Raw genomic sequence first — 111,700 nt, forward strand, 5'->3', positions numbered from 1 at the left:
TCTCGCCAACACGCTGCTTTTGATCGGCGTCGCCTTTATCACTGGGATCGTCTGGTTCCTGCTGTTCGCCTTCATCGCCGCCTTTGCGACGCAGAAGCTGGCGATCGAAAAGGAGGAAAAGATACTGGCGGCAAAATTCGGCAAGAAATACCGCGACTACGCCAAACGCGTGCGGCGCTGGATTTGAGCTCAGGGCTCACCAAGGGCGCTGGAGTAGAATAATCAAAACGGCCGCGTTCAGGTGTTGACGCCGAGCTCCACCAGCCGCTCGACGCAGGACTCTTCGGCCTGGTCGAGTTCGGCCAGCGTCTCCTCGAGGTCGCGGCGCTTCTGCCTCAGATCCTCGCGCTTTTCCTCGATGCGCTTGATCATCAGCTTGAGCTGGCCGACCTCGCCGGGCGGCTCCTTGTACATCTGGATGATTTCGCGGATCTCGTTGATCGAGAAGCCGAGCCGCTTGCCGCGCATGATCTGGCGGATCAGATGCCGGTCGGACGGACGAAACAGCCGGGTGCGTCCGCGCCGCACCGGCTGGACCAGGCCCTCGTCCTCGTAAAAGCGCAGCGTCCGCGTCGACACATCGAATTCGCGGGTCAGTTCGGTGATCGAATAATATTCCCGCATTCTCGCTCCCAATACTGGATGGCCAGGACGCCCGCCATGCGCAGCCGCCTGCCATGCCGATCGTTCCATGCTGGAATCGGCATAAACCCCGCGCGAGCCTCGCACGGCATTTACGTAAAAGTCAATTGAGACGCCCTAGCTGGTTCCCGCGCCCAGATGCAACCACCATGTGGCAAGGCTGAGGAAGGCGAGGAAGCCGATGACGTCGGTAATCATCGTCGTGAAGATCGATGACGAAATCGCTGGATCGGCGCCAAGCTTGTCGAGGAACAGCGGGATGAGGATGCCGCCGAGTGCCGCGGCCAGCATGTTGAGGATCATGGCCGCCGCGATGACGAGACCGAGATCGGGATTGTGGAACCAGAGGCCGGCGACCAGTCCGAGGATCGTCGCAATGACCATGCCATTCAGCATGCCGACCATGACCTCGCGGCGAATGACGCGGCCGGCATTGTAGATATCAAGGTCGCGTGTGGCGAGCGCGCGCACGGTCACCGTCATCGTCTGCGTGCCGGCATTGCCGCCCAGCGAGGCGACGATCGGCATCAGCGCGGCAAGTGCCACCATTTCCTCGATCGTCGCACCGAACATGCTGATCACCGAGGCCGAGATGAAGGCGGTGCCAAGATTGACCAGCAGCCAGGGCACGCGCGAGCGCGATGTCGCGGCGACGGTATCCGACAATTCCTCGTCGCCGACGCCGCCCATACGCAAGAGGTCCTCCTCGGCCTCCTGCTGGATGACGTCGACCACGTCGTCGATGGTCAGCACGCCGACCAGCCGCTCGTTCTCGTCGACGACGGCGGCGGAGAGAAGGTCGTATTGCTCGAATTCCCGCGCCGCCTCTTCCTGGTCCATGGTGGCCGGGATGGCATGCCTCGTCTCATGCATGACCTCCTCGACCTTCACCGCCCGCTTGGTGCGCAGGATCTGGTCGAGATCGATGGCGCCAAGCAGCTTGAAGCTCGGATCGATGACGAAGATCTGGCTGAAGCGATCGGGAAGGTTCTTGTCCTCGCGCATGTAGTCGATGGTCTGGCCGATCGTCCAGAACGGCGGCACCGCGACGAACTCCGTCTGCATGCGGCGGCCGGCCGTCTCTTCCGGATAGTCCAGCGAGCGGCGCAGCCTGATCCGCTCGGTGAACGGCAGCTGCGACAGGATCTCGTCCTGGTCCTCCTGGTCGAGGTCTTCCAGAATGTAGACGGCGTCGTCGGAATCGAGCTCCTGCACCGCCTGCGCGATCTGTGCGTTGGGCAGATTGTCGACGATGTCGAGGCGGATCGCTTCATCGACTTCGGTCAGCGCGGAAAAGTCGAAGTCGGCGCCCAACAGCTCGACCAGCGCGCGACGCTGCTCGGGATGAAGCGCTTCGAGCAGATCGCCGAGTTCCGACTGGTGCAGGTCGCCGACTTCGCGCTTCAGCGTCAGCGTGTCGCGATCGGCGATCGCCGCGCCGACATGCGCCAGGAACGACGACTGGACGGCGCCGTCCTCGCCATAGATATCGGCGCCCTCGGCGGACCGGATTTCCTGTTCGTCCTGGCCTTCCACCAGCGCCTCCCGCCACCACGATTCCGGAAAGGGTGCCTGTCAGGTCTAGAGCATTGGACCCAAAGGGGAAACCGGTTTTGGGAAAATCCGATGCTCGGACGCAAGATAGGGCGGCAGCGCGATTCGGCTTGAGAAGCTTTTGCTCTAACGCATGGGAATATCAAGCGAAACGCGCCCTGCCCCGCGTGGCCAGCGTTTCGAGGTCGGCAATGCCGCGCTCACTATTCGCGCACGAGGCGCCCGGTCGCCCACCAGATCACCGACACCACGGCGATGGCGACATAGCCGTCAACGGCGTAGTGCCATCCGGTATACACCGACCCGTACAGGATCAGACCCGCGAAGATCCAGCCGACAGCGCCAGCCCAACGGTTCAGGGACGACAGGAAAAAGGCATTCAGCACGACAAGCGCCACATGCAGGCTGGGCATGGCCGAAATGCCGCCCCCCAGGCCTGTGTTGCCGGTCGTATAGAGCATCAAGAGATAGTCGGCATATTCACGCACGACGACGCTGGACTCCAGGCTGGACAGGGCGACCTTCAAACCGCCGAAGCGATCGCCGCCGACGAAGTGATCATAGTAGATGGGACCGGCCGACGACAGCAGGAGCGCAAGCAAGGTGCCGACGATCGAGATGGTCAGGGCCACCGCCCAAAGATAGCGGATGCGTGCGATCGGGTTCGACCACATGCCCACCAGCAGGATCGTGCCGAACCACTGCGCGAACCACACCACCTCATAGATATTGAAGATGAAGAACGCCCAAAGCCCATTGTCGAGGCGATGCGCCAATTCCCACGGCGCTGCCCGGTGTATCCACTCGTCCAGATCGGCAAACCATGTGTCGGCATAAAACGGAAGGACCGTCGGAATCAGGATCTTGAAGTTGGAGAACGCCGTCACGCCGGCGAGAAAGAACAGCAGCACCGGCAGGCAGTTCCACCACCGTGTCCGGACCCAGTTGATTGCATATTTCGTCGGCGCGTCCCGGCCATAAAGCAGTCCTGCGACGGCGGCGCTGCCAACCAGCAATATCGGGACCGCACGAGCGAACTTGTCGACGTAGATCAGGCCGAGGGTGAGAAAAGTCGCCGGACTCAAGAAAAATGAGATCAGCACGTATGTGCCGATGAAGAAGGCCAGCCTCACCGACCATTTGCCGGCCGGACTGTAGTCCGAGACTTCAGAAGATAAGGACATGCTGATCTGCCGAAATTGAACATGCGTGACCAAGTGAGCAATAGCGTGCCGACCTTACATTTGCGTTACTGAGCGGTCAGGGAAGCCCCGACGAAATCGACCATTTTCTGCAGCGCCAGGCCGTCGTCGATAGCCTGCCCAGACGCAAAACCGGGTTCAAGCGGCGCGACAATGCATGTCGCTAGGGAAAGAGCACCCATTTGCCGTTGGGGCAGAATTGCCGTCGCGGGATCCGGAGACGCAACGGAACCCGCCACACCCGCAAATTGGCCCAGAGCAACCGGAAGCCCTTGAAGATCAAGCCGCAGAGAACGAGTGAGGCAATCGGCGAGCGGCGCGTCCGCGTGATCGTCGCCGAACGCAATCCGCTCGTCGTATCGGCGCTGCGCGAAATGCTGGAGTGCGACGGGCGCTTCGAGTTTCTCGGCTCCATGCAAAGCGGCAAGCAGCTGCTGGACCTGGCGGCAGAGCCGCAATTCGACGTCGCCGTCATCGGCTGGAAGCTCGCCGACATGGACGGCGCCGACGTCCTGGCCGAGATCCAGAGCCGCAGGCTCGACGTGCGGATCACGGTGTTTTCCAACGACCATGATATCGGCATCCTCAAGCAATGCGTGCGGCTCGGCGCGCATGGCTATTGCTTCCAGTTCGACGACCCTCCGATCATCTTCGAGACGATCCTGGCGGTCGCGCATGGCCGTATCTGCATCCCCTATATCGACATCAACAAGGTCAACGACACGCCGCTGTCGCAGCTCACGGTTCGCGAACGCGAACTGCTGGCGGTGCTTTCCGACGGTTGGACCAACCTGCAGATCGCAACGCGGACGGGGATTTCCGAGAACACGGTGAAGTACCACCTCAAGAATCTCTACGACAAGCTCGACGTCCGCAACCGGGCGATGGCCGTCGCGCTCTATTCGAGCGAGAAGCGCCGCAGTCAGGGCAATTCGGGTAGGCCGACCGGGTAGGCCGATCGGGTAGGCTTGTCCCACCCGCACGCGGCGAGATCTTACCCGGCAAGGTGTTGTTGCCGCCCGCCGTAAAAACGAGACTCCCCTCATCAGTTTTGCTGGATCAGAGGAGAGTTCGCAGCATGGCCGGCTTCACCCATCTTTTCATTCCGGGGCCAACCAACATCCCCGAACAGGTCCGGCAAGCGATGAACCTTCCGATGGAGGACATGCGCGCCGCTTCGTTCCCCGATCTCACTTTGCCGCTGTTCGAAGACATCAAGAAAGTCTTCAAGAACGAAACCGGCCGCGCCTTCATCTACCCCTCGTCCGGCACCGGCGCCTGGGAAGCGGCGATGACCAATGTGCTCAGCCCCGGCGACCGCGTGCTGATGTCGCGCTTCGGCCAGTTCTCGCATCTGTGGGTCGACATGGCCGAACGCCTCGGCTTCGAGGTCGATGTGATCGACTGCGAATGGGGAACCGGCGTGCCGCTCGAGCTCTACGCGGAAAGGCTGAAGGCCGACAAGGCGCACCGCATCAAGGCGATCTTCTGCACGCAGAACGAGACCGCCACCGGCGTCACCAGTGACGTCGCCGGCTGCCGCGCCATACTCGACGACGCAAACCACCCGGCGCTGCTCTTCGTCGACGGCGTGTCGTCGATCGGCTCGATCGATTTCCGCCAGGAGGAATGGGGCGTCGACTGCGCCGTCAGCGGCTCGCAGAAAGGCTTCATGCTGCCTGCCGGTCTCGGCTTCCTGTCGGTCAGCAAGAAGGCGCTGGTCGCCTCGAGGACGGCTACCCACCGGCGCTGCTTCTTCTCCTTCGAGGACATGATCCGCGCCAATGACGCCGGCTATTTCCCCTACACGCCGGCGACGCAGCTGCTGCGCGGCCTGCGCGCCTCGCTCGACCTGATCGCCGACGAAGGGCTGGGCAACATCTTCGCCCGCCATCATCGCTTGGCCGAAGGCGTGCGCAAGGCGGTCGACGCCTGGGGCCTGAAGCTTTGCGCCAAGGCGCCGAAATGGCACTCCGACACGGTCAGCGCCATCCTCGTGCCGGAAGGCATCGACAGCGGCGACGTCGTCAAACATGCCTACCAGAAGTACCAGACCTCGCTCGGCGGCGGCCTCAACAAGGTATTCGGCAAGGTCTTCCGCATCGGCCATCTCGGCTGGCTGAACGAGGTCATGGTGCTGGCCTCGCTGTCCGCCGCCGAACTGGCGCTGCTCGACTGCGGCGTCAAGCTGGCGCCGGGTTCCGGCGTCGGTGCCGCGATCGCGCATTTCCGCCGTTCGCAGCAGCCCGTCATCGCCGAAGCCGCCTGATCCTGGAGCGCGACATGAGCCACACCATCAACCACCTGAAGAAACTGAGGCTGCAGCGCAGCGAACTGGCGGTTCCCGGTTCCAGCCCGGAAATGATCGACAAGGCGGCGAACAGCGCCGCCGACTTCGTCTTCCTCGACATCGAGGATGCCGTCGCGCCGCCCGACAAGGAACGCGCCCGCAAGAACATCATCCAGGCCCTCAACGACATCGACTGGCGCGCCAAGGGCAAGACCGTCTCGGTGCGCATCAACGGCCTCGATACCCATTACATGTACCGCGACGTGGTCGACGTGATGGAACAGGCCGGCGACAGGCTGGATACGATTCTGGTGCCGAAGGTCGGCGTTCCGGCCGACCTCTACATGGTCGAGGCCATGGTCAACCAGATCGAGATGGCCAAGGGTTTCAAAACCCGCGTCGGCCTCGAAGCGCTGATCGAAACCGCGCTCGGCATGGCCAATGTCGAGGCGATCGCCGCCACGCCAGGCCGGCTGGAGGCGATGCATTTCGGCGTCGCCGACTATGCGGCCAGCTGCAAGGCGCGCACCGTCAACATTGGCGGGCTGAACCCCGACTATCCCGGCGACCAATGGCATTTTGCCCTGTCGCGAATGACGGTCGCCTGCCGCGCCTACGGCCTGCGCGCCATTGACGGGCCGTTCGGCGATTTCTCCGATCCGGAGGGCTACATCGCCGGCGCAAGGCGCGCCGCCGCACTTGGCATAGAGGGCAAATGGGCGATCCACCCCTCGCAGATCGCGCTCGCCAACGACGTCTTCTCGCCTCCGGAAAAGGAGGTCACGCGCGCCAGGCGCATCCTCGAAGTGCTGAAGGAGGCCGAGGCAGCGGGCAAGGGAGCGGCCGCCCTCGACGGCAAGATGATCGACGCTGCGTCGGAGCGCATGGCGCGCAATGTTTTGGTGGTCAACGAAGCGATTGAACGCGCCAGCCAGTCGCGCGTCGCCACGCATTGACCGTTCAGGGAGGACAAAATGGACATTCACGAATATCAGGCCAAGGAACTGCTCGCCCGCCACGGGGTCCATGTCCCGCGCGGCGGCCTCGCCTACAGCCCCGAGCAGGCGACCTACCGTGCCAGGGAGATCGGCGGTTCGAAATGGGTGCTGAAGGCGCAGGTTCATTCCGGCGCGCGTGGTAAGGCCGGCGGCATCAAGCTCTGCGCCAACGACGAGGATATCTCCAACGCCGCCGAGGCAATGCTGGGCAGAAAGCTGGTGACCCAGCAGACCGGCCCGCGCGGCAAGCTGATATCGCGCCTCTATCTCGAGGAGGCCGTCGACATCGCGCAGGAGCTCTATCTCGGCTTCGTGCTCGACCGTAAGGAAGAGCGCGTCATGATCGTGGCGTCGGCCGCCGGCGGCATGGAGATCGAGGATATTTCCGAAAAGAAGCCGGATTCGATCATCCGCGCCACGGTCGATCCCGGTGTCGGCATGCAGGGATTCCAGGCGCGCGAGATCGCCTTCGGCCTCGGGCTTGAGAGCAATCTGATCGGCAAGACGACCGAAACAATCCTCGGCTGCTACCAGGTGTTCCGCGACTACGACGCCTCGATGCTGGAGATCAATCCACTGGTGGTGACCCGCGACGGCAGCCTCGTCGCGCTCGACGCGAAAATGTCGTTCGACGAGAATGCGCTGTTCCGCCGACCCGAGATCTCAGAGCTGCGCGACAAGAGCCAGGAAGACCCGCGCGAGACCTTCGCCAGCGACCGCGGCCTTTCCTATGTCGGCCTCGAAGGCAATATCGGCTGCATTATCAACGGCGCCGGTCTCGCCATGGCGACGATGGACATGATCAAGATCGCCGGCGGCGAGCCGGCCAACTTCCTCGACATCGGCGGCGGCGCCTCGCCCGAGCGGGTAGCAAAATCCTTCCGCGCCGTGCTCGGCGACAAGAATGTCGAGACCATCCTGGTCAACATCTTCGCCGGCATCAACCGCTGCGACTGGGTCGCCGAAGGCGTCATCAAGGCGATCCGCGAGGTCGGTGTCGACGTGCCGCTGGTGGTGCGGCTCTCCGGCACCAAGGTCGAGGAAGGACGCAAGATCCTGGCCGATTCCGGCGAGGCGGTGATCGTCGCCGAGACGCTGGCCGAAGCCGCCGAAAAGGCCGTCGCCGCCTGGCGCGCGGCCGCCAAGAAGAAAAAAGCAGCCTGAGGGAGGTCGAAAAAATGGCAATCCTGCTCAATCGCAGCACACGCGTCATCGTCCAGGGCTTCACCGGCAAGATCGGCAGCTTCCACGCCGAGGACATGAAGCGCTACGGCACCAAGGTGGTCGGCGGCGTCACCCCCGGCAAAGGCGGCCAGACCCATCTCGGCCTGCCCATCTTCAACACCGTCAAGGGCGCCGTGCGCGAGACCCGCGCCGAGGCCAGCATCGTCTTCGTGCCGCCGCCCTTTGCCGCCGACTCCATCATGGAAGCGGCGGACGCCGGGATAAAGCTCTGCGTCTGCATCACCGACGGCATCCCCTCGCAGGACATGATGCAGGTCAAGCGCTACATGCGCCGCTACCGCTTCGAGGACCGCATGCGCCTCGTCGGACCGAACTGCGCCGGCGTGATCACGCCCGGACAGGCGCTGATGGGCATCATGCCGGGCAGCATCTACCTCCCCGGCCGCGTCGGCATTGTCGGCCGCTCGGGCACGCTTGGCTACGAGGCGGCCTCGCAGATGAAGGCGCTCGGCATCGGCGTGTCGACCAGCGTCGGCATTGGCGGCGATCCCATCAACGGCTCGTCCTTCAAGGACATCCTGCAGCTTTTCGAGCGCGACGAGGACACCGACGCCGTGGTGATGATCGGCGAGATCGGCGGCCCGCAGGAAGCCGAAGCCGCGATCTGGGCGCGCGACAACATGCGCAAGCCGCTGATCGCCTACATTGCAGGGCTTTCGGCGCCGAAGGGCCGCCGCATGGGCCACGCCGGCGCGATCATCTCCGCCTTCGGCGAGTCGGCGCAGGAAAAGGTCGAAATCCTGAAGGAAGCCGGCGTCGTCATCGTGCCGACCCCCGCCTCCTTCGGCGAGGTCGTGGCCGACACGCTGGCGCGGACCAGGAAGGCGGCGTGACGGCCGACCGGCGAAGGCCGCATTGCGCAAAATGTGCCTGACAGCCGGCGCTCTCGATTGAGGGTCGGCTACAGCGGCAATCGATGCGGAGGAGGAAGCGGCTTTGGAGCAGAGCAGACGCATCAAATTTCGTGAGGACGAGCGCAGCCTTTTGTTGCGCTTGCTGCTTCAGGTCGCAAGCGCGCGCGAGCCCGAGATCGCCGCCGTTCTGAGCGGACGCAGGTCGCTTGTCTCCCTCGCCGCGGAGCAGCGCATCCCGGCGCTGCAGGCGAGCGGCGTATGGTTCCAGTTGCTGACGATTGCCGACGAGTTGCTTGCCATGCGGGCGCGTCGCGAACTCGAACAAGGCGCGGGTGTCGACGAAGTGCCCGGATCCTTCGCCAGCGTGATCGCGCAGATGGCAGCGAACGGCCACTCGGCGGAGAAAGTCCAGGCAGCGCTCGACGAGCTTTGCGTCGGCCCGACCATGACCGCGCACCCGACGGAGGCCAAACGCGTCACGGTGCTGGAGATCCACCGCCGTATCTATCGCAAGCTGACCGAGCTCGACCAGCCGCGCTGGGCGCCGCGCGAACGCGACCTGTTGGTCGCCGATCTGGAAAGCGAGATCGAGCTTCTGTGGATGACGGGCGAGCTGCGACTGGAACGCCCGACGGTCGAACGCGAGATCGCCTGGGGCCTGCATTTCTTTCGCGAAGTCATCTTCGAGGCAACGCCGCAGCTGTATGGCAAGCTTCAAGGCGCCTTCGAGCGTCACTATCCGGGAGAGCCGGTCAGAATTCCCGCCTTCATGCGCTACGCGTCGTGGATCGGCGGCGACCGTGATGGCAATCCAAATGTGACGGCCGCAGTCACGGCTCACGCCATGGCCGAATACCGCAATACCGCCATAGGCTGGTATCTGACGCAGATGCAGAGGCTGGTGACGGTGCTCAGCGCCAGCTCGAACGTCATTGACCTGCCGGCCAGCTTCAAGCCGGTGCTGCAAACGGCGCTTGATAAAAGCGGCGAGGCGCACGTGATCGCCGCCCGCAACCCCGACGAACCGCTTCGCCAGTTCGCGTCGGCCTTGCTTGCCCGGCTGGTGGCCACGCGAGACGGCGGTGCAGCGGCGTATCTCTCGGCGGACGCGTTTCGCGCTGATCTGAACGGACTGTCTTGCGTTCTCGAAGCGATCGGCGGGCGCGCGGTAGCCAGGCGTTTCGTCCAGCCTCTGCTTTGGCAAGTCGGAAGCTTCGGCTTCCGTACGATCTCGCTCGATATCCGGCAGAACTCCACGGTCGTCAACAGGGTGCTGGCCGAGCTGTTCGCGCTGACCAACCCCGCCCATCCGGTCCCAGCCGGCACACCGCAATGGTCGGAGCGCATCCGCGCCGCCCTCAGCCACGGGGAGCGGCTGGAGATCGACCCAGAGCGGCTGTCGCCTGAAGCGGGTGAACTGCTTTCGACATTCTCCGTCATCCGCGAGCATATCTCGAGCGCGGATGCCGACGCTGTCGGCTCTTTCGTTCTCAGCATGACGCGCTCGGCCGACGATCTGCTGGCGGTCTATCTGCTGGCGCAGTATTGCGGACTTTCAACCGCGCCCGATGGCGGCGGCACAATCGGGCTGCGGATCGTGCCATTGTTCGAGACCATCGCCGATCTGCAGGCCGCCCCCGGCATCCTGAATGGATTGCTCGGCGTTTCGCTCGTGAGGCGCACGGTGCGGGATTTCGGCGCGCGCCAGGAAATCATGCTTGGCTATTCGGATTCCAACAAGGACGGCGGTTTCCTGGCTTCCAATTGGGAACTGGCAAAAGCGCAAAAGCGCCTCGCTGCGGTCGGGCGCAAGCACAAGGTCAGGATCAGTTTCTTTCACGGCCGCGGCGGCTCCGTCAGCCGTGGCGGTGCGCCGACCGGCCGGGCGATCGCGGCACAGCCGCAAGGCACCGTCGCCAGAACCATGCGGGTGACGGAGCAGGGCGAGGTCGTATCGTCGAAATTCGCCAATCGCGGCACCGGCCTCCACCAGCTCGAGGTTCTCGCCGCCGGCGTGCTGGCCCACAGTGTCGGATCGCCCGCTGATGTCGAGCCGAAGGAAACGCCGGAGTTCGACGAAGCGCTGGAAGCGCTGGCAGGCATGTCGCAGGCATCCTATGCCAGGCTGATGGCCGAGCCCGGCTTCCTCGATTATTTCAACCAGGCGAGCCCGGTCGCGGAACTGGCGCTCCTGAAAATGGGATCAAGGCCGGATCGCCGTTTCGGCGCCAGCGGCATTGCCGACCTGCGCGCCATTCCATGGGTGTTCGCCTGGAGCCAGAACCGTCATCTGTTGACCGGCTGGTATGGTATCGGCAGCGCACTCAGCGCATTCGTCGCGGTGCGCGGCGAGGCCGGGCGCGAACTTCTGGCCCGCATGTTCGAGCACTCGCGCTTCTTCCGCCTGATCGTCGACGAGGCCGAGAAGACACTTTACCAGTCCGACATGGAGATCGCGCGGCTTTACGCCGGCCTGGTGGCCGACAGCGATGCGGCCCGACGCATCTATGCCCGCATCGCCGCCGAATACGAGTTGACGCGACGCCTGATTGGTGACCTCACGGGAGGCGATCTTTCCGCGCGCTTCCCGATGTTCAAGCGACGTTTCGACAATCTGCGGCGACAGATGGACGACATTCACCGGCTGCAGGTCGAGCTGCTGCGTGAAGTTCGGGCAAATACCGTCACGGCGGATCGAAAGCGGGCGACCGACGCCCTGCTCGTATCGATCAATTGTATCTCGGCTGGCCTTGGGTGGACAGGATAGGCCCGGTTTTCGTCGAGCTGCCAACGCCACCTCGCGTCATCGTTCGAGGCTCATCGTCCACCGCGCGGACACGCTGGCGCGGACGAAGAAGGCTGCGCGATCCCCAAGGGCACACTGTCCTGCGGGCGCCTGCAAAAGCGAAAACGGTAACGCGCCCATGTGGCGCGCCGCTTTCGTTTCGATCCTCGGAAAAGGCAGGCGGCGGCATGGCGCCCTGGCATGCCAACTGTGAGCTTTGCAGCTCCGATCCCGCAAGCTTGCCAGAAGCGAATTGTCAGGGATGTTCTGGTGCGGTCGAGAAGACTCGAACTTCCACGGGTTGCCCCACAGCGACCTCAACGCTGCGCGTCTACCAATTCCGCCACGACCGCACGTGGTAGGAGCCGGAACGAACCGGCTCGGGGCCTGTAGCAAATCGTTTCCGGCGAAACAAGTGCGCGGCGCGGAATAATCGCCGCGGATCGGTGCAATGCTCCACAGCCCCGGCAAATGCGGGGAACTGGACGTTTCGGCCGATTGCAGCCATATGAGGGGCTGATGCATATCGCCCCTGAGCGCCGAGCGGTTTTGGCAATGCGACAGGCACAGGAAACTTCTGCAGCGCAGTCTCATCAGGCACGCCTCAGACGAGACAGACCATGACAGAACGCAGCCAGATCGCCACGTCGTTCCTGCCTTTGCCCGGCTCCGCGCCGGTCGAATGGCGCGTCGAACCTGGCCTCACCGCCTATCCCGACGCGCTCGCTTTCATGGAGGCGCGGGCCGATGCGATCCGCAGTGGTGCCGCCGGCGAGATGGTCTGGCTGGTCGAGCATCCGCCGCTCTACACGGCCGGCACCAGCGCCCGCATCGAGGATCTGATCGAGCCCGGCCGCTTTCCGGTCTTTGCCGCCGGGCGCGGCGGCGAATACACCTATCACGGCCCCGGCCAGCGGGTCGCCTATGTGATGCTCGACCTGAAGCGCCGGCGCGAGGATGTCCGCGCCTTCGTCGCGGCGCTCGAGCAGTGGATCATCGGCACGCTCGCCGCCTTCAACGTGCGCGGCGAACGGCGCGAGGATCGCGTCGGCGTCTGGGTGGTGCGGCCGGACCGTCCGCCGTTTGCCGACGGCTCGCCGGCCGAGGACAAGATCGCGGCAATAGGCATCAGGCTGCGGCGCTGGGTAAGCTTTCACGGCATCGCCATCAATGTCGAGCCGGAGCTCGGCCATTTCAGCGGCATCGTGCCCTGCGGCGTTTCGGATCACGGCGTCACCAGCCTGGTCGACCTCGGCCTTCCCGTCACGATTGCCGACCTCGACCTGGCGCTGAAGTCCGCCTTCGAGGAGGTGTTCGGCCCGGCCACGACCTTGGGCGTCGAAGCGGCCCGCAAGGCCGGCTGAAGTTTTCCCTGGAGCAGTTCCAGGAAAAGTGCGTAGCGGTTCAACGATTCTATCAAACGTTGAACCGTTCTGGATTAGCGGCTCACGTCAGCCGCGCCCATTCCCTGCAGGCAAAATCGGCAAAGTAACTGCCTATCGGAAACTGCCGCACGAATTTGTGGCCGTTCAGTCTGCGGCCGCGCAGTTCGAGCTAAAGTGCGCTTTCGGCGTCGTTGTCCGACTGGCGCAAGCGTCTTGCCCGCTTCGTTGTCTCGATTTCCGGTCCACGCATGCGCTGCCCCTCACCCTTACCCTCTCCCCGTGGAGAACGGGGAGAGGGGGCGTCAGCGTTGGCGCACATCTTTAGCCCCCTCCTCACATGGCTCCGATCCAGATCGCCATGGAAATCAGAAACGTGCTCATGCACACGAGCGACACAACATCCTGAACAAGATCGGTCATAACTCTCTCCAGTTGTTAGTATGTTCGTATTTTGTTCTATTTTTGTTCGAATGTCAACGATCGGAATCCGGGCCGGCGATGGAATCTCCGGCGATCAGATCGGCACGGTTAAGGAAAGGTTGACGGCCAGAATGACCGGCTGTTCCGCTAACCAACAGCTTTGGCGATGAGCCAGGGCACGTCGAGATTCGGGTCAGGCCGAGTCGAGAATGGTGGATTCCGAGAACCGGAACGGAGCGTACTTAAAGTACGTGAGTACCGGAAGCGCAGGAAGCCGCCTTTCGCAGGCCGGCCTCACCCGAATCTCGACGTGCCCTAAAGTGGGACGACCTTGCCCTCGGCAAGCGTCACCCGCCGGTCCATGCGCGAGGCCAGCTGGTGGTTGTGGGTGGCGATCAGCGCCGCCAGGCCAGATTGCCGGACCAGCGCTTCCAGCGCCTCGAACACATAGGAGGCGGTGACCGGGTCGAGATTGCCGGTCGGCTCGTCGGCCAGAAGCACCAGCGGCGCATTGGCGACGGCGCGCGCGATGGCGACGCGCTGCTGTTCGCCGCCGGAGAGTTCCGACGGCCGGTGCTGCGCGCGCTTGCCGATCTGCATGTAGTCGAGTAGCTGCGCCGCCCGCTCGGCGGCCTCCTTGCGCGACAGCCCCTTGATCAGCTGTGGCATCATGATGTTCTCCAAGGCGGAAAACTCCGGCAGCAAATGATGGAACTGATAGACGAAGCCGACATCGTTGCGGCGGATCGCCGTGCGGTCCTCGTCGGACAGCCGGCCGCAGGCGCGGCCCGCGAGGATCACGTCGCCGGCGTCGGGCCGCTCCAGCAGCCCGGCCGTGTGCAGCAATGTCGACTTGCCGGTGCCCGACGGCGCAACCAGCGCCACCATCTCGCCGCGCTTCAGCGAAAAATCGGCGCCATTGAGGATGGTGAGCTTGCGCGGTCCCTGGACATAGTGCCGCTCGACGCTCTTCAGCTCGATAAGAATCTCGGCCTTCATTCGTACCTCAAGGCTTCGACCGGATCGAGCCGTGCTGCCCGCCATGCCGGAAACACCGTTGCCAGGAAGGAGAGCACGAGCGCCATGATGACGACATAAGTCGTCTCGCGCAGATCCATCTTCGCCGGCAGCTGGCTGAGGAAATAGAGTTCGGGGTTGAACAGGATCCTGCCGGTCATCCAGGAGAAGAACTGGCGGATCGATTCGATGTTGGTGCAGATGACGATGCCGAGCAGCACGCCGGCAATGGTGCCGGTGACACCGATCGCCGCCCCCGTCATCAGGAAGATGCGCAGGATGGCGCCGCGCGAAGCCCCCATCGTGCGCAGGATGGCGATGTCGTGACCCTTGTCCTTCACCAGCATGATCAGGCCGGAAATGATGTTGAGCGCCGCCACCAGCACGATCAGCGTCAGGATCATGAACATGACGTTGCGCTCGACCTGGAGCGCCGAGAAGAACGTCTCGTTGCGCTGGCGCCAGTCGACGATGTCGATCGGCCGCTGCGCCGCCTGCTCGACCAGCGGCTTCAGTGCATCGACATCATCGGGATTGTCGACATAGATCTCGATCGTCTGCGCCCGTCCGTCCAAGTTGAAATAGAGCTGCGCTTCGGAAAACGGCATGTAGACGATGGAGCTGTCATATTCCGACATGCCGACTTCGAAGATCGCCGCGATCTTGTAGCCCTTCATGCGCGGTGTCGTACCCAGCGGCGTCACGTCGCCGTCGGGCGAGATCAGCGTGATGGTGTCGCCGAGCACAAGGCCGAGGTTTTCGGCCATGCGCTTGCCGATGGCCACGCCCTCGCCGCCGTCGAAGCCGTCAAGCGTGCCCTGCCTGATGTTGCCTGCCACGATCGAGATCTTGCCCAGGTCCTCACCGCGTATGCCGCGCACCAGCGCCCCGGTGCCGCCGCCGACATTGCCTTGCGCCAGAACCTGCCCGTCGATCAGCGGAATGGCGTATTTGATGCCGGGCACACCGTTGATGCGGCCGGCGACCTGCGCATAGTCCTCAAGCGGTGAGTCCAGCGGCTGCACGATCAGATGGCCGTTGACGCCAAGGATGCGCGTCAAAAGTTCGGCTCTGAACCCGTTCATCACGGCCATGACGACGATCAAGGTCGCGACACCAAGCATGATGCCGAGGAAAGAGATCGAGGCGATGACCGAGATCACCGTCTCCTTGCGCCGTGAGCGCAGATAGCGCCACGCCACCATGCGCTCGAACACCGAAAAGGCGCCGGCGGCCGGGGCCTTGGCTGCAGCCGTTTCGCTCATGCGGCGATACCCAAGCGCTTTCTCGCCTCGGCGATTGGCAGCGTCTCGCGCTCGCCGGTCCTGCGATTCTTGATCTCGACCTCGCCGGCGGCCACGCCGCGCGGTCCGACGATCACCTGCCACGGCAGGCCGATCAAATCGGCGGTGGCGAACTTGCCCCCCGGCCGCTGGTCGGTGTCGTCGTAGAGCACGTCCTTGCCGGCAGCGGTGAGCGCTGCATAGAGTTCGCCGCTGACTCGGTCGCAATCGGCGTCGCCAACCTTCATGTTGATGAGGCCGATATCGAACGGCGCCACCGCTTCCGGCCAGATGATGCCGTTGTCGTCATGGCTGGCTTCGATGATCGCCGCGACCAGGCGCGAGGGCCCGATGCCGTAGGAGCCGCCGGAAGCGAAATGATCCTTGCCGTCCGGCCCCGTCACCTTGGCGCCCATCGGCTTCGAATATTTGTCGCCGAAATGGAAGATATGGCCGACCTCGATGCCGCGCGCCGAGAGCCTGTCGCCCTCGCCAACCTTTTCCCAGGCCGTCTCGTCATGCATCTCGTCGGTGGCGGCGTAGGGCGTCGTCCACGTCTTGACGATGTCGGCGATCTCGGCGTCGTTCGAAAAGTCGGTGTTCGCGCCCGGCACATCCAGCGAAAGATAGTCGCGATGGCAGTAGACCTGGCTCTCGCCGGTATCCGCCAGGATGATGAATTCATGGCTGAGATCGCCGCCGATCGGGCCGGTGTCGGCGCGCATCGGGATCGCCTGCAGGCCCATGCGCGTGAACGTCCGGAGATAGGACACGAACATCCTGTTATAGGCAGCCTTGGCGCCCTCATAGTTGAGGTCGAAGGAATAGGCGTCCTTCATCAGGAACTCGCGCGACCGCATGACGCCGAAGCGCGGCCGCACCTCGTCGCGGAACTTCCACTGGATGTGGTAGAGGTTGAGCGGCAGATCCTTGTAGGACTTGACATAGGCGCGAAAAATCTCGGTGACCATCTCCTCGTTGGTCGGGCCGTAGAGCATGTCGCGCTCCTGCCGGTCCTTGATTCGCAGCATCTCCTTGCCGTAGTCGTCATAGCGGCCGCTTTCGCGCCACAGCTCCGCCGACTGGATGGTCGGCATCAGGATTTCCAGCGCCCCTGCCCGGTCCTGTTCCTCGCGGATGATCCGGCAGACCTTGTCCAGCACCCGCTTGCCGAGCGGCAGCCAGGAAAAGCTGCCTTGCCCCTGCTGGCGGATCATGCCGGCGCGCAGCATCAGCCGGTGCGAGACGATCTCGGCCTCGCGCGGATTTTCTTTGAGAATAGGCAGGAAATAGCGCGACAAACGCATGGACTGGTCCGTGAGAGAGGATGGCCGCGCCGGAATCGGCGCAACGCAGGCTGCTTGCCCCGGCTTCATAGCTATTTCATGACGGAATGGAAACCCGACCTGCCGCCTCGGCCCGCAATCGGGAATCGATTTTTTTTACCGCTCTGGCCTTGCGGTTCGGAAACGCGATGCGGAGATGGAAAGCGTTGGAGCGCCCTTGGCGCGGCTAAAGATGCGCGGCGCTCCAGGCCGCGGCAATGTTGCGCCGGCTGCGTTGATCGATTTACAAGCAAGGGCTGCCGCACTATTGTGCAGTGCAGCACGATATTGCCTGTTTCCGGGCAAAATTCTTCGTGACATTTTCATCTGGCTTAGGCTAGTGTGCCCCGATAACCGAGAGGGCAGAGAAAAATCTGCTCTCCTACGCGGTCAAAGTCTTGGGAGGATGCGATCTAGGCGCGGTTACTCGCTGCCGCCGGACACCGGAAACAGATCGGACGCGTTTAAATTGCAAGGCCTTGTGCCTTGCATTTTTTTTGTGCAAACATCTGCTTAGCGCAAACAGCTCTCAAATCGCATGACGTAGCGTCAGTGCGCCGGCTCACAATCCCGGGCCGGTTGCCCTTGACCGGGCTCGATGCCCGACCCGCCCGTCACGAAACTGTCGTCCAAGGCCTATTGTGACGGCGTTTGCGCGGCTTCCGGGATGATGTGCGGAACCTCGTCGAGGCTGAGCCCCAGCCCTCTCGTCAGGCCGTAGAAAATACCCATCAGGATCGCGGTGGCGATCGTCGTTCTGATCACGGCGCGCAGCATATGCGGCCCGCGCGGCGCGCTCGAAACCGTACCCAGCGTCACATCATGGTCGTCGTCCTGCGTCTTCACGCTGAACGGCAGCACGGCGAACAGCACCACCCACCAGGTGGCGAAGAACAGGGCGGCGAATGAAACCCAGCTCATGATTGCTCCAATTCGACCAGCGTGCCGAAAAAGTCCTTGGGATGCAGGAACAGCACCGGCTTGCCATGCGCGCCGGTTTTTGGGTTGCCGTCGCCAAGCACGCGCGCGCCGCTGGCCTGCAAACTGTCGCGCGCCGCCAGGATGTCGTCCACTTCATAGCACACATGATGCATGCCGCCCGACGGGTTCTTCGCCAGGAACGCCGCGATCGGCGAGCCCGCGCCCAGCGGCTCCAGCAATTCGATCTTGGTGTTGCCGACATCGACGAACACCACCGTCACGCCATGCTCCGGCAGCGCCTGCGGCGCACTCACCCGAGCGCCGAGCGTGTCGCGATAGGCCGCCGTCGCCGCGGCCAGATCCGGCACGGCAAGCGCGACATGGTTCAGGCGTCCGAGCATTGGCAGTATCCTCAGGGATTAGGCAGTAGGCAGTAGGGAAAAAGTTGGGCCGCCTTCTGCGATTGCCTACTGCCCAATCCCTATTCCCTCACCTTGTGACGAACACCGTCACCAACGGCTTCTTGCCCCACGCTTCGTTGGCGGCACCGCGCACGGCGCGGCGCACCGCCTCCTGCACGAGGTCGAGGTCTTTTCGGCGCTGGCGGGGGATGGAGTCCACCGCGCCGACTGCCGCATCGAGCATCAGGTCTTCCAGCGTCTCGCCGCTGGCGTCGGCCTCGGCGACGCCGATGGCGACCAGGTCGGGGTCGCCGGCCAGTTCATACTTATCGTCGAGCACGACATTGACCGCGACATGGCCGGCAAAGGACAGCTTGCGCCGGTCGCGAATGCCCATCGCCTGGTCAGTGCCGATCAGGCGGCCGTCCTTGTAGATGCGGCCGAACGGCACCTGGTCGACGATCGTGGCGGCACCGGGAGAGAGCCTGAGCATATCGCCGTCGCGCACCTGCGCCACCTGGCCGATGCCGGACATCGACATCAGCGATCCCTGCGCCACCAGATGCGCCGCTTCGCCATGCACCGGCACGCCGATCTGCGGCCGCACCCATTCATACATCTTGCGCAACTCGCTGCGGCGCGGATGCCCGGAGACATGCACCAGCGCGTCGCCATCCTCGATGATCTTCATGCCGAGATCGATGAGGCGGTTCTTGATCTCGAGGATCGCCTTCTCGTTGCCGGGAATGGTGCGCGAGGAAAACACCACCGTGTCGCCTGCCGTCAGCGACACCGACTTCATCTCGTCGCGCGACAGCTTGGCGAGTGCGGCCAGCGGCTCGCCCTGGCTGCCGGTGCAGATGATGACCAGGTTCTCGCGCGGGATGAAGCCGTAATCCTCCTCGGCGATGAATTCCGGCAGCCCGTCCATGTAGCCGAGCTCGCCGGCGACATCGATAACGCGCTTCAGCGAGCGGCCGAGCACCAGGCACTGGCGGCCGGCATCGCGCGCCGCCTTGGCGATGGAGACGATGCGCCCGACATTGGAGGAGAAGGTGGTGACGGCGACGCGGCCCTTGGCGCCCTGGATGACGCCCTTGAGGCCCTCGCCCACGGCCACTTCCGACGGCGATTCGCCTTCCCGCAGCGCATTGGTGGAATCGCAGATCAGCGCCAGCACGCCCTTGTCGCCGTAGGCGCGAAAGCGCGCCTCGTCGGTCTTCGGCCCGATCGTCGGCTCCGGATCGATCTTCCAGTCACCGGTGTGGATGACGGTGCCGGCCAGCGTGGTGATCGCCAGCGACATCGGTTCGGGAATGGAGTGAGCGACGGGAATGGCCTCGATCTCGAACGGACCGACGCTGAATGTCTCGCCCGCCCGGTAGATCGTCAGCGGAATCTTCGGCGCGCCCTGCTCGCCTTGCCGCTTTGCTTCCAGCAGGCCGGCGCTGAACGGCGTCATCCACACCGGCGCCTTCAGCTTCGGCCACAGGTCGAGAAGCGCGCCGTAGTGGTCTTCATGCGCATGGGTGATGACGATGCCGCGCAGGCTGTCGAGATTCTCCTCGATGAAACGCGTGTCGGGCAGGATCAGGTCGACGCCCGGATGCGCGGCATCCGGGAAGGTGACGCCGACATCGACGACGATCCACTCGCGCGCATTGGCCGGCCCGTAGCCGTAGAGGGCGAAGTTCATGCCGATCTCGCCGACGCCGCCAAGCGGCACGAAGACGAGTTCGGCGTTTTCCGCTTTCGCCATGATATTCCCTTCCTGGCCGGTCAAACCCAAGCCGGTCAAACCGCCGACGCAACGGCACCGAAATGCACGTCGCCGGCGGCGATCGTCACAACAGTCCCCTCATCGTCGCGAATCACGAAACGACAGTCCTCGTCAATGGTCTCGAACGTCCCGCGCACCACATTACCGTCAATTCTGACAGCAACCTGGCTGCCCAGGCCAGCTGCCCGCGCCAGCCAGCGCTGCCGGATCGCCGACAGTCCGCGCCCTTCGCTCCACAGCCGGGCGTTCTCGCTCCAGGCATCCGACAGCGCCAGGAACAATGTCTCGGCGTCGCAGGTCGCCCCCAATGTTCTGAGCGATGTCGCGGGATAAGGCAAATCCTCGGGGTACGCCACCACATTGACGCCGATGCCGACCGCCACCGCGAAGCGGCCGCCTTCGAGGATCGCCGATTCCAGCAGGATGCCGGCAAGCTTGGCGCCGGAAGCGAGCACGTCGTTGGGCCATTTCAGCTCGAAGCGGTTCTTCCCCTGGCTCCCGCCATCGAGCCCGATGGCGATCCTGCCTTGCGGCACGACGGCGTCGAGCGCGTCGGCCAGCGCCAGCCCGGCGACGAAGCCGAGCGTCGCGGCAAGCCGAAGCTCGCCGCCGGTGACGACGAGCAGCGTCGCCGCCAGATTGCCTTCGGGCGTTGCCCAGACGCGACCGCGCCGGCCCCGCCCGCTTTCCTGTTTCCTGGAGACGACCCAGAGCTTTCCCGGATCGCCCGCCCGCGCATGGGCAAGCGCCAGCGCATTGGTCGAACCGACCGTGTCATGGGCCTCGAGCCGGAAGCCTTCCGACGCTGCGGTTGGAGCCAGCCGAAATGCCATCCCGTCAGAAGAATGTCTTGGCGGCGGCTTCGGCATAGGTGCCGATCGGCCCGCCGATCAGCACATAGAACAGCACGAAGGCGCCGGAGACGCCGAGCACGAGGCGCAGTTCGCTCGCCATCGGCACGAAGCCGCCGACCGGCTCGTCGAACCACATGATCTTGATGATGCGCAGGTAATAGTAGGCACCCACCACCGAGGCCAGCACGCCGATGATCGCCAGCGCATAGAGGTTGGCGTTGATGGCGGCGAAGAAGACGTACCACTTCCCCCAGAAGCCGGCGAGCGGCGGGATGCCGGCCAGCGAGAACATCAGGATGGTGAGGATCGTCGCCATGACCGGGTTGGTCGACGACAGCCCGGCGAGATCGCCGATCTGTTCGACATTGCCTTCCTTGCGCCGCATGGCGAGGATGAAGGCGAATGTGCCGAGCGTCATCACCAGGTAGATCAGCATGTAGATAGCGACGCCGCGCACGCCGGCCTGGCTGTTGGCGGCAAGGCCGACCAGCGCGTAGCCCATATGGCCGATCGAGGAGTAGGCCATCAGCCGCTTGATGTTTGTTTGCCCGATCGCCGCGAAGGCGCCAAGCGCCATCGAGGCGATCGAGATGAAGACGATGATCTGCTGCCAGTCGGAAGCGATCGGCTTGAAGGCGCCCATGGTGACGCGCACGATCAGCGCCATCGCCGCCATCTTCGGCGCCGCCGCCAGGAAGGCCGTCACCGGGGTCGGCGCGCCTTCATAGACGTCGGGCGTCCACATGTGGAACGGCACCGCCGAGATCTTGAAGGCAAGGCCGGCCAGCACGAAGACCAGGCCGAAGACGAGGCCGAGCTGGCGCTCGCCGCTGCCGAGCGCGGTGGCGATCTCCTGGAAGCCGGTGTTGCCGGTGTAGCCGTAGACGAGGCTGATGCCGTAAAGCAGCATGCCCGACGACAGCGCGCCGAGGACAAAATACTTCAGGCCGGCCTCGGTCGAGCGCAGATTGTCGCGGTTGATCGCCGCCAGCACATAGATCGCCAGCGATTGCAGTTCGAGGCCGAGATAGAGCCCGATCATGCCGTTGGCCGAGATCATCAGCATCATGCCGAGCGTGCAGAGCAGGATCAGCACCGGATATTCGAATTTGTCGAAATGCTCTTGCTTGGCGAAGCGCATCGACATGACCAGCGTCACCGCCGAACCGATCAGCGACAGCATCTTCATGAAGCGCGCGAACGGATCCTGGACGAAGGCGCTGCCATAGGCGGTGCCCTGCCCGCTGGACGTGACGAGCCAAAGTCCGGCAATCACCAGGATGGCAACGGCAAGACCCGTCACCGTGTTGGTGCTGTCGGAGCGCGAATAGGCGCCCACCATCAAGAGCGCCAGCGCGCCGACGGCGAGGATCAGCTCCGGCGTCGAGAGCGAAAGGCTGGAGAGAAGGTCCGGCGTCATGGTTCGCAAAACCCTTGGGTTAATTCGCCGCCGCGGTCTGCGCGGAGCCGATGGATGCAGTGACATTGGTGACGAGCGCCTTGACCGATTCGGCCGTCGCGTCGAAGACCGGCGCGGGATAGACGCCGAAGAAGATGACCAGCACGACCAGCGGGTAGATGATCGCCTTCTCGCGTGGCGACAGGTCCAGCAGGCCCTTCAGGCTCTCCTTGGTCAGCGCACCGAAGATCACCCGGCGATAGAGCCAGAGCGCGTAGGCGGCCGACAGGACGACGCCGGTGGCGGCGAAGAACGCCACCCAGGTGTTGACCCGGAACACGCCGAGCATGGTCAGGAATTCGCCGACGAAACCGCTGGTGCCGGGCAGGCCGACATTGGCCATGGTGAAGACCATGAACACGGTGGCGTATTTCGGCATGTTGTTGACCAGGCCGCCATAGGCGTCGATGTCGCGCGTGTGCATGCGGTCGTAGATGACGCCGACGCACAGGAACAGCGCGCCGGAGACGAGGCCGTGCGACAGCATCTGGAAGATCGCGCCCTGCACGCCTTCCTGGTTCATGGCAAAGATGCCCATGGTGACGAAGCCCATATGGGCGACCGAGGAATAGGCGATCAGCTTCTTCATGTCCTCCTGCATCAGCGCCACCAGCGAGGTGTAGATGATGGCGACGACCGACAGCGTGAACACCAGCGGCGCGAACATTTCGGACGCCAGCGGGAACATCGGCAGCGAGAAACGCAGGAAGCCGTACCCGCCCATCTTCAGCAGGATGGCGGCCAGGATGACCGAGCCCGCCGTCGGCGCCTCGACATGCGCGTCGGGCAGCCAGGTGTGCACCGGCCACATCGGCATCTTCACCGCGAAAGAGGCGAAGAAGGCCAGCCATAGCCAGGTCTGCATGCTGGCCGGGAAGTTATGCGTCAAGAGCGTCGGGATGTCGGTGGTGCCGGACTGGAAGAACATCGCCATGATGGCGAGCAGCATCAGCACGGAGCCGGCCAGCGTGTAGAGGAAGAACTTGAACGAGGCATAGACGCGCCGCTTTCCGCCCCACACGCCGATGATGATGAACATCGGGATCAGGCCGGCCTCGAAGAAGACGTAGAACAGCACGATGTCGAGCGCGCAGAACACGCCGATCATCAGCGTTTCCAAGAGCAGGAAGGCGATCATGTAGGCCTTGACGCGCTTCTCGATCGATTCCCACGACGCCAGGATGCAGAGCGGCATCAGGAAGGTGGTCAGGATGACGAACAGCATCGAGATGCCGTCGACGCCCAGATGGTAGGAGATGCCGGAATCCAGCCAGGCGAATTTCTCGACGAACTGGAAACCAGCCTGCGAATTGTCGAAGCCGGTCCAGATGAACAGCGAGACGATGAACGTGATGCTCGTCGTCCACAGTGCGATGGCGCGGATGTTGCGGCGGGCGTTCTCGCTGTCATCGTTGATGAACAGGATGAGCAGAACACCCACCAGCGGCAGGAAGGTGACCAGCGAGAGGATTGGCACGGCGGTCATCAGAGCATCATCCAGGTGACGAGTGCGGCAACGCCGATCAGCATGGCGAAGGCATAGTGGTAGAGGTAGCCGGTCTGCAGCTTGACGACGCGGTTGGTGACGTCGACGACGCGCGCCGAAACACCGTCAGGCCCGAGACCGTCGATGATTGTGCCGTCGCCGGTCTTCCACAGGAATCTGCCGAGGGCCTTTGCCGGCCGCACGAACAGCACGTCGTAGAGCTCGTCGAAATACCACTTGTTGAGCAGAAACGCGTAGAGCAGGCGATGGTTGGCGGCGACGCTCCGGGGCAATTCCGGCGAGCGGATATAGAACTTCCAGGCAACGCCAAAGCCGATGATCATGGCGACGAACGGCGCCAGTTCGACCCACAGCGGCAGTTCGTGGATATCGTGCAGGATGTGGTTGTCAGGCAGCGTGAACAGCGACGCCTTCCAGAACTCGGCATAGCCCTCGCCGATGAAGGCGCCATGGAAGATGATACCGGCAAACAGCGCGCCCGCCGCCAGGATGAACAGCGGCACCAGCATCACCGGCGGCGATTCATGGACATGGTGCATGACCTCGTGGCTGGCGCGCGGCTCGCCATGGAAGGTCATGAAGATCAGCCGCCAGGAATAGAACGAGGTGAAGCAGGCGGCGATGACCAGCAGGACGAAGGCGGTCGGGGCAAACATGTTGTGGCCGGCAAAGGCGCTTTCGATGATGGCGTCCTTGGAGAAGAAGCCGGCGGTGCCGATGACGGTCACCGGAATGCCGACGCCGGTCAGCGCCAGCGTGCCGATCACCATCATCCAGTAGGTCTTCGGAATGAGTGTCCTCAAGCCGCCCATCTTGCGCATGTCCTGCTCGTCGGAGACGGCATGGATGACCGAGCCCGAGCCGAGGAACAGCAGCGCCTTGAAGAAGGCATGCGTGAACAGATGGAAGATCGCCGCGCCATAGGCGCCGACGCCGAGCGCCACGAACATGTAGCCGAGCTGCGAGCAGGTCGAATAGGCGATGACGCGCTTGATGTCGTTCTGGACGAGGCCGACGGTTGCCGCGAAGAAGGCGGTGAAGGCGCCGATTAAGGTCACCACCGTCAGCGCCGTGTGCGACAGCTCGAACAGCGGTGACAGCCTGGCCAGCATGAACACGCCGGCGGTCACCATCGTCGCGGCATGAATGAGCGCGGAAACGGGCGTCGGGCCTTCCATGGCGTCCGGTAGCCAGGTGTGCAGCGGCACCTGTGCCGACTTGCCCATGGCGCCCATGAACAGGAGCAGGCAGACCACGGTCATCGCCGAGTGCTTGTCGAGCGCATAGCCGAGGAAGGTGAGCACGGCCGCACCGTGCTCGGCGCCCTCGGCCGGAATGAATGTCGCCGCATTGGCGAAGATGGTGCCGAGATTGACCGAACCGAACAGCACGAACACGCCGAAGATGCCGAGCGCGAAGCCGAAATCGCCGACGCGGTTGACGACGAAGGCCTTGATCGCCGCGGCGTTGGCCGACGGCTTTTTGTACCAGAAGCCGATCAGCAGATAGGACGCAAGGCCCACGCCTTCCCAGCCGAAGAACATCTGCACCAGATTGTCGGCCGTCACCAGCATTAGCATGGCGAAGGTGAACAGCGACAGATAGGCGAAGAAGCGCGGCCGGTTCGGGTCGTGGTGCATGTAGCCGATCGAGTAGATGTGGACCAGCGCCGACACCGTGTTGACGACGACAAGCATCACCACCGTCAGCGTGTCGATCCTCAGCGCCCATGCGGCGTCGAGCCCGCCCGACTGGATCCAGCGCAGCACCGGCACGGTGAACACCTCGCCCTCACTGAAACCGACCGAGAAGAAGGCGACCCACGACAGCACCGCCGAGATCACCAGGAAGCCGGAGGTGATGTATTCGGAGGCCTTGGCGCCGAGCGAATTGCCGAACAGGCCGACAATCAGGAAGCCGAGCAGCGGAAGGAAGACGATGGCCTGGTACATGGTGGTTTCCGTCAACCCTTCATCATGTTCACGTCTTCGACCGCGATCGAGCCGCGGTTACGGAAGAAGACGACAAGAATGGCAAGACCGATGGCGGCTTCGGCGGCAGCGACTGTCAGCACGAACAGCGCGAACACCTGGCCGACGAGATCGCCAAGTGCTGCCGAAAAGGCGACGAAATTGATGTTGACCGCGAGCAGGATCAGTTCGACCGACATCAGGATGACGATGATGTTGCGGCGGTTGAGGAAGATGCCGAACACGCCGAGCGTGAACAGGATCGCCGATACGGTGAGGAAATGTGCGATGCCGACGACCATCTCAGATGCCCTCGCCCGATTTGACTTTGCGGATTTCCATGCCGGTGGCCGGCGTGCGGCCGACCTGGGCCGCGATCGACTGCCGCTTGACGCCCGGCTTGTGGCGCAGCGTCAAGACGATGGCGCCGATCATGGCGACCAGCAGCACGAGCCCGGCGATCTGGAAGTAGTAGAGGTAGTCCGTATAGAGGATGTCGCCTAATGCCGCCGTGTTCGAGCGCGTGGCCAGGTCCGGAATGGGCTTTGACACGCTCGCCGCCAGTTGCGGCGCGAAAGTGTAGCCGCCGAGCACGACGATCAGTTCAGCCGCCAGGATCAGCCCGACCAGCGCGCCGATCGGCGCGTATTGCAGCGCGCCTTCCTTCATCTCGGCGAAGTCGACGTCGAGCATCATGACGACGAACAGGAACAGCACCATGACCGCACCGACATAGACGACGAGCAGGATCATCGCCAGGAATTCGGCCCCGGTCAGCATGAACAGGCCGGCGGCATTGAAGAAGGTCAGGATCAGGAACAGCACCGAATGCACGGGGTTGCGCGACGAAATGACCATGAACGCCGATGCCACGGCGACAAAGGCGAAGAGGTAGAAAAAGGCCGCCTCTAGTCCACTCAGCATGGGTTCCCCCGGGTTCCTGTCCGAAACAGGACGTTCGTCCTGTTTCGTTCTCTCTGGCTTCGTTCCGCCTCCGGTGCCGAAGCCGCGTTGTCCTTAGACGAGGCCCCTCGCCCCGTCCATGCGTCAAATGTCAGCGGTAGGGCGAGTCCAGCGCGATGTTGCGCGCCAGTTCGCGCTCCCAGCGGTCGCCATTCGCCAGCAGCCTGTCCTTGTCGTAGTAGAGTTCCTCGCGCGTCTCCGTCGCGAACTCGAAATTCGGCCCTTCGACGATGGCGTCGACCGGGCATGCTTCCTGGCAGAAGCCGCAATAGATGCACTTCACCATGTCGATGTCGTAGCGCACGGTGCGCCGCGTGCCGTCATTGCGGCGCGGCCCGGCCTCGATGGTGATTGCCTGCGCCGGGCAGATCGCCTCGCACAATTTGCAGGCGATGCAGCGTTCCTCGCCGTTCGGATAGCGGCGCAGCGCATGCTCGCCGCGGAAGCGCGGACTGATCGGCCCCTTCTCGTGCGGATAGTTGATCGTCTCCTTCGGCGCGAAGAACTGGCGCATCGACAGGAAGAAGGCACTGACGAAGTCCTGCAGCAGCAGCGATTTTGCAGCCTGGGAAAGAGCGGACATCACGCAAACCCCGTGATCTTGAGGAAGGCAGCGACGATCACCACCATCGCCAGCGAGATCGGCAAGAAGACCTTCCAGCCCAGCCGCATCAACTGGTCGTAGCGGTAGCGCGGCACGAAGGCCTTCACCATGGAGAACATGAAGAACATCAGGCAGACCTTGAGCACGAACCAGATCAGCCCCGGCACCCAGGTGAAGGGCGCGAAGTCGAAGGGCGGCAGCCAGCCGCCGAGGAACAGGATGGTGGCCAAGGCGCACATCAGCACGACGGCGACATACTCGCCGAGGAAGAACAGCAGGAACGGCGTCGAGGAATATTCGACCATATGGCCGGCAACCAGCTCCGACTCGGCCTCCACCAGATCGAACGGCGGACGGTTCGTCTCGGCCAGCGCCGAGATGAAGAAGACGACGAACATCGGGAACAGCGACAGCCAGTGCCAGTCGATGAAAGTGTTGGGCAGGCCAACTCGCGTGCCCAGCCCATCCTGCTGCGACAGCACGATGTCCGACAGATTGAGCGAGCCGACGCAGAGCAGCACGGTGACGATGACGAAGCCGATCGAGACTTCGTAGGACACCATCTGCGCCGCCGAGCGCAACGCACCGAGGAACGGATATTTCGAATTCGACGCCCAGCCGCCCATGATCACGCCATAGACCTCGAGCGAGGAGATGGCGAAGACATAGAGGATGCCGACATTGACGTTGGCAATCGCCCAGCCCTGGTTGACCGGGATGACGGCCCAGGCCGAGATCGCCAGCACCGCCGACACCAGCGGCGCCAAAAGGAACACGCCCTTGTTGGCCCCGGACGGGATCACCGGTTCCTTGAACACGAATTTCAAAAGGTCGGCGAAGGCCTGCAGAGTGCCCCAGGGGCCGACGACGTTCGGGCCGCGGCGCAGCTGCACCGCCGCCCAGATCTTGCGGTCGGCATAAAGCAGATAAGCGACCGCGATCAGCAGCACAACGATCAGCACGACCGATTTCAGCAGGATGATCAGCGCCGGCAGTACGTAGATGGAGAAGAACGTGTCCATGCTTATTCCGCCGCCTGCTTGAAGCCGCTCTTGGCCAGCGCCGAGCATTCCGCCATCACGGCAGAGGCCCGCGCGATCGGGTTGGTCAGGTAGAAATCCTTCACCGGCGAGGTGAAGCTGCCCTTGTTCAGCCACCCGCCGAGCTTCGCCACCTTGGCGATGTCGTCGGCATTGCCGGCCTCGACATGGTCGATGCGGGCAAGATGCGGATATTCGCCGTAAAGCTTGGCGCGCAGTTGCGGCAGGGAATCGAATGGCAGCTTCTTGCCCAAAACATCCGAAAGCGCCCTCAGGATCGCCCAGTCTTCGCGCGCGTCGCCCGGTGCGAAGCCGGCGCGGTTGGTCTGCTGCACCCGGCCTTCGGTGTTGACGTAGGTGCCCGACTTTTCGGTGTAGGCGGCGGCCGGCAGGATGACGTTGGCGCGATGCGCGCCATGGTCGCCATGGGTGCCGATATAGACGACGAAGGCGCCGCCGGTCTTGCCCATGTCGATCTCGTCGGCGCCGAGCAGGAACAGGAGATCCGTCCCGCCAAGCATGCCGGCGACGTTCTTGCCGCCCTCGCCCGGCACGAAGCCGAGATCGAGGCCGCCGACGCGGCCAGCCGCATTGTGCAGCACGGCAAAGCCGTTCCAGTCGGCCCGGGCGGCATTGACGGCGGCCGCCAGCTTCGCCGCCTGGCCGAGAACGGCCGCACCGTCGGCGCGCGCCAGAGCGCCCTGCCCGACAATGATCAGCGGATGCGTAGCCTTCTTCAGCACCTCGAAGAACTTGCCGTTGCCGTCGGCCAAGTCCTTCAGGGAATCCGGACCGGCGCCCAGCTGCTCATACTCGTAACGCGTGTCGCCGACCTCGCCGATGACGCCGACCGGCAGATTGCCGATCCGCCAGCGCTTGCGGATGCGGGCGTTTAGCACCGAGGCCTCGAAGCGCGGATTGGCGCCGATGATCAGCACCGCGTCGGCCTGCTCGATGCCTTCGATGGTCGGGTTGAAGATGTAGCTGGCACGGCCGAGCGACGGATCGAGGGCTGCGCCATCCTGGCGGCAGTCGGTATTCTTCGAGCCGAGCGCGGCCATCAGAAGCTTGAGCGCATAGATCTCTTCGACCGCAGCGAGATCGCCGGCAATGGCGCCGATCTTTTCCGGCGCGGTCTTGGCCACCTGCTCCTTGATCGCGGCGAAGGCTTCCGCCCAGCTTGCCGGTGCCAGCTTCCCGTCCTTGCGCACATAGGGGCGGTCGAGGCGCTGCGTGCGCAGGCCGTCCCAGATGAAGCGGGTCTTGTCGGAAATCCACTCCTCGTTCACCGCCTCGTTGACGCGCGGCAGGATGCGCATCACTTCGCGGCCGCGGCTGTCGACGCGGATCGCCGAACCGACAGCATCCATGACGTCGATGGATTCGGTCTTGGTCAGTTCCCACGGCCGCGCCTGGAAGGCAAAGGGCTTCGAGGTCAGCGCGCCGACCGGGCAAAGATCGATGACATTGCCTTGCAATTCCGAGGTCATGGCGCTTTCGAGATAGGTGGTGATCTCGGCATCCTCGCCACGACCGATCAAGCCGAGCTCGGAAATGCCGGCAACTTCCGTGGTGAAGCGGACGCAGCGCGTGCAGTGGATGCAGCGGTTCATCACCGTCTTGACCAGCGGCCCGATATACTTGTCTTCGACGGCGCGCTTGTTCTCGTGATAGCGCGAGGAATCGACGCCGAAGGCCATCGCCTGGTCCTGCAGGTCGCACTCGCCGCCCTGGTCGCAGATCGGGCAGTCGAGCGGATGGTTGATCAGCAGGAACTCCATCACGCCTTCGCGGGCCTTCTTGACCATCGGCGTGTTGGTGAAGATTTCCGGCGCCTCGCCGTTCGGGCCCGGACGCAGGTCGCGCACGCCCATGGCGCAGGACGCCTGCGGCTTGGGCGGCCCGCCCTTCACCTCGATCAGGCACATGCGGCAATTGCCGGCGATCGACAGCCGCTCATGGAAGCAGAAGCGCGGCACTTCCGCGCCCGCATCCTCGGCCGCCTGCAGCAGCGTGTAGTGGTCGGGTACAGTGATCTCTTTCCCGTCGACCTTGAGCTTTGCCATCAATTGCCCCCGGCGGTCTTCGCCGTCTCATATGCCTGGATGAGGTCGCCAAAGCTGATGCCATTGATCATCATGCCGGCGACTTCTGCGTTTTCTATCTTCACGTTGCTCATGTTCACATTGGTGAAAAACGTATTCGAGAGATTTGCGTCTTCCACCTTGGCGTTGGTCAGATTGGTGCGCCGGATCCTGGCCGCCGACAGGTTGACGTTGTGGAACTGCGTGTTCGACATGTTCACGTCATCGAAGCTCGAATTGGCGACGATGGCATTGCGAACATCGAGAACGTCACGCTTGTCGTGGACCTCCATGCCCTACCCCTGCCTCTTGGCCTTGGCGGCCAGCACAAGTGCAGCCGCCTGGCGGGTCCAGTCGTCACGGCCGATGCGGCCCGCCAACGACAGATAGTCCTCGACCCAGGCGATCTCTTCCGGCGTCCAGGCCGCGATCTGCCCATGGGTCCAGATGCCGAGGCCGTTGAGAACCTTCTCCAGCTTCGGACCGATGCCCGATATCGCCTTGAGATCGGACGGTTTCGCCGGCCGCTCCATGGCTTTGGGCTGCCTGAAATCCTCAGGCATCAACCCGGTTGCCGCATTGCCTGCCACCGTGTCGGCGCCGGCAGTGTCCTGCGCCATCTCGACGGTGTTGGCGGCAATGTCGGTCACATCCCTGGCGAAGGTCTGCGCCTCGGCAATCAGCGTCTTAGTCGCCTTGCGCGCCTTGGTAGCGCTTTCGGCGGTGTCCGCAAACTCTTCGCTTCTTGGCTCGAAATCATCGACGGTCGGCTGGAACAGCCGCTGCGAAGCCTCGGCCGCGCCGGAGAGCGCGCCGAGCCAAACGCCAAGGGCGTGGTTGGCAAGGCCGAAGCCGAGCGCCGACATTGCCGCGGCACCCGCGACAGGATGAGCGAAGAGGTTGACGGCACTTGCCATCTCCTTCGGCATCATCCTGGTCAAGTCCTGGTTCATCTTCTCGAACTGGTCCATGTCGGGCATTGGGTAGGGTATCGAATACGGCGCCATCGGTCGTCTCCTGGTCGATTCTTCGTATGCCCCGCCCGGTATCCTGGTCTCGGGCTTTCGCCCGCATTTCAATTTCTATTCCGCAGCCACCATCACCGGCTCCGCCCGGTGCGCGTTGCGCGAAAACTCGTCGATGCGCCGTTCCACCTCGCCGCGGAAATGCCGCATCAGGCCCTGGATCGGCCATGCCGCCGCATCGCCCAGCGCGCAGATCGTGTGGCCCTCGACCTGCTTGGTGACGTCGAGCAGCATGTCGATCTCGCGCTTCTGCGCCTCGCCGCGCACCAGCCGTTCCATCACCCGCCACATCCAGCCGGTGCCTTCGCGGCACGGCGTGCACTGGCCGCAGCTCTCATGCTTGTAGAAATACGAGAGCCTGGCGATCGCCTTCACGATATCGGTCGATTTGTCCATGACGATGACGGCCGCGGTGCCGAGGCCCGACTTCAGGTCGCGCAGCGCGTCGAAATCCATCGGCGTGTCGATGATCTGCTCGGCCGGCACCAGCGGCACCGAAGCACCACCCGGGATGACCGCAAGCAGATTGTCCCAGCCGCCGCGGATGCCGCCGCAATGCGTCTCGATCAGCTCGCGGAACGGGATCGACATCGCCTCTTCGACGGTGCACGGATTGTTGACGTGGCCGGAGATGCAGAACAGCTTGGTGCCGACATTGTTGGGCCGGCCGAAGGACGAGAACCAGGCCGCACCACGGCGCAGGATGGTCGGCGCCACCGCGATGGACTCGACATTGTTGACCGTCGTCGGGCAGCCATAGAGGCCGACATTGGCCGGGAATGGCGGCTTCAGCCGCGGCTGGCCCTTCTTGCCCTCGAGGCTTTCGAGCAGTGCGGTCTCCTCGCCGCAGATATAGGCGCCGGCGCCGTGATGCATGTAGATGTCGAAATCGTAGCCGGACGTATTGTTCTTGCCGATCAGCTTGGCCTCATAGGCCTCGTCGATGGCGCGCTGCAGCGCCTCGCGCTCGCGGATGAACTCGCCGCGCACATAGATGTAGGCGGCGATTGCGCCCATGGCGAAGCCGGCGATCAGGCAGCCCTCGACCAGCGTATGCGGGTCGTGGCGCAGAATGTCGCGGTCCTTGCAGGTGCCGGGCTCGGATTCATCGGCATTGACGACGAGGTAGCTCGGCCGGCCGTCGCTCTGCTTGGGCATGAACGACCATTTCAGGCCGGTCGGGAAGCCGGCGCCGCCGCGGCCGCGCAGGCCCGACGCCTTCATCTCGTTGACGATCCAATCGCGCCCCTTGGCGATGATGCCGGGCGTGTTGTCCCAGGCGCCGCGCGAAATCGCGCCGGCCAGCGACTTGTCGAAGCGGCCGTAGATGTTGTTGAAGATGCGGTCTTTGTCCTGAAGCATTGTTCGTCCCTCAGACCGGCTTCTTGCCGAAGACGCGGATGTATTCGTCGACCCCGCCCTTGGCGAGCGCCTTGGCCTGCTTGACCCAGTCGTCGCGTTCGATGCGGCCGCTGAAGCTCAGATAGCCGTCCACCCATTCGCGCTCGGCCTTCTTCCAGGACGCGACCTGCGCGAAGGTGAAGATGCCCAGCTCGTGCAGGGTGCCCTCGATCTTCGGCCCGACACCGGAAATCAGCTTGAGATCGTCGACCAGCGCCGGCTTGGCGATGCCGGCCGGACGGTTCTTGTCGTCGAGCGACGGCTTGCCCGTCTTTGAACCTGCGCCTGTCTTTGCCGCCGGCACTTTGGCTTCCGGCGCCTTGAAGGCAGAAGCCGGCTCAGCTTTGTTCTTGGGACCGCTGCGCTGCTTCGAAACCTTTTCGACTTCAGGTGCAGCCTTGTTGGCGTTGGCGGCCGAATGCGGCGGGGCGGAGACGCTCGCTGCTTTTTCCGCCGCGGGTGCGACCTTCTTGGCCGACGGCGACTTCAGCGCCGGGCTGGTTTCGGGTGCGTCGGTCTTCGGCTTGCCGGCATTCGATGGCGCAACGGGAGCCGGCGCCGGCACGGGCGCCGCGACGATCGCATCCGGCGCCGCCTTGGCGGCCTTTGTTGCCGCCCTGGCTTCCTTGTCGCGTGTCGACTTGAGGATCGCCTTCTCGCTGGTCAGCGTGGTCAGGCCGGTGATCGGCTCCGAGGTGGTGCGGCCGTTCTGCGGCCCTGGCGTCACCGAGGCGCCCTTGCCGGCGCCGTAAAGATCGATGATCTCGGCCAGCCGCTCCGGCGTCAAATCCTCGAACGTGTCCTTGAAGATCATGACCATCGGCGCGTTGACGCAGGCGCCGAGGCATTCGACCTCCTCCCACGACAGCGTGCCCTTGTCGTTGGTGTGGAACTGGTCGTGATGGATCTTGGAACGGCAGACATCCATCAGCGCTTCCGAGCCGCGCAGCATGCAGGGCGTCGTGCCGCAGACCTGGATATGCGCGCGCGTGCCGACCGGATTGAGCTGGTATTGCGTGTAGAAGGTCGCGACTTCGAGGCCACGGATTCGAGGCATGCCTAGCATGTCGGAGATCGTCTCGATCGCCGCCTTGGTCACCCAGCCTTCCTGCTCCTGCGCCAGCATCAGCAAGGGGATGATCGCCGACTGCTCGCGGCCCTTCGGATATTTCTTGATCCATTGCTTGGCCGCCGCCGCATTCGCCCGGTTGAAGGCGAAGGACGCTGGCTGGACGCTGGCTTCTGCGAGACGGCGGACTGACATTTAGCGATCAACCTCACCAAACACGATATCGAGTGAACCCAACACGGCAGTGACGTCGGCCAGCATGTGGCCGCGGCACAAAAAGTCCATGGCTTGCAGATGTGCGAAGCCGGGCGCGCGCAGCTTGCAGCGGTAGGGCTTGTTGGTGCCGTCCGAGACCAAATAGACGCCGAATTCGCCCTTCGGCGCTTCGACGGCGGCGTAGACCTCGCCGGCCGGCACGCGGTAGCCCTCGGTGTAGAGCTTGAAGTGATGGATCAGCGCTTCCATCGAGCGCTTCATCGCCTGGCGCTTGGGCGGCACCACCTTGCCGTCGAGATTCGACACCGGACCGGTGCCTTCCTTGCCGAGCAGCAGATCGACGCACTGGCGCATGATCTTGGCCGACTGGCGCATCTCTTCCATGCGCACGAGGTAGCGGTCGAAACAGTCGCCATTCTTGCCGATCGGGATGTCGAAATCCATTTCGGAATAGCATTCATAGGGCTGCGATTTGCGCAGGTCCCAGGCCGCACCCGAGCCGCGCACCATGACGCCGGAAAAACCCCAGGCCCAGGCATCGGCCAGCGACACCGTGGCGATGTCGACATTGCGCTGCTTGAAGATGCGGTTGCCGGTGAGCAGCGCATCGAGGTCGTCGATCGACTTCAGGAACGGATCGATCCACTTGCCGATGTCCTCGACCAGCTTCTGCGGCAGGTCCTGGTGCACGCCGCCCGGCCGGAAATAGGCCGCATGCATGCGCGAGCCGGAGGCACGCTCATAAAACACCATCAGCTTTTCGCGCTCGACGAAGCCCCACAGCGGCGGCGTCAGTGCGCCAACGTCCATCGCCTGCGTCGTCACATTGAGAATGTGCGACATGATGCGGCCCATCTCGGAATAGAGCACGCGGATCAGCTGGCCGCGCTTAGGCACCTCGATGCCGAGCAAGCGCTCTACTGCCAGAGCAAACGCATGCTCCTGGTTCATCGGCGCGCAATAATCGAGCCGGTCGAGATAAGGCACCGCCTGCAGATAGGTCTTATGCTCGATCAGCTTTTCCGTGCCGCGATGCAAGAGCCCGATATGCGGATCGACGCGATCGACGACTTCGCCGTCCAACTCAAGCACCAACCTCAAAACACCATGCGCCGCAGGGTGTTGAGGTCCAAAATTGATGTTAAAATTGCGGACGGAGGTTTCAGCCATTCTGGCGCCTCAATTCGTCTTGGCTTTTTCGTCGCCCGGCAGGACGTAGTCCGTCCCTTCCCATGGCGAGAGAAAATCGAAATTGCGGAATTCCTGCTTGAGCTCGACCGGCTCGTAGATGACCCGCTTGGCCTCGTCGTCGTAGCGAACCTCGACGAAGCCGGTCAGCGGGAAATCCTTGCGCAGCGGGTGACCTTCGAAACCATAGTCGGTCAGGATGCGGCGCAGGTCGGGATGGCCCGAAAACAGCACGCCATAGAGGTCGTAGGTCTCGCGCTCGAACCAGTCGGCGCCGGGATAAAAGGCGGTGAGCGACGGCACCAGCGTCTCCTCGTCGGCCTGAACCTTGATGCGGATGCGCACATTCTGCTTCGGCGACAAAAGGTGATAGACGACGTCGAAGCGCTTCGGCCGCGACGGATAGTCGGCGCCGCAGACGTCGATGATCGAGATGAACTGGCAGCGCTGGTCGTCGCGCAGGAAGGTCGCCACCTCGATCAGGTCGCCCGGCTCGACCGAAACGGTCAGCTCGCCATAGGCCAGCACCGCGTTGTCGACCCTGCCGGTCAGCTTCTCGCCCAGATAGGTCGAGAGTTCGTTCAACGACTGGCTCATGGGGTCACCGTTCGATCGTGCCGGTGCGGCGGATCTTCTTCTGCAACAGAAGAATGCCGTAAAGCAGGGCTTCGGCGCTCGGCGGGCAGCCGGGCACATAGATGTCGACCGGCACGATGCGGTCGCAGCCGCGCACCACCGAATAGGAATAGTGGTAGTAGCCGCCGCCATTGGCACAGGAGCCCATCGAGATGACGTAGCGCGGCTCCGGCATCTGGTCGTAGACCTTGCGCAGCGCCGGCGCCATCTTGTTGGTCAGCGTGCCGGCTACGATCATGATGTCGGACTGGCGCGGCGACGCGCGAGGAGCAACACCGAAGCGTTCACTGTCATAGCGCGGCATCGAGGTATGGATCATCTCGACGGCGCAGCAGGCCAGACCGAAGGTCATGAACATCAGCGAGCCGCTGCGCGCCCAAGTGATCAGCGCCTCGGTCGAGGTGACGAGAAAGCCCTTGTCGGCCAACTCGTTGTTGATCTCAAGGAAGAACGGGTCGTCGGAACCGACCGGTCGACCGGTATTGGGGTCGATGATGCCCTTGGGCTTCGGTGCGACGAGCGTGCCGGAACTGTCGTTCAATCCCATTCCAGCGCTCCTTTTTTCCATTCATAGGCAAAGCCGATGGTCAGCACCGCCAGAAACACCATCATCGACCAGAAACCGAGCATGCCGATCTTCGAGAACGACACCGCCCAGGGAAACAGGAAGGCCACTTCCAGATCGAAGATGATGAACAGGATCGACACCAGGTAGAAGCGGATGTCGAACTTCATGCGGGCATCGTCGAAGGAGTTGAAGCCGCACTCGTAGGCGGAGAGCTTTTCCGGATCGGGGTTGCGGTAGGCCACCAGGAACGGCGCAATGATCAGCGCCAGGCCGACGACCAGCGCCACGCCGATGAAGAGGACTATGGGCAGGTACGAACTCAAAAGTGCGTTCATGCTGCGGCTTTCCGTTGGCGGTCAATCCACTTTGATTACAGCAACCAACCTTAATGCGGAAGCGTGACAGATTAACCGCTGAACCGTTTTAGGTGGCCTATGCTGCAACGCGGCGAGGGTTAGCGCAGCGCTTTCGGCGAAGCAAGTCAAACCTTGTTCAAAACGCGGTGCTGGACGGCATATCCCGGAAAACTGGTCCGATCCGCTCCTGTTTGATTTCCTTCACTTTTTACTCCACTTTTCTCTCCTGACATATATCCCGCCAAAACCCTGCTAGCATGACCCGGAATCATCGGTTTTTGCTTGGCTGTAACAGCATCGGGGCGACGTCTCTATGAAGGAAAAAATCTCGCTCGGCATGGCCCGGCGCATCGCTCTCGCCGCGCAGGGGTTCACCGACCCGAGACCGGGCGGCACACCGGACCGGCGCCACCTGGCCCGGGTGCTTAGCCGTACCGGCCTGCTGCAGATCGATTCCGTCAGCGCGGTGGTTCGCGCCCACTATATGCCGCTCTATTCACGCCTTGGATCCTACCCGCTCGCCTTGCTCGACAATGCCGCCGTGACGCGCAAGCGCACGGTGTTCGAATATTGGGCGCACGAGGCGTCTTTCCTGCCGGTCGAGACATACCCGCTGATGCGCTGGCGCATGCAGCGGGCCGAGCAAGGTGATGAGATGTATCTGGGGCTCGCCAAATGGGGCCGCGAACACGCCGGCTATATCGAGGAGATCTACCGCAGTGTCGTCGATCGCGGCCCGATCGCCGCTTCCGCGCTCGAGGGCCAGAAGGGCTCGGGCGGCTGGTGGGGCTGGAGCCACGCCAAGCATGCCTTCGAATGGCTGTTCTGGGCAGGCCGCATCACCACGGCGTCGCGTCGCGGCTTCGAACGGTTCTATGACCTGCCCGAACGCGTCCTGCCGCAGGCGATCCTCGACTTGGCCGTGCCGGCTGCCGAGGATGCGCACCGGGAATTGCTGCGCATGTCCGCACGCGCCCATGGCGTCGCCACCGCCGGCGACCTGCGCGACTACTTTCGTCTCTCGCCAGCCGACATGAAGGGCCGCCTCGAGGAACTGGTCGAAACGGGCGAGCTGCTGCCAGTGCGTGTCGAGGGTTGGGGCAAGCCGGCTTACATGCACAAGGACGCCCGTTTGCCGCGCCGGATCGAGGCGCGCGCCCTGCTGGCGCCGTTCGACCCGGTCGTCTTCGAACGGGCGCGGGCGGAGAGGCTGTTCGACTTCCGCTACCGCATCGAGATCTACACGCCGGCCGAAAAACGCCAGTACGGCTACTATGTGCTGCCGTTCCTGCTCGGCGACCGGATCGTCGCCCGCGTCGACTTGAAGGCCGATCGCCCGGCCAGCGTGCTGCGCGTCCACGCCGCCTACGCCGAAGCCTGCGCGCCACCCGAAACCGCCGCTCAGCTCTTCGAGGAGTTGAAGCAGATGCAGGGCTGGCTTGGACTTGAGCGCATCGAGGTGACGCCCGCGGGCGACCTGGGCCCGGCGCTGGCCGACATCGCCGTGTCGTAGACGCGCGTTGACACGGCTGTCCCTACAAGCCTAAATCCGCTGCAGACGGTCTCCTCTCGGCAAAGGGAGGAGCCAAGAGGGAATGCGGTGCGGGATCTGAAGATCTCAAATCCGCGGCTGTCCCCGCAACTGTAAGCGACGAGCCTCAGCCGAAAACCACTGGGATGTTCCCGGGAAGGCGGCATCCGAGGCGATGACCCGCGAGCCAGGAGACCTGCCGTCTGAGACATAAAGAATCCGATCGCCTGGCGGGTTTTCCGGGCAAGGAGCCTGATTTGGAGCGCGACAGCAGTTTTCCGGCTGAGACAGCGGACATATTGTCCGGCGGCGACGATTCCCTCGCCGGCGTCACCATTATCGTCTGCGCCTCCTGCCGCGACGAAACCGGCTCCGACGCCCATCCCCGCGCCGGCGAACTGCTGGCGCAAGACACGCGCCTTGCCGCTTCGGACGAAAACCTGCGCATCCGCACCGTCGAATGCCTCGGCAATTGCAAGCGCCGCCTCAGCGCCGCCATCCTGCGCGACGGCTGCTGGAGCTACGTGTTCGGCGACCTGACCACGACCAGCGGCGCCGACCTCGTCGCCGGCGCAAAGCTCTTCGCCACCTCGACCGACGGCCTCATCCCCTGGCGCGGCCGCCCGGATTCCTTGAAGCGCGGCCTCGTCGCCCGCATCCCTCCCCTCGATATCCTGAAGGACTGACCATGACCGCCTCCGTTTCCCGTGTCCCCTGCACCGTCGTCACCGGCTTCCTCGGCGCCGGCAAGACGACGCTGGTCCGCCATCTACTGGAAAACGCCGGCGGCAAGCGGCTGGCCATCATCGTCAACGAGTTCGGCGACATCGGCATCGACGGCGAAATTTTGAAAGGCTGCGGCATCGACACCTGCCCGGAGGAAAACATCGTCGAGCTAGCCAATGGCTGTATCTGCTGCACCGTCGCCGACGATTTTGTCCCTGCGCTGGACCAGATCCTGTCGCTGACGCCGAAGGTCGACCACATCCTGATCGAGACCTCCGGCCTTGCTCTCCCCAAGCCGCTGGTCCAGGCCTTCCAGTGGCCGACGGTAAAAAGTCGCGTCACGGTCGATGGCGTGATCGCGGTGGTCGACGGACCGGCACTGGCCGAAGGCCGCGTCGCCAACGACATGGACGCCCTGCAGGCGCAGCGCGCGCAGGACGAGACGCTCGATCATGACGACCCGGTCGAGGAGGTGTTCGAGGACCAGATCGCCTGCGCCGACCTGATCATCCTGTCGAAGAGCGATTTGATGGACGCCGCCGGCTCGGCCCGCGCCAACGCGATCATCAACGAACACTCCGCCCGCGCCGTGAAGATCGTGCCGACGTCGCAAGGCAAGGTCGATCCGTCGGTGCTGCTCGGCCTCGGCCTCGCCGTCGAAGACGACATCGAGAACCGCAAATCCCATCATGACGGCGCATTCGACCACGAGCATGACGACTTCGACACGTTCATTGTCGACATTCCCTCGATCGCCAATCCCGATGAGCTGGCGAAACGCGTCGCCACCGCCGCCGAAGAGGAAAACGTATTGCGCGTGAAAGGCTTCGTCGAGGTCGGCGGCAAGCCGATGCGGCTTTTGCTGCAGGCCGTCGGCCCACGCGTCAACCACTACTACGATCGTGCCTGGACGGCCGACGACGACCGCCGCTCGCGCCTCGTCGTCATCGGCCTGAAGGGGCTGAACCGCCCGGCCATCGAGCGTATCCTCGCCGGCTGAGGCAAAACCGAACCGCGATGCACATCCTCACCACCACATCCGCCTCGCTCGACGACCTTGCCGAGCCTGTCGATCTCCGGCAGACGCCGGCGGATATCGTGGCGCTGTCCTTCACCGACAGCGATCTCTCCGGACTGGCGGCGGCGTGGAAGGCGGATGCCGCGCGCCTGCCGTCGATGCGGCTCGCCGCACTTCGCGATTTGCGCCATCCGATGTCCGTCGATCTCTGGGTCGACAGCGTGGCACGACATGCCAGGGTGATCCTGGTGCGCATCCTCGGCGGCTATGACTGGTGGCGCTATGGCTGCGACCAGCTTGCCGCGATCGCCCGCGAGCGTGGCATCAAACTGGCGCTGCTGCCCGGCGAGAGCCACGACGAGGATCTGCGGCTGATCGAAGGTTCGACGCTGCCGCGCGAGGAGTTGGACGCCTTGCTCGGCTATTTCCGTGAGGGCGGGCCGGCGAATATGAGTGCGCTGGTGCGGAGGCTGGCGCGGCTGGCTGGGTCGGATGCGGCGGTTGCCGAGCCGGTTGCGGTGCCGAAGGCCGGCTACTACGAGCCTGGACAGGGCGTCGTGGAGAAGCCTAACCTCTCGAATGTCGGCGCCGCCGTCATCCCCGTCCTGTTCTACCGCTCTATGCTGCTCGCCGCCGACGTCGCGCCGATCGACGCACTTTTTGACGAGCTCCACCAGCGCGGCATGGTTCCCGTGCCGATCTTCGTCTCGAGCCTCAAGGACGCGGTTTCCCTCGCCTTTGTCGAGAATGCACTGGCAAACCTGAACTCCGCTGCCATCGTTACCGCCACAGCCTTCGCCTCCGGCGCCGAGCCCGGCATCGAAACCCTGTTCGACCGCGCCGGCGTGCCGGTCTTCCAGGTCATCGTCGCCACCACCAGGCGCGACGTCTGGGAGAAAAACCAGCGCGGCCTGGCGCCCGCCGACCTTGCCATGCATGTCGTGCTGCCCGAACTCGACGGCCGCATCCTGGCCGGCGCCATTTCCTTCAAAGGCGAAAGCGAGACCGATCCCGCTCTGGCCTTCCGCGCCTTCGCCAACCGGCCGGAGCCGGACCGCGTCGCGCAAGTTGCGAACCGCATCGAGGCGTTTATCCGCCTGCAGCGCGCGCCGCGCGAAGAGCGCAAGCTCGCCATCCTGATCCCCGACTATCCAAGCGCGCCCGGCCGCACCGGCTATGCGGTCGGCCTCGACGTGCCCTCCAGCGTGCTGGCCATGCTGCACGACCTGAGGGAACAGGGCTACGCCGTTGAAGGGATTCCGCAATCGCCGCGCGAGTTGCTGGAGGCGCTGGAAGCGGGAGGCCATGGGCTCGACTTGGAGGATTACCTCGCCTTTTCGGAGATGCCCGAAGCCGCGCGCGAAGCGATGGAAGCAGCGTGGGGGAAAGCCAATAACGACCCTCACATCAAGGCGCGCCCCTCTGTCCTGCCGGACATCTCCCCCACTTGGGGGAGATTGGCAGCTCCATTGCCGGCTCTCTTCCTGCAACGTTTGAGATTGGCGAAAGCCGAGATGAGGGCCCAATCTCCCCCCAAGTGGGGGAGATGTCCAGCAGGACAGAGGGGGGCGCGACAGAACGCAAACCTTGGCGGTCGGTAGCCGAAAAACGCTTCCCCTTCCGCGCCGCCACCTTCGGCAAAGTCACCGTGGCGCTCGCTCCCGATCGCGGCCGTTCAGCCGACCGCCGCGCCGACTACCACGACCCGACACTCCCTCCGCGCCATGAACTGATCGCCTTCGGCCTGTGGCTGCGCAAATCGCTGGGCGTCCATGCCCTCATCCATGTCGGCGCCCACGGCACGCTGGAATGGCTGCCCGGCAAGACCGTCGCGCTCAGCGAGACCTGCTTTCCGGAAATCGTCACCGGCGCGCTGCCCGTCATCTACCCCTTCATCGTCTCCAACCCCGGCGAAGCGGCGCAAGCTAAGCGGCGCATTGCCGCCGTCACGCTTGGCCATCTGCCGCCGCCGCTGGCCGGCGCCGGACTGGACGAGAACCAGCACAAGCTTGAACGCCTGGTCGACGAATATGCCCAGGCCGACGGGCTCGACCGCCGCCGCCGCGACCGGCTGGCCAAGCTGATCGTCGACACAGCGCAAAAGACCGGCCTCGCCTCCGAAGCCGGCGTTGCCAGGACCGACGCGCCCGACGAGGCGCTGCGCCGCATCGACGCCTGGCTCTGCGACCTCAAGGACTTCGCCATCAAGGACGGCTTGCATATCTACGGCCGTGCACCGGACGACGAGCCCGATGCCATGCGCCGCCAAAGTGCCGAGGCCGAAAAGGCAGCGCTTCTCGCGGCGCTCGACGGCCGCCACATCAAGGCCGGGCCGGCCGGCGCGCCGTCGCGCGGCCGCTCCGACGTGCTGCCCACCGGCCGCAACCTGTTCACCTCGGACCCGCGCACCATGCCGACGCCGACTGCCTTTGATCTGGGCAGAGCCGCGGCCGAGGAAGTGGTGCGCAGCTACATGCAGTCGCATGGCGACTGGCCGCGCTCGCTGGTCATCGACCTCTGGGGTTCGGCGTCGCTGCGCACCGGCGGCGAGGAGATCGCGCAAGGCCTGGCGCTGATGGGCTGCCGGCCGCAGTGGGATGCCGGCACAGGCCGCGTCACCGGCATCGAGGTGCTGCCGCCGGCCTCGCTCGGCCGTCCGCGCGTCGATGTCACCTGGCGCATATCGGGCCTGTTCCGCGACATGTTCCCGACCCAGATCGCGCTGATCGACGCCGCGGCGAATGCCGTTGCCACCCGCGACGAGGAGGATTCGGAAAACCCGCTGGCGGCCAGGACCCGGACCGAGGGCAAGATCAGCCCGCGCATTTTCGGCACCTCGCCCGGCACCTACGGCGCCGGCGTCGAGGATCTCTTGTCGAGCGGCGACTGGGTGGCGCGCGAAGAAATCGGCCGCGCCTATCTCGACGCCACCTCGCATGCCTATGGCGGCGCCGACGGCGAAGCGGTCTCCGCGCCCGGCGCCTTCGAGACCCGTATCGCCGAGGCCGACCTCCTCGTCCACACCGGCGACGACCCCGGCCGCGACATTTTGGAAGGCTCAGCCGATGTCGCCTTCATCGGCGGCTTTTCGGCGGCTCTTGCGGCCCTCGGCAGGAATGCCGACGTCATCGTGCTCGACACCACAGACCCGCAGAAACCGAAGCCGCGTTCGGTCGGCGAAGCTGTGTCGCGCGTCGTGCGCGCCCGCGCCGTCAACCCGCGCTTTATCGCCGGCCAGATGCGCCATGGCCCGCGCGGCGCCTCGGAATTCGCCGAGACCGTCGACCGGCTGGTCGGCTTTGCCGAAACCACCCAGGCCATTTCAGGCACGCTGATCGAAGCCGTGCATGACGCCTATCTCGGCGACGCAGAAGTTCGCGCCTTCATCCTGCGCGAGAACCCGGCGGCGGCCAAAGTCATCGCCGAGCGCTTCCAGTCGGCGCGGCGGCGCGGTCTCTGGCATCCGCTGCGCAATTCGATCGACGACGATCTCGCCGCTTTGATCGCCGAAGCCCATGGGGTGGCGGCATGAACGCCTTCTCCCGCCGAGGCGCCTGCCCTGCGCTCAGCAAGCCGATGCAGACCGGCGACGGACTGCTGGTGCGGCTCAATCCGGTCGCTGGAGGACTTGCCCCGAAATCGTTGATCGGACTCGGCGAATCCGCCTTGCGGCACGGCAACGGCATCATGGAAGTCACCGCGCGCGGCAGTCTACAGATCCGGGGATTGACGCCGGAGAGCGCGCGGCTGCTGGCCGGAGAGGTCGATGCGCTCGGCATTGCCGTGCGCACCGGCGTGCCGATCGAGACCGGACCGCTGGCGGGGCTCGACCCGCAGGAAGTCGCCGACCCACGCCCGCTGGCGGAAAGCGTGCGTGCAGCGGTTGATCAAGCCGGGCTGGCGCAGCGGCTGGGGCCGAAGGTCTCGGTCGTTGTCGACGGCGGCGGGCAGTTGGCCATGGATGCGGTGACGGCCGATGTGCGGCTGATCGCGGTGCGGACCGGCGCTGACGTCCTGTGGGCTGTATCTGTTGCCGGTGACAACCAAAGCGCGATACCGCTTACAGCGGTCGATGAAGATGCCGCGCGCGACATTGCCGTTGCGGCGCTCAGAATGGTTGCCGAGAAGGGCCGCGAAGCCCATGCGAGGGATTTGTCGGAGAGGCAGTTGGCCTCGCTCGCAAGCTGGCACTCCGTCACGCCCCCCTCTGTCCTGCCGGACATCTCCCCCACGAGGGGGGAGATTGCGCTGTCATCACCGCTTTCGCCAATCACCACCGTTGCCCTGCCGCCTGTCGAACCTATTGAAGTGAGGGGGCCGGCGCCTGAGCTGCCAATCTCCCCCCTCGTGGGGGAGATGTCCGGCAGGACAGAGGGGGGCGCGAAGGAACGCTTTCCGCTGACACATTCGGCCCGCTCGCCCGTCGGCGTCTTCGACCTGGCCACAGCCGGCGTCGCCCTCGGCATAGGCCTGCCCTTCGGCAGCATGCCTGCAGAAAAGCTCATCGACCTCATACGACAGGCCCTCGCCCTAGGCACCACCGAAATCCGCCTGGCGCCGGGCCGGGCACTTCTTTTCCTCGGCATGCCGCTATCCGCCTGCCCCTGGCTCCAGAACTCCGCCACCACCCTCGGCTTCGTCACAACCCCCGCCGACCCACGCACGCGCATCGCCGCTTGCCCCGGCACGCCGGCCTGCGCCTCCGGCCAAATAGTCACCCGCGACATCGCCGAGACGGTCGCTTCGGAAACCGCCGACATCCTCGATGCCTCCCTCACCCTGCACATTTCCGGCTGTGCCAAGGGCTGCGCTCATCCGGGCAAAGCAGCGCTGACCTTGGTCGGTGACGAAAACGGAGCCGGACTTGTCGTGGACGCGACGGCAAAAGCTCTTCCTGCCGGATACAGGCCGGGCTATGACGCCGCGCGCGGTGTCAGTGGCGTTGCAGCGGCAATCCGCAAAGAACGACTTCGGGGCGAGACCGCCGCTGCCTGCCTGGCAAGGCTTGGCGCGGCCGGCATCGCAGAAGCTTACCGACAGGAATGAGCATGGCCGCCTACGACTACATCCACGACGGCACGGCGATCTACGAGCGCTCCTTCGCCATCATCCGCGCCGAAGCCGACCTGTCGCGCTTCTCGGAGGCAGAGGCCGATGTCGCGATCCGCATGATCCATGCCTGCGGCCAGGTCGAGGCCGCTCAGCATTTTGTCTTTTCCAGCGATTTCGTCACCGCCGCGCGCGCCGCCTTGGCTGCCGGAGCACCGATCTTCTGCGATGCCGAAATGGTCTCGCATGGCGTCACCCGCGCCCGGCTGCCGGCTGGCAACGAGGTGATCTGCACGCTGCGCGACGCGCGCACCGCCGAAATCGCCAAAGCGATCGCCAACACCCGCTCGGCCGCCGCCATCGATCTGTGGGGCGAGCGCATGGCCGGTTCGGTCGTCGCCATCGGCAATGCGCCGACCGCGCTTTTCTACCTGCTGGAAAAGCTGCGCGACGGCGCGCCGAAGCCGGCGGCAATCATCGGCATGCCGGTCGGTTTCGTCGGTGCTGCCGAATCGAAGGACGCGCTGGCCGAGAACTCCTATGGCGTGCCTTACGCCATCGTGCGCGGCAGGCTGGGCGGCAGCGCCATGACCGCCGCCGCGCTTAACGCATTGGCGAGGCCCGGCCTGTGAACGCTTTTCCCAAAGGCCGTCTTGTCGGCGTCGGCACCGGTCCCGGCGACCCCGAATTGTTGACGCTGAAGGCCGCGCGGGCATTGGCTGAGGCCGATGTCGTCGCCTACTTCGCCAAGCGCGGCAACAACAGCAATGCGCGCGCCATCGTCGAGGCGCGCTTCCGGCCGGACATGCTGGAACTGCCGCTGCTCTATCCGGTGACGACGGAGATCGACAAGGATCACGACGACTACCGCTCGCAGATCACCGAATTCTACGAGCAATCGGCCGAGGCGGTCGCCGGGCATCTCGATGCCGGCAGGATGGTCGCGGTGTTGTCGGAAGGCGACCCGCTCTTCTACGGCTCCTACATGCATCTGCATGTCCGGCTGGCGCACCGTTTCCCCACAGAAGTCATTCCCGGCGTCACCGCCATGTCCGGCTGCTGGTCCGCGACCGGCCTGCCGATCGTCCAGGGCGACGACGTGCTGACCGTGCTGCCGGGCACGATGAGCGAGTTCGAACTGACGCGCCGGCTGGCCGACACCGATGCCGCCGTCATCATGAAGGTCGGCCGCAACCTGCCCAAGATCAGGCGCGCGCTGCAGGCGACCGGCAAGTTGACGCGGGCCGTCTATGTCGAGCGCGGCACCATGCCGGGCAGCGTCTCGATGCGGCTGGCCGACAAGCAGGACGACAAGGCGCCCTACTTCGCCATCGTTCTGGTGGCCGGTTGGTCGGCCCGGCCCGGCGCGGCGGGGGCCAAGCCATGAGCGGCCGCCTCACCGTCATCGGCCTTGGGCCAGGCAATGCCGACCAGGTCACGCCCGAAGCGAGCCGCGCCGTGGCGGAAGCCAAATTCTTCTACGGCTACAAGCCCTATCTCGACCGGCTCGAGCTGCGCCCGGACCAGACCCGCGTCGCCTCCGACAATCGCGAGGAGCTCGCCCGCTCCAAGGATGCTTTGATCAAAGCCGCCGAAGGCCATGATGTCGCCGTCGTCTCCGGCGGCGACCCCGGCGTCTTCGCCATGGCGGCGGCTGTCTGCGAGGCGATCGAGGCCGGCCCTGCCGAATGGCGCGCCGTCGACGTCGCCGTCGTGCCCGGCATCACTGCCATGCTCGCGGTGGCCGCCCGCATCGGCGCGCCGCTCGGCCATGATTTCTGCGCCATCTCGCTGTCCGATAATCTGAAGCCGTGGGAATTGATCGAACTGCGTTTGCTGGCGGCAGCCGGCGCCGGCTTCGTCATCGCGCTCTACAACCCGATCAGCAAGGCGCGCCCCTGGCAGCTCGGCCGCGCCTTCGAATGCCTGACGGCCATCCTGCCCGGCACGACGCCGGTCATCTTCGGCCGCGCCGCCGGCCGGCCCGACGAGCGCATCGAGGTTTTTCTGCTTGCCGACGCCGATGCGGAAAAGGCCGACATGGCGACCTGCATCATCATCGGCTCTCCGGAAACCAGGATCATCCGCCGCGGCGAGCGGCCGTCGCTGGTCTACACGCCGCGCTCCGCGACGGGCCCAGGAAAATGACCGACCAGAAAATGATCGACCATGTCGGCGAGCGCCTCGACCGTTTCAGCCGACGGAACGTCCGGCAGCGCCGGCCTGCGCACCATGATCACCTCGATGCCAAGCGCTCGAGCCGCGGCGATCTTGCCGTAGGTCGCCTCGCCGCCGCTGTTCTTGGACACGATAACGTCGATGCCGTGCTCGACAAGCAGCGCGCGTTCGTCGGCTTCCCGAAACGGCCCGCGCGCCAGCAGATAGATCGCATCGGGCACCGTAAGCTTCGGTTCGACCGGATCGACGCTGCGGATGAGATAGTGATGCTGCGGTGCTGCCTCGAAGGCGGCGACCTCTTGCCGGCCAAGCGCCAGGAAGGTCCTGCGCGACGCGGCTCCCAGGGCCTGCGCCGCATCGGCGACCTTATCGACCAGCGTCCAACGGTCACCCTCGACAGGCTCCCAGCCGGGACGCCTGAGTGCCATGATCGGCACGTCGGCTTGCCGCGCCGCTTGCGCCGCATTGGCGGAGATGCGCGCCGCATAGGGATGCGTGGCGTCGATCAGCAGATCCGTGCCGGCTTGCTTGAGATGCGCCGCCAGCCCGTGCGCACCACCGAACCCTCCCGTGCGGACAGGCACGCCTTGCGCGACAGGGCTCTCGGTGCGGCCCGCCAGCGACAGGGTAACCGAGAGATCGGCGCGAAGAGCCAGCTTTCCCGCCAACTGCCGGGCTTCGGTGGTTCCGCCGAGGATCAGAATGCGGTGGGTCATCATGCCTGCTGAGGGTCCGCGCAGCGCCAAGCTCAACTCAAGATGGCTCACCATCGTCGGCATCAGCGAGGACGGTGTAGCGGGTCTCGGCGACGAGGCCAAGCAGCGGATCGCGCAAGCCGAAGTCATCTTCGGCGGCAAGCGGCATCTCGCGCTGGTCGCTTCCTTCGCCAAGGGCGAGGCGCGGCCCTGGCCGGTTCCTTTCGATGCCGAGATGGCCGACGTGCTGGCGCTTGCCGGCAAAAGCGTCTGCGTGCTGGCCTCCGGCGACCCGTTCTTCCACGGCGTCGGCGCCACCCTCGCCCGCAAGGTGAAGACGCAGGACATGCATGTTATCCCTGCGCCATCGTCCGTCTCGCTGGCCGCATCCCGCCTCGGCTGGGCCTTGCAGGACATCGAGACCATTTCCCTGCATGGCCATTCGATCGACCTGATCCGGCCGCTGCTGCACCCCGGCACACGCATCCTTGCCCTGACCTCCGACGCCGAAGCGCCGGCGGCGATCGCGCGGCTGCTGACCGAACTCGATTTCGGCAAATCGAAGCTGACCGTTCTGGAGGCGCTGGGTGGCAGAAACGAGCAAGTCCGCGAGGCGCGCGCGAATACATTCGAACTGCAAACCATCAATCCGCTCAACGTGCTGGCGATCGAAGTTGACTCAACTCCGGATGCCCGAATCCTGCCGCTGACATCAGGCTTGGCCGATCATCTGTTCGACCATGACGGCCAGATTACCAAGCGCGAGATCCGCGCCATGACTCTGTCAGCGCTGGCGCCGCGGCGCGGCGAATTGCTGTGGGATATCGGCGCCGGCTCCGGCTCGGTCGGCATCGAATGGATGTTGGCGCACTCTTCCTTGCGCGCCGTCGCTATCGAGGCCGATTCGACCCGTGCCGCCCGCATTCATCGCAACGCTGCTGCTTGCGGTGTCCCCGGCCTTGTCGTCGTCGAAGGTTCGGCGCCGAAGGTGCTAGCCAAGCTGCAAACGCCCGATGCGATCTTCATCGGCGGCGGCGGCAGCGATGCCGGCGTGCTCAATGCAGCCATCAAGGCACTACGCCCCGGTGGCCGCCTGGTGGCCAATGCCGTGACGCTGGAGATGGAGGCCTTGCTGCTTGCCCAGCACACCAGGCACGGCGGCGATCTGACCCGCATCGCCATATCGCGCGCCTCCCCTGTCGGCTCCATGCAGGCCTGGCGCCCGGCCATGCCGGTCACCCAATGGAGCTGGGTGAAGCCATGATGGTCGCGGGCATCGGCAGCCGCAAAGGCGTCAACGCAAGCGAGGTGCTTGCGGCGATAGAAACCGCGCTGGAAGCACACGGGCTGGCGACGACGGCGCTGTCCGCCCTGGCGACCGCCTCTCTCAAGCAGGACGAACCGGCAATCTTCTCCGCGGGCCGCGACCTTGCCCTCCCGGTGATCGTTGTCGCGGACGATGCCCTCGAGGCCGCATCCTCCCGCACGCTCAGCCGCTCCGAACTTTCGCAGGCGCATGCCGGCACGCCGTCGGTTTCGGAAGCATCGGCCCTCGCCGCCGCCGGCAAGGGCGCAAAACTGCTCGGCCCGCGCACCGTGCTCGGCGCGGTCACCTGCGCCATCGCCATCAGCGGAGATGCGCCATGACCGTCCATTTCATCGGCGCCGGCCCCGGAGCTGCCGACCTCATCACCTTGCGCGGCGCAAAACTGCTGGCCAGTTGCCCGGTCTGTCTCCATGCCGGATCGATCGTCGCCCCGGAATTGCTGCAGCACTGCGCGCCCGGGACAAAGATAATCGACACCGCGCCGATGTCGCTGGACGAGATCGAGGCCGAATATCTGGCCGCTCACAAAGCCGGCCATGATGTCGCCCGCCTCCATTCCGGCGACCTCTCGGTATGGAGCGCGGTGGCCGAACAGATCCGGCGGCTGGAGAAGCATGGCATCCCCTACACGCTGACGCCGGGCGTGCCCTCCTTCGCTGCCGCTGCCGCAGCATTGCGCCGCGAACTCACCATTCCCGAGATCGCGCAAAGCCTGGTGCTGACCCGCGTCTCCGGCCGTGCGTCGAAGATGCCGCCCGGCGAAACACTTGCGGGCTTCGGCCGCACCGGCGCCACGCTCGCCATCCATCTCGCCATCCATGCCATCGACCGTGTTGTCGCCGAGCTGACGCCGCTCTATGGCGCCGACTGCCCGGTGGCGGTGGTTTTCCGCGCCTCCTGGCCGGACGAGCGCGTCATGACCGGCACGCTGGCGACCATCGAGGCACAGCTCGCCGAAAATCCGATGGAACGCACGGCGATCATCTTCGTCGGCACTTCGCTGGCAGCACAGGATTTCGGCGAGAGTTCACTTTACGACGCCCACTACCAGCGGCGTTTTCGCGGACGGGACGGATTGTGAGCGGCAGCGCCAAGCATAAGAGCGGAAACGCAACGGTCGAGCAGGCGCTCGCGCGGCTGAATTTCAAGCCGCGGGAGCTGGAGCCCGGACACGTCTGGCTGGCCGGTGCCGGCCCCGGCGATCCCGGCTGCCTGACGCTGGAGGTGCTGGCCGCACTCGGACAATGCGACGCGCTTGTCTATGATGCGCTGGTCTCGCCCGATGTCGTTGCTGTCGCCGAGGGCGCCGAGCTGTTTTATGCCGGCAAGCGCGGTGGCCAGCCGTCGATGAAACAGGACGACATCACCGCCTTGCTGGTGCGGCTGGCGCGCGAGGGACGCCGCGTCGTCAGGCTGAAGGGCGGCGATCCCTATATTTTCGGCCGCGGCGGCGAGGAAGCACTGGCGCTCGCGCGTGAAGCGATCCCGTTCCGCGTCCTGACCGGCTTGACGTCGGGCCTTAGCGCACTCGCTGCGGCCGGCATCCCCGCCACCATGCGCGGCATCAACAAGGCGGTGATCCTGGCGACCGGCCACGCCGCTGGTACGGAAGACGACCTCGACTGGGCGGCAATCGCCCGCACCGGCCAGCCCGTGGTCGTCTATATGGGCATGGCCAATCTGCCCGTCATCGCCGCTTCGCTGCTCGATGGCGGCCTGGCACCGTCGACACCGGCGGCGGTGATCGTGTCCGCGACCACGCCGCAGGAGCGCATCGTCGTCGCCACGCTCTCCACCATCGCTGAAGACGCGGCCGCAGCCGGTTTGACCGCGCCGGCACTGATCGTCGTCGGCGGCATCGTCGCCATGCGCGCGGCACTGGCGGGCGAGCCATGACCCGCGCCATTATCATCGGCGCACCGCGCTCGGGCTCGGGCAAGACCAGCGTCACCATCGGCATCCTGCGCGCGCTTGCCCGGCGCGGCGTCAAGGTGCGCGGCGCCAAGTCCGGGCCAGACTATATCGACCCCGGCTTCCACACCGCCGCCACGGGGCTGTCCGGCGTCAATCTCGACAGCTGGGCGATGTCGCCGGCTCTGCTCAACGCGCTCGCCGGCAACGCGACCGAGGATGCCGACTTCGTCTTCCTCGAAAGCGCAATGGGCCTGTTCGACGGCATTCCCGCGCCGGCCGGGCGCTCCGGATCGGCCGCCGACTTGGCGCGGCTCTACGGCCTGCCGGTGCTGCTGGTGCTCGACGTGTCCGGACAGTCGACGACTGCCGCAGCCGTCGCCAAGGGCTTTGCCACCTATGACCCCGACGTGCGCATGGCCGGCGTCGTGCTCAACCGGCTCGGCAGCGAACGCCACCGCCGGCTCTGCGGCGACGCCATCGAGGCGCTCGGCCTGCCCGTCGTCGGCGCCATCCTGCGCGATCCCACGCTCAACCTGCCCGAACGCCATCTCGGCCTCGTCCAGGCCGGCGAATACGAGAACCTGATGGCACATCTCGACCTTCTGGCCGACATGGCCGAGCGCTCGCTCGATCTCGACGCCATCATGGCGCTGGCCGCACCCTTCGCGCCGGCTCCCGGCGGCTTCGGCGATGCCTTGCAACCGCCCGGCCAGCGCATTGCGCTGGCGGAGGATGCCGCCTTTACCTTCCTCTATCCGCATGTCGCCACCTACTGGCGCAAGGCCGGCGCCGAGATCGTCCCCTTCTCGCCGCTCGCCGACGAGGCGCCTGACGTCAGCTGCGACGTCTGCTGGTTGCCGGGCGGCTATCCCGAGCTACATGCCGGCCGCCTTGCCGATGCCCGGAATTTCCGTGCCGGCATGGCGAGCTTCGCGGCAGCGAAACCGGTGCATGGCGAGTGCGGCGGCTTCATGGTGCTGGGCGAAGCGCTGGAGGACGCGTCGGGGCAGACGCACAAAATGCTCGGCCTGCTCGGCCACTCCACCAGCTTCGCCAAGCGCAAGATGAACCTCGGCTACCGCGAGGCGCGGCTGCGCGCCGATTGTCCGCTGGGAGGCCAGGGCTCGCTGGTCCGTGGCCATGAGTTCCACTATGCGCAGATGCTTGCTGCCGGCAATGACGAGCCGCTCGCCGACCTCGCCGACGGCCAAGGCAATCCGCTCGGTGCCTCCGGCTACCGGCGCGGCCATGTCAGCGGCACCTTCTTCCATGCCATTGCGAGGGGCTAGCGCATGAAGCTTTGGAATTCGACCCTTTCGCCCCGGCAGATCCTCGACGACATCGCGCTTTGCCTGGTCTTCTTCACAAGACTGCCGCTGCCCGTCTTCGACTTTCGCGGCCGCAGCCTCGCCGCCGCGATCTGGGCCGCACCTGTCGCCGGCCTTGCCGTCGGCCTGATCGGCGCGGTCGTCTACGCTACGGCGGAACGATTTGGCCTTGCCATGGGTCCGGCGGCCGCCCTTGCGCTCGCGGCGACCTTGCTCGCCACCGGCTGCCTGCACGAGGACGGGTTGTCCGATGTCGCCGACGGCTTTGGCGGCGGCAAGACGCGCGGCCTGAAACTGGAGATCATGCGCGACAGCCGCATCGGCGCCTACGGCGCATCGGCGCTGGCTCTGTCGCTGCTGATCCGCTGGAGCGTGCTTTCGCAACTCGCCGACCCCACGCAGGCGCTCTTCGCCCTCATTGCCGCGCATGCCGCCTCACGCGGCTTGCTCGGCGCCTTCATGCATCTCTTGCCCTCGGCGCGGTCAGACGGCCTTTCGGCCGGCGCCGGCACCGTTTCGGTCGAAACAGCCATAGCCGGTGCCGTGCTCGGCGCGGTCCCGCTGCTCTTGCTCGGGCCCGGAGGCGCCGTTGTCGCGGTCATCCTGCTCGGCCTGCTGTTTGCCGCGTTCCGCGCCCTTTGCCTCAACCAGATCGATGGCCAGACCGGCGATACGGTCGGCGCCCTGCAGCAGTTGGGCGAGATCACGATCCTGCTCGTCGCTTCCGTTTCCCTATCCTGACTCTTCCCCGGAGACTTTGCCCCCATGCCCTTCAAATCGCTTGATGAACTGCGCGCCGCTTGCCTCGACCTGCCTGCCGGCAGCGATGCGGCGGCCAATGCTGTCGCCCGCCGCCAGGACACGCTGACCAAACCGCAAGGCAGCCTTGGCCGTCTCGAGACCATCGCCGCCTGGCTCGCCCGCTGGCAGGGCCGCGACATGCCGAAGCTCGATCGTGTCAAAGTCTTTGTCTTCGCCGGCAACCACGGCGTCACCGCGCAGGGCGTCTCGGCTTTCCCGTCCGAAGTCACCGTGCAGATGGTGGCGAACTTCGCCGGCGGCGGCGCCGCCATCAACCAGCTTGCCCGCATCGCCGGCGCCGAACTCGACGTCATTCCCCTCGATCTCGACCATCCGACCGGCGACTTCACGCAAGCCGCGGCGATGGACGAGACGGCATTCCTCGCCGCCGTCTCGGCCGGCTACGATGCGGTGACGAACGATATCGACCTCGTCTGCTTCGGCGAAATGGGCATCGGCAACACCACGCCGGCGGCAGCGATTTCGGCGGCACTTTTCGGTGGCGGCGCGGAGAAATGGACGGGCCGCGGCACCGGCGTCGACGATGCCGGCCTGAAGCGCAAGGTCACGGCAATCGAGGCTGGCCTGAAGCGCCACGCCGACGCGCTAACCGACCCGCTTAAGATCGCCGCCACGCTGGGCGGCCGCGAACTCGCCGCCATCTTCGGCGCGACACTGGCCGCGCGCCACAACAATGTGCCGGTGCTGCTCGACGGCTTTGTCTGCAGCGCCGCCGCCGCACCTTTGGCTCGGTTGCACCCGACCGGGCTCGCCCACACGCTCGCCGCCCATGTCTCGGCCGAATCCGGCCACCGTCGTCTGTTGGAGGCGCTCGGCCTGCCCCCGCTGCTCGACCTCGGCATGCGGCTCGGTGAAGGCTCCGGCGCCTGCCTGGCGGTCAACATCGTCCGCTCGGCGCTCGAATGCCACGCCCGCATGGCAAGCTTTGCGGAAGCCGGCGTGTCGGAAAAGTAAACCCGGTCGGAGTTTCAACGCTGCTGGTGCATTTGAAGACAGCGAGCGTGGCCGCTCTACTCGCGACCACGCTTCCGCAGGATGAACAGGTCCGGCGCACAGCCGATCACGGACCAAGAACAGCGTTAACCGTTCGTTAGCCACGCTGTCCTAATTTGAGACATCCGACGCAGATCGTCGGGTAGAGGTCGCGCTGGCTTTTCGGACCCAGCCAAGCCCCGCCAAGGCTAGCGCGACCACTACTTTTAAAGCAAAATATTCCGTATGCAACCCATACGTGCGATTAACCTTACTGCATAACCTTAAAGTTAGCGACCACGGTTTGCTCAGGCAGCGACCAACGGGCCGCCTCCCCCGTTCATCGCGACGAGACCGCTGCCTGCGGACGCCAATATCGCTTTTCGATTCGGCCGCGTTTTTGAACCCGGAAAACGCTGCTTTTGAACAAGAACGGTCACGTTGACGCGAGTCGCCTCACGTCCCATCGTTCCAGGGTCTTTTCCACCAAGTTTTTTGAAAAATTTGGTGGGTGCGCACAGGATTGAACTGTGGACCCGCTGATTAAGAGTCAGCTGCTCTACCAACTGAGCTACGCACCCACTCGGCCGGAAAACCGGCGTCGGCGGGCATATAGCCGCCGATCTCGGGGATGTCCAGCCCTGCCGGAATCATTTCCCGACAAATCGACCAAGCCGCTCGCGATCAGACCAAAAGCTTGCCTTCCGCCACCCTGATGGCATGGCCACCGATGCGGGCGGACGCCAGTTTTCCGCCTTCGACATTGAGTTCGAGCCGGATGCGCGAAGGCCGCCCCATCTCCAGCCCCTGCTCGATCCACAGCTGCGAAATGCCGTCCGTCGGGCCGTCGAAATGCATGATCGCGCCGGCGAAGGCGGCCGCGGCGGAACCGGTTGCGGGGTCTTCATAAGAAGGGCTGCCGGGCACGATCATGCGGACATGGAAGGCACTTTCGTGGTTCACCGTCTCGCGGCAGTAGACATAGGGGCTGGCGAAAGCCCAGTCGCTCTTGCGCGGCGCCAGCTCCGACCAGGCCTGGTTGTCGAGCCTGATCCGCGCCGCCGCTTCAAGGCTGGCAACGGGGATAGTCACGTAAGGCACGCCCGCCGACCAGAACGAGACACGGTGATTCTCGAAGCCGAGCTCGTGCGGCCCGAGCCCAAGTGCCGCCCCGATCGCCTCCGGGTCGGCCGACAGTTCCAGCCGCTCCGGCAGCTTCGCTAGGTCGAACTCGGCGAAGGTGGCGCCATCGTGTTTGCTGACGGCGCAGCGCACCGGACCGATATTCTCCTCCAGCACGAAGATGCCGGCGGCCTCGCTGTCGCCGGCCCGTTCGGCAAGCGCGATTGCCGAGCCGACGGTCGGGTGGCCGGCGAACGGCATTTCGTAGTCGGGGGTGAAGATGCGGATGCGGGCACGATGCTTCGGATTGTCGGCCGGCAGCACGAAGACCGTCTCCGACAGGTTGAATTCGCGCGCGATGGCCTGCATCGCGGCCGTGTCCAGTCCTTTGCCATCCAGCACGACAGCCAGCGGGTTGCCGGCCAGCCGCTCGGTCGTAAACACATCGTAAAGCAAGTAGTTCCGGGTTTGCATTCTTGCCTCAATCCAAACATGGGCGAAATTTAATTTGAAATTTGAACCACAAAGCCTGATCTGTGCACAGATAGGGACATTGCGCATTATAGGGGTCCGGCTTGGACCAGCTTGTCAATCCGCCAAAGGCGGAATCGGATTCCGCCATCGAAACGGCGCTTGGGCTTGATCGGGGCGGTCTGCGGAAGAAACGCCGCCGTGGCTGGCTCTACGCGCTGCTGGCGCTGGTCGCCATCGCCGCCGGCATCGGCCTCTACCAATGGTATGCCGGCGCACCCGCCAAGATCGACTATACGACCGTGCCGGCCGCCGTCGCAGACCTCACCGTCGTGGTCTCGGCCACCGGCACGCTGCAGCCCCTCACCCAGGTCGACATTTCCAGCGAATTGTCCGGCGTCGTCCGTTCGGTCTCGGTCAACGAGAACCAGCAGGTGAAGAAGGGTGACGTGCTGGCGGCGCTCGACACCGCCAAGCTGGAGGTGCAGATCGAGCGTGCCCAGGCGTCCGCCAAGGCAGCGGCGGCGAGTCTCGAGGACGCGACGGTAACGTTGAAGGAAAACGAAAGCGCACTCACCCGCGCGGCAGCGCTGACCAAGCGCGGCATGGCGACGGACCAGTCGCTCGAAGCGGCCACCGCGACGCGTGACCGCTCCAAGGCAGCGCTCGACAGCGCCGAAGCCAATCTTGCCATCGCCAGTGCCGACCTCAAGGCGCAGCAGACGGATCTGGCCAAGAGCACCATCTATGCCCCCATAGACGGCATCGTTCTGACGCGCTCGGTCGATCCCGGCCAGACCGTCGCCTCCTCGCTGCAGGCGCCGGTGCTGTTCATCATCGCGGCCGATCTTAGAAACATGGAGTTGAAGGCGGCTGTCGACGAGGCCGACATCGGCGCGGTCAAGACCGGTCAGCATGCGCGCTTCACCGTTGACGCTTTCCCGGAGCGGCCCTTCGACGCCGAGATCCGCGACATCTCCTACGCGTCCGTCACCACCGATGGCGTCGTCACCTATGACGCGCGCCTCGAGGTCGACAACAACGAGCTTCTGCTCAGGCCCGGCATGACCGCCACCGTTTCGGTCGTCACCAAACAGGCCAAGGGCGTGCTTACCGTGCCGTCCACCGCCTTCCGCTACCGGCCGGCGCAAGCCGCCGCCCGCAGCTGGAGCCTGAGGGACCTGTTCACCGGCCGCATGGGCCGCCCCGGCGGCAACCGCCAGCGCCAGGCCACGACGACCCCGACCGACGGCTCGCGCACGCTCTACGTGCTGGAAAACGGCCGGCCGCGTGCCGTCAACGTCAAGATCGGCTCCACCGACGGCGAGCTGACCGAGATCATTTCGGGCCTGGATGAGGGCGCTCAGGTCATCACCGGCTCGCAGCTGCGGAGCTGACCCCGTGCCGGGCCCCGTCCTCATCAGCTTCGACAAGGTCTGGAAAACCTATGGCCAGGGCGAGGCGCGGGTGCATGCGCTGGCCGGCGTCGATCTGGCCATTCGCAAGGGCGAGTTCGTCGCCATCATGGGCCCGTCCGGTTCGGGCAAATCGACGGCGATGAACATCATCGGCTGCCTCGATACACCGACGGCGGGTACCTACAGTTTCGAAGGCATCGATGCCGGACGGCTCGACCGCAACCGCCGCGCCCTGCTGCGCAACCTCTATGTCGGCTTCGTCTTCCAAGGCTACAATCTCTTGCCGCGCACCACGGCGGCCGAAAATGTCGAGCTGCCGCTGATCTATCGCGGCGTCGCCAGAAGCGAGCGCCACAAGCTTGCCATGCAGGCGCTGGCGGAGGTCGGCCTTGTCGGCCGCGAGCATCATACGCCGGCCGAACTCTCCGGCGGCCAGCAGCAGCGCGTGGCGATCGCGCGCGCCATCGTCACACGGCCGACGCTGCTTGTCGCCGACGAGCCGACCGGCAATCTCGACACCGCCCGCACGCATGAGATCATGGAACTGCTGACGCGGCTGAACGGCGAGCTTGGCCTGACCATCGCCATGGTCACGCACGAAGCCGACGTCGCCGCCTATGCCGAGCGCACCATCCGCTTCCTCGACGGCCATGTCGCCTCCGACACGGCCAGCCTTGAGGTGGCCTAGACAATGATCTGGGAAACCGTCCGCCTCTCTCTGATTTCCATCCGCCGCAACGTGCTGCGCTCGTTCCTGACCTTGCTCGGCATCGTCATCGGCGTCGCCGCGGTTATCGCCATGCTGACCATCGGCTCCGGCACCACCGAGAAGGTCAAGGCCGACATCTCCAAGCTCGGCAGCAATTTGCTCGTCGTCCGCTCCGGCCGCCCGGCCGGTCCCGGCGGACCAGGCGGCCTCGACCAGGTGGTGCGTCCGCTGGCCGAAAAGGATCTCGCCGCACTGGTCGCCCACCTCAGCGGCGCGCGCGCCATCTCGCCCGCCTCGCAAAAACAGGTGCGCGTCATCTTCGGCACCGAGAGCCTGACCTCGGGCATCACCGGCACCGACAGCGCCTATCTCGATGCTCGCGACTGGAAGCTGGTTTCCGGCCGTCCGTTCAGCGATTCCGAGACACGCTCAGGCACCGGCGTCTGCCTGGTCGGCGAGACGGTGCGCCAGCAATTCTTCGGCGCCGGCGACCCCGAAGGCGAGATCATCCGCGTCAACCGCACCTCCTGCAAGATCATCGGCCTGCTCGAGCCCAAGGGCTATACCGGCTTCGGCCAGGACCAGGACAATGTCGTGCTGATGCCGCTTGCCGCCTACCAGCGCCGCATCGCCGGCAACCGCGACATCGACAACATCTACATCGCCGCCGACGAGCGGACGCCGACCACCGAATTGCAGCCGCGCGTCGAGGACATATTGCGCGACACGCGCCGCATCACGCCGGACCGCGATGACGATTTCTCGATCCGCGACATGACCCAGATCGCCGACGCCATGGCCAGCGCCACCACGACGATGACCGGCATGCTCGGCGCCGTCGCCGGCGTCAGCCTGCTGGTCGGCGGCATCGGCATCATGAACATCATGCTGGTCTCGGTCACCGAGCGCACCCGCGAGATCGGCATCAGGCTCGCCATCGGCGCGCATGAGAAGCACATCCTCATCCAGTTCCTGGTCGAGGCCACGGTGCTGTCGCTGCTCGGCGGCATCATCGGCATCCTGATCGGCCTGGCGCTGGCCGGCATCGCCTCGGTGGCGCTGACCATCCCCTTTGCGCCGAGCCCGGCGGTCATCCTGCTTGCCGTCGGCTTTTCGGCGCTGATCGGCATGGTGTTCGGCTTCTTCCCAGCGCTGCGTGGCGCCAGGCTCGACCCGATCGACGCGCTGCGGCACGAATAGGGCCCCCTGGCGAGATCGACCGTCAGGATTCTTGCGACGGCGCAACTCTGCGTGCTGAGCCAAAACCGAACGGCCAGCCAAGGTTCACAGCAAGTCCCGCCAGCAGGATCAGGATCAGGCCGGCGCCCTGCATGGCGCTTATCGAGCGGCCGAATACGAAAAAGTCCGAGAGCAAGGCGGCAACCGGATTCAGGAACGACCCGGCCGCTATGACCGTGATCGGAAGCCTGGGATAGGAAGAGTAGAGCAAGATATACACGACGCCGGTATGGATGACGCCGAGGCCGACAAGCCAGCCCCACATGCCGTTGCCAGCGCCCTGGAGCGCGGTCAAATCGACGAAGGGCGCAAAAACGACGATGCCAATCAGACAGTGAATGGCGCTGAGAACGCTAGGCTTCACCGTTTTGACGGCGCGGGTGGTCAAGGTGGTGGCGGCGTAGAACAGCGACGCGACAAGCGCCAGGCCGACGCCGATCAGCCAGTCGTGATCCGCCCGCATGACGCCGAGTTTCGGGATGATCGTGAGGATGAGGCCGAGAAACGCGACGCAGATCCATCCCAGCCTATCCCGCGACAGCCTCTCCTTGAGCAGCAACGCCCCGGTCAGCACGATCCAGAATGGTTGCAGATGATAGATGATCGTCGCAAACCCGATCGAGGTCAGTTTGAAGGCCTCGAACAGGGCTAGCCAATTCAAGACGAGGCAGACGCCGCTGACCAGCACGAGCGGCCACAGCGCCCTTTGCGTGATGAAGAGGCTCTTCCATCCCTCCCGCAGGCAGGTCCATCCGACGAGGGCTATCGCACCGAAGACACAGCGAAAAAAGATGACATTGAGCGTTGGTTGGCCTGACTCAATGGAAAAGAGACCGGCCGTACCGGATATAGCCATACCGGCGGAGAGCATGATTGCCGCTCGCGTCAGCCCCGATCTCGCTTCCATTGTCATTCCATTTCACTTTTCGCGAGGCTTCATCCGCTGCTTTGCACCCGAATTAGTTGGGGGCTGCTCTTGCAGAAAGAGCCACTTGCAAAATGCCGATCGACCAGCCGGACTTGGAAATCTTTGGGGCCTGCCGTGCCAGAATCCCTATCGTCGCCAAGCCGGCAGTGCTAGCGCGTGGGACGGCAATTGGATAATCGTCATGCCACTGCACCACGCGATCGAAGCAAGGAAGAGCCGGTGAGCCGCAAAGCCCGTGTGTTGATCATGCTCGTGATCATCGAGGCTGCCCTTGCCGGTCTCTGGTGGTACCTGGCCCGCTACGGGCTGGCCAATCCCGATCGCGTCGCTCCCAACTTCCAGGAAGTTGTCGGCCAGACCATGGGAATGGCGATGGGCGCGCTGCTGGGCCTCGGCTTCATCCTGTTCTTCGTCGCCGCCCGCAACGACCGCAAGGCAGCGCAGGGCAAGAGGCAAGGCTGACCGTCAGCCAAACATGGAAACAGGGACCAGCGGCCGGTCAAAACGGCAGTCGCGCGTTTTCTTTGACCTCCTTCATGACAAAGAAAGTCCGGGTCTGCCGAACGCCTGGTAGCGCGATCAGCTTCTGCCCGTGGAGCTTGTTGAAATCCGCCATATCGCGAACTCTTATCTTCAACAGATAGTCGAAGTCGCCGGCCACAAGATTACAATCCAGGACTTCCTTGAGCTTGTGCACGGCCTCTTCGAAAGCAGCGAAGCTTTCAGGTGTCGAGCGGTCGAGCACGACGCCGACCATCACCAGCGCGCCAAGCCCTACCGCAGCGGGCGCGATCTCCGCCCTGACCCCGGTGATGTAGCCCTCTTCAAACAGGCGTTGCGTGCGCCGATGGCAGGTGGCGGCGCTGACATTCACGCGGGCCGCCAGGTCGGCATTGCTCAGCCGTCCCTCGGCCTGAAGGGCGCGCAGGATCCTGACGTCGATGCGGTCCAGAGTTTCGGTGGAAGATTCTTCCATTTATAGGCTCTCAAGTGGACGATCAGGTCAATCATACGGCAATTGTGTGAGATGTGTGTAAGTTTCATTAGCAAGTTCGAGAGCACCTTTCGCAGGAGTCCGCCTATAATCAATCCATAGAAATGACCCCGGCGGAGACTAATATCGATGTCACTTCTCGCAAAGTTTGAACGTTATCCGCTGACCTTCGGCCCGACGCCTATCGAGCTTCTGCCACGGCTGAGCGCGGCGTTAGGCGGGAAAGTACAGGTTTACGCAAAGCGTGATGATTGCAATTCCGGGCTCGCCATGGGCGGCAACAAGCTGCGAAAGCTCGAATACATCGTGCCGGACGCTCTTCGCAGCGGCGCCGACACGCTGGTGTCGATTGGCGGCGTTCAGTCGAACCACACGCGGATGGTCGCCGCGACAGCAGCCAAGATCGGCATGAAGTGCGTTGTAATCCAGGAGAAATGGGTGCCCCACTATGATGCGGTATACGACCGGGTCGGAAACATCCTGCTGACGCGCCTGATGGGCGCGGACAGCCGGCTCATCGACGACGGCTTCGACATCGGCATCCGCAAGAGCTGGGAGGACGCGATCCAGTCGGTGAAGGACGCCGGCGGCAAGCCCTATCCGATCCCGGCCGGCGCCTCCGTGCACAAGTTCGGCGGGTTGGGCTATGTCGGCTTCGCCGAGGAGGTGGCCAGGCAGGAAGCCGAACTTGGCTTCACTTTCGACTATGTCATCGTTTGCGTTGTAACCGGGTCGACGCAGGCCGGCATGATCGTCGGCTTCGCCGCGCAAGACCGCGCCGACCGGGTGATCGGCATCGACGCCTCCGGGACGCTCGACCAGACCCGCGCCCAGGTCCGCCGCATCGTCGACGACACCGCCGCCCTCGTCGGGCTCGGCCGCGCCGTCCGCGACGACGAAATCGTCATCAACCCCGACTATGCCTATCCCGCCTATGGTGTTCCGTCGGACGCTACGAACGACGCGATCCGGCTGGCGGCCCGCACGGAGGCCATGATCACTGATCCTGTGTACGAGGGAAAGTCGATGCAGGGCCTGATCGACCTGACCAGGAAAGGCTTTTTCCCCGAGGGTTCAAGGATTCTCTACGCGCATCTCGGTGGCGCGCCGGCCATCAATGGCTACAGCTACTACTACAAGGACGACGGCCCCACCCTTCCAAACCGTCGGAAACCGGCTGCTGTCCCTGTGGGCGAACCTCGCATTGGGGAAAGCACGAGACACGACGCCCTACCGCCGCTCTTTCCGTAATCCGGCTTCCGTTCAGGCGGTCAACGAAACGACGGGGCGCCGCTCGGGTCTTGGCCGCTGCCCGCGAAGTGCCACTCGATCAGCAGCTTCATGTACCCCATCAGTCCTTCCGGCAGGTCGGAAGCATGGCGAATGATCACAGGGCCTTCGATCTCCGGCTCCGCTTCGGTCGCAACAAAGGCGCTGATGCGCCGCGCGATCTCGTCGGCTGGCTCGGCAACTCTATAGTGGCGGAAGATCACCGTGCCGCTCGGCGAGGATAACGCGTAGTAGCGGTGGCCGCGTTGCGCACCCGACAGATCGATCCCGGTCTCTTCGCCCACTTCGCGCATCATGTTGAAATCGACATCGACGAGGCCGTCGCGGAAATCGATGGGTTCGAACGAGCCGGCGGCGAAATAGACGCGGCCGGCATTGACCGTGTGCGGACCCATGCGGATCGCCACCAGCGCATTGTCGCCAGCGACCAGCATGGCATGGGCATAAGCATGCTCGGCACCCGAATTCTCACGCCGCTTACGCCAGAGCATGAACGTGGAGTAGTTGACCGCATGGCAGCGGCCAACCAGGCGTCGGTCGCGATAGGCAAGTGCGGAGAGCAGCACCACCGTGCCATCGAAAAGCGCGGGATTGGCCTCTATCTCGCGCTGCCAGTTCTCGGCGATCGCCCGTTCGTTGTCGCGCGCAAAGGGATGCGGGCCGGGGTCGAGCCGAACGTCGACGGCGTCGACCGGCAGGATGATGTTGCGCGGCAGGTCGAAGCTCACGTTCAGGCCATGTCCAGCGTGATCGCCACCGGGCAGTGGTCGGATGCCTTCGGCCGGTCCCAGCCGGCGCGCGGGAAGCGGTCGACCTCCTGGCCGACCGGAAAGATGACGCGCCAGGGCTGGCCGCTGCGGATGATGTCGGGAACGGCCGTCGCGTTCTTCGCCGCCAGCCCCTTCGACAAAAGGATGTAGTCGAGCTGGCACAGATGCCGCTCCTGCGGACCACGCGTGTGATAGAAACTCCAGCGATCCATCTCCGGCCGCCGTTCGACGACGTTTTCGCAAAAGCCGCCGGCGGTCAAAACGTTGATGCAGGACTGGCTCTCGTCGATCACCTGGAAGCGGTAGCCGTCGAAACTGTCACCCTCGATCTTCACCCGCTGCCGGTAATCGTTCATGTCGCCGCAGATCGCCCAGCGCTTGTCGGCGGCATGATCCTTGCCGAAACGCTCCTCGATGATGCGGCGCACCGCTTGCGCCTCGGCGACGCGGATCGGCATCGTTGCCTCGCGTCCGTCGAGCCCGTTGCGCGGCGACCCCATCGATTTGAAATGCACGAGATAGAGCGTCAGCGGCACGCCGCCGACGGTCACGTCGATCTCCAGGCAGTCGCGCCGGAAGATGCGCTCATTGGCATCGTTTCCGAGTGCAGCCAGTTCCGGCGTATGCAGCCCGAACTGCTCGTAGGTGACATAGGCGTGGCTGGTCATGCGCACGAATTCGATCGGCTGTCCCTGCGCGGTCTCGTTGCGCATCATGACGGCGACGTCGATGCCGCGTGAATCATTGCCGGCAGTGGTGTATTTCTGCCGGTAGCCCTCCCCCACCATCTTGAACAGATAGCCGTATTCGAAGGCCTTGAGCGCCTCGATATTGTCGACCTCCTGCATGCAGATGATGTCGGCCCGGGTGGCGGCGATCGCCAGCGCCGTCAGCTGGCGCGTGTCGTCGGACTGGGCGATGGCGCGGGCCTGCTCCAGCATCCTGTATTCGGCCTCGCTCTTGATATCGAAGAGCGCCAGTGTGCGGTCCTCGTTGAGCTGGTTGCGATAGCCGGAGAAATCGAACCTGTTCATCAGGTTCTCGACGTTGAAGGTGGCAAGGCGCAGCGACATGGCCGTGACCTTTGCCCGCAAGCGGGCACGAAGACAAGGGGCCCGGTCTCTGCCCGCCATGGTTGATCGCCATGGTTGACGGAACCTTTCCGTTCATCCTCCGTTCAGACGGAAAGGTCCATCAATAGGCTTCTTCCCGGGTAATCTGGGCGTGGGGCCTTGTTCTTCGGAGAGTGCCATGAAACCGCTCTTTTTGTCTTCTGTCAGAGGTCTGGTGACCCTTGGTCTTTTGGCGGGCCTGACGGCTCCGTCGCTGGCCGGCCCGATCCCGCAACCCGATCTTTCGGTCTCGGTCAATTCCGCGGCGTCCGGAATCACACCCGTGCGCGACGAATGGGCTGGCGGCAACGACCGGCAGGTCTATCAGGATTGGCGTTGGCGCAACCGTGGCGGCAATTTCCGCGAGCGTCGTTATTCCCGCAACTGGGACAACGGCGACAACTGGCGCTGGAGACGTCACCATCACCGCCGCCATTTCCGTGGCGGTGACGCGGCCCTTCTGGGATTGGGCTTAGGCCTGGGTCTGGGCAGCCTGGCCTACGGCAATTACTACGATCCCTATCCGCGTTACGTTCAGCCGCGGCGCATATACCGGTCGTCCAATGCCCATGTCCAGTGGTGCTACGATCGCTACCGCTCTTACCGGGCCTGGGACAATACGTTCCAGCCTTACAATGGTCCCCGTCAGCAGTGCTGGTCGCCCTATAGCTGAGCGGCAGATATGGGAATGCCCGGCGGCGTCGCACGATGCGGCGCCGCTTCGCTTTCGGCGACAGGTTCCGGCAAAGCCGATCGACGCTAACGCTCTGTTTATCAGGCCGGTTTATCGACTGATCTGATCGGAGCGCTCCCCGAGCGACGATCGCCCCTGGGATTTCGCATGATGGCCGAGGACGAAAACAGAGACAGGCACCGGCAGCGCGTGCTCAAGGGCGCGTCGATCCTGACCGGCATCTCCAACTCCGAAGTCAAATGCACGCTGCGCAACATGCATGCGGGCGGCGCCGAACTCAAAGTCCCGATCGGCGCGCGCGTGCCGGACGAGTTCCTGCTCTATGTGCCGGCCGACGGCATTGGCTACAAGGCCGTGGTCCGCTGGCGCCGCGAGGATCGCATCGGCGTCGAGTTCACCGGCACTGAGCCGAAGCCGCATTGGCACTACGGCTGAACGTCGGCCTTCGGCAAACCGGCTCTCCACCGCTTGAGCGGAAAGAAAAAGCCGGCGGATCGCTCCACCGGCTTTCGCAGCAACCATAAGCAGCGAATTAGTTCTTGGCCTTGTCGACCAGCTTGTTCTTGGAAATCCACGGCATCATCGCACGCAGCTTGGCACCGACTTCCTCGATCTGGTGGCTGTCGTTGTTGCGGCGGATGCCCTTGAAGCGCGACAGGCCGGCGCGGTATTCCTGCATCCACTCCGAGGTGAATTTTCCGGTCTGGATGTCCTTCAGCACGCGCTTCATCTCGGCCTTGGTCTCGGCGGTGATGATGCGTGGACCCGAAACATATTCGCCCCATTCGGCGGTGTTCGAGATCGAGTAGTTCATGTTGGCGATGCCGCCCTCATAGATCAGGTCGACGATCAGCTTGACCTCGTGCAAACACTCGAAATAGGCCATTTCCGGCGCGTAGCCGGCTTCCACCAGCGTCTCGAAGCCGGCGCGGATCAGCTCGACCAGGCCGCCGCACAGCACCACCTGCTCGCCGAACAGATCGGTCTCGCATTCCTCGCGGAAGTTGGTCTCGATGATGCCCGAACGACCGCCGCCGACGCCGCAGGCGTAGGACAGCGCCAGGTCGAGCGCGTTGCCCGAAGCGTCCTGGTTGACGGCGACCAGGCACGGCACGCCGCCACCCTTCTGGTATTCGCCGCGCACCGTGTGGCCCGGGCCTTTCGGTGCGATCATGACGACGTCGACCGACGCCTTCGGCTCGATCAGGCCGAAATGCACGTTGAGGCCGTGCGCGAAGGCGATCGCGGCACCGTCGCGGATGTTCGGCGCGATCTCGTTTTTGTAGATGTCGGCCTGCAATTCGTCGGGCGTCGCCATCATCATCAGGTCGGCCCATTTGGCGGCTTCCGCCACGCTCATCACCTTGAGACCGTCGGCCTCGACCTTGCTGGCGGTCGCCGAGCCGGCCTTGAGGCCGATGGCGATGTCCTTGGCACCGGAATCCTTGAGGTTGAGCGCGTGCGCCCTGCCCTGGCTGCCATAGCCGATGATGGCGACCTTCTTGCCCTTGATCAGGTTGAGATCGGCATCGCGATCGTAATAGACACGCATTTTCGTCTTCCTTCCCGTTTGGTATCAGAGGCCTTGCGGCCCGGTTTTTGCTCCGAAAAGAGCGAGAAACTGTTGCGTCGCCCGGGCGGCATCGCCGCCGATTGTCGCCTCAGTCAATTCCAGCCGGTCGCCGAGCAGCAGACGGATCTGCACGTCGCGGGCGACCAGCCCGAAAAAGCTCCGGAACGCCGTTTCGGCATCCGAAAAGTCGAGAAGCCCGGCCTGACGACCTGCTTCCAGCACCGGCTTCAGGCGCCGGGCCAAAGCGAAGCGGCCATTCTCCAGCACAACGGCGCCAAGATTGTCCTTGCCCGATCCGGCATGACCGACCGCCACCCGGTTCAGCGCGATCGAGGTGTCGCTTGAGATCACGTTGAGCCAATCGGACGCGAAGCGCTCCAGGCTCGCGGTCAGCGAGGCGAGGCCGAGCCCCTTGCCGTCGACCGGCGCCACGCGCACTTTCGAGGCCTGCCACTGCACCGTCGCCGTCAGCAGCCCGTCGCGGTCGCCGAACCATTTGTAGAGCGTTTCCTTGGAGCAGCTCGCCCGGCGCGCCACCGCCGTCATGGTCAGATTATCGCCCTCCTCGACCAGCAGGCGAAGTGCTGCATCCAGCACGGCCTTCTGCCGCTCCGTCAGCGCTTCGCTGGTGTCGATATCGGCGCTTGCCTGCAACAAAACTTTTCTTCCTGCCCGATGATAGCCAGTCGATCACATGGCGTACCGTACGTTACGGTTCGGCATATTGCGCAAAGCCGACCCTGACGCAAGAGCCAAAATGGAAATAATCGGCGACAGACCGCGAACAGCGCGCAATAGCCGACCAGTGCTGGCCAGGCTCAGTCGCCGGCGAGCGGATGGCGCAGCCGCCCAAGCAGGGCCGCCAGTGTTTCGAGGTCTGCGGCCGGAAGTCGGGCGCCGACCAGCTCCGCGATCGACCTGCCATAGACGGCCCACATAAGGCGACGCGTTTCGCGTCCCTTGCCGGTGATGCGGATGGTCTGGCCGCGGCCGTCATCCGAGACCGGCAGTTTCTCGACCAGCCCGTCGGCTTCGAGCCGCGCCAGCAGCCGCGACATGTTGTATTGCGCAAACAGGGTCCGCTCGATCAACTGGAACGGCCGCAACCCGCCCTCGCCCGCTTCGGCAAGCTCGTGCAGCACGTCGTACCAGGCCAGCGGTGGCAGGCCGCCCTCCTTCAGCGCATCCTCAGCCTTCTCGACGAGCTGGCGCGAAACACGCATCAGGCGGGCCCAAGCCTTGATGGCCTCGGGCGAAGGGGCGGCTTTCATGTTCATGCGAGCAGCATAGGCGATAGATGCAATTGCATCAAGCTTGACGATAGATGCTTCCGCATCTATATAGATGCATATGCATTAACCTTGGAAAACAGCCGATGAAACGCGAAATCCGCAAAATCACCGACATCCCGGATACGGGCGGCCTGATCGATAGGACGACCGACAAGCTCATCCTGGTCAGCCATCATCTCTGCCCCTATGTGCAGCGCGCGGCGATTTCCCTTGCCGAAAAGGGCGTGCCGTTCGAACGCATCACCATCGACCTCGCCAACAAACCTGCCTGGTTCGAGGCGATATCGCCGCTCGGCAAGGTGCCGCTGCTGCGCGTCCGGCAGAACGGCCAGGAGACGGTGATTTTCGAATCGGCCGTCATCCTCGAATTCCTGGAAGAGACCGAGGCCAATCCGCTCCACCCTGCCGACCCCTATGCCCGCGCCCGACACCGCGCCTGGATCGAGTTCGGCTCGGCCATCCTCAACGCCGTCGGCCGGTTCTATTCCGCTGCCGGCGAGGCCGCCTTCCGGGCCGAGAGCGAAGGCCTGGCGGCGATGTTCGATCGGATCGAGACAGAACTGGCCGATCGCACCTCCCCGGGACCGTGGTTCGCCGGCGAGCGCCTTTCCCTCGTCGATACCGTCTACGGGCCGATCTTCCGCTATTTCGATGTCTTCGACCGGATCGGCGATTTCGGCATTCTCGGCGGAAAGCCGCTTGTCCGGGCGTGGCGCAAGGCATTGAGCGAGCGCCATTCGGTACGGGACGCGGTTGCCTCAGACTATCCGCTGCGGCTGCATGCCTTCCTGCAGGCGAAGGGCTCGCATCTTTCGGAACTCATCCTGAGGAGCGATCAGGCCACTTCGCTTCCTTTAGCCCGATCGGCCTGAACGGATCGATCACCGTCCCTGCCACCATCGAAGCGAGCAATTGAGGCGCCGGCGGGATCCTTGCGATCGTTGCCACCAGCCGGTCGCGAATGAATGGCAGCGCCGCGGAGTCCGACTGGTAGAACGGCGTGAACGCGAGCGACAGCGCCTGGAATATCCGCACATGCCAGCGCCGCGCCCTTGCATAGGCCTCCAGGGCGGCGTCGACGCTATCGGTCCGCGCCAGCGCGTGGCTGAGCGCCGCCGCATCGAGCAGCGCCATGTTCGCCCCTTGCCCGAGCTGCGGGCTGGTCGAATGCGCCGCGTCACCGACGATCGCCAGCCGGCGGCCGGCCGGCAGCCTCATCGTATGATGGCCGTAGCGCGCCAGCGACAGCTGGTCGAAACTGTCGATCTGACTGGTGAACGCCTCGCACTCGGGCCACAGCGAGACCACCCTCGCCTTCCAGGCTTCGAGCCCCGCGGCCCGTACGCTTTCTGCGTCCGCCGGCTTCAGGCTCCAGAAAAAGGCCGCCATTCTTTCGGCGCCGGGTTCCGGCCGGCCAATCGGCAGCACGCCGACCATGATTCTGGCCCTGTCGTAGCGCTGCAGCAGCGCGTTTTCGTCGAAGCCCTCGCCACGCCAGCCGAGCGAGGCCCAGAACGCGCCATAGGCCAGCGAGCGCGTCTCGCCCGGACCCTTCAGGCACTGGCGCAGCTTCGAGCGCGAACCGCTGGCGTCGACGACCAGATCGAAGGGTCCGATCCTTCTTCCATTGGCGCTGGCGAGCATCACACGTTCGCCGCTCTCCAACGCGTCGATCTCGACACTGGTTTCGACGGCGATCGCCTCACGCTTGGCGGCACGGAACAGCACGCCGAACAGCGCCGCACGATGCACCGCCAGCCCGAACCGGCGGCCGCGCTGCGCATCGTAGCGGACGGCGAGCACCGTGCGGCCACTCCTGGCATCCGCCCCGTGCAGACGATCGATACGGCTGCCCAGCGCCAGGATGTCGTCGAGCAGGCCGAGATCGGCTAGCACGGTCAGCCCGGTCGGCTGCAGGATCAGCCCGGAACCGACGGGCTTCGGCTCGTCGAAGCGCTCGAAGATGGTGACGCGGTGCCCGGCGCGTTTCAAATAGAGCGCCGTGGCCAGCCCCGCAGGCCCGGCGCCGGCAATCGCGATGTCGAGAGATTTTTCCATTGCCCGCCCAAACCGGAGTGGCCGGACAATCCTTCAGGGGCGTGGCCAAATCAAGCCTGCGCCACCGGTGTCAACAACGTCAGGCCTGCGCGTCGAAAGCCGTCCGCGCGTCGCGCACGGCCTCATGGTTGAGCTCGGCCCATTGGACGAGTTGATACAAGGGATGGAACATCGACCGTCCAAGATCGGTCAGGCTGTATTCGACGCTCGGCGGCTTGGTCGGGAACACCTTGCGATGCACATAGCCGTCGCGCTGCAGTTCAAGCAGCGTCTGCGTGAGCATGCGCTGCGAGATGTCGGGAACCAGCCGGCGCAACTCACCGAAGCGATAGGGCTTTTCCGCCAGCGCCATGACCAGCAAAGGGCTCCATTTGCCATTGATGCCCCGCATGACGTCGCGGACCGGGCAATCGGCGAAATTGGCGCCCGCCGTCATGGCTTTGTAGATCTCTAGCTTCGATTTCAGATTGACGATCTTGCCGTCCATCGCTGGTTCCCTGCGTGTGCCTACCTCCCGAAAAACTGCCTTCTTTACGGCAACAGGTCAATTCCTATTTTAGTGCTGGTCTCCTTTTGAGACCACCACAGCACCCGCCGCTTCGGCGCAAAATCAGGATCTCCCGATGACCGAAACCCTTCTCGTCACCGGCGCCTCCGGCCAGCTTGGCCGCGGCGTCATCCATTATCTCCTGGACGCGCACAAAATTCCGCCGGGGCAGATCATCGCCACGACGCGCAATCCGGAGGGCCTGGCCGATCTGGCGGCGCGCGGCGTCGTTGTCAGGGCCGCCGACTTCAGCGACGCAGCCTCGCTGGAAAGCGCATTCAAGGGCGCCGACAGGGTGCTGATCATCTCGACCGGCGATCTCGATCTCAAAACCGGCAAGCGCCTGAAGCAGCACGAGACTGCCGTCGCCGCGGCCAAGAAGGCCGGCGTTGCGCACCTGCTCTACACCTCGATGCCCAACCCCGAACCGGTATCGCCGGTGTTGTTTGCCGGGGACCACTACGGCACCGAGCAGGCGATCAAGGCCAGCGGCATCCCCTATACGATTTTCCGCAACGGCTGGTACCAGGAGAACCTGTTCATGGCGCTGCCGCACGCGATTGCCTCGGGACAGTGGTACACGTCAGCGGGCGATGGCCGTATTGCCCACGCTGCGCGCGACGACATGGCGGCGGCGATTGCCGCCGGCCTCGCTTCCGGCTCGAGCGAAAGCAAGACCTACACGCTGACCGGCCCGCAGGCCCATACGACAGCCGAGATCGCCGCTTTGGTCAGCGAAGTCACCGGCAAAAAGCTGGACGTCATCCAGCTGCCCGACGAGGCCTTGACCGAGGGCGTGAAGGCGGCCGGCGTTCCCGAGGAATTCGCGCGCGTCATCGTTTCCTTCGACGCCAACACGCGCTCCGGCCGCATCGCCATGGTGACTGACGCGATCGAAACGCTTTCAGGCAGGAAGCCGCAAACGCTGAGAGCGTTCCTCGAGGCGAACAAGGCCGCCTTGGCCGGCTGAGATCTGCGGTGCGGGAGCCAGGTAGGTCGGCTTCCCGCGCCGCTATTTCGACGTCTTGGTCAGCCCCAGCCGGATCAGGCTTTCGCCGGTCGCAACCAGCGCATCTTCGCGCGAACGCGGTGCCCAGCCCAGCAGGCGCACGGCCTTCGCACTCGTTGCGTTCCTGGCCTTGCCCAACTCCGTCACGATCTGGGCCGCTTGCCCGTCGAACAGGCCGACGAGCCTCACCAGCCAATCCGGCAGCACTCTTGTCGGAACGCGCGACGCTGCATGGCCCAGCCGCGCTTTCAGCGTTTGTGCGATCTCCAGCATCGTCATGAAATCCCCGCTGATAGCCAGGAACCGTTCGCCCTTGGCGGCGGGGTTGGTCATGGCGCGCAGATGCAGATCCGCCACGTCCCGCACGTCGACCACGCCGAACAGCATGCGTGGCAGACCGGGCATCGCACCGTCCAGCAGGCGTCCTATGAAATCTGTCGAGGTCGAATGGTCGGGACCCAGAACCGGTCCGAAAATCCCGACCGGATTGACGACTGCCAGCTCCAATGCGCCGCCTTGATCGGCAATGAAATCCCACGCTGCCCGCTCCGCCAGCGTCTTCGATTTCACATAGGCGCTCACCTTGTCCGCCAGATTGGTCCAGTTCTCCTCCGTGAACGGACGTCCGGCAATTGGCGTCTGGCCGTAGCCGACGGCAGCAAAGGAGGAGGTGATCACCACCCGTCTGACGCCGGCGTCCCGCGCGGCCCTGAGCACGCGCAATGCGCCTTCGCGGGCAGGAACGATCAGATCGTCCTCATGTTTCGGCACGCCGGGCGGAAACGGCGAGGCGACATGGAGGACATAGTCGCAACCGGCAACGGCCTGCGCCCAGCCTGCGTCGGCCATGAGATCGGCATGGGCAAAGGAGAGCGCATCGCCGGGCTCGGTGCCGCCGACCCTCAGCATCGCCAGGACATCGGCTTCACGCTTGCTGGACCGCACGGTCGTGCGAACGCGGTAGCCTGCATCCAGCAGAGCCAGGATGCAGTGAGCGCCGAGGAAGCCCGACCCGCCGGACACAAGCACCAATTCGCCGCTCATGCCCGCCTCCTCGATGATCTAGTTCGAGCCCATCAAATCGCCACCTGCGTGCCGATCTCGACAACGCGCCCGGTCGGAATCTGGAAATACTCGGTCGCATCCGCCGCCGTGCGCGCCAGGCCGATGAACAGCTTGTCCTGCCACACCGGCATGCCTGAATTGGGCGAGGCCTTGAGCGAACGCCGCGACAGGAAGAAGGACGTCGTCATGATGTCGAACTTCCAGCCCTGCTTGCGGCAGATCGCCAGCGCGCGCGGAATGTTCGGCTGTTCCATATAGCCGAAGTTCAGCGTCACCCGCATGAACAGCTCGTTGACCGTCTCCATCTTGACGCGGTCGCTGTCGGGCACGACCGGCTGCGGCGCCGTCACCACCGAAAGGATGACGTTCTGTTCGTGCAGCACCTTGTAATGCTTCAGGCTGTGCATCAGCGCGGTCGGCGCGCTCAGCGGATCGCTGGTCAGGAACACGGCCGTGCCCGACACCAGTTGCGGCTTCTTCTTCAGCAGATTGCCGGCGAGGAAATCGAGCGGGATCTCGTTGCGGCGGGTCTTGTCGAACAGATAGCGGCTGCCGCGCACCCAGGTCCACATGGCGAGCACGACGGTGAAGGCCACCGCCAGCGACGCCCAGCCGCCTTCGAAGACCTTGACGATGTTGGAGGCAAAGAAGCCTATATCGATGAAGGCGAACAATGCCGTCATCGCAATTGCCACCCAGAGCCGCCATTTCCAGATACGGGTCATGACAACAAAGAGCAGCACCGTCGTCACCAGCATGTTGCCGGTGACCGAAATGCCGTAGGCCGAGGCAAGCCGGCTCGATTCGCCGAAACCGACGACCAGCAGCATGACCGTCAGCGCCAGCAGCAGATTGACGCGCGGCATGTAGATCTGGCCGGATTGTTTTTCCGACGTGTGCAGGATTTCGAGCCGCGGCAGCATGTTGAGCTGCACCGCCTGCCTGGTTAGTGAAAAGGCGCCGGAAATCACCGCCTGGCTGGCGATCACGGTTGCCGCCGTCGCCAGCACCACCATCGGGATAAGCGTCCAGCCCTGGTTCATCTCGAAGAACGGATGGCCGACGACACCACCATGCGCCAGCACGAACGCGCCCTGCCCGGCATAGTTGAGCAGCAGGCAAGGGAACACGATCGCCAGCCAGGCGAGCACGATCGGCTTGCGCCCGAAATGGCCGAGATCGGCATAGAGCGCCTCGGCGCCGGTGACGGCGAGGAAGATGGCGCCGATGGTCACGAAGGCGACGTCAGGCGAATTGATCAGGAAGGCGACGATGTAGTGCGGGCTGACCGCCAGCAGGATTTCCGGGTCGTCGACGATGTGGTTCAGGCCGGAAAGCCCGATGGCCAGGAACCATACGGCCGTCACCGGGCCAAACACCAGGCCCACGCCGCCCGTGCCGAACCGTTGCACCGCGAACACCATGGCGAGAATGAGCAACGTCAGCGGCACCACATAGGGCTGGAACGCTGGCGTGACGACATTCATGCCCTCGACCGCCGAAAGCACCGAGATTGCCGGCGTGATGACGGCGTCACCAAAGAACAGCGAGGCGCCGACAATGCCGACGCCGAGGATGACCGCCGACCGCGCCGGGAGACTGCCGCGCGCCAGCGCCATCAGCGACAGCACGCCGCCCTCGCCGCGGTTGTCCGCGCGCAGCACGAACATGATGTATTTGATGGTAACGATGATCGCCAGCGACCAGATGATCAGCGACAGCACGCCAAGAATATCGCCGCGCTCGGCGACATTGCCGCCGGACGAAGCATGCAATGCCTCGCGAAACGCATAGATCGGACTGGTGCCGATGTCGCCATAGACCACGCCGAGCGCGCCCAGCATCAGCACCTTGGTGCTATGCTGCTCGATTTCAGGATGGCTCGATTGGTCGACGGGTTCTGCCTCACTACCAGTGTTGGCAAGGGCCATAAACGACACTCCGATAAACGCGCGGTGCTCTACGCTTGCTGCAATGCAATATCAAGTGCCCCGACGTTATGGCTTCCATGCCGGCAACGCGGGGCTTGCGTCTCTACCACCCGCAAGCCCTGAGAAACCGCCCCACCGTGCCGGCCATGCCATACTCCAACGCATCGGCTGTCAACCCATGTCCGATCGACACTTCGGCCAATGCCGGAATGCGCTTGGCCAGCGCCGGCAAATTGTTCACCGTGAGATCGTGCCCGGCATTGACCTGCAGCCCCGCCCCAAGCGCTGCATCCGCAGTTTTTCCCAGTCTTTCCAACTCCTTGGCCGCCTTGGCGAAATCGGAATGGCAGCTGCCATATGGCCCCGTGTAAAGCTCGATCCGGTCGGCACCGATCTCGCGCGCGATCCTGGCGCCGTCCGGATCCGAATCGGAAAACAACGACACGCGCACACCTGCCTTTTTCAGACGTTTGACGATCGGAGTGAGGAATGCGGCGCTCGTAGCAAAGTTCCAGCCATGGTCCGACGTGGCCTGTGCCGGGTCGTCGGGCACCAGCGTCACCTGTTCCGGCTGGTGCTTTTCCACAAGCGCCAGGAAATCCTCCGACGGATAGCCCTCAATGTTGAACTCGGCCTTGGGAAATTCGTCATCGATCAAGGCCCTGATCTCCGGCAAATCGGAATGCCGCGTATGCCGCTCATCGGGTCGCGGATGCACCGTCAGCCCATGCGCGCCGGCGGAAAGAGCAAGGCGCCCGAGTCCGGTGACGCTCGGCCATGGCAGGTCGCGCCGGTTGCGCAGCATGGCGATGGCATTGAGGTTGACGGAGAGCTTTGCGGGCATGGCATCGGGTCCAGTTTCACGAGACGGGGCGCATCTATAGCGCCTTTGTCGGGAACAGACAGAGGGTTTTGGGTGTTCCAAGGGGATGAACCGCGAAAGGAACAGCCCTTGAATTTTCTCGACGCCGTGCCGGCGGTGCGCCGCATCGACACCGACCGTGAAGACCTTTTCGCTGTCGATATCGTCGGCCATGTCGCGGCCGCCGACGCGGAAAACCTGTTCGGACTGCTGGAGGCGGCCTATGCGCTCCATCCGAAACTGGACGTGCTGGTGCGCCTGATCGACCACGACGGCGTCGACTGGCCCCACGTGTCCGACGAAACCGCCAGGCAGGGCACGGCCCATGCCCTGGAGCATGTCCGCCGCTGTGCCGCGGTCGGCGACCCGGACTGGATCCCCTACGCCCAGGGCTTCTTCGCCACGCCGCCGCCTTTCGAACTCAGGCATTTCGACCGGGAGGACGAAGCGGCGGCATGGCGCTGGCTCGACGCCAGGCCGGCCAAGCCGCCATGATCATCTGACGATCGTCAGCCGTTCGGCCGCGCGGGTGATCGCGGTGTAGAGCCAGCGCTGGCGGGTTTCTTTGAACGCCCAGCTTTCGTCGAACAGCACGATCTCGTTCCATTGCGAGCCCTGCGCCTTGTGCACGGTCAGCGCATAGCCATAGTCGAAATCGTCGAAGCGCTTCTTCTGCTGCCAAGGAATCTCGGCATCCGGATCCTCGAATGCCGCCTTGAGCAGCTTTATCTTGGCGACGCCGCGGTCCGGATCGTCCTCTTCCGGCGAGACCAAGAGGTTGATGCCCGGCTTCACCGTCTCGCGCGACGAGGTCATCACCTTCCACAGCGAGCCGTTGAGCAGGCCCTTGGCCGGATCGTTGCGCAGGCAGACCAGCTTGTCGCCGGCTTGCGGATACTCGGCATTGAAACCCTTCAACTCGCGCAGCCGCTGGTTGTAGCGTCGCCGCGTGCGGTTGGTGCCGACCAGCACCTGGTCCGCCTTCAGCACCAGTTCCTGGTTGACGTCTTCCTTACCAATGACCTGCGCCGTGCCGTAGTCGCCGCGCATGAATTCGCGGCCTTCGCGTACGTCGAGCGCCAGCCGGATGATCGGGTTGTCACGGGCCTGGCGGTGGATTTCGGTCAGCAGCGCATCCGGCTCGTGGTCGGTGAAGAAACCGCCGCCCGAGATCGGCGGCAACTGGCCGGGATCGCCGAGCACCAGGATCGGCGTGCCGAAGCTCATCAGGTCGCGGCCAAGCTGCTCGTCGACCATCGAGCATTCGTCGATAATGACCAGCTTGGCGCGCGAGATCGGGCTCTGCCGGTTGAGCGAGAAGGTCGGCGAGATCGAGGTCTTGCCGGTCACCTCGTCCGACACCGATTCCTCGCCCTTGGGCCTGTAGATCAGCGAATGTATGGTGCGGGCGTTGGTCGCCCCCTTGGAGCGCAGCACCTGTGCGGCCTTGCCGGTGAAGGCGGCGAACTGAACCTGGCCGTCGACATGCTCGGCGAAATAGCGCGCCAGCGTCGTCTTGCCGGTACCGGCATAGCCGAACAGCCGGAACAGCTGCGGTCGGCCTTCCTTGAGCCAGCGGGCGACCGCCTTCAGGGCATCATCCTGTTGGGGAGAGAATTCCATCAGCGCGAAAGACCGGATTCGCAAGGGAAAGACAAGGCCGCCACCATCAATGCCGAAGATGGCGCCGCCGACCGCCTTCAGTGGCGCAAACTATCAGGTGCGCATCGGAACGTAAAGGGAACAAACCAGTGTGTGCCACGGACCGACTGAATCCAGGCTTTGAATTGTCGCCTTGCAACATCATATGCTGGCTCGGTCAAAACCGATCGACGCGAGGCAGCCGGGAAGCCAAGCGCGGTCCTATTAACGAGAATGTTCATGAGGCCGTTCGCAGATAGGCTGGTAGGAAAGTCGATAAAGAGCATCGAAATCGGCGAACCGGGTTACGGCATCGCCATTTCCCTGTCTGATGGCGCTGGGTTTACGGTACATTCCGAAATCACGACCTGCCTGTCGGACATAGATGCGAGAGCGATAGAACGTGTTGAGATCAGCAATGAGCAAGTGATCCTGCACCTGAGTGGAAATGGCTTTGTCGCGATTTCTAAGGACCGCGAGCGATTTCCGTTCGTTGAATTGTTCGTATACGGCGACGACGAGGGTATGGTTGTCGAAAACTAAATGCATCCCATGGGTCACCGTTTTCCCGATTGACCCAGCAACGAGCACGCGCTCGAACTATGCGGTCCGGATACGACCTGCGGTCGGTCCGGGATCGTTCTCCAGCAGGATCGGCTTGCCATGCGGTGTCGCATGCGCGGCGCGTTCCCAGGCCGCGGCAAGCGCATCGACATCGCTCTTGCCGGCGACGCCCTTGGCCGACAGCAGGCTTTCCAGCGCCGCCAGCCAGTGCTCGTAATAGTCGTGGCCGTCGCTTGCCGCACCGGGCTTCTTGACCTCGGCGGATAAGGCATCGGCCCATTCGCTCCAGGAAAACAGGCCCTTGTCGTGCAGCGCCACCGTCATGGCGAAGGCTTCCGCCTGCCACGGCTCGGCGAACACCGGCTCGTCGAAACCCACCGGCAATGCGCCTTCATGCCGGTTCAAGATAGCTCTCCCAGGCGTCGATCGACACGGTCAGCGTCGGGTCGGCGCCCTCGCCCCAGATCTCGGCGCCGTCGAAAACCACCGTATAGACCCATTGCGGGTTTTCGCCCCGGCCATGCGCGTTGCTGTCGGGAAAGACGAAGCCGTCGCGCACCGCGTCTATCGTTCCCTGCTTGCCGCGTGCATAGCGCGGCAGCCGCGTGTGGCCGGTCGGATGGAAAGTCTTGGTGCGCACCAGATCGCCGGCCTTGAACCGCGCCGGCGTCGCAACCGGCCGGTCGCAGGGACCGCCCTTGGCCAGTGCAGCCGGCACGTTTTCGGCCTTCAGCACTCTTTTGGGGGTTGCGGCTGGATCAGCTGCCTTGCCGGCCTCGAGATCGCGCTCGCTGACAAAGCCGTGGCGCTTCAAGAGCACCTCAAGCGCCTTGATCCAGATCTGGTAGTAGCTCGAGGCATAATAGTCGGCCGGGTGCAGCGATTCGCGCGCATGCCGGCTCTCGTCGATATTCCAGGCACCCATGGCGCCGGCGGTGAGCGTCACGCCGAGCGCCCGCCTCTCCCAGGCGGCGTGGAAGTACGGCTCGTCCCTTTCGGGCGCGACCGGCCCGAAACCCATCTGCCCGCCGAGATCGTGCGGCCCGTTCATGCCGGTTCCTTCGCCAGGCCGGTGCCGATCATCGCGTCGCGCGTCACCAGTTCGGCCAGCCGCTCCTCGCTCCAGCCTTCTGTGCCTTCCGGCCGCATCGGCACCACCAGATAGCGCAGCTCGGCGGTCGAATCCCAGACACGGATTTTTGTAGCGGCCGGCAAGGTCAACCCGAATTCCTCCAGCACGCCACGCGGATCGATCACCGCGCGCGAGCGATAGGGCGGCGCCTTGTACCAGACCGGCGGCAGGCCGAGCACAGACCACGGATAGCAGGAGCAGAGCGTGCAGACGACGAGGTTGTGAGTCTCCTCTGTGTTGAACACGGCTTGCATGTGTTCGCCTTGCCGGCCGGTATAGCTGAGCGAGGCGATCGCCGCCGTCGCATCGCGCTTCAGCCAGGCGGCGAACTCCGCGTCGACCCAGGCCTTCGCCACCACCCTGGCGCCGTTGCGCGGGCCGACTTTTATCTCGTAGGTGTCGACGATGACGTCGATGGCGGCCGGATCGATCAGGCCTTTCTCGGTCAGGATCGTCTCCAGCGCGCGCACCCGCGCGGCGAAGGGGTCGAGTTCGTTGTCGTGGTCATGATCATGGGACATGACCTCAGACTAGCACCGTTTCACAGTGATTGTGACTCTTGGATTTGGGCTCGTCTGAGCTTGCTCGCGGCATGCTTGCCGCCATCAGGAGCGTATTCAATCGTCGCGCTCGGCTTGTCTCAGCTCGACCCGGTAACGTATGTTCATCGGCGTCTCACCATGCCGCGGACCGCCACGCGCACCAGCGCCGACGCTTTGCCATCGTCCTGCTTGCCAGCAACGCGGCGTCGATCACCAATGTCGATTTCAGTCGAACGAAGCAGGAGATTTATTAGATGTCGCTCGAACTCATCAACCCAGATGATCTGCCAATTCCAGAGATGTACACACAGGTTGTCGTCGCGACGGGTTCCAAGCTGGTATTCGTCTCAGGTCAGCAGCCCGAAGACATACACGGCAGGCTCGTTGGGCATGGTGATTTTGCGGCGCAAGCGCGCCTGGCATTCGGCAATCTCGGCCGAGCGCTCAGCGCGGCAGGTGCACGGCCTGAGCATGTTTGCAAGATCACAATCTACATTGTCGATTATAAGCGCGATGAACACGTTCCGATCATCGAAGACGCGCAGATTTCGCTGTTTGGAGATCACAAACCAGCGAATGTGGTGGTCGGGGTTGCGATAATGTCCCCAGGCTATCTCATAGAGGTCGACGCGATAGCTGTCATTGACGAGGCCGTCAGAAGCTAGTGGTATGACCGAGACGGATGAGTCCCGAAGGGATTCCGTCAGATGGCGGCGTGTGCGAGTCTGCGGTATGCGCACTGGGATTTCCATCACACTCAGCGATGCTGATCGTCGTCGGCTTGAGGGCATCACCGTTGACCGCAATTCGGCCCAGAAGCGTGTCTGGCGCGCCCGGGTTGTGCTGCTCAGCGCGGAAGGCCTGGGAACGAAGCCATCATGGCGGCAACCGGGACAGCGAAGACGACCGTCTGGCGCTGGCAGGAACGGTTCATGGAGGAGGGCATCGAAGGCCTGCTGCGCGACAAGACCCGTCCGCCTGGAAGGGCACCGGTTGCGGATGACCGCACCAAGGCCATTGTCGAGATGACGCTCAGGCCACCGCGGCATGAAGCCACCCATTGGACGGCGCGTGCGGCCCCGGCAGCTCTACAGCTGACCGACGCGACGGGATTACGTCGGGACCAGCGCGCGCTGATCGTTAGAAGCTTGCGCCGCTGATATCGCCGCCAAAAGCGTAGCGGCCACCGATCACAAACTGCTCGGCACTCATGGCGATGTGCTTGGCCGCCGCGCGAACGTCGCGTTCGCGCCTCTCGAAGGGCTGGGACTCGGCAAGGGCCCGGGCTCCGATCAGATCGTTCACCCGCAGTACGACGCTCACTGCGACTTCAGCGGCGTGAGAACAGGCAAGCCGGTAGTTGATCCGGGCCGCAACCAGATCAGAGCCCTCGCTTTCGACGGACGCGCACAAGGCCGACATGGCTGACCGCATGTAGGCGCCAGCCGCCCTGCACTGCGAAAGGCAGCGCCCGATCTCTGCGTGAGCCAGTTCGCGTTCTGCGACGGGGACGGTCATGCCCTGACGACGGTGGCCGGAGCTTAACGAGATGAGCGCGTCGATTGCGCCCTTCGCGATCCCAAGCGGCACTGTGGCAACAGTCCAGACAAAGGCGGAAATGCCCGGAAGGCGATAGACGACACCGGCGTGGGTAGGATTTGGCTGAAAGTCGCAAACGAATTCGGCTGGCAGGAACGCGTTGTCTGCCTCGAAGTCCCAGCTTCCGGTGCCTCTCATCCCTGACACATGCCAGTTGTCGATCAGATTGACGGCCTCACGGGGCAAGAACGCTAGAACGATCCGCCCACTGCCTTCGTTCACCTCACAAAGCGGGGCAAAGGTCGTGGCGTGTGGTGCGCCGCTGGCAAAAGGCCACCGGCCTGTGATGCGGTATCCACCCTTAGCAGGGACCGCCTTGCCAATCGCGCCTGTGCTTGAGGCGACGAAGGCCGACGGTTTCCCGAACACCTTCTGTGCGGCGTCCAACGGCAGATAGCCGCCAGCGCGCGAAATGCCGCCTCCGTTTCCGACGAGCCAGCCGATTGTTCCATCGACTGCTGCGGCATGCTCGACCACGGTCATGAAGTCGAGGGGCGAAAGCCCGCATCCGCCCAGTTGAGCCGGCAGCAGAAGGCGGAAGAACCCCGCTTCGCTCAAGGCACCAAACACCTCGTCCGACAGCCTTCGATCCGCGTCAAAGCGCCCGGATTGCCCTGCCAGCAAAGGGCGGATCTGTTCGAACCTTTCGATCATGGTTGCAGCGGTCGATGCCGATTGTCCGTCCAGCATGATGATCTCCTTCCAGAATGCCGGAATGGTCGGACTCGATGAGACGTGGGGCAACAGCAAAGAATTCGAGGCAAGGTGAGTACAATTCATCTAGAATTCGACGCATGCACCGCCTTCCGCCTCTTCGAGAGCTTCAGGCCTTCGAATCCGCGGCCCGCCTTCTGAGCTTCAGGAAGGCGGCCGAGGAACTGTCCGTCACACCCACAGCCGTCAGCCACCAGATACGGCTACTGGAACGCTATTGCGGCCAGCCCCTTTTTCAGCGCCAGCCGAGGCCGTTGCAGCTCACCACTGCGGGCGCACAGCTTCTGCCGGTTGTCCGGGACGCTTTTCTGTCGATCTCGGACGAGCTTGCCCGCCTTACCCCTGGCAGCCCGATCGGCCATCTTCGGGTGACGACAACCAGCGCCTTCGCCGCGCGCTGGCTGCTGCCGCGCCTGGAAAGCTGGCGAGCGGAAGCGCCGGGATCGACGCTCGACCTTGTCGGAACGGATACGGTACTGAACCTTCGCACGGGCGAAGTTGACGTTGCGATCCGTTATGCGCGGCGATCCCCGACAGACGGAGTCGCGGTGGAGCTACTTCGCGATACCTTCCACGTCGTTGCGGCGGCGTCGATTCTTCAGGGAGGCGTCCGCATGATCGAGCCTCAGGCGATCCTCAATCTGCCACGTGTCGAGGTCGGCTGGCCCCTGACCGACGTAGGTGCGCCCACTTGGCGTCACTGGGAGACTGCGGCCCGAGCGGCAGGCCACCGAATCAGCGGCACCGTCCGCCCACCGCAACTGAAATTCCACGAAGAGCACCACGGGATCGAAGCGATCGTAGCCGGACAGGGTCTTGGGCTGTGTAGTGACGTGCTCGTTGCACGGGAGCTTCGCGATGGCCGTCTTCTGCGAGTCAGCGATATCGTTCTGCCCGGCTACGGCTTCTACTTTGTCTATCGGGCCGAGCACCCGAGGCGCGGGGCCTTGGAAGCCTTGCTTCGCTGGATGCAGCGACAAGCCTCCGCGTGAAGCCGATTGTCAAACATGCGCGTGCGCCGGCTCCCACGCACAGAAGATGACCTCAATCGATACTTCGCGCCGACCCCGAATGGCAGGAATGCCGCAGCTGTGCTGCAGCAAGTCGGTTCCCAGTGAATGATCGGTGTAGGTCGGAACGGCGTATCGTCCTACGGCAGGTTCGTCCGCAAAGCTGCCCTACGCAAACCGCCCCGCGTGAGCCGCTCTGAGGGTTCGAAGTGTCCTGAGTCTGACCACTAGCGCCGCCACGATCTGGCCCGCGTCTTTATCAGAAACGAGCCGTTCACATGCCTGGGGGTCGAACTATTCGGCCGCAGCTTTCTGGAGTCGGACAACCCGTCCTTCCTCCGGATCAAACAGCGAGGGCTGCTCCGCAGCTTCATCCTGCTGGAGCGTCGGTTGGCTCTTCTTCGGCATGAGCCCGATCAGCCAGCCCGAGAAATTCTCCATGTAAACATAGATCACCGGTGTGACGAACAGCGTCAGCGCCTGCGAGGCGAGCAGGCCGCCGACGACCGCAACGCCCAGCGGCTGCCGCAGCTCGGCGCTGGCGCCAGTACCGAGCGCGATCGGGAACGTGCCCATCAGCGCAGCAAGCGTCGTCATCATGATCGGCCGGAAACGCATCAGACAGGCCTTGTGGATGGACGCCGTCGCCGACATGCCTTCTCGTCGCAGTTCCAGCGCGACGTCGACCATCATGATGCCGTTCTTCTTGACGATGCCGATCAGCATCAGAATGCCGATCACCGCGATCACTGACAGATCCATGCCTGCGAAGCGCAGCGCAACGACGGCGCCAAGCACCGCCGACGGCAGGCCGGTGAGAATGGTGAGCGGGTGGATGAAGCTCTCATAGAGAATGCCGAGCACGATATAGATGGTCAGGATCGCGCCGCCGATCAGCAGGCCCTGATTGGCGAGCGAATCCTGGAAGGTCTTGGCCGTGCCGGCGAAGGTGGTCGAGATCGCCTTCGGCATGCCGATCTGCTCTTTGAGCGCGTTGATGCGGGTTACGCTGTCGCCGAGCGCCACGCCTTGCGGCAGATTGTAGGAGATGGTCACTGCCGGAAGCTGGCCGAGCTGGTTGACCGTCAAGGCGCCGGCCGTGCGATCGACCCGGGCGAAGGCGCCAAGCGGAACCAGACTGCCGCTCGCCGTCCTCATCTGGATGGCGAGCATCCGCTCGGGCGACCATTCGATCTTGGGATCGAGCTCGGTGATGACTTCGTAGCTGTCGGCCGAACCGAAGATCGTCGAAACCTGGTCTGTGCCGAACCCGCCATAGAGGGCTGAACGCAGCGTGTCGGTGTCGATGCCGAGCTGGGCGGCCTTGTCGCGATCCACCACCAGCGATGCCTGCAGCGCATTGTTCTGCAGGTCGCTGGTGACGTCGGTGAAGGTCGCATGGTCGGCCGCCATCGCGTCATTCAGTTTCTGTGCCCACTGATCGGTCAGGCCGGTATCGAGGCCCTGGACGACGAGCTGGTAGGCGCTGGCCGACGAGCGCGAGCCGAGCCTCAGATTCTGCACCGGCTGCATGTAGGTCTCGATGCCCGCCACACCCGACAGTTGCTTGCGCAGATCCGAAAGCACCTTCTCGATATCGGGACGCTGGTCCTTGCCCTTGAGCTGGACGAAGAGCTGCCCCTGGTTGAGCGCATTGTTGCCGCTGCCTGCCGACCACGCCACATGGTCGACATAGGGCGAATGCGAGAAGACGCTTGCCACCTGCCCCTGCAGCTTGGCCATAGCGTCGAACGAGATGTCCTGCCGTGCGATGGTCGTCACCGATATCTGGCCGATATCTTCTTGCGGGAAGAAGCCCTTCGGCGACACTTCGATCAGCCATACCGACGCCGCAGCGGTGCCGATGAAGACGAGGAACACCAGGAAGGTGTGGCGCAGGCAGAAGCTCAAGACCACGTCATAGCTGCGTGTGACGAGGTCCTGCTTGTGGCCGGGACCATGCTTGTCGCGATCAGCCTTCGTGACCGACAGCAGCCGCGAGCACAGCATCGGCGTCAGCGTCAGCGAGACGAACATCGACGCCAGGATGGCAACCGTCACCACGACGGCGAATTCATTGAAGATGCGGCCGATCACGCCGCCCATCAAAAGCACGGGGATGAACACCGCCACCAGCGAGATCGAGATCGAGATGATGGTGAAGCCGATCTCGCGTGCGCCCTTCAGCGATGCGTCGAAGGCCGACAGCCCATCCTCCTCCATGTGGCGGAAGATATTTTCGAGCATGACGATGGCATCGTCGACGACGAGGCCCACCGCAAGCGTCAGGCCCATCAGCGATATGTTGTCGATGGAAAAGCCGAACAGGAACATCGCGCCAAGCGTGGCGATCAGCGAGATCGGCACCGCCACCGCCGGGATGATGGTCGCCGTCACCCGGCGCAGGAAGACGAAGATCACCATGACCACCAGCGCGATGGTCAACAGCAGCGTGAACTGGACGTCGTCGACGGCCTGACGGATCGAGGTCGAACGGTCGTTGAGCAGCTTGATCGAGGCGGCGGCCGGCATCTGGTCCTGGAAGGACGGCAGCATCGCCTTGACCTTGTCGACGACGTCGACGGTGTTGGCATCGGGCTGGCGCTGCACGGCCATGATGATCGCGCGGGTACCATCGTACCAACTCGCCGTCGTCGTCGTCTCGACCGAATCGACGACGCGGGTCACCTCGCCCAGCCGCACCGGGTGACCGTCTTTGGTGGCGATGATGAGGTTGGAGAACCCAGCGGCGTTGTCGAGTTGGGTGTTGGCGGTGATGGTCAGCTGCTGCTTATCGTTCTGCAGCACGCCGAGCGGCGTGTTGCTGTTGGCAGACGCGATCGCCGCCTGCAGCTGATCGATCGAGATGCCGCGCGCGGCAAGCGCGGTCGGATCGATCTGGATGCGCACTGCGTATTTCTGCTGGCCGTAGATCGAAACCTGGGCCACACCGTCGATCGTCGACAGCGACGGCGAAATGACGTTCTCGGCGAAGGCATCGAGGTCGGTCATCGGAACGGTATCGCTGACCAGCGACATCAGCAGGATCGGCGCGTCGGCCGGATTGACCTTGCGATAGCTCGGCGGCGCCGTCATCTGCGGCGGCAATGATTTCTGCGTGCGCGCGATCGCCGCCTGCACGTCCGCGGCGGCCGCGTCGATATCGCGATTGAGTACGAACTGGATGGCGATCGAGGTCTGGCCAAGCGAGTTCGTGGTCGAAATCGAATCGATGCCGGCAATGGTGGCGAACTGCTTGATCAGCGGCGTCGCCACCGAAGTCGCCATGGTTTCCGGCGAGGCGCCGGCCAGCTGGGCCGACACGTTGACGACGGGAAATTCGGCGCTCGGCAGTGCCGCCACCGGCAGGAATTTGTAGGCAAACAGTCCGCCCAGCACGAGGGCGAACGACATCAAAAGGGTGGCGACGGGCCTGCGAATACAGAATTCGGAGATCATTGGGCCGCCTCGCCGGCCTTGTCGGCACCACTTGCCTTGTCGGCTTGCGCCACCTTGGGAGCTGCCTGATCGCCGTTGGTCGCGGCCTTGCCTTCGTGCACGGCGGCGCCGTCCTTCAGCCTTGTCTGGCCTTCGGTGACAACTTTCTCACCGCTTTTCAGCCCCTGGCTGATGGCGCTGTTGTCGCCCTCGGTCAGCGCCACCTGCACCGGCCGCATCTCGACCGTGTTGTCCGGCTTGACCACATAGACGAATGGCCCCTTCTGGCTGGGCTGCACCGCGACGGTGGGAACGGAAGTCATCTGCGGCATGATGCCGGCGTCCAGGATGACATTCACATATTGGCCCGGCCATAGCGACAGATCGGCATTTGGTATGCTTGCCCGCGTGGCAATCGTGCCCGACGCGGTGTCGACACTGGAATCGACGAAATCGAGCGTGCCCTTACCGATCGGCGTCGGGTCGCCGTCCTTGGTCAGCGTCACCGCCCCTTGCTGCGGGTTTGCAAGCGCCTTGTGCAGCAAGGCAAGATTGCTTTCCGGCAGCGTGAAGTTCACCTGCAGCGGGTCCATCTGGGTGATGGTCACCAGCGGGGTCGCCGTGCTGCTGTTGCCATTGCTGACAGTGACAAGGTCGCCAACAGCGACATTGACGGCACCGAGCCTGCCGGAGATCGGCGCCGAGATGGTGGCGTAGCTCAGCTGGACGGTATCGGCATCGATCGTAGCCTTGTCGGCGTCGATGGTTGCGGCCGCGGCCTTCTGCGCCGCCAGTGCCTGATCGTAGGTCTGCTGCGTGCCGGCCTGCTTGGCAACGAGGTCCTTGGCGCGCTGGAGATCCGCCGCGGCGCTGGCGAGCAGCGCCTGGTCCTTGACGAGCGTCGCCTGGTCCTTGGCCAGTTGTGCCTTCAAGGCGCGGTCGTCGAGCGACAACAAAAGGTCGCCGGCCTTCACCATCTGGCCGTCCTTGACCGCGATCGCTACGATCTGGCTGGATACCCGGGCGTTGATGCTGACCACCGCCGGCGAAGACACGAAGCCGATGGCATAGCGGCGGATCGGGAAGTCCGCGGTTGATGCGGTTGCTGAAACAATCGAAGCCGAACGAGCGCCGGCTGCGGGCTTGTCCGATGCCTTGGCGGTCTTGTCCGCCGCCGCCGGCTGCTGACCCGAAATCAGCTGTTGGACCTTGCCCATGGCCGTGGGCGAAAGATAGAGACCAGCCCCCGCCAGGCAGGCCACCGCAATCACCGCAAAGAGGATTTTTCCGCGCATAGACAACAAGTCCTCTCATCCGACACGCCGAACCCGGTGGTCTTGTTCCAGCTCAAATCACGGCTCCGCGCCGCGAATTCGCCGAATAGATAGGACACGCCTTTGTCGGAAAAGGGCCAAAACGCGGCATTACGAAGATTTAATGTGCACTGCACAATAACCAAGCAACTGAGCCAAGGTGTGCTGAGACCCAGGTCAGGCCGGCATCACCTGAATATCGGCACGCCTTAGCGCAGCATCGGCCACAGCGTTGCCGCCAGCAGCACGCCCATGGCGATGTTGAACCATTTCAACCGCACCGGATCGGACAGGAAGCCGCGCAGCGCGGTGCCGAATCCAGCCCACACCGAAACGCTCGGCAGATTGACGATGGCGAACGCCATCGAGATCAGCACCACCGACAGGAACGGATGGTCGGGATTGGTGTAGACGGCCATGGCGGTGATCGCCATCACCCAGGCCTTGGGATTGACCCACTGGAACGCCGCCGCATTGATGAAGCGCATCGGCCGCGCCTCTGCCTCACGCACCCAGGCCGAGGCCGACGGCTATCAGCAGCACCAGGAAGCCGATGCCGATGCCCAGCATATGCGGAATTGTCCTGACGATGCCGAAATTCACGCCCGACGCCAGCAGCATGAGATTGTTCGGCCCCGGCGTGATCGAGGTGACGAAGGCATAGACCAGCAGGGCAAGGAAAGCGTCCAGGGACATGACGGCTCACAAAGGTCAGTAATACTGACTTAAATAGACCGGGTGCCCGATGCAACTTCATTCGATTGGTCCAATGCGCCCTGCCGTGATCCGTCTATTCCCTAGCCGGCCCAGCCACGGCCAGCACACCCTACCTGCCGTGAGGCTGCGCCGGCAACAGGCTGGGAGCGGCAGTCGTCTCTTGATGGCCGGCCACACGCCGCAGGCCTTTTCGCCTAGGGGTGCTCTCGGGAAGCTTTACCGAATGCGCCAGGCCGAGCGCGGCAAGGATGCGGATGAATATCCAGCCGAGATCGATCTGCCCGCGCTCAAGCCCAAGCCTGGCGGATTCGGGAAACGCATGGTGATTGCCGTGAAAGCTTTCGCCGAAGGTCACCAGGCCGAAACGCGGCAGATTATAGCCCTGCACCGCGACGCCATCGACGCGCCAGCCTTGCTGCCCGCTGCGGTGGGCGAAATGCCCGACCAGCCAATGCCCGGTGAGCGACACCGAGACCCGCACCGCGATGCCCCAAACCACCCAGCTCCAGCCGCCAAGGGCAAAGAACAGGATCGCCCAGGGCAATTGCTGCAGCATCCATGTGCGCTCGACAAATCTGTAGAAGCGGTCGTTCCTGATCGACGGCTCGATAACGAAGTCGGGCGGATTGCGTAGCGCGACCGCGCAATGCATCTGCCGGAAAGCGTCGGTGAAGAAGGGTCGGCGGTGCGCGTGGAGATCATGGCACGCCGTCTGCCGCTGTGCCCAGTCTCTGATGTCATGCGCATAGATCATGCCGAAAGGGCCGGCCATGCCGACGAGCGTGCCGAGATAGACCAGTGCATGCTCGATCCAGATATGCACCTTGAACGATCGGTGGATGAGCAGGCGGTGCATGCCGACCGAATGCCCGGCGCAGATCGTCACCGCCGTCGTTACCACGAACAAAGCCAAGGCGCTCCAGCTGAACGTCATCGGCCCGAACACCAGAGCGATCAGCGTCATCGCGCCGACCCAGATCGACTTGGCCGGCATCCAGACGACATCGCCGTCCTCGGCGTCGCTCAGTGGCTGCGAGATCATTCTGCCTGTGGATATGGTTTTCATCGGTACCTCCCTGCGGGAAACATTTTCCGAACCAAAGCCTTGCCTTTCGCCGCGTCGGCGCCTATTTAGGCAATAAGCTAATTATCTACTATATCGGATTAGGTATTTAGGCAATAGTCTAAATGCAGGACGCATAAAACAGCCCGAGGGCGCAGGCGCCTTCGCGACCCCTGAGGCGGCAACGGTGATTGAAGACAACAATTCAGATAGCGAAACGAGCGCCGGCGCGAACGGCGCCATACAGCGCGTATTCGAAGCGCTGTCGTCGCAGCCTCGGCGCAAGATCCTTGCCTATCTCGCGCACTCCTCGCTGACCGCGGGCGAGATCGCGGCCCGCTTCGACATGTCGAAGCCGTCGATCTCGCAGCATCTCAGCATTCTGGAGACGGCCGGCCTCATCGCGAAAGAGCGGCAGGGACAATTCATCCACTACTCGCTGGTCCAGAACAATCTGGTCAACACGCTGAACGGCTTCGTTCAGGACGTCTGCCCGGTGTCGCGCCCGATCAAGCGGGAAAGCAAGGAACTTGGCCGAGGCGGGCAGCACAAAGATCGTACTTAGGCGAGCGTGATAAGCACTAGCGGCTTTCCAAGGTTTTCATAAGTGCCTTGGCGTATTGGCAGGCATCGAAGTCTGCAGCGATCCCGCAAGACTTTTTGTAAGCGGCAATAGCCCCGGCTTCGTCCTCGGAAACGCCTTCGCCTTGTTGAAGGACTATGCCATACATAGTGCAACCCCAAGCGTCACTCTCATCGCAACTCAACTTGAATGTGCGATACGTGCAAGCTTTCTCGGCATCACCGTCCGCGCGCAGTTTGTCCGGCACAAGCCGATCATGGAGGATTCCCGCACCGCGATTGGTGCAGCCGCCTGCGCTGCCGGTAGCGCAGGCCTGGGCGAACATCGCCTGGGTTTTCGATTGCTGGTCTTCTGGGGTGTTCTCCTGGATGACCCTGGCGGTTTCGAAACAGGCTTCGCCGCTGCGTCCCTCGAAACAGAGCTTGGCGCAGGCCAGAACGTCCCTTGCACAATTTTCGTAGTTTATCGTCGGTGGCGAAAACAGCGCGTCACCGATGCTGACCGCCTCGCGCCAAATATCGGCCGGGCATTGCTGGAAATAATAGCTGGGCGTAACCCTGCGTTCGATCTCTGCAAACAGTTTCGGCAGCACCGACTTGTCGAACGCCGGCTGCTGGCCGGCAGCCGCCAAAGTGACGGAAACCACGATTGCAGCGGCACCCGCCATAACTGCCGCCGCGCGCATCATGCCTACATGCCCTGCGGGCCGCGGTTCATTGCCGCCACGCCGGTGCGGCAGATTTCGACCAGGCCGAGCGGCTTCATGATGGCGATGAACTGGTCGAGTTTGGAGCCCTTGCCGGTGATCTCGAAAATGAAATGCTCGGTGTTGGCGTCGATGACGCTGGCGCGGAAGGCGTCGGCGAGCCGGAGCGCCTCGACCCGGGAATCGCCGGTGCCGGCGACCTTGACCAGCGCCAGTTCGCGCTCCAGCGGCCGCTCCTGGCCAAGCTCGTGCGAGCGCACGGTGAGATCGACGACGCGGTGCACCGGCACGATGCGCTCGAGCTGATGCTTGATCTGCTCCAGCACATGCGGCGTGCCGCGCGTCACGATGGTGATGCGCGACAGATGCTTTTCGTGCTCGGTCTCGGAGACGGTGAGGCTCTCGATGTTGTAGCCGCGCCCGGAAAAGAGACCGATGACCCGGGCCAGCACGCCCGGCTCGTTGTCGACCAGCACGGAAAGCGTGTGGTTTTCGGGCTTTTCCGTTTCCTTGGCGATGAAATAGGCGGAGCCGGTCGGCTGTAGCTGTGCGTTCATGACATGAATCTCGATTTCAGACTTTTGAGCTAATTCTCTGTTTCCGCACGGCTTCTTCCGACAGCCCTGCCTCGGCTGTTATCACACCAGTTCCCTGCCCTTGGCGTCGATGGCGTTGGCCACAGCCTCGTCGGTCGCCTCGTCGGGCAGCAGCATCTCGTTATGCGCCTTGCCCGACGGGATCATCGGGAAGCAGTTGGCCAGAGTCGCGACGCGGCAGTCGAACAGCACCGGCTTCTTCACCGAGATCATCTCCTTGATCGCGTCGTCCAACTCGTCCGGCTTGTCGCAGCGAATGCCGTGGCCGCCATAGGCCTCGGCCAGCTTGACGAAGTCGGGCATCGCCTCGGTGTAGGAATGAGACAGCCGGTTGCCGTGCAGCAGCTGCTGCCACTGCCGCACCATGCCCATATACTGGTTGTTGAGGATGAAGATCTTGATCGGCGCATCGTACTGCACCGCCGTGCTCATCTCCTGCATCGTCATCTGCACCGAAGCATCGCCGGCGATGTCGATGACCAGCGCCTTGGGATGCGCGATCTGCACGCCGAGCGCGGCCGGCAGGCCATAGCCCATCGTGCCCAGCCCGCCTGACGTCATCCAGCGGTTCGGCTTCTCGAAATGATAGTGCTGCGCGGCCCACATCTGGTGCTGGCCGACCTCGGTGGTGATGTAGGTGTCCATGTCCTTGGTCAGCGCATAGAGCCGCTGGATGGCATATTGCGGCATGATCACGTCGTGGCTCATCTTGTAGGCGAGCGAGTCCCGTGCGCGCCATTTGGCGATCTGCTCCCACCAGGGGTGCAGCGCCTTCTTGTCGGCCTTGGCGCTGGCCCGCCACAGCCGCACCAGATCCTCCAGAACCCGGCCGACATCGCCGATGATCGGCACGTCGGTGTGGACGTTCTTGTTGATCGACGACGGATCGATGTCGATGTGGATCTTCTTCGAGTTCGGCGAGAACGCGTTGAGCCGGCCGGTGATGCGGTCGTCGAAGCGCGCGCCGATGCAGATCATCACATCGCAATCATGCATGGCCATGTTGGCCTCGTAAGTGCCGTGCATGCCGAGCATACCGACCCAGTTCTTGCCGGAAGCCGGATAGGCACCAAGCCCCATCAGCGTCGAGGTGATGGGAAAGCCGGTCAGGTCGACCAGTTCGCGCAGCAGATGGCTGGCCTCGGAGCCGGAATTGATGACGCCGCCACCCGAATAGATGATCGGCCTTTTGGCGCCGGCCATCAGTTCGACCGCCGCCTTGACCTTGTCGAGGTCGCCCTGGACCTTCGGCTGGTAGCTGGTGCGCGGCGCCGTCTGCGGCGGCACGTACATGCCCTTGGCGAACTGCACGTCCTTGGGGATGTCGACCACGACCGGACCGGGACGACCCGTCGTCGCGACATGGAAGGCCTCGTGAATGGTCGCGGCCAGCTCGTTGACGTCCTTCACCAGCCAGTTGTGCTTGGTGCAGGGGCGCGTGATGCCGACCGTGTCGCACTCCTGAAAGGCGTCGGAGCCGATCAGCGAGGTCGGCACCTGCCCCGTAAGGCAGACCAGAGGGATCGAATCCATCAGCGCATCCTGCAGCGGCGTCACCGCATTGGTGGCACCAGGCCCCGAGGTCACCAGCATGACGCCGGCCTTGCCGGTCGAGCGCGCATAGCCTTCCGCGGCATGGCCCGCCCCCTGCTCGTGGCGAACCAGGATGTGCTCGACCTCGTCCTGCTGGAAGATTTCATCGTAGATCGGGAGAACGGCGCCGCCCGGATAGCCGAAGACATGCTTGACGCCATTGTCCTTCAGCGCCTGCACAACCATTTCGGCGCCCGTCATTTCGCGCCGCTCACTCTGTCCATTGCTCATCGGTCTGGTCCCGTACTGTCGCCATTTGGGCGTTGCTGGTCGTTTAGTCGTGTTTCGGGCAATAAAAAAGGCCCCCGAGGGAGCCTGTGTGTTGCGCATGGGAGGTTTTCGCCCGGCGGTTACACCGCCTTGCCCACGCGCTTTCCTACGAGAATGAGTGCCGTTTTCATGGTCGCGGACACTAGAGGCGGGAAAGGCAGCCTGTCAACGGCAAAAATGACACCGGCCGCCAAGGCCATCCGCTGCATGAGAGCCACGGCGGCGATGCCGCTGCGTGCCGCCGCATTTGGCCGGCATGCCGCACCACTGCCCTGACCGGTAATCATCGCGGCGGCTTGCAATGCGAAACACGCGGATCGCATTTCTGCACCTTCTTCGCCATGGGCGGGCGATGTGGTGCGACCCTCTGCGGGCCATGATGCTGCGGTGCGTGCATCGCCAGCATTTGCTGGTGGTTGAACTGCTTCTTGGGCGCATGCGCCAGACGCTGCTGCGGCGCCACCTTTCCAGGAGCCGACTGCACATGGACGTGTCGTCCGCCATGAGCCTGCGGCATCTGAGCTTCGACATTGTTGCCGGCCGTCATCCGCTTGCGCTTATTGTCATGCGGATTCTGCACCGCCTCGGCAACCGAACCCGCAGGCGAAATCACCTTGCCATTCGACAGTTTTTTCGGCCCTTGGCCGGAGGCATCAGGCACATTGGCGATTGCAGGCGCTGCGGATATCGCGTTGCCGTTCAGCCTCTTGATCGCCTCGCCTTTCGACGGGTCGAGCCGGGCCTCGGCAAAGACGCCCTTGCGCGGCGGAACCACCTTCGCCGCCTTGATCGACGTCACCACCGAAGGCGGAAGCCGCTGCAGGCGGGGTCCGGCATTGATCGCAACGACCTGGTTGCCAAGTCGCACGCGCGGCGCATTGTTCACGACCACGGTCTGGTTGATGATCGTGGTGTTGCGGATGATGGTGACGTTTTCCCTGACGGGCCGCACCACGGTGACAAGGTCGGCCGCGCCGATCGCCGCCACCGGCGCGAAGCTCCACCAGCCGTCGTCATACGCGACATCGACTTCAGGCGGCGGCGCCGGAGCCCAGCCGATATCGTCCGCGCCCTGGCGCCAGACCACCCAGGCCGGCGCCCATTCGTCGCCGGCGATCCACACCCAGCCGAACTCGGGATCGTAGGCCCAGCGGCCATAGTGGTAGACGATGGCACCGAACGGCTCGGCCGACTGCCAATACCAGCCGTCGTCGGTCCAGACCCATCTGCCTTCGGTGTAGGGCCGCCATTCCGACCGCACGGACGGAACCCACACTTCACCGAAGCGGTTGGAGGTTCGCCATCCACCATAGTTTGAGAGCCGTTCACGGACGGTCACGGAAACCACGGCCGCATGCGCGGCCTGCCAGGCCGGCACGACCAGCGAACTGCCCAGGCTTCCAGCGAGCGCCAGGGCCAGGGCGATGGCCGCCGCGCGTGCACGCAAGGCGACCGGGTTGATCGAAGACATCTCCATGACGCGCTCCAGAGTTTCCGCATCCACGAACCGCCCCGTGCCCGCATCGTCCCTGCCTCTCGGTTGTCAGCGCTCAGCGTGGCTGCATTGCGGCACATGGCAATCACGATCTCGCGACCAACAGGACGTTCATCCTGTTTTCAAGCACCGCCTGCCCAGTGCCCACAAGAAGCGGCGCAAACCGCCTGCATTCACCAAGCCCTTGAAAACGCGCCAAACTATTGGAGGGCGTGACGCGATGGTGGTTTTGGCGAAATACTTTCGCCGCGCCGAACAATGCCCGCCACGCGCTCACCCAAGAAGCGATCCCAAGACCCGGAGGAAACTGATGCTGGAAAAGGCCCCGAACAAGAAACTTGCCGACCTGCTCGACAAATTCGGCAAGGCTCTCGCCGCCGGCGATATCGACAAGGCAGTCAACTGTTTTCAGGACGACTGCTACTGGCGCGATCTCGTCACCTTCACCTGGAACATCAAGACCATGGAAGGCCGCGACCAGGTGCGCGATATGCTGGTCAGCCAGCTGGCGAAAACGAAACCTTCGAACTGGGCGATCGCCGAAGGCGAGGACGCCACCGAAAGCGACGGGTTGCTCGAAGGCTGGATCAGCTTCGAAACGGAAGTGGCGCGCGGCTTCGGCCACATCAGGCTGAAGGACGGCAAGATCTGGACGCTGCTCACCACCATGGTCGAGTTGAAGGGCCACGAGGAGCCGGCCGGCTTCGCCCGGCCGATGGGCGCCAAGCATGGCCATGGCAAGAACCGCCCGACCTGGAAGGAAGAGCGCGAGAAGGAAGCCGCCGAGCTCGGCTTCAAGACGCAGCCGCACACGCTGATCATCGGCGGCGGCCAGGGCGGCATTGCGCTTGGCGCGCGGCTACGCCAGCTTGGCGTGCCGACCATCATCGTCGAGAAGAACGAGCGTGCCGGCGACAGCTGGCGCAAGCGCTACAAGTCGCTCTGCCTGCACGACCCGGTCTGGTACGACCATCTGCCCTACATGGATTTTCCGAAGAACTGGCCGGTCTTCTCACCCAAGGACAAGATTGGCGACTGGCTGGAAATGTACACCAAGGTCATGGAGCTGAACTACTGGTCCTCGACCGAGGCCAAGAGCGCTACCTATGACGACAAGAAGAAGGAATGGACCGTCATCGTCCACCGCGACGGCAAGGACATCACGTTGAAGCCGAAGCAGCTGGTGCTGGCCACCGGCATGTCGGCCAAGGCCAACCTGCCGAACTTCAAGGGCATGGAGAGCTTCAAGGGCGATCAGCACCATTCCTCGAAGCATCCCGGCCCCGACGCCTATGCCGGCAAGCGCGCCGTCGTCATTGGCTCGAACAATTCAGCCCACGACATCGCCGCGGCCCTTTGGGAGGCCGGCGCCGATGTTACCATGGTGCAGCGCTCGACCACCCATATCTCCAGATCCGACACGCTGATGGAAATCGGGCTGGGGGCGCTTTACTCGGAAAAGGCCGTGCAAGGCGGCATGACCACGGCCAAGGCGGACCTCATCTTTGCCTCGCTGCCCTACAAGATCCTGCATGAATTCCAGATCCCGGCCTACGCCGAGATGAAGAAGCGCGATGCCGCGTTCTACAAGGGCCTGGAGAAGGCCGGCTTCATGCTCGACTGGGGCGATGACGAGTCCGGCCTGTTCATGAAGTACCTCAGGCGCGGCTCCGGCTACTATATCGATGTCGGCGCGTCCGACCTGATCATCGACGGTTCGATCAAGCTGAAAAGCGGCGCCGAGGTGAAGGAGATCAAGGAACATTCGGTGCTGCTCAGCGACGGATCGGAACTGCCGGCCGACCTCATCGTCTACGCCACCGGCTACGGCTCGATGAACGGCTGGGCGGCCGACCTCATTTCCCGGGAGATCGCCGACAAGGTCGGCAAATGCTGGGGTCTCGGCTCCAGCACCACCAAGGACCCGGGCCCCTGGGAAGGCGAACTGCGCAACATGTGGAAGCCGACGCAGCAGGAAGCGCTGTGGTTCCATGGCGGTAATTTGCACCAGTCACGCCACTATTCGCAGTTCCTGTCGCTGCAGCTCAAGGCGCGGCGTGAAGGCATCCCGACGCCGGTCTACGGGCTGCAGCAGGTGCACCACAAAGGGTAGTCCGCTATCCCGCTTGTGCAACCAGGAAGGCATAACCCGCGCGGCGCTTTCCGCCGCGCGGGGTCTTCCGTTTTTCAGGCCCTGAGCACCACGCCCCTCGCCTTGGCCCAGCGCTCGACGACCTTGCGCTCCTCCGGCGAAGCGACGCGATTGCCGAAACCGCGCACCTGCACCGCACGGTTTTGCGGATCGAGCTCGATCGTCAGCAGCCGCTCGATCTTGCCGAGCGCCGTGCGCCGTAGCACCCAGATCGAGGCGTGGCCGGCGATGCATTTGGCCGCGTACATCGAGACGCAGTGATGCATCGCCCGGCTCTCGGCAACCAGGTCCTCGGCCGTCTTCAGCTGGCGAACGAAGAAGCGCTCGCCATGCGCCTTCGCCTCCTTGGCCGACGGCCGCCACTCCCAGTCCTCGAGACGCGAGCCGTCCCAGGCGCGGCTCTGCGACTGCGGTCCGGCAGTACGTGGAGCCCGCCCGGCGGCGCGGCGACGCATCGCCTCGATGCGTTCGATCGCGGCAATGTCGCGGTGCCATTCCAGCATCTGCCGGCGCAGCGAGGCGAGCGTGCGGCCCTTCAGGCTATAGGCTGCGTCGCGCTGGTGCATGGCGCCGATGAAATCGCAGAGATCGTCGATCTCCTCCTTCGACGCCGGATGCCCGCAGAAAAACCGCGTCACCTCGCGCCAGAAGGCCAGCTCGCCGCGCGGCGTGCGGGCGATCTTCGTGCGCGCAATGCGAGCGGCCAGTCCGGGATCATCCGTGTAGGACCGGGCGATCGCCAACCAGAACGCCTCGTCGAAGGTGAAATCGCCGGCCACGTTCAGGAAGCAATGCACCTCCTTGCGCGACAGCCACGCACTGGCGCCCGCCTTGTACAGCGAGTCGCCACGCGCGACCGCGACATACCAGGCCTTGCGGAGCGCTACCTCATTGGCATCCAGCCCCGAAGCGTCGAGCCAGATGGCCTCGAGCGCGACCGAGACCGGGTAGCGCGCATAGAGATGACGCGCGGCAGCCAGCCGCAAGCGCGCGCGGTCGCGCGTCTTCAGCTTTGGACGCCACAGCGCGCCGTCGCGGATCGCGACGCCGGCAAAGCCCCGGCGTGCCTCATCAAGCGCCCGCTCGAAATCCGGAGCGGGACGCGGGACGTGGGAAACCCGCCGCAGCGTTGCGGCATATGCTTCAATGCGTTCGCGCTCGGCGTCCTGCCTGCGCTGGATCATGGACTTTGCCATGGCCGTTCTTCCTGATTGGAACCCTGTCAGCCGCACGCAATTCCAGCGTCGGCACGGACTGTGTCGCTCTGGATTGCCGGGACATGACGGGTCTCCTTTCAGGAAGACGGGTTAGGAATGGGCGGCGTCTCTACGCTCGCAGCGAACTCGGCGCAAGAGCCATTCTTTCAATGTTTACAATGTGATGATAGGTGTTACGAAAGCGCATCTCAGGCCTTCGGGCAGCCGCCATCGTCGGCGGAGAGCTCTCAGCTCTCCACCGTTTTGACGGAACGTCGCTGCATTGCGAACCAGACGACAACCACGATCGCAGCGCGGCGGTCCTCAGATCGTCAGGAAGTGAGAAACCCGCTGTGGGCGCGGATCAGCCCGACCGTCCGCCGCGGAGGCGCAAAATGCGTGAACAAGATCTCATCGTCGCCTCCATCAAAAGCGTGGTCGATACCATGCGGCCAATGAAAAGGCAGGTCGCATGCCGGGCGCGGCTAATACATCGGAACAAGCGCGGCAGCAAGACCGCGAACGTGCCTGGCATCGGCGGCTTCGAACGAGCCGGCAGCGGCGCTGGGCTCGCCGCGGGAAGCGGTCGGCAGCGAGGCGGGAGCACTTGCGGCAGGCAGGCGCTCGCGGCAGTCATCCGGCCAGGATGCAGTCACCACGCTTTCGCCGTCGAAGCAAAAACACATGGGCCGTCTCCTCCAGTCAGGGTTGCGTCAGGCGCGATCGCGAAACTCGCGAACAACGCGCTGCAGCAGCGGCACGTAGTCGCGAAAAGTCCGCGTCTTCATGTTGGCGACCTTGCCGCCCTCGTCCCAGATGCGGACGCGTACCGCTTCTTCGTGGAACGGGTTCTTGCGGAACTCCGCCACTTCCTCAGCGCTCATCGGCCCACCCTGCAGGGAGAGGGTATGAACCGAAGCCTGTGAGAGTTTGCCGAAATAGGTCGGATCGGTGGCGCACAGATAGCGCTTGGCCGAGACGTGCAGCCTGACGCATTCGACGATGACGGGCGGAAAAAACGGCGCCAGCACTTCGCCGCCGGCCTCGTCATGGTGCTTGTCCTCGACATCGTCGGGCGAGTAGGTGCCGAACTCGCTCGTGTAGTGGCCGATATCGTGCAGCAGCGCGGCCGCCACCAGCACGTCGGGCGCGCTGTCCTGCTCGGCGAGCCAGGCCCCCTGCAGCATATGCTCGGACATCGTCACCGGCTCGCCGAGATAGGATTCGGCACCCCGGCGCTCGAAGATGTCGGCGATGAACTCGACGATGTTGTCCGCGTTCAGATCCTGGCCGCTCATTCCGCCGCCTCCCGGAAACCGTGTTCGATCGCCGCGAGCGTCGACAGCAGGCCGTCCTTGTCGGCGTAGCAGCCTTGCAGCCAGCGCTTGCCGGTTCCGGAAAACGCCTTGCGCGCATGCATGACCCGGGTGTTGTCGACGATGAAGGCCTGCCCGGCTTCGAGCTTGAACGTCACTTCGAAACGGGGATCCTCGATCAGTTCGGCGAACCGGCGATAGGCCGCATAGTATTTGCCCATCTCGGCGAAGGGCACGTCGACCGTCGGCGCCAGCGAGCGGTTGTTGAAACGAATGCAGATGAGTTCGCCATCCGGCCCAAGCTCGATCATCGGCCGCTTGGCCTGCAGCCGCACGCCGGACGAGCCCGCATACTCGAAGCGCGCTGGATAGGAGCTCAGCAGACGGAACCCTTCCGGGTTCTCGGTCTGCAGTGCCTCGGCGACCGCGAAGCCGTCGACGACACTGGACTCGCCGCCATCCACCGTATTCTCGATGCAGGACAGGATCTGCAGCGTCGGCACCGGATCGCGATAGGGATTGTCGGTGTGCGCCTGCAGGCCGAGATTGGTGTAGGCGAGGTTGCTCGGATTGACCTCGGCGCGCACCTCGAACCAGCGACCGTAATTGGTCTCCCTAATATAGCCGAACAGGTCGGACACCTTGCAAAGCGCGCCGGATTCGGCCGGCAGGCCATCCATCACCGCAAAACCGAAGCGCCTCACAGCCGAGAGCCATTCACGCAGTGTTTGGCGATCATGACTGGCGGCGGCGTAGCCGGCGCGCGGCACCGAATTCTGCATCGTCGCCCTGGTCCAGCGCTCGACCGCATCGCTCGTCCAGCCTCCTTTGCGCAACTCGACGCGGTCGTAGGCGTGCGCGCCAAGCCATTCCGCTGGAAAGCTGACCGTCTTTCCTTCCGGTACAAAGGTAAGCTCCAGGGCACCGGGCTTGATCAGGGCCGCGCCGATGCGCGTATCGGCGGGAACGTCGAGAATGGTGATCAGCCGTTGGCCGTTGCCGGCGCTGCGCGTCTTGTCGTCGAGCGCATTGTCGCGCAGCCACATTGCGTGAAAGCGGGCGCGCGTCCCATTCTCCCAGCCAAGTTCGATCGTTCTTCCTTCGTCGCCGATAAGCGCGTGGGTCAGCATGGAGATCCGTTCCTGTTGCCTTGGTCCGCAGGGTTCGATTGCATGCTGGCCGCCTGACAGGCATAATTCAAATTATGATTTTTCGGCCAATGACCAAAGAGAGCTAATGCCTCGAACTCCGGCTTTACCTCCTCTCGATTGGCTGCGCAGTTTCGAGGCGGCGGCGCGGCTGTCGAATTTCACGGCTGCGGCAACCGAGCTTGGCCTGACACAGGCGGCCGTCAGCCAGCACATCCGGTCTCTCGAGGAACGGTTGAAGGTCCGGCTGTTTTCACGGCTGGCGCGCGGCGTCGCGCTATCGCCGGAGGGCGCTGCTTACCTGCCTCACATCCAGTCGGCATTCGCCACTATTCGAAACAGCACCACGGAACTGTTCGGGCCGCGCGCCATCCAGACTGTCACCGTCCGGGTGCCGATCTCCTTTGCGTTGCTGGTGTTGGTGCCTTCGCTACCCGATCTCGCGAAGGCTCTTCCACAGATCCAGCTCGACATGGTGACGATCCATCGGCCGACCGATTACGATCAGCCGGGCCTGGCGCTCGATATCCGCTTCGGCAACGGAGCCTTTCCCGGCCGCGAAGCCGACAGACTGACCGTCGAGCGGCTGGTGCCGGTGGCCTCCCCGACCCTCGCCGGCAATCCCGACTGGACATCGCTGCCTTTGCTTCTGGTCGCCGGAGCGCGTGAAATGTGGGCGGAATGGTTCGCCGCCGCCGGCGTGCCGGGACACCCGAGGCGCTCGCACCGCTTCGACAGTTTCGTTGCTGCCATGGAAGCGGCCAGGGCCGGCGCCGGCGTGCTACTGGGTTCGCGGCCGCTGATCGACGCCGCGCTCGCCGGCAAACATCTGGTCAGGCTCTCCGACTTCGAACTCTCGAGCAGTTTTGGGCATTTCCTGACACGAGCGTCGGCCGCACCGTTGACGCGCGCCGAACAAGACTTCCGGCAGTGGCTTCTGTCGCGCCTCGCCGGCGCGACGCCGACATAAGGTCAGCGACGCTCGCCGATGCGCTTCCAATAGATGAGCGTGCCGGTCAGTCCGCCATGCGGCTTCAACGCAAAGTCCGGGATTTCACCGGCGAGCGTGAAGCCGAGTTTCTCGTAGAGGCGGGAGGCGCCCTCCTCTGTCGCCGTGTCCAACACCAGCAGCGTGCGACCCATCTCGACGGCAAGCTCCTCCGCGGCCCGCATCAGCCGGGTCGCCACGCCCTTTCCGCGATGGGCGAGCCGGGTCATCAGCTTGGCGATCTCGGCCCGGTGCGGCTGGTTGGGAGGATAGTCGAGCAGCAAGGTGACGGTGCCGACCAGAGCCTCGCCATCCCACGCGCCCAGCACAATTCTTTCACCGCGCGCTGCTGCATCCAATGACTGGCCCCAGAATGCCTCCGCCGCTTCTCGCGCCAGCGGATGCATGAAGCTGACCGATCCGCCGGCTGCAACCGTTTCGACCAGCAGGTCGGCCAGCATTTTCTCGATTTCCGCATCGTGGTTCAGAACCTTGATTTCGATGGAGCTCATGCTTTGCCGTATGCCCTTTGAAGCAGCGGATGCCTTTGGTGCGGTGGGAGCAGTTCGAGGTCGGCGTCATTCGAAGTGGTTGAAGCGCCTTCGCTTCCGCGCCCGGCGGATTTCAGCGATGCGTTCGGTGTCTTCCTCCTGCAGGTGCCGGCCGCGCTCGAGGATTTCGAGCGTGTATTCCTCATAGGTCAGGCCGAGCCGCTCGGCCCTGTCGAGCCGCATCAGCATGATTTCGCGGCTGGGCGCTTTCCAGGCTTTCGCATGGGCGGCCTGCCAGGCGAGGAAGACATAGGCGTCACCCTTGCCCCAGGGCGGGCCGTCATAGTCGTCGAGCGGCGGCCCGCCATTGTCGGAGCGCTTGGGACGTCTCGCCACGCGATCACCCTCTGACCAGCGCAACCACATAGTCGGCTGCCTCCGGTCCCGGGGCGTGGAAGGTGCAGTCGGACGGCGCGCCGAGCGCCAGGCAGTCGCCGGGCCGCAGACAGTGCACGACGTCGCCCTCGGTGAAATCGAGCCGCCCGCCGATCAGCCAGATCTGCTGCTTGATGAAGGCATAGGACGCTGCCGGGAAGCTGACCCTGGCGCCCGCCGGCAGCCGCACCTTGATCAGTTCGAGCGGCATGTCAGAGACCGGCGAGAGGTGGCGCCGGACATAACCGGTAGCGGGGTCGCGCCACACCGGCTGCTCGCTTTCGCGCAACAGGCCGCCGCCTTGCAGTTCCGCGCGCGCAATGAGTGTGGAAAGCGTCATGCCGAAGGCGGCGGCGATGCGCACCAGCAGTGTCGCCGTCGGGCTGGTCTTGCCGCGCTCTATCGTGCTGAGCATGGCCTTGGACACGTCCGACCGTTCCGCGAGTTCCGCCAGGGACCAGCCCCGCAGCGCCCTTTCGGAGCGTATCCTTTTGCCGATGCTGGAAGAAATGTCGTTCGCTATATCATCCATTGGTTCGATATAGCGAAATTCATGCGCAAGGAAAAGAGCCCGATAGATTGGATTCTCGCGCCGGCCTTAACGCCGCCTACACCATCCGACCTCACCCGGCTTTAACCCCATTTGTGTAGGGTGGACGTTGCTGGGAATGGGGATCAGACCGCTTATGTTTGTCGAACGCGAAGCCTCCGTCGGAGAACCGACCTCGCAGGAGCGCCGCCACGCGGAACAGAACGACAAGCGCATCCTGGGCAATGTCGTGCAATGCGACGGCGCGCGTGCCACCATCAGCGCCTATGCCGACGACATTGAAGGTGCGATCACCGGCCTGTGGACGGTCGGCAAGATGATCTCGATCAATCTCGGCTCGACGCGAACCGTCGGCCTTGTCTATGAAATCGGCAAGTCGGACCGCGCCTGGAGCAATGAAGGCCAGAACCCGATCGAGGTCAGCATCGAGCTCATCGGTGAAGTGCGCGATGCCACCGAGCCCGGCGCCAAGCCGGTCTTCGATCGCGGCATCACCACCTATCCGCATATCGGTGCCATCGCCCACCGCATCCGCAGCCGCGACCTGCAGGCGGTCTACGATCTCGCCGGGCGTCATTCGATCACCATCGGTACGCTGTCGCAGGACGAGGCGATCGATGCCAACATCGCCATCGACGACACGCTGGCGCGTCACTTCGCCATTGTCGGCACCACCGGCGTCGGCAAGTCGACTGCCGTCTCGCTGCTCCTGCGCAAGTCGATCGCCGCGCGGCCCGATTTGCGCATTCTCATCCTCGACCCGCACAACGAGTTTGCCGCCTCGCTGCCCGAACATTGCGTCAGGGTCGATTCGAAGACGCTGGACCTGCCCTTCTGGATGTTCAGGCTCGAAGAATTCGCCGAGGTGCTGTTTCGCGGCCGCGAGACGGTGGCGGAAGAAGTCGATGCCTTGCGCGATCTCATCCCCGCCGCCAAGAACCTCTATCGCAACCCTGGTTCCGGCACTTATCTCAGGCGTGGCAGCGACGCGCTGACCGCCGATACGCCGGTGCCCTACCGCATCGCCGATCTCATCAAGCAGATCGACGAGCGTATCGGCATGCTGGAAAGCAAGAACGACCGCCCCATCCTCAAATCGCTGAAGACCCGCATCGAATCGGCGGCGTCCGATCCGCGCTATCGCTTCATGTTCAACTCGCGCCTGATCGAGGACACGATCCACGAAACGATCGGCAACATCTTCCGCGTGCCGCACCACGGCCGCCCGGTCACCTGCTTCGAGATGGCCGGCATGCCGTCCGAAGTCGTCAACTCCGTCTGCTCGGTGCTGGCGCGCCTGGCCTTCGACCTCGCTTTGTGGAGCGATGGGAAGCTGCAACTGCTGCTGCTGTGCGAGGAAGCGCACCGCTACATGCCGGCCGATCCGCGCCTCGGCTTTGCGCCGACCAGGCACGCGCTGTCGCGCATCGCCAAGGAGGGCCGCAAATATGGCTGCTATCTCGGCGTCGTCACCCAGCGCCCGGGAGAGCTCGATCCGACCATCCTGTCGCAATGCTCGACCTTCTTCGCCATGCGGCTCGCCAATGAGCAGGACCAGGCGATCATCCGTTCGGCGATCGCCGACTCCTCGGCCTCGACGCTCGCCTTCCTGTCTTCCATGGGCCAGCGCGAGGCCATCGCCTTCGGCGAGGGCGTGGCGACGACCATGCGGCTGAAATTCGAAAAACTGCCGCAGGATCTGATCCCCGGCACAGGCAAGCGCGAGCAGGCCTCGTCGTCCGAGACCGGCGACGACGTCGATCTCGCGGCGATCGTCGAACGGCTGCGCAACGTGCCGAAGCCGCAGCAGCAGATGGCCTTCGCCGAGGTCGTCGATAGCGGCCGGCAGGCCGGCGACCCCGACTATCGCAAGCCAGCCACCACAACCCCGCGCATGCAGCCGGACGACGATTTCGACCTGCGCTACGGCCTCAAGCCGTCGACCTTCGGGCTGCGCCCGCAGAACGACTGAGCCGATAGCGTTAGATCCTTTCGGCTCTGTCTCGTCGGCCAGCCTGGACAAATCCCGTCAGGAATTCGTCAGGCTGAGTCGAATGGCGTCGTTTTCGAGAACCGGAGCGGAGCGGACAGTTAGTCCTTGACCACCGGAAGCACAGAAAACAGCGCCAGGCGGCCAGCCTCACGAATTCAATGATGGGATTTTAGGCGCAGACGCGATTGCGTCCCTGCCTCTTGGCTTCATAAAGCTGGCGGTCGGCGCGGCGGTAGAAATCTTCTGCCGTTTCCTTGCGGTCCCAGACGGCGAGGCCGACGCTGGTGGTGATCTTCAGCCGGACATTGCCCGACAGAACCGACATGTTGGCGACCGCCTTGCGGATGCGTTCGGCGAATTTGGAGAGCAGTTCGGCGTCCATGTTCGGCGTCACCACGGCGAACTCCTCGCCGCCGAGCCTCGCCACCACGTCGTGATAGCGGGTCATGCCCCTCAGGCAGCCGGCGACCGCCCTCAGCACCTCGTCGCCGACATCGTGGCCATGCGTGTCGTTGACCTGTTTGAAATGGTCGAGGTCGAGGATCATCAGCCCAACCGGCTTTTCGATGCGGCGGAATTCCTCGAGATATTCCTTCAGCGCATCGTCGAAATAGCGGCGGTTCTGCATGCCGGTCAGGCCGTCAGTCAGCGCTGCGTGCTCCAGCGTCTCCGAGCGTGCGCTGAGCGAGACGGTCATGGCGCGCAGCTTGCCCTCTTCCGTCGCCTGACCGCGGATCATCGGGTAAATGAAGAAGACGCCGAAGAACAGCGCCGTTGCCAGAAGCACGCCGGTCGCAAACAACAACTTGTTGAGATAGACGATCTTTTCGATGCGCGAGGCCGTATCCAGGTCTGTAGCGATGCCTTGCAGAAGACCATAGGCATGCAGCGTCACCAGGCCGGCGGCCAGGATCACGAAAATAAACACGAAAAATGCGGATTCCGCTTTATGGAAACGCATTTGCTCCCCGTAGCAAAACTGCCCATCGGCCTTATGACATGCTGCCGCCTTACGGAGGGTTAATCAGAACAACCTGAACGGGAAACGCAAGTTTTGTTTTCAGTTTTCTGATTGCATTAGGAACGCGGCATCAGACCGGGAGCACCGCGCCGTCGGACTGATGCAATCGTTGCCATTCGGGGCCTAACTGATGTCGAAACCAGGTCGCCTGGCGCTTGGCATATTGCCGCGTGGCGATCTTGGCGCGCTCGATCGCCTCGGGAAAACTTAATCGCCCGGCCATTGCCGCCTGCAGTTCGCGAACGCCGATCGCTTTCATCGCCGGGAGATCCGGATCGAGGCCGAGAGCCACCAGCCCCTTGACCTCGTCCAGCGCACCCTTGTCCAGCATCCGGTCGAACCGCGCTTCGATCCGCTGGACCAGTTCCGCCCGGTCCGGATCGATCACCAGGAAGCGCGCGCTGTGGCGGTCGATCAGCGGCCGGCCGCGCGCCACCTGCCAGTCCGCAATGGAGCGACCCGAGGCGTCGAGCACTTCCAGCGCCCGCACGATGCGCTGGCTGTCGGTTGGTTTCAGCTGCATTGCGACCGCCGAATCCTCGCGCAGCAGGATGCTGTGCAGCCTGGCCACGCCCTGCTCCTTGAGTTCATGGCGCCAGCGGTCGCGGATCGATTGCGGAATCTCGGGCATGTCTGAAATCCCTTCCGCAAGCGCCCTGAAGTAAAGCCCGGTGCCGCCGACGAAAATCACAGGCCGTTCGGAGAGCGTGCCGTCCGGTCGTTCGGAGAACGTGCCGTCGTCGATCAGCTTCGTCACGTCGCGCAGCCAGGCGCCGGTGGAATAGGCGACGGATGGATGGACATGGCCGTAGAGAAAATGCGGCACGCGGGCGAGTTCGGCGGCACTCGGGCGCGCCGTCAGCACATTGAGCACCGAATAACCCTGCATCGAATCCGTATTGACGATGACGCCGCCGCTGCGTTCGGCGAGATCGAGCGCAAGCGCCGACTTGCCGCTGGCGGTCGGCCCGGCTATCAGGGTCGCGTTCTTCACGCGGCCCTCGCCCGCCTGCCCACCGGAATTTTCGATGCCGCTGATTGCCACGCTTGTGTCCCATCCCGAAGGCCGCGCAGTGTCGGCCGCGCTTGCGAATATGGCCTCACGGTCGGTCGGTGCAAGCGCTGTTCATTGGCTGGCCGAAGACATCGCCTGCGATCTCGTTTTGCCCGAGCAAGCCGAAGCCGGCGAAATGACCGCCAGGCTACGCACGGCACTGGCCTCCGAACCGGTCGACATCATCGTGCAACCGGCCGACGGCAGGCGAAAGAAGATCCTGCTGGCCGATATGGATTCGACGATGATCGACCAGGAATGTATCGACGAGCTGGCCGACGAGATCGGCGTCAAGGATCGCGTCGCGGCGATCACGGCGCGGTCGATGAACGGCGAGATCGCCTTCGAGCCGGCCTTGCGCGAGCGTGTCAGCCTGCTGAAGGGCCTCGACACGGCTGTCGTCGACCGCATCATCGCCAACCGGCTGACGCTGGCTTCCGGCGGGCGCGCGCTTGTCCAGACCATGAGGGCCAACGGTGCCTGGACGGCACTCGTCTCCGGCGGCTTCGATGTCTTCACCAGTCGCATCGCCGCCAGGCTCGGCTTCCAGGAAAACCGCGCCAACCGGCTGATCGAGGAGAACGACCTCTTCACCGGGCTCGTCGCCGAGCCGATCCTTGGCCGCGCCGCCAAGGCTGAAGCGCTGCTCGAAATTGCTGCCCGCCTCGACCTGACGCCGGCCGACGCCATTGCCGTTGGCGACGGCGCCAACGACCTCGACATGATCCGCCTCGCAGGCACCGGCGTCGCCCTGCACGCCAAGCCCACCGTAGCAGCCGAGGCAAAGGTCCGCATCGATCATGCCGACCTGACCGCCCTGCTCTATCTGCAAGGCTACCGCCGGGAGGAGTTCGCCGAATGAAACCGATACGCACCGAGCGCCTGATCCTGCGCAACTGGGAGGAGCGCGACCGCGCGCTGTTCCACCGCATCAACTCCGACGAACGCGTCATGGAATTTTTTCCATTTCGCCGCGACCGTACTGCTGCCGATGCCAAGATGGACGAGTTCCGCGCCTGGATCGCCGAGGACGGCTATGGCTTTTCCGCCGCCGAGATCGCGGCCACCGGCGAGTGCATCGGCTTTGTCGGCCTCCTCGAAACCGATCATGTGCCCTCCCTGCCGGCCGACACGATCGAGATCGGCTGGCGGCTGGCGCCTGAATTCTGGGGCAAGGGCTATGTCACCGAGGCGGCGGAGGCCTGGCTCGCCTACGGCTTCGAGGCGCTGGGCGTCAACGAGATCGTCTCCTTTGCTGTGGCCGAGAACCATCGCTCCACCGCCGTCATGAAACGCCTCGGCATGAGCGCCGACCCGGCCGGCGACTTCGACCATCCCGATATTCCCGACAGCCACCCTTCGCTCAAGCGGCATGTCCTTTACCGGCTGTCGCGCCAGGACTGGCAGGCAAGAAAAAGGGCGGCCCGTTAGCCGCCCTTTTTCTTTTTCAATCAGACTATTGCTGGCCTTTCCGGACTCAATCCATCCGGATCGTCACGAACCGCAACTCACCCGTCTTCGACGCCAGCATCAAGAGCGCGTTCTTGCGGCCCTGCTCCTTCAGCGCGCCGATCCGGTCCATGACGTCCTTCGGTGTGGCAACCGATTCCTGCGCGATCTCCGTGATCACCTCGCCGGGCTGGATGCCGCGCTCGGCCGCGGCCGAATCCTTGGTGACATCGGTTATGACGACACCCGTCACATCGGCGGCGATGCCGAATTTGGTCCGCGTCTCGTCGTTGAGCTCGCCGATCGTCATGCCAAGCACGGATGCCGTCGAAACCGCAGGCGCCTTGTCGCCATTGTCCTGGTCCGTATTGCTGCCGTCCTCGCCGCTGGCCAGCTTCTCGCCATCCTCGAGCCGGCCGAGCGTGACCTTCACGGTCTGCTCGACGCCCTTGCGCACGATGATAACGTCCACCGCCTTGCCGACCGGGCTTTCGGCGACGACGCGCGGCAGGTCGCGCATCTCGTTGATGTCCTTGCCGTCGAATTTGATGATGACGTCACCGGCCAGGATGGTGCCGTTGTCGACCGGTCCGCCCTTGATCACGCCTGCCACCAGCGCGCCCTTGGCGGTAGCCATGCCGAGGCTCTCGGCAATGTCGTCGGTCACCGGCTGGATGCGTACGCCGAGCCAGCCGCGCCGCGTCTCGCCGAACTGGCGAAGCTGATCGACGACGCCCGAGGCGAGCTGCGCGGGAATAGAGAAGCCGATGCCGATCGAGCCGCCCGACGGCGAGATGATCGCCGTGTTGATGCCGATGACCTCGCCGACGCTGTTGAACAGCGGTCCGCCGGAATTGCCGCGATTGATGGCCGCGTCGGTCTGGATGAAGTCGTCATAGGGGCCGGAATTGATGTCGCGGTTGCGCGCCGAGACGATGCCGACCGTCACCGTGCCGCCGAGGCCGAACGGATTGCCGATCGCCATCACCCAGTCGCCGACCCGCATTTTGGTGGAATCGCCGAACTTCACCGCCGTCAGCTTGTGACCCTTCGGATCGACCTTCAGCACCGCGACGTCGGTCTTGGTGTCGGTGCCGACCAGCGTCGCCTTCAGCGTCACGCCGTCTGAGAAATTCACCTCGATATCGTCGGCATCGGCGATGACGTGGTTGTTGGTCACGACGATGCCCTGCTCGGCGTCGATGACGAAGCCCGAGCCCAGCGACTGGACCTTCTGGGCGCCACCATCCTTGTCGCCGCCGCGGTTCTTGAAGAAGTCGTCGAAGAAATCCTGGAAGGGCGAGCCTTCGGGCAGTTGCGGCATCGGCACCGCGCCCGGCCCCTCCGAGCCTTTCACCGTCTGCGACGTCGAGATGTTGACCACGGCGCCAAGCAGCCCCTGGGCAAGGTCGGCGACCGAAGCCGGTCCGTCGGCGGCGATCGTCGGCGTGACGAAAGACGGGACCGCAAGCGAGCCGACGAGAAGCGCGGCGGCGCCGGCGACAAATGTCCGCCTCGCAGCGCGCAGAACGGTCTTGGTTGTCATCGAGGGCCTCCGGATGTTTCTGAAAAGAAGAGCGCTTTCGCAAAAACGCCGCGTTGCGTCATGTTGGCAAAAAATACGGCACGTTTGCGGCTATGACTATCGGCTGAGGATAAATCCTCCGTTTACGCCGGGACTCATTTCCCCGACACCCATGACCATCGTCGCCATCGTCAGCCGCGCACCAGCCAGACGATGCCGACGCCGATGGCGATCGCCGCCAGCCCGGCTATGCGCAGTGCATTCTCCGGCATCGACAGCACCTCACCTGCCAGTCTCTTGGCGAGGTTCGGAAAGCCGCCATAGATCAGGCCCTCGACAACGAGGACCAGACCTATGGCTGCCAGAAAATCCTGCACCGGCCGTTACTGGCCGGTGCCCGGCTGCGCCGCCGGCGCGGCGGGCGCTGTTGGCGCCACCGGTGCTTCCTTGCTGCTTGGATCGCGGAAGTAGCGGAAGAACTCGGATTCCGGCGACAGCACCATCGTCGTACCGGTGTTGTCCAGTGCTGTACCGTAGGCATTCATCGAGCGGTAGAAATCGAAGAAGGCCGGGTCACGCTGGTAGGCCGCCGCGAAGGTCGCGCTGCGCTGGGCTTCGCCCTCGCCGCGCAGGATTTCCGATTCCTTCTGCGCCTCGGCGACAATCTCCACCACTTCGCGGTCGGCGCGGGCCTTGATGCGCTGCGCCGCTTCATTGCCTCGCGCCCTCAGCCGCTCGGCTTCGGCCAGGCGTTCGGCCTTCATGCGGTCGAAGGTCTGCTGCGAAACTTCGGCGGTCAGATCGGTCCGGCGAATGCGCACATCCTCGATCTGCAGGCCGAGCGACGTGGCGTCGGGCCGCAGCTGATCGCGCACTTCACGCATCATCACAGCGCGCTCTTCCGAGAGCGCCGCTTCGAAATCGCGCAGACCGTAGACACGGCGCAGTGCCGCGTCGAGACGCGTCCGCAGCCGTGCCTCGGCCAGTTCGATCTGACCGGAAACCGCCGCACGGAAGACGCGCGGGTCCGAGATGCGATAGGCGATGAAGGCGTCGACCTCGTAGAACTTGCCGCCCGACACCTGGACGCGGATGTTGTCGAGGTCGAAGCGCAGCACGCGGTTCTCGATCAGTTGCACGCTGTCGGCATCGAAGAAGGCGAACGGCGCCTTGAAATAGATGCCGGGTTCATTCTTGACGTCGACGATCTCGCCGAACCTGAGCACGAGCGCCTGCTGACGCGCATTGACCACGAAGACCGACGAATAGATCAGGAACAGGATGACCGCCGCGACGACGGCGATGATGGGGAGACGGTTGGCCATCACTGGGTTCCTCCCGTCGTGGCGCCCAGGGGGGCCGGCGGCGGCGCCTTCTGCTGTAGTGCAGGCAGCGGCAAGTAGGGAACGACCCCCTGCCCGCTGCCCTGCTCGACGATGACTTTGCTCGAATCCTTCAGCACCCTCTCCATCGTTTCCAGGTAGAGCCGCTTGCGCGTCACCTCCGGCGCCTTGGCATATTCGTCATAGACCGAGATGAAGCGCTGCGCCTCGCCCTCGGCCTCCTGCACGACACGGTTCTTGTAGGCGGCCGCGTCTTCGCGAATCTGGGCCGCCTCGCCGCGCGCCTGGCCGAGCTTCTGGTTGGAATATTGGTTGGCCTGCTCGACGAACTTGTCCTCGTCCTGCTCGGCGCGCTGCACCTCGTCGAAGGCATCGGC

The 111,700-nt window shown here is 64.1% G+C and carries 109 protein-coding genes, 2 tRNA genes, 2 pseudogenes and 1 riboswitch (2 of these 114 running past the window's edge); of the genes and pseudogenes, 44 read left to right on the forward strand and 69 right to left on the reverse strand.

Translation table 11 applies throughout. The features are described 5' to 3' along the window. Positions 1-187, forward strand: the final stretch of a protein-coding gene (locus A6B35_RS22110) for a methyltransferase family protein (RefSeq protein ID WP_006203214.1). The gene continues 290 nt to the left of window position 1, outside the view; the window shows 187 of its 477 coding nt (coding positions 291-477); its start codon lies beyond the left edge, outside the window; it ends in the stop codon at positions 185-187. 50 nt (positions 188-237) lie between these two features. On the opposite strand, the gene A6B35_RS22115 is transcribed toward A6B35_RS22110, so the two are convergent. The 3 genes from A6B35_RS22115 to A6B35_RS22125 form a co-directional block, all read right to left on the reverse strand. Then, on the reverse strand, positions 238-624 hold the full coding sequence (locus A6B35_RS22115) for a MerR family transcriptional regulator (RefSeq protein WP_006203215.1): 387 nt from the start codon (positions 622-624) through the stop codon (positions 238-240). Positions 625-759: 135 nt separating this feature from the next. Further along, a complete protein-coding gene (mgtE, locus tag A6B35_RS22120; protein ID WP_006203217.1) occupies positions 760-2,178 on the reverse strand; it encodes a magnesium transporter in 1,419 nt (472 codons plus the stop codon). Positions 2,179-2,399: 221 nt separating this feature from the next. Then, positions 2,400-3,413 (reverse strand): phosphatase PAP2 family protein, encoded by a 1,014-nt coding sequence (locus A6B35_RS22125; protein WP_139032225.1) that lies wholly within the window; start codon positions 3,411-3,413, stop codon positions 2,400-2,402. Positions 3,414-3,670: 257 nt separating this feature from the next. Here A6B35_RS22125 and A6B35_RS22130 point away from each other — a divergent pair, with 257 nt between their 5' ends. From A6B35_RS22130 to A6B35_RS22155, 6 genes are all read left to right on the forward strand, one after another. Continuing rightward, entirely contained in the window at positions 3,671-4,351 is a 681-nt protein-coding gene (locus A6B35_RS22130; RefSeq protein ID WP_006203220.1) for a LuxR C-terminal-related transcriptional regulator, read from the forward strand. A 125-nt stretch (positions 4,352-4,476) separates the two neighbouring features. Continuing rightward, positions 4,477-5,667, forward strand: a complete 1,191-nt coding sequence (locus A6B35_RS22135; RefSeq protein ID WP_006203221.1) for an aminotransferase class V-fold PLP-dependent enzyme — start codon at positions 4,477-4,479, stop codon at positions 5,665-5,667. A 14-nt stretch (positions 5,668-5,681) separates the two neighbouring features. Next, the gene (locus A6B35_RS22140; RefSeq protein WP_006203222.1) at positions 5,682-6,644 is read left to right on the forward strand and encodes an HpcH/HpaI aldolase/citrate lyase family protein; all 963 of its coding nucleotides are present in this window, start codon (positions 5,682-5,684) and stop codon (positions 6,642-6,644) included. An 18-nt stretch (positions 6,645-6,662) separates the two neighbouring features. Continuing rightward, a complete protein-coding gene (locus A6B35_RS22145) occupies positions 6,663-7,850 on the forward strand; it encodes a malate--CoA ligase subunit beta (protein WP_065518253.1) in 1,188 nt (395 codons plus the stop codon). A gap of 14 nt (positions 7,851-7,864) precedes the next feature. Continuing rightward, on the forward strand, positions 7,865-8,764 hold the full coding sequence (gene sucD, locus A6B35_RS22150) for a succinate--CoA ligase subunit alpha (protein WP_040583069.1): 900 nt from the start codon (positions 7,865-7,867) through the stop codon (positions 8,762-8,764). A 103-nt stretch (positions 8,765-8,867) separates the two neighbouring features. Beyond that, a complete protein-coding gene (locus tag A6B35_RS22155) occupies positions 8,868-11,552 on the forward strand; it encodes a phosphoenolpyruvate carboxylase (RefSeq protein WP_006203224.1) in 2,685 nt (894 codons plus the stop codon). Positions 11,553-11,838: 286 nt separating this feature from the next. Here A6B35_RS22155 and A6B35_RS22160 read toward each other — a convergent pair. After that, positions 11,839-11,923, reverse strand: a tRNA-Leu gene (locus A6B35_RS22160). Between the two features lie 267 nt (positions 11,924-12,190). Between A6B35_RS22160 and lipB the strand changes: the two genes are divergently transcribed. Then, positions 12,191-12,934: a lipoyl(octanoyl) transferase LipB gene (lipB, locus tag A6B35_RS22165; RefSeq protein ID WP_006203225.1), complete on the forward strand. Its 744-nt coding sequence runs from the start codon at positions 12,191-12,193 to the stop codon at positions 12,932-12,934. 100 nt (positions 12,935-13,034) lie between these two features. Here the strand turns inward: lipB and A6B35_RS34640 are convergent. The 24 genes and pseudogenes from A6B35_RS34640 to A6B35_RS22280 form a co-directional block, all read right to left on the reverse strand. Next, a pseudogene (locus tag A6B35_RS34640) lies at positions 13,035-13,205 on the reverse strand (DUF559 domain-containing protein); the annotation flags it as partial. 485 nt (positions 13,206-13,690) lie between these two features. After that, complete coding sequence (locus tag A6B35_RS22170) at positions 13,691-14,374, reverse strand: ABC transporter ATP-binding protein (RefSeq protein WP_006203226.1); 684 nt, start codon at positions 14,372-14,374, stop codon at positions 13,691-13,693. Beyond that, complete coding sequence (locus A6B35_RS22175) at positions 14,371-15,657, reverse strand: lipoprotein-releasing ABC transporter permease subunit (protein WP_006203227.1); 1,287 nt, start codon at positions 15,655-15,657, stop codon at positions 14,371-14,373. The genes A6B35_RS22170 and A6B35_RS22175 overlap by 4 nt, the downstream gene beginning before the upstream one ends. Further along, complete coding sequence (gene proS, locus A6B35_RS22180; protein WP_006203228.1) at positions 15,654-16,982, reverse strand: proline--tRNA ligase; 1,329 nt, start codon at positions 16,980-16,982, stop codon at positions 15,654-15,656. The genes A6B35_RS22175 and proS overlap by 4 nt, the downstream gene beginning before the upstream one ends. Positions 16,983-17,636: 654 nt before the next feature. Continuing rightward, on the reverse strand, positions 17,637-17,921 hold the full coding sequence (locus A6B35_RS22185) for a DUF1467 family protein (RefSeq protein WP_006203229.1): 285 nt from the start codon (positions 17,919-17,921) through the stop codon (positions 17,637-17,639). Continuing rightward, positions 17,918-18,322 (reverse strand): methylmalonyl-CoA epimerase, encoded by a 405-nt coding sequence (gene mce / locus A6B35_RS22190; RefSeq protein ID WP_006203230.1) that lies wholly within the window; start codon positions 18,320-18,322, stop codon positions 17,918-17,920. Before mce ends, A6B35_RS22185 begins: the two co-directional genes overlap by 4 nt. Positions 18,323-18,410: 88 nt before the next feature. After that, a complete protein-coding gene (locus A6B35_RS22195) occupies positions 18,411-20,081 on the reverse strand; it encodes a ribonuclease J (protein ID WP_006203232.1) in 1,671 nt (556 codons plus the stop codon). Positions 20,082-20,116: 35 nt separating this feature from the next. Further along, positions 20,117-20,935 carry a biotin--[acetyl-CoA-carboxylase] ligase gene (locus A6B35_RS22200; protein ID WP_006203233.1) on the reverse strand — a complete coding sequence of 273 codons (819 nt, stop codon included), beginning with the start codon at positions 20,933-20,935 and terminating at the stop codon, positions 20,117-20,119. A gap of 4 nt (positions 20,936-20,939) precedes the next feature. Next, complete coding sequence (gene nuoN, locus A6B35_RS22205; RefSeq protein WP_006203234.1) at positions 20,940-22,376, reverse strand: NADH-quinone oxidoreductase subunit NuoN; 1,437 nt, start codon at positions 22,374-22,376, stop codon at positions 20,940-20,942. 19 nt (positions 22,377-22,395) lie between these two features. Further along, positions 22,396-23,901: an NADH-quinone oxidoreductase subunit M gene (locus A6B35_RS22210; RefSeq protein ID WP_006203235.1), complete on the reverse strand. Its 1,506-nt coding sequence runs from the start codon at positions 23,899-23,901 to the stop codon at positions 22,396-22,398. Continuing rightward, on the reverse strand, positions 23,901-25,874 hold the full coding sequence (gene nuoL, locus A6B35_RS22215) for an NADH-quinone oxidoreductase subunit L (protein ID WP_006203236.1): 1,974 nt from the start codon (positions 25,872-25,874) through the stop codon (positions 23,901-23,903). The genes A6B35_RS22210 and nuoL overlap by 1 nt, the downstream gene beginning before the upstream one ends. 11 nt (positions 25,875-25,885) lie before the next feature. Beyond that, positions 25,886-26,194 carry an NADH-quinone oxidoreductase subunit NuoK gene (gene nuoK / locus A6B35_RS22220; protein ID WP_006203237.1) on the reverse strand — a complete coding sequence of 103 codons (309 nt, stop codon included), beginning with the start codon at positions 26,192-26,194 and terminating at the stop codon, positions 25,886-25,888. 1 nt (position 26,195) lies between these two features. Continuing rightward, a complete protein-coding gene (locus A6B35_RS22225) occupies positions 26,196-26,816 on the reverse strand; it encodes an NADH-quinone oxidoreductase subunit J (protein WP_006203239.1) in 621 nt (206 codons plus the stop codon). Positions 26,817-26,946: 130 nt separating this feature from the next. Then, positions 26,947-27,438, reverse strand: coding sequence for an NADH-quinone oxidoreductase subunit NuoI (gene nuoI / locus A6B35_RS22230; RefSeq protein ID WP_006203240.1), 492 nt, complete (start codon positions 27,436-27,438; stop codon positions 26,947-26,949). After that, positions 27,438-28,481, reverse strand: a complete 1,044-nt coding sequence (nuoH, locus tag A6B35_RS22235; RefSeq protein ID WP_006203242.1) for an NADH-quinone oxidoreductase subunit NuoH — start codon at positions 28,479-28,481, stop codon at positions 27,438-27,440. Before nuoH ends, nuoI begins: the two co-directional genes overlap by 1 nt. A 2-nt stretch (positions 28,482-28,483) precedes the next feature. Beyond that, complete coding sequence (gene nuoG, locus A6B35_RS22240) at positions 28,484-30,565, reverse strand: NADH-quinone oxidoreductase subunit NuoG (RefSeq protein WP_006203243.1); 2,082 nt, start codon at positions 30,563-30,565, stop codon at positions 28,484-28,486. Then, positions 30,565-30,876, reverse strand: a complete 312-nt coding sequence (locus A6B35_RS22245) for a pentapeptide repeat-containing protein (RefSeq protein WP_006203244.1) — start codon at positions 30,874-30,876, stop codon at positions 30,565-30,567. The genes nuoG and A6B35_RS22245 overlap by 1 nt, the downstream gene beginning before the upstream one ends. Before the next feature lie 3 nt (positions 30,877-30,879). After that, positions 30,880-31,590 (reverse strand): NADH-quinone oxidoreductase subunit E, encoded by a 711-nt coding sequence (locus A6B35_RS22250; RefSeq protein ID WP_006203246.1) that lies wholly within the window; start codon positions 31,588-31,590, stop codon positions 30,880-30,882. Positions 31,591-31,665: 75 nt separating this feature from the next. Further along, complete coding sequence (gene nuoF / locus A6B35_RS22255; protein ID WP_006203247.1) at positions 31,666-32,970, reverse strand: NADH-quinone oxidoreductase subunit NuoF; 1,305 nt, start codon at positions 32,968-32,970, stop codon at positions 31,666-31,668. Positions 32,971-32,980: 10 nt separating this feature from the next. Beyond that, positions 32,981-34,273 carry an NADH-quinone oxidoreductase subunit E gene (locus tag A6B35_RS22260; protein ID WP_006203248.1) on the reverse strand — a complete coding sequence of 431 codons (1,293 nt, stop codon included), beginning with the start codon at positions 34,271-34,273 and terminating at the stop codon, positions 32,981-32,983. Continuing rightward, positions 34,274-35,464, reverse strand: a complete 1,191-nt coding sequence (locus A6B35_RS22265) for an NADH-quinone oxidoreductase subunit D (RefSeq protein WP_006203250.1) — start codon at positions 35,462-35,464, stop codon at positions 34,274-34,276. It abuts the gene before it with no gap. Positions 35,465-35,473: 9 nt separating this feature from the next. Beyond that, a complete protein-coding gene (locus A6B35_RS22270; RefSeq protein ID WP_006203251.1) occupies positions 35,474-36,079 on the reverse strand; it encodes an NADH-quinone oxidoreductase subunit C in 606 nt (201 codons plus the stop codon). A 4-nt stretch (positions 36,080-36,083) separates the two neighbouring features. Next, positions 36,084-36,665, reverse strand: a complete 582-nt coding sequence (locus tag A6B35_RS22275) for a NuoB/complex I 20 kDa subunit family protein (protein WP_006203252.1) — start codon at positions 36,663-36,665, stop codon at positions 36,084-36,086. Continuing rightward, complete coding sequence (locus A6B35_RS22280) at positions 36,656-37,021, reverse strand: NADH-quinone oxidoreductase subunit A (RefSeq protein WP_006203254.1); 366 nt, start codon at positions 37,019-37,021, stop codon at positions 36,656-36,658. The genes A6B35_RS22275 and A6B35_RS22280 overlap by 10 nt, the downstream gene beginning before the upstream one ends. A gap of 334 nt (positions 37,022-37,355) precedes the next feature. Here A6B35_RS22280 and A6B35_RS22285 point away from each other — a divergent pair, with 334 nt between their 5' ends. The 9 genes from A6B35_RS22285 (at position 37,356) to A6B35_RS22320 (ending at position 47,514) form a co-directional block, all read left to right on the forward strand. Then, positions 37,356-38,555, forward strand: coding sequence for a winged helix-turn-helix domain-containing protein (locus A6B35_RS22285; RefSeq protein WP_006203256.1), 1,200 nt, complete (start codon positions 37,356-37,358; stop codon positions 38,553-38,555). A gap of 29 nt (positions 38,556-38,584) precedes the next feature. Next, positions 38,585-38,791, forward strand: a riboswitch (cobalamin riboswitch). 39 nt (positions 38,792-38,830) lie between these two features. Continuing rightward, the gene (locus A6B35_RS22290) at positions 38,831-39,259 is read left to right on the forward strand and encodes a DUF1636 family protein (RefSeq protein WP_006203258.1); all 429 of its coding nucleotides are present in this window, start codon (positions 38,831-38,833) and stop codon (positions 39,257-39,259) included. Positions 39,260-39,261: 2 nt separating this feature from the next. After that, a complete protein-coding gene (gene cobW, locus A6B35_RS22295) occupies positions 39,262-40,299 on the forward strand; it encodes a cobalamin biosynthesis protein CobW (RefSeq protein ID WP_006203259.1) in 1,038 nt (345 codons plus the stop codon). 17 nt (positions 40,300-40,316) lie between these two features. Beyond that, positions 40,317-41,918 carry a cobaltochelatase subunit CobN gene (locus A6B35_RS37535; RefSeq protein ID WP_425312824.1) on the forward strand — a complete coding sequence of 534 codons (1,602 nt, stop codon included), beginning with the start codon at positions 40,317-40,319 and terminating at the stop codon, positions 41,916-41,918. Continuing rightward, positions 41,855-43,849 carry a cobaltochelatase subunit CobN gene (locus A6B35_RS37540; protein ID WP_425312825.1) on the forward strand — a complete coding sequence of 665 codons (1,995 nt, stop codon included), beginning with the start codon at positions 41,855-41,857 and terminating at the stop codon, positions 43,847-43,849. The genes A6B35_RS37535 and A6B35_RS37540 overlap by 64 nt, the downstream gene beginning before the upstream one ends. Then, positions 43,846-45,363: a precorrin-3B synthase gene (cobG, locus tag A6B35_RS22305; protein WP_065518254.1), complete on the forward strand. Its 1,518-nt coding sequence runs from the start codon at positions 43,846-43,848 to the stop codon at positions 45,361-45,363. Before A6B35_RS37540 ends, cobG begins: the two co-directional genes overlap by 4 nt. A gap of 2 nt (positions 45,364-45,365) precedes the next feature. Next, the gene (locus A6B35_RS22310) at positions 45,366-45,998 is read left to right on the forward strand and encodes a precorrin-8X methylmutase (protein WP_040583071.1); all 633 of its coding nucleotides are present in this window, start codon (positions 45,366-45,368) and stop codon (positions 45,996-45,998) included. Beyond that, a complete protein-coding gene (locus A6B35_RS22315; protein ID WP_006203264.1) occupies positions 45,995-46,753 on the forward strand; it encodes a precorrin-2 C(20)-methyltransferase in 759 nt (252 codons plus the stop codon). Before A6B35_RS22310 ends, A6B35_RS22315 begins: the two co-directional genes overlap by 4 nt. Then, on the forward strand, positions 46,750-47,514 hold the full coding sequence (locus A6B35_RS22320; protein WP_006203265.1) for a precorrin-3B C(17)-methyltransferase: 765 nt from the start codon (positions 46,750-46,752) through the stop codon (positions 47,512-47,514). Before A6B35_RS22315 ends, A6B35_RS22320 begins: the two co-directional genes overlap by 4 nt. On the opposite strand, the gene A6B35_RS22325 is transcribed toward A6B35_RS22320, so the two are convergent. After that, positions 47,478-48,260 carry a cobalt-precorrin-6A reductase gene (locus tag A6B35_RS22325; protein WP_040583072.1) on the reverse strand — a complete coding sequence of 261 codons (783 nt, stop codon included), beginning with the start codon at positions 48,258-48,260 and terminating at the stop codon, positions 47,478-47,480. The genes A6B35_RS22320 and A6B35_RS22325 overlap by 37 nt on opposite strands. A gap of 1 nt (position 48,261) precedes the next feature. Here A6B35_RS22325 and A6B35_RS22330 point away from each other — a divergent pair, with 1 nt between their 5' ends. Genes A6B35_RS22330 through cobT form a run of 7 tightly spaced genes read left to right on the forward strand, consistent with a single transcriptional unit; the run spans position 48,262 to position 54,584 of the window. Next, positions 48,262-49,503, forward strand: a complete 1,242-nt coding sequence (locus A6B35_RS22330; protein ID WP_006203267.1) for a bifunctional cobalt-precorrin-7 (C(5))-methyltransferase/cobalt-precorrin-6B (C(15))-methyltransferase — start codon at positions 48,262-48,264, stop codon at positions 49,501-49,503. Then, on the forward strand, positions 49,500-49,886 hold the full coding sequence (locus A6B35_RS22335) for a cobalamin biosynthesis protein (RefSeq protein WP_040583080.1): 387 nt from the start codon (positions 49,500-49,502) through the stop codon (positions 49,884-49,886). Before A6B35_RS22330 ends, A6B35_RS22335 begins: the two co-directional genes overlap by 4 nt. Then, positions 49,883-50,647: a precorrin-4 C(11)-methyltransferase gene (gene cobM / locus A6B35_RS22340; protein ID WP_006203269.1), complete on the forward strand. Its 765-nt coding sequence runs from the start codon at positions 49,883-49,885 to the stop codon at positions 50,645-50,647. The genes A6B35_RS22335 and cobM overlap by 4 nt, the downstream gene beginning before the upstream one ends. Continuing rightward, positions 50,644-51,462 carry a uroporphyrinogen-III C-methyltransferase gene (gene cobA / locus A6B35_RS22345; RefSeq protein WP_006203270.1) on the forward strand — a complete coding sequence of 273 codons (819 nt, stop codon included), beginning with the start codon at positions 50,644-50,646 and terminating at the stop codon, positions 51,460-51,462. Before cobM ends, cobA begins: the two co-directional genes overlap by 4 nt. Continuing rightward, a complete protein-coding gene (locus A6B35_RS22350; RefSeq protein WP_065518255.1) occupies positions 51,459-52,769 on the forward strand; it encodes a cobyrinic acid a,c-diamide synthase CobB in 1,311 nt (436 codons plus the stop codon). Before cobA ends, A6B35_RS22350 begins: the two co-directional genes overlap by 4 nt. Before the next feature lie 3 nt (positions 52,770-52,772). After that, positions 52,773-53,549, forward strand: a complete 777-nt coding sequence (locus A6B35_RS22355; protein WP_006201110.1) for an adenosylcobinamide-GDP ribazoletransferase — start codon at positions 52,773-52,775, stop codon at positions 53,547-53,549. Positions 53,550-53,573: 24 nt separating this feature from the next. Beyond that, positions 53,574-54,584 (forward strand): nicotinate-nucleotide--dimethylbenzimidazole phosphoribosyltransferase, encoded by a 1,011-nt coding sequence (gene cobT / locus A6B35_RS22360; protein ID WP_065518256.1) that lies wholly within the window; start codon positions 53,574-53,576, stop codon positions 54,582-54,584. Between the two features lie 523 nt (positions 54,585-55,107). Here cobT and A6B35_RS22365 read toward each other — a convergent pair. Together A6B35_RS22365 and A6B35_RS22370 are read right to left on the reverse strand one after the other, a co-directional pair. Further along, positions 55,108-55,183 (reverse strand) — tRNA-Lys (locus A6B35_RS22365). A 103-nt stretch (positions 55,184-55,286) separates the two neighbouring features. Then, positions 55,287-56,198, reverse strand: coding sequence for a PhzF family phenazine biosynthesis protein (locus A6B35_RS22370; RefSeq protein WP_040583599.1), 912 nt, complete (start codon positions 56,196-56,198; stop codon positions 55,287-55,289). Positions 56,199-56,299: 101 nt separating this feature from the next. Here A6B35_RS22370 and A6B35_RS22375 point away from each other — a divergent pair, with 101 nt between their 5' ends. The 3 genes from A6B35_RS22375 to A6B35_RS22385 are packed head-to-tail and all read left to right on the forward strand — an operon-like array spanning position 56,300 to position 59,522. Next, a complete protein-coding gene (locus tag A6B35_RS22375; RefSeq protein ID WP_006205002.1) occupies positions 56,300-57,592 on the forward strand; it encodes an efflux RND transporter periplasmic adaptor subunit in 1,293 nt (430 codons plus the stop codon). Further along, positions 57,549-58,301: an ABC transporter ATP-binding protein gene (locus A6B35_RS22380; RefSeq protein ID WP_425277671.1), complete on the forward strand. Its 753-nt coding sequence runs from the start codon at positions 57,549-57,551 to the stop codon at positions 58,299-58,301. The genes A6B35_RS22375 and A6B35_RS22380 overlap by 44 nt, the downstream gene beginning before the upstream one ends. Positions 58,302-58,304: 3 nt before the next feature. Next, on the forward strand, positions 58,305-59,522 hold the full coding sequence (locus A6B35_RS22385) for an ABC transporter permease (RefSeq protein WP_006205000.1): 1,218 nt from the start codon (positions 58,305-58,307) through the stop codon (positions 59,520-59,522). Between the two features lie 22 nt (positions 59,523-59,544). Here the strand turns inward: A6B35_RS22385 and A6B35_RS22390 are convergent, their stop codons facing one another. Further along, positions 59,545-60,468, reverse strand: coding sequence for a DMT family transporter (locus tag A6B35_RS22390; RefSeq protein WP_006204999.1), 924 nt, complete (start codon positions 60,466-60,468; stop codon positions 59,545-59,547). Positions 60,469-60,708: 240 nt separating this feature from the next. On the opposite strand from A6B35_RS22390, the gene A6B35_RS22395 reads away from it, so the two are divergent. Continuing rightward, positions 60,709-60,951 carry a hypothetical protein gene (locus A6B35_RS22395; RefSeq protein ID WP_006204998.1) on the forward strand — a complete coding sequence of 81 codons (243 nt, stop codon included), beginning with the start codon at positions 60,709-60,711 and terminating at the stop codon, positions 60,949-60,951. A gap of 37 nt (positions 60,952-60,988) precedes the next feature. On the opposite strand, the gene A6B35_RS22400 is transcribed toward A6B35_RS22395, so the two are convergent. Continuing rightward, positions 60,989-61,465 carry an Lrp/AsnC family transcriptional regulator gene (locus A6B35_RS22400; protein WP_006204997.1) on the reverse strand — a complete coding sequence of 159 codons (477 nt, stop codon included), beginning with the start codon at positions 61,463-61,465 and terminating at the stop codon, positions 60,989-60,991. Between the two features lie 147 nt (positions 61,466-61,612). Here A6B35_RS22400 and A6B35_RS22405 point away from each other — a divergent pair, with 147 nt between their 5' ends. Beyond that, the gene (locus A6B35_RS22405) at positions 61,613-62,734 is read left to right on the forward strand and encodes a 1-aminocyclopropane-1-carboxylate deaminase (protein WP_006204996.1); all 1,122 of its coding nucleotides are present in this window, start codon (positions 61,613-61,615) and stop codon (positions 62,732-62,734) included. Between the two features lie 20 nt (positions 62,735-62,754). Here the strand turns inward: A6B35_RS22405 and A6B35_RS22410 are convergent, their stop codons facing one another. Both A6B35_RS22410 and A6B35_RS22415 read right to left on the reverse strand, forming a co-directional pair. Further along, positions 62,755-63,501 (reverse strand): hypothetical protein, encoded by a 747-nt coding sequence (locus A6B35_RS22410; protein WP_006204995.1) that lies wholly within the window; start codon positions 63,499-63,501, stop codon positions 62,755-62,757. A 2-nt stretch (positions 63,502-63,503) separates the two neighbouring features. After that, positions 63,504-64,616 carry an endonuclease/exonuclease/phosphatase family protein gene (locus tag A6B35_RS22415; RefSeq protein WP_006204994.1) on the reverse strand — a complete coding sequence of 371 codons (1,113 nt, stop codon included), beginning with the start codon at positions 64,614-64,616 and terminating at the stop codon, positions 63,504-63,506. 178 nt (positions 64,617-64,794) lie between these two features. Between A6B35_RS22415 and A6B35_RS22420 the strand changes: the two genes are divergently transcribed. Next, a complete protein-coding gene (locus tag A6B35_RS22420; RefSeq protein ID WP_006204993.1) occupies positions 64,795-65,328 on the forward strand; it encodes a BA14K family protein in 534 nt (177 codons plus the stop codon). 171 nt (positions 65,329-65,499) lie between these two features. Then, on the forward strand, positions 65,500-65,784 hold the full coding sequence (locus A6B35_RS22425) for a PilZ domain-containing protein (RefSeq protein WP_040583616.1): 285 nt from the start codon (positions 65,500-65,502) through the stop codon (positions 65,782-65,784). Positions 65,785-65,881: 97 nt separating this feature from the next. On the opposite strand, the gene ilvC is transcribed toward A6B35_RS22425, so the two are convergent. From ilvC to A6B35_RS22440, 3 genes are all read right to left on the reverse strand, one after another. After that, on the reverse strand, positions 65,882-66,901 hold the full coding sequence (gene ilvC / locus A6B35_RS22430; protein ID WP_006204991.1) for a ketol-acid reductoisomerase: 1,020 nt from the start codon (positions 66,899-66,901) through the stop codon (positions 65,882-65,884). Positions 66,902-66,925: 24 nt separating this feature from the next. After that, positions 66,926-67,576 (reverse strand): TetR/AcrR family transcriptional regulator, encoded by a 651-nt coding sequence (locus A6B35_RS22435; RefSeq protein WP_425277672.1) that lies wholly within the window; start codon positions 67,574-67,576, stop codon positions 66,926-66,928. 164 nt (positions 67,577-67,740) lie between these two features. Continuing rightward, positions 67,741-68,199 carry a MarR family winged helix-turn-helix transcriptional regulator gene (locus A6B35_RS22440; RefSeq protein WP_040583597.1) on the reverse strand — a complete coding sequence of 153 codons (459 nt, stop codon included), beginning with the start codon at positions 68,197-68,199 and terminating at the stop codon, positions 67,741-67,743. Between the two features lie 98 nt (positions 68,200-68,297). On the opposite strand from A6B35_RS22440, the gene A6B35_RS22445 reads away from it, so the two are divergent. Beyond that, the gene (locus A6B35_RS22445; RefSeq protein ID WP_006204988.1) at positions 68,298-69,086 is read left to right on the forward strand and encodes a glutathione S-transferase family protein; all 789 of its coding nucleotides are present in this window, start codon (positions 68,298-68,300) and stop codon (positions 69,084-69,086) included. Here A6B35_RS22445 and A6B35_RS22450 read toward each other — a convergent pair. After that, positions 69,034-70,272, reverse strand: coding sequence for an FAD-dependent oxidoreductase (locus A6B35_RS22450; protein ID WP_006204987.1), 1,239 nt, complete (start codon positions 70,270-70,272; stop codon positions 69,034-69,036). The two genes, A6B35_RS22445 and A6B35_RS22450, sit on opposite strands and share 53 nt — an antisense overlap. Positions 70,273-70,351: 79 nt before the next feature. Beyond that, complete coding sequence (locus A6B35_RS22455) at positions 70,352-70,759, reverse strand: winged helix-turn-helix transcriptional regulator (protein WP_006204986.1); 408 nt, start codon at positions 70,757-70,759, stop codon at positions 70,352-70,354. 136 nt (positions 70,760-70,895) lie between these two features. Here A6B35_RS22455 and A6B35_RS22460 point away from each other — a divergent pair, with 136 nt between their 5' ends. Next, positions 70,896-71,789 (forward strand): SDR family oxidoreductase, encoded by an 894-nt coding sequence (locus A6B35_RS22460; protein WP_006204985.1) that lies wholly within the window; start codon positions 70,896-70,898, stop codon positions 71,787-71,789. Positions 71,790-71,831: 42 nt separating this feature from the next. Here the strand turns inward: A6B35_RS22460 and A6B35_RS22465 are convergent, their stop codons facing one another. From A6B35_RS22465 to A6B35_RS22475, 3 genes are all read right to left on the reverse strand, one after another. Next, positions 71,832-72,872: an SDR family oxidoreductase gene (locus tag A6B35_RS22465; protein WP_006204984.1), complete on the reverse strand. Its 1,041-nt coding sequence runs from the start codon at positions 72,870-72,872 to the stop codon at positions 71,832-71,834. Positions 72,873-72,904: 32 nt separating this feature from the next. Continuing rightward, complete coding sequence (locus A6B35_RS22470; RefSeq protein WP_006204983.1) at positions 72,905-74,824, reverse strand: potassium transporter Kup; 1,920 nt, start codon at positions 74,822-74,824, stop codon at positions 72,905-72,907. A gap of 103 nt (positions 74,825-74,927) precedes the next feature. After that, complete coding sequence (locus A6B35_RS22475) at positions 74,928-75,668, reverse strand: pyridoxine 5'-phosphate synthase (protein WP_006204982.1); 741 nt, start codon at positions 75,666-75,668, stop codon at positions 74,928-74,930. A 108-nt stretch (positions 75,669-75,776) separates the two neighbouring features. Between A6B35_RS22475 and A6B35_RS22480 the strand changes: the two genes are divergently transcribed. After that, positions 75,777-76,181 carry a SpoIIAA family protein gene (locus tag A6B35_RS22480; RefSeq protein ID WP_006204981.1) on the forward strand — a complete coding sequence of 135 codons (405 nt, stop codon included), beginning with the start codon at positions 75,777-75,779 and terminating at the stop codon, positions 76,179-76,181. On the opposite strand, the gene A6B35_RS22485 is transcribed toward A6B35_RS22480, so the two are convergent. Further along, entirely contained in the window at positions 76,182-77,309 is a 1,128-nt protein-coding gene (locus A6B35_RS22485; protein WP_006204980.1) for an ATP-dependent DNA helicase, read from the reverse strand. A 258-nt stretch (positions 77,310-77,567) separates the two neighbouring features. Between A6B35_RS22485 and A6B35_RS22490 the strand changes: the two genes are divergently transcribed. Then, positions 77,568-77,870, forward strand: a complete 303-nt coding sequence (locus A6B35_RS22490) for a hypothetical protein (RefSeq protein WP_006204979.1) — start codon at positions 77,568-77,570, stop codon at positions 77,868-77,870. 57 nt (positions 77,871-77,927) lie between these two features. On the opposite strand, the gene A6B35_RS22495 is transcribed toward A6B35_RS22490, so the two are convergent. The 3 genes from A6B35_RS22495 to nthA are packed head-to-tail and all read right to left on the reverse strand — an operon-like array spanning position 77,928 to position 79,544. Beyond that, entirely contained in the window at positions 77,928-78,296 is a 369-nt protein-coding gene (locus A6B35_RS22495; RefSeq protein ID WP_006204978.1) for a nitrile hydratase accessory protein, read from the reverse strand. Beyond that, positions 78,283-78,942, reverse strand: coding sequence for a nitrile hydratase subunit beta (gene nthB / locus A6B35_RS22500; protein WP_006204976.1), 660 nt, complete (start codon positions 78,940-78,942; stop codon positions 78,283-78,285). The genes A6B35_RS22495 and nthB overlap by 14 nt, the downstream gene beginning before the upstream one ends. Then, on the reverse strand, positions 78,939-79,544 hold the full coding sequence (gene nthA / locus A6B35_RS22505; RefSeq protein WP_006204975.1) for a nitrile hydratase subunit alpha: 606 nt from the start codon (positions 79,542-79,544) through the stop codon (positions 78,939-78,941). The genes nthB and nthA overlap by 4 nt, the downstream gene beginning before the upstream one ends. A gap of 275 nt (positions 79,545-79,819) precedes the next feature. Here nthA and A6B35_RS22510 point away from each other — a divergent pair, with 275 nt between their 5' ends. Together A6B35_RS22510 and A6B35_RS22515 are read left to right on the forward strand one after the other, a co-directional pair. Next, positions 79,820-80,230 carry a RidA family protein gene (locus tag A6B35_RS22510; RefSeq protein WP_006204974.1) on the forward strand — a complete coding sequence of 137 codons (411 nt, stop codon included), beginning with the start codon at positions 79,820-79,822 and terminating at the stop codon, positions 80,228-80,230. Positions 80,231-80,443: 213 nt separating this feature from the next. Then, on the forward strand, positions 80,444-80,725 hold the full coding sequence (locus A6B35_RS22515; RefSeq protein ID WP_006204973.1) for a helix-turn-helix domain-containing protein: 282 nt from the start codon (positions 80,444-80,446) through the stop codon (positions 80,723-80,725). Here the strand turns inward: A6B35_RS22515 and A6B35_RS22520 are convergent. Continuing rightward, a complete protein-coding gene (locus A6B35_RS22520) occupies positions 80,706-81,854 on the reverse strand; it encodes an acyl-CoA dehydrogenase family protein (RefSeq protein ID WP_040583594.1) in 1,149 nt (382 codons plus the stop codon). The two genes, A6B35_RS22515 and A6B35_RS22520, sit on opposite strands and share 20 nt — an antisense overlap. Positions 81,855-81,958: 104 nt before the next feature. On the opposite strand from A6B35_RS22520, the gene A6B35_RS22525 reads away from it, so the two are divergent. After that, positions 81,959-82,870, forward strand: a complete 912-nt coding sequence (locus A6B35_RS22525) for a LysR substrate-binding domain-containing protein (RefSeq protein WP_006204970.1) — start codon at positions 81,959-81,961, stop codon at positions 82,868-82,870. 312 nt (positions 82,871-83,182) lie between these two features. On the opposite strand, the gene A6B35_RS22530 is transcribed toward A6B35_RS22525, so the two are convergent. The 4 genes and pseudogenes from A6B35_RS22530 to A6B35_RS22545 form a co-directional block, all read right to left on the reverse strand. Further along, positions 83,183-86,347 (reverse strand): efflux RND transporter permease subunit, encoded by a 3,165-nt coding sequence (locus tag A6B35_RS22530; protein WP_006204969.1) that lies wholly within the window; start codon positions 86,345-86,347, stop codon positions 83,183-83,185. Continuing rightward, positions 86,344-87,621 (reverse strand): efflux RND transporter periplasmic adaptor subunit, encoded by a 1,278-nt coding sequence (locus tag A6B35_RS22535; protein ID WP_006204968.1) that lies wholly within the window; start codon positions 87,619-87,621, stop codon positions 86,344-86,346. Before A6B35_RS22535 ends, A6B35_RS22530 begins: the two co-directional genes overlap by 4 nt. A gap of 227 nt (positions 87,622-87,848) precedes the next feature. Next, a pseudogene (locus tag A6B35_RS22540) lies at positions 87,849-88,335 on the reverse strand (LysE family translocator). A gap of 130 nt (positions 88,336-88,465) precedes the next feature. Beyond that, complete coding sequence (locus A6B35_RS22545; RefSeq protein WP_050900831.1) at positions 88,466-89,422, reverse strand: acyl-CoA desaturase; 957 nt, start codon at positions 89,420-89,422, stop codon at positions 88,466-88,468. Positions 89,423-89,606: 184 nt separating this feature from the next. Here A6B35_RS22545 and A6B35_RS22550 point away from each other — a divergent pair, with 184 nt between their 5' ends. Beyond that, entirely contained in the window at positions 89,607-89,984 is a 378-nt protein-coding gene (locus A6B35_RS22550) for a metalloregulator ArsR/SmtB family transcription factor (RefSeq protein WP_006204966.1), read from the forward strand. 16 nt (positions 89,985-90,000) lie between these two features. Here the strand turns inward: A6B35_RS22550 and A6B35_RS22555 are convergent, their stop codons facing one another. The 4 genes from A6B35_RS22555 to A6B35_RS22575 form a co-directional block, all read right to left on the reverse strand. Next, complete coding sequence (locus tag A6B35_RS22555) at positions 90,001-90,690, reverse strand: SEL1-like repeat protein (protein ID WP_006204963.1); 690 nt, start codon at positions 90,688-90,690, stop codon at positions 90,001-90,003. Between the two features lie 2 nt (positions 90,691-90,692). Further along, complete coding sequence (gene ilvN / locus A6B35_RS22560) at positions 90,693-91,265, reverse strand: acetolactate synthase small subunit (protein WP_006204962.1); 573 nt, start codon at positions 91,263-91,265, stop codon at positions 90,693-90,695. Between the two features lie 81 nt (positions 91,266-91,346). Then, positions 91,347-93,098 carry an acetolactate synthase 3 large subunit gene (locus tag A6B35_RS22565; RefSeq protein WP_006204960.1) on the reverse strand — a complete coding sequence of 584 codons (1,752 nt, stop codon included), beginning with the start codon at positions 93,096-93,098 and terminating at the stop codon, positions 91,347-91,349. A 352-nt stretch (positions 93,099-93,450) separates the two neighbouring features. Then, positions 93,451-94,671, reverse strand: coding sequence for a DUF6600 domain-containing protein (locus A6B35_RS22575; RefSeq protein ID WP_244897044.1), 1,221 nt, complete (start codon positions 94,669-94,671; stop codon positions 93,451-93,453). A 301-nt stretch (positions 94,672-94,972) separates the two neighbouring features. Between A6B35_RS22575 and A6B35_RS22580 the strand changes: the two genes are divergently transcribed. Further along, on the forward strand, positions 94,973-96,775 hold the full coding sequence (locus tag A6B35_RS22580; protein WP_006204956.1) for an NAD(P)/FAD-dependent oxidoreductase: 1,803 nt from the start codon (positions 94,973-94,975) through the stop codon (positions 96,773-96,775). Between the two features lie 74 nt (positions 96,776-96,849). Here A6B35_RS22580 and A6B35_RS22585 read toward each other — a convergent pair whose 3' ends face one another. From A6B35_RS22585 to tmpA, 4 genes are all read right to left on the reverse strand, one after another. Beyond that, complete coding sequence (locus tag A6B35_RS22585) at positions 96,850-98,010, reverse strand: PcfJ domain-containing protein (protein WP_006204955.1); 1,161 nt, start codon at positions 98,008-98,010, stop codon at positions 96,850-96,852. Between the two features lie 485 nt (positions 98,011-98,495). Further along, positions 98,496-98,696 carry a hypothetical protein gene (locus A6B35_RS22590; protein WP_006204954.1) on the reverse strand — a complete coding sequence of 67 codons (201 nt, stop codon included), beginning with the start codon at positions 98,694-98,696 and terminating at the stop codon, positions 98,496-98,498. 27 nt (positions 98,697-98,723) lie between these two features. Continuing rightward, positions 98,724-99,308, reverse strand: a complete 585-nt coding sequence (tmpB, locus tag A6B35_RS22595) for a (R)-1-hydroxy-2-trimethylaminoethylphosphonate oxygenase (RefSeq protein WP_006204952.1) — start codon at positions 99,306-99,308, stop codon at positions 98,724-98,726. Beyond that, positions 99,305-100,456, reverse strand: coding sequence for a 2-trimethylaminoethylphosphonate dioxygenase (gene tmpA / locus A6B35_RS22600; protein ID WP_006204951.1), 1,152 nt, complete (start codon positions 100,454-100,456; stop codon positions 99,305-99,307). Before tmpA ends, tmpB begins: the two co-directional genes overlap by 4 nt. 106 nt (positions 100,457-100,562) lie before the next feature. Here tmpA and A6B35_RS22605 point away from each other — a divergent pair, with 106 nt between their 5' ends. After that, entirely contained in the window at positions 100,563-101,444 is an 882-nt protein-coding gene (locus A6B35_RS22605) for a LysR family transcriptional regulator (RefSeq protein ID WP_006204950.1), read from the forward strand. 2 nt (positions 101,445-101,446) lie between these two features. Here A6B35_RS22605 and A6B35_RS22610 read toward each other — a convergent pair whose 3' ends face one another. From A6B35_RS22610 to A6B35_RS22620, 3 genes are all read right to left on the reverse strand, one after another. Further along, positions 101,447-101,974 (reverse strand): GNAT family N-acetyltransferase, encoded by a 528-nt coding sequence (locus A6B35_RS22610; RefSeq protein ID WP_006204947.1) that lies wholly within the window; start codon positions 101,972-101,974, stop codon positions 101,447-101,449. Positions 101,975-102,040: 66 nt separating this feature from the next. Further along, positions 102,041-102,349: a hypothetical protein gene (locus tag A6B35_RS22615; protein WP_040583609.1), complete on the reverse strand. Its 309-nt coding sequence runs from the start codon at positions 102,347-102,349 to the stop codon at positions 102,041-102,043. 4 nt (positions 102,350-102,353) lie between these two features. Beyond that, entirely contained in the window at positions 102,354-102,920 is a 567-nt protein-coding gene (locus A6B35_RS22620; RefSeq protein ID WP_006204945.1) for an XRE family transcriptional regulator, read from the reverse strand. Between the two features lie 154 nt (positions 102,921-103,074). Here A6B35_RS22620 and A6B35_RS22625 point away from each other — a divergent pair, with 154 nt between their 5' ends. Then, positions 103,075-104,910: an ATP-binding protein gene (locus A6B35_RS22625; RefSeq protein ID WP_006204943.1), complete on the forward strand. Its 1,836-nt coding sequence runs from the start codon at positions 103,075-103,077 to the stop codon at positions 104,908-104,910. 190 nt (positions 104,911-105,100) lie between these two features. On the opposite strand, the gene A6B35_RS22630 is transcribed toward A6B35_RS22625, so the two are convergent. Beyond that, on the reverse strand, positions 105,101-105,892 hold the full coding sequence (locus A6B35_RS22630; protein WP_006204942.1) for a GGDEF domain-containing protein: 792 nt from the start codon (positions 105,890-105,892) through the stop codon (positions 105,101-105,103). 130 nt (positions 105,893-106,022) lie between these two features. Then, positions 106,023-106,991 carry a tRNA (adenosine(37)-N6)-dimethylallyltransferase MiaA gene (gene miaA / locus A6B35_RS22635; protein WP_040583608.1) on the reverse strand — a complete coding sequence of 323 codons (969 nt, stop codon included), beginning with the start codon at positions 106,989-106,991 and terminating at the stop codon, positions 106,023-106,025. Here miaA and serB point away from each other — a divergent pair. Together serB and A6B35_RS22645 are read left to right on the forward strand one after the other, a co-directional pair. Further along, a complete protein-coding gene (serB, locus tag A6B35_RS22640) occupies positions 106,981-107,868 on the forward strand; it encodes a phosphoserine phosphatase SerB (RefSeq protein ID WP_081482250.1) in 888 nt (295 codons plus the stop codon). The two genes, miaA and serB, sit on opposite strands and share 11 nt — an antisense overlap. Further along, positions 107,865-108,437 carry a GNAT family N-acetyltransferase gene (locus A6B35_RS22645; protein ID WP_006204939.1) on the forward strand — a complete coding sequence of 191 codons (573 nt, stop codon included), beginning with the start codon at positions 107,865-107,867 and terminating at the stop codon, positions 108,435-108,437. Before serB ends, A6B35_RS22645 begins: the two co-directional genes overlap by 4 nt. 46 nt (positions 108,438-108,483) lie before the next feature. Here the strand turns inward: A6B35_RS22645 and A6B35_RS22650 are convergent, their stop codons facing one another. The 4 genes from A6B35_RS22650 to hflK all read right to left on the reverse strand — a co-directional run. Beyond that, entirely contained in the window at positions 108,484-110,001 is a 1,518-nt protein-coding gene (locus A6B35_RS22650) for a DegQ family serine endoprotease (protein WP_006204938.1), read from the reverse strand. 170 nt (positions 110,002-110,171) lie between these two features. Beyond that, positions 110,172-110,357 (reverse strand): DUF2065 domain-containing protein, encoded by a 186-nt coding sequence (locus A6B35_RS22655; RefSeq protein WP_006204937.1) that lies wholly within the window; start codon positions 110,355-110,357, stop codon positions 110,172-110,174. A 6-nt stretch (positions 110,358-110,363) separates the two neighbouring features. Continuing rightward, the gene (gene hflC / locus A6B35_RS22660; RefSeq protein ID WP_006204936.1) at positions 110,364-111,305 is read right to left on the reverse strand and encodes a protease modulator HflC; all 942 of its coding nucleotides are present in this window, start codon (positions 111,303-111,305) and stop codon (positions 110,364-110,366) included. Beyond that, positions 111,305-111,700, reverse strand: the 3' portion of a protein-coding gene (gene hflK, locus A6B35_RS22665; RefSeq protein ID WP_006204935.1) for an FtsH protease activity modulator HflK. The gene runs 723 nt beyond the window's last position; 396 of the gene's 1,119 nt are visible here — the last part of the coding sequence; the start codon falls outside the window, past its right edge; its stop codon occupies positions 111,305-111,307. Before hflK ends, hflC begins: the two co-directional genes overlap by 1 nt.

The sequence above is a fragment of the Mesorhizobium amorphae CCNWGS0123 genome (assembly GCF_001686985.1).
In the GTDB taxonomy this organism is placed as follows: Bacteria; Pseudomonadota; Alphaproteobacteria; order Rhizobiales; family Rhizobiaceae; genus Mesorhizobium; species Mesorhizobium amorphae.

What these genes read in the sequence shown, in the direction of transcription:
- A6B35_RS22470 (WP_006204983.1), bottom strand. Translation starts at nt 74,824, where the DNA reads ATGGCCCTTGCCAACACTGGTAGTGAGGCAGAACCCGTCGACCAATCG.
- A6B35_RS22475 (WP_006204982.1), bottom strand. Translation starts at nt 75,668, where the DNA reads ATGCCCGCAAAGCTCTCCGTCAACCTCAATGCCATCGCCATGCTGCGC.
- cobT (WP_065518256.1), top strand. Translation starts at nt 53,574, where the DNA reads ATGCCCTTCAAATCGCTTGATGAACTGCGCGCCGCTTGCCTCGACCTG.
- A6B35_RS22525 (WP_006204970.1), top strand. Translation starts at nt 81,959, where the DNA reads ATGCACCGCCTTCCGCCTCTTCGAGAGCTTCAGGCCTTCGAATCCGCG.
- tmpB (WP_006204952.1), bottom strand. Translation starts at nt 99,308, where the DNA reads ATGAGCGGCCAGGATCTGAACGCGGACAACATCGTCGAGTTCATCGCC.
- A6B35_RS22320 (WP_006203265.1), top strand. Translation starts at nt 46,750, where the DNA reads ATGAGCGGCCGCCTCACCGTCATCGGCCTTGGGCCAGGCAATGCCGAC.
- A6B35_RS22605 (WP_006204950.1), top strand. Translation starts at nt 100,563, where the DNA reads ATGCCTCGAACTCCGGCTTTACCTCCTCTCGATTGGCTGCGCAGTTTC.
- A6B35_RS22650 (WP_006204938.1), bottom strand. Translation starts at nt 110,001, where the DNA reads ATGACAACCAAGACCGTTCTGCGCGCTGCGAGGCGGACATTTGTCGCC.
- A6B35_RS37535 (WP_425312824.1), top strand. Translation starts at nt 40,317, where the DNA reads ATGCACATCCTCACCACCACATCCGCCTCGCTCGACGACCTTGCCGAG.
- A6B35_RS22175 (WP_006203227.1), bottom strand. Translation starts at nt 15,657, where the DNA reads ATGAGCGAAACGGCTGCAGCCAAGGCCCCGGCCGCCGGCGCCTTTTCG.
- cobW (WP_006203259.1), top strand. Translation starts at nt 39,262, where the DNA reads ATGACCGCCTCCGTTTCCCGTGTCCCCTGCACCGTCGTCACCGGCTTC.
- A6B35_RS22460 (WP_006204985.1), top strand. Translation starts at nt 70,896, where the DNA reads ATGACCGAAACCCTTCTCGTCACCGGCGCCTCCGGCCAGCTTGGCCGC.
- A6B35_RS22450 (WP_006204987.1), bottom strand. Translation starts at nt 70,272, where the DNA reads ATGGAAAAATCTCTCGACATCGCGATTGCCGGCGCCGGGCCTGCGGGG.
- A6B35_RS22530 (WP_006204969.1), bottom strand. Translation starts at nt 86,347, where the DNA reads ATGATCTCCGAATTCTGTATTCGCAGGCCCGTCGCCACCCTTTTGATG.
- A6B35_RS22390 (WP_006204999.1), bottom strand. Translation starts at nt 60,468, where the DNA reads ATGGAAGCGAGATCGGGGCTGACGCGAGCGGCAATCATGCTCTCCGCC.
- A6B35_RS22200 (WP_006203233.1), bottom strand. Translation starts at nt 20,935, where the DNA reads ATGGCATTTCGGCTGGCTCCAACCGCAGCGTCGGAAGGCTTCCGGCTC.
- A6B35_RS22280 (WP_006203254.1), bottom strand. Translation starts at nt 37,021, where the DNA reads ATGAACGCACTTTTGAGTTCGTACCTGCCCATAGTCCTCTTCATCGGC.
- proS (WP_006203228.1), bottom strand. Translation starts at nt 16,982, where the DNA reads ATGCGTTTGTCGCGCTATTTCCTGCCTATTCTCAAAGAAAATCCGCGC.
- A6B35_RS22580 (WP_006204956.1), top strand. Translation starts at nt 94,973, where the DNA reads ATGCTGGAAAAGGCCCCGAACAAGAAACTTGCCGACCTGCTCGACAAA.
- A6B35_RS22535 (WP_006204968.1), bottom strand. Translation starts at nt 87,621, where the DNA reads ATGCGCGGAAAAATCCTCTTTGCGGTGATTGCGGTGGCCTGCCTGGCG.
- A6B35_RS22195 (WP_006203232.1), bottom strand. Translation starts at nt 20,081, where the DNA reads ATGGCGAAAGCGGAAAACGCCGAACTCGTCTTCGTGCCGCTTGGCGGC.
- A6B35_RS22210 (WP_006203235.1), bottom strand. Translation starts at nt 23,901, where the DNA reads ATGACCGCCGTGCCAATCCTCTCGCTGGTCACCTTCCTGCCGCTGGTG.
- A6B35_RS22325 (WP_040583072.1), bottom strand. Translation starts at nt 48,260, where the DNA reads ATGACCCACCGCATTCTGATCCTCGGCGGAACCACCGAAGCCCGGCAG.
- A6B35_RS22625 (WP_006204943.1), top strand. Translation starts at nt 103,075, where the DNA reads ATGTTTGTCGAACGCGAAGCCTCCGTCGGAGAACCGACCTCGCAGGAG.
- A6B35_RS22420 (WP_006204993.1), top strand. Translation starts at nt 64,795, where the DNA reads ATGAAACCGCTCTTTTTGTCTTCTGTCAGAGGTCTGGTGACCCTTGGT.
- nuoN (WP_006203234.1), bottom strand. Translation starts at nt 22,376, where the DNA reads ATGACGCCGGACCTTCTCTCCAGCCTTTCGCTCTCGACGCCGGAGCTG.
- A6B35_RS22465 (WP_006204984.1), bottom strand. Translation starts at nt 72,872, where the DNA reads ATGAGCGGCGAATTGGTGCTTGTGTCCGGCGGGTCGGGCTTCCTCGGC.
- A6B35_RS22585 (WP_006204955.1), bottom strand. Translation starts at nt 98,010, where the DNA reads ATGGCAAAGTCCATGATCCAGCGCAGGCAGGACGCCGAGCGCGAACGC.
- tmpA (WP_006204951.1), bottom strand. Translation starts at nt 100,456, where the DNA reads ATGCTGACCCACGCGCTTATCGGCGACGAAGGAAGAACGATCGAACTT.
- A6B35_RS22520 (WP_040583594.1), bottom strand. Translation starts at nt 81,854, where the DNA reads ATGCTGGACGGACAATCGGCATCGACCGCTGCAACCATGATCGAAAGG.
- A6B35_RS22285 (WP_006203256.1), top strand. Translation starts at nt 37,356, where the DNA reads ATGAAGGAAAAAATCTCGCTCGGCATGGCCCGGCGCATCGCTCTCGCC.
- A6B35_RS22485 (WP_006204980.1), bottom strand. Translation starts at nt 77,309, where the DNA reads ATGGAATTCTCTCCCCAACAGGATGATGCCCTGAAGGCGGTCGCCCGC.
- A6B35_RS22115 (WP_006203215.1), bottom strand. Translation starts at nt 624, where the DNA reads ATGCGGGAATATTATTCGATCACCGAACTGACCCGCGAATTCGATGTG.
- A6B35_RS22630 (WP_006204942.1), bottom strand. Translation starts at nt 105,892, where the DNA reads ATGCGTTTCCATAAAGCGGAATCCGCATTTTTCGTGTTTATTTTCGTG.
- nthA (WP_006204975.1), bottom strand. Translation starts at nt 79,544, where the DNA reads ATGTCCCATGATCATGACCACGACAACGAACTCGACCCCTTCGCCGCG.
- A6B35_RS22590 (WP_006204954.1), bottom strand. Translation starts at nt 98,696, where the DNA reads ATGTGTTTTTGCTTCGACGGCGAAAGCGTGGTGACTGCATCCTGGCCG.
- A6B35_RS22545 (WP_050900831.1), bottom strand. Translation starts at nt 89,422, where the DNA reads ATGAAAACCATATCCACAGGCAGAATGATCTCGCAGCCACTGAGCGAC.
- A6B35_RS22270 (WP_006203251.1), bottom strand. Translation starts at nt 36,079, where the DNA reads ATGAGCCAGTCGTTGAACGAACTCTCGACCTATCTGGGCGAGAAGCTG.
- A6B35_RS22310 (WP_040583071.1), top strand. Translation starts at nt 45,366, where the DNA reads ATGGCCGCCTACGACTACATCCACGACGGCACGGCGATCTACGAGCGC.
- A6B35_RS22380 (WP_425277671.1), top strand. Translation starts at nt 57,549, where the DNA reads ATGAGGGCGCTCAGGTCATCACCGGCTCGCAGCTGCGGAGCTGACCCC.
- nuoL (WP_006203236.1), bottom strand. Translation starts at nt 25,874, where the DNA reads ATGTACCAGGCCATCGTCTTCCTTCCGCTGCTCGGCTTCCTGATTGTC.
- A6B35_RS22645 (WP_006204939.1), top strand. Translation starts at nt 107,865, where the DNA reads ATGAAACCGATACGCACCGAGCGCCTGATCCTGCGCAACTGGGAGGAG.
- A6B35_RS22425 (WP_040583616.1), top strand. Translation starts at nt 65,500, where the DNA reads ATGGCCGAGGACGAAAACAGAGACAGGCACCGGCAGCGCGTGCTCAAG.
- cobG (WP_065518254.1), top strand. Translation starts at nt 43,846, where the DNA reads ATGAACGCCTTCTCCCGCCGAGGCGCCTGCCCTGCGCTCAGCAAGCCG.
- A6B35_RS22355 (WP_006201110.1), top strand. Translation starts at nt 52,773, where the DNA reads ATGAAGCTTTGGAATTCGACCCTTTCGCCCCGGCAGATCCTCGACGAC.
- lipB (WP_006203225.1), top strand. Translation starts at nt 12,191, where the DNA reads ATGACAGAACGCAGCCAGATCGCCACGTCGTTCCTGCCTTTGCCCGGC.
- A6B35_RS22405 (WP_006204996.1), top strand. Translation starts at nt 61,613, where the DNA reads ATGTCACTTCTCGCAAAGTTTGAACGTTATCCGCTGACCTTCGGCCCG.
- A6B35_RS22455 (WP_006204986.1), bottom strand. Translation starts at nt 70,759, where the DNA reads ATGGACGGCAAGATCGTCAATCTGAAATCGAAGCTAGAGATCTACAAA.
- A6B35_RS22510 (WP_006204974.1), top strand. Translation starts at nt 79,820, where the DNA reads ATGTCGCTCGAACTCATCAACCCAGATGATCTGCCAATTCCAGAGATG.
- A6B35_RS22140 (WP_006203222.1), top strand. Translation starts at nt 5,682, where the DNA reads ATGAGCCACACCATCAACCACCTGAAGAAACTGAGGCTGCAGCGCAGC.
- A6B35_RS22370 (WP_040583599.1), bottom strand. Translation starts at nt 56,198, where the DNA reads ATGCAAACCCGGAACTACTTGCTTTACGATGTGTTTACGACCGAGCGG.
- A6B35_RS22385 (WP_006205000.1), top strand. Translation starts at nt 58,305, where the DNA reads ATGATCTGGGAAACCGTCCGCCTCTCTCTGATTTCCATCCGCCGCAAC.
- A6B35_RS22245 (WP_006203244.1), bottom strand. Translation starts at nt 30,876, where the DNA reads ATGGAGGTCCACGACAAGCGTGACGTTCTCGATGTTCGCAATGCCATC.
- A6B35_RS22515 (WP_006204973.1), top strand. Translation starts at nt 80,444, where the DNA reads ATGGCGGCAACCGGGACAGCGAAGACGACCGTCTGGCGCTGGCAGGAA.
- nthB (WP_006204976.1), bottom strand. Translation starts at nt 78,942, where the DNA reads ATGAACGGGCCGCACGATCTCGGCGGGCAGATGGGTTTCGGGCCGGTC.
- A6B35_RS22400 (WP_006204997.1), bottom strand. Translation starts at nt 61,465, where the DNA reads ATGGAAGAATCTTCCACCGAAACTCTGGACCGCATCGACGTCAGGATC.
- A6B35_RS22170 (WP_006203226.1), bottom strand. Translation starts at nt 14,374, where the DNA reads ATGAAGGCCGAGATTCTTATCGAGCTGAAGAGCGTCGAGCGGCACTAT.
- A6B35_RS22490 (WP_006204979.1), top strand. Translation starts at nt 77,568, where the DNA reads ATGAGGCCGTTCGCAGATAGGCTGGTAGGAAAGTCGATAAAGAGCATC.
- A6B35_RS22145 (WP_065518253.1), top strand. Translation starts at nt 6,663, where the DNA reads ATGGACATTCACGAATATCAGGCCAAGGAACTGCTCGCCCGCCACGGG.
- nuoH (WP_006203242.1), bottom strand. Translation starts at nt 28,481, where the DNA reads ATGGACACGTTCTTCTCCATCTACGTACTGCCGGCGCTGATCATCCTG.
- serB (WP_081482250.1), top strand. Translation starts at nt 106,981, where the DNA reads ATGCCGCTGATTGCCACGCTTGTGTCCCATCCCGAAGGCCGCGCAGTG.
- nuoG (WP_006203243.1), bottom strand. Translation starts at nt 30,565, where the DNA reads ATGGCAAAGCTCAAGGTCGACGGGAAAGAGATCACTGTACCCGACCAC.
- nuoF (WP_006203247.1), bottom strand. Translation starts at nt 32,970, where the DNA reads ATGCTTCAGGACAAAGACCGCATCTTCAACAACATCTACGGCCGCTTC.
- sucD (WP_040583069.1), top strand. Translation starts at nt 7,865, where the DNA reads ATGGCAATCCTGCTCAATCGCAGCACACGCGTCATCGTCCAGGGCTTC.
- A6B35_RS22620 (WP_006204945.1), bottom strand. Translation starts at nt 102,920, where the DNA reads ATGGATGATATAGCGAACGACATTTCTTCCAGCATCGGCAAAAGGATA.
- ilvN (WP_006204962.1), bottom strand. Translation starts at nt 91,265, where the DNA reads ATGAACGCACAGCTACAGCCGACCGGCTCCGCCTATTTCATCGCCAAG.
- A6B35_RS22350 (WP_065518255.1), top strand. Translation starts at nt 51,459, where the DNA reads ATGACCCGCGCCATTATCATCGGCGCACCGCGCTCGGGCTCGGGCAAG.
- A6B35_RS22555 (WP_006204963.1), bottom strand. Translation starts at nt 90,690, where the DNA reads ATGATGCGCGCGGCGGCAGTTATGGCGGGTGCCGCTGCAATCGTGGTT.
- A6B35_RS22265 (WP_006203250.1), bottom strand. Translation starts at nt 35,464, where the DNA reads ATGGCTGAAACCTCCGTCCGCAATTTTAACATCAATTTTGGACCTCAA.
- A6B35_RS22330 (WP_006203267.1), top strand. Translation starts at nt 48,262, where the DNA reads ATGCCTGCTGAGGGTCCGCGCAGCGCCAAGCTCAACTCAAGATGGCTC.
- A6B35_RS22610 (WP_006204947.1), bottom strand. Translation starts at nt 101,974, where the DNA reads ATGAGCTCCATCGAAATCAAGGTTCTGAACCACGATGCGGAAATCGAG.
- A6B35_RS22565 (WP_006204960.1), bottom strand. Translation starts at nt 93,098, where the DNA reads ATGACGGGCGCCGAAATGGTTGTGCAGGCGCTGAAGGACAATGGCGTC.
- A6B35_RS22260 (WP_006203248.1), bottom strand. Translation starts at nt 34,273, where the DNA reads ATGTCAGTCCGCCGTCTCGCAGAAGCCAGCGTCCAGCCAGCGTCCTTC.
- A6B35_RS22185 (WP_006203229.1), bottom strand. Translation starts at nt 17,921, where the DNA reads ATGAGCTGGGTTTCATTCGCCGCCCTGTTCTTCGCCACCTGGTGGGTG.
- nuoI (WP_006203240.1), bottom strand. Translation starts at nt 27,438, where the DNA reads ATGTCCGCTCTTTCCCAGGCTGCAAAATCGCTGCTGCTGCAGGACTTC.
- A6B35_RS22445 (WP_006204988.1), top strand. Translation starts at nt 68,298, where the DNA reads ATGAAACGCGAAATCCGCAAAATCACCGACATCCCGGATACGGGCGGC.
- mce (WP_006203230.1), bottom strand. Translation starts at nt 18,322, where the DNA reads ATGCTCGGACGCCTGAACCATGTCGCGCTTGCCGTGCCGGATCTGGCC.
- A6B35_RS22135 (WP_006203221.1), top strand. Translation starts at nt 4,477, where the DNA reads ATGGCCGGCTTCACCCATCTTTTCATTCCGGGGCCAACCAACATCCCC.
- A6B35_RS22335 (WP_040583080.1), top strand. Translation starts at nt 49,500, where the DNA reads ATGATGGTCGCGGGCATCGGCAGCCGCAAAGGCGTCAACGCAAGCGAG.
- A6B35_RS22440 (WP_040583597.1), bottom strand. Translation starts at nt 68,199, where the DNA reads ATGAACATGAAAGCCGCCCCTTCGCCCGAGGCCATCAAGGCTTGGGCC.
- nuoK (WP_006203237.1), bottom strand. Translation starts at nt 26,194, where the DNA reads ATGGTCGTCGGCATCGCACATTTCCTCACCGTATCGGCGATCCTGTTC.
- hflC (WP_006204936.1), bottom strand. Translation starts at nt 111,305, where the DNA reads ATGGCCAACCGTCTCCCCATCATCGCCGTCGTCGCGGCGGTCATCCTG.
- A6B35_RS22275 (WP_006203252.1), bottom strand. Translation starts at nt 36,665, where the DNA reads ATGGGATTGAACGACAGTTCCGGCACGCTCGTCGCACCGAAGCCCAAG.
- A6B35_RS22225 (WP_006203239.1), bottom strand. Translation starts at nt 26,816, where the DNA reads ATGCTGAGTGGACTAGAGGCGGCCTTTTTCTACCTCTTCGCCTTTGTC.
- A6B35_RS22250 (WP_006203246.1), bottom strand. Translation starts at nt 31,590, where the DNA reads ATGGCGCCGTATTCGATACCCTACCCAATGCCCGACATGGACCAGTTC.
- cobM (WP_006203269.1), top strand. Translation starts at nt 49,883, where the DNA reads ATGACCGTCCATTTCATCGGCGCCGGCCCCGGAGCTGCCGACCTCATC.
- A6B35_RS22415 (WP_006204994.1), bottom strand. Translation starts at nt 64,616, where the DNA reads ATGTCGCTGCGCCTTGCCACCTTCAACGTCGAGAACCTGATGAACAGG.
- ilvC (WP_006204991.1), bottom strand. Translation starts at nt 66,901, where the DNA reads ATGCGTGTCTATTACGATCGCGATGCCGATCTCAACCTGATCAAGGGC.